The sequence below is a fragment of the Actinomadura kijaniata genome (assembly GCF_014138665.1).
GTDB lineage: Bacteria > Actinomycetota > Actinomycetes > Streptosporangiales > Streptosporangiaceae > Spirillospora > Spirillospora kijaniata.
Map to the genome: position 1 here is coordinate 622083 of NZ_JACJIA010000004.1, position 112049 is coordinate 734131.

Here is a 112049-nt window from a genome sequence, read left to right on the forward strand (position 1 = left end):
CGGCAGGGGTCGGCCTGGACGAGCACCACCGCCCGGTTGACCACCGCCACCCGCCGCACCGGCTCGAAGGTGACCCGGTGCAGGTCGCCGAGCGCGTGCCGCCGCCGGCCGCGGCGCGCCTGGTCGGCGTCGTCCAGGACGCCCGCCGGGCACAGGGTGCGGCTGCGCAGCCCGCGCGCCAGCAGCGCCCGGAGCCCCTCGTCGGCGAGGGTCCCGTCCTCGCCGACGACCCGCGTCCTCAACTGGAGGAGCTCGCCCGGCTCGTCGTCCAGCAGCGCCCGCACGCGGCGGACGACGGCCGGGGCGTCCGGCAGGTGCTCGACGAGCTGGACGGGACGGCCGCTGCGCTGCTCCTCGGCCAGCTCCGTCAGCACGGTCCAGGCGAGGGCGAGGCCGCCGAGCTGCCGCTGCGCCCGCTCGACGCGCCGCCGCACCAGCAGGTCCACCGCGGCCGCCGGCGGGACCGGGGCGAGACCCTCGTCCACCAGGCCCAGCGTCCGCAGCTCGGCGACGACGGGCCACGCGTCCGGCCGGACCGTCGCCCGCGGGTCGCGCAGCAGGAGCCGGTACACCCGCTCCTGCTCGGCCGTCAGCCCCAGATCGGTCAGACTCACCTTCACCTCCGACGGTCGTCCCCGGGGTCCGTCCTCCCTTATGACGACGGGACGACCATCCGCGTGACAGCGGCTCGCGGGCCCGGCGCTCCGCGGCGTGATCGTCGTCGGCAGCATGCCTCCGTCCGGTGCCGGGACTCCACGCGCGGAAGGTCACATTGACGCCGCCGGGCCCTCCGGGGTAGCCGCGGCGCGCCGCCAGGCCCCCTCCGTCAGCAGGCGCAGGCCGTTGAGGCCGACCAGGACGGTGGAGCCCTCGTGCCCGGCGACGCCCAGCGGCAGCGGCAGCGTCCCGGTCAGGTCCCACGCGACCAGGCCGGTGATGAACACGCCCGCGATGACGAGGTTCTGCACGACCAGGCGCCGTGCCCGGCGGGACAGGGCGACGACGGCGGGGACGGCGGCGAGCTCGTCGCGCACGACGACGGCGTCGGCGGTCTCCAGCGCCAGGTCCGAGCCCGCGCGGCCCATGGCGACGCCGGTGTGGGCGGCGGCCAGCGCCGGGGCGTCGTTGACGCCGTCCCCGACCACCAGGACCCGGTGTCCGGCGGCCTCCAGCTCCCGGACGGCGGCGACCTTGTCCTCGGGCAGCAGCCCGGCGCGCACGTCGGTGATGCCGGCCAGGGCGGCCAGCCGGGCGGCGGCGCGCGGGTTGTCCCCGGTGACCAGCACCGGGGCGGTGGCCGTCAGCGCGCCGAGGGCGGCGACGGTGGCGGCGGCGTCGGCCCGGAGGCGGTCGGCGATGCCGAGCACCCCCGCCGGGACGCCGTCGACCTCGACCACGACCGCGGTGCGTCCCCGTTCCTCCAGCTCCGCGACCACCGGCCCGGCGGCCCGGCCGGCGGCCGGGGCGCCGACCGCGACGGCCCGGCCCTCGACGGTCGCGCGGACGCCCACGCCGGGGGCGGAGGTGAAGCCGTCCGCCGCCGGGACGCGCAGGCCGCGGTCGCGGGCGGCGTCCACGACCGCGCGGGCCAGCGGGTGCTCGCTGGGGTGCTCGGCCGCCGCGGCCAGCCTCAGCAGCTCCCGCTCGGTCAGCCCCGACCCGGGCAGGGGACGGACGTCGGTGACCTTCGGGGCGCCCTCGGTCAGGGTGCCGGTCTTGTCCAGCGCCACCGCGTCGATCCGCCCGAGCCGCTCCATGACCACGGCCGACTTCACCAGCACGCCGTGCCGCCCGGCGTTGGCGATGGCCGACAGCAGCGGCGGCATGGTGGCCAGCACCACCGCGCACGGCGACGCGACGATCATGAAGGTCATGGCCCGCAGCAGCGTGGACCGCAGGTCGTCGCCGAGGGCCAGCGGGACCGCGAACAGCGCGAGGGTGGCGGCGACCATGCCGACGCTGTAACGCTGCTCCACCTTCTCGATGAACAGCTGGGTGGGGGCCTTGGTCTCGGACGCCTCGGCGACCATGGCCACGATCCGGGCGATGACGGTGTCCGACGGGTCCCGCTCCACCCGCACCCGCAGCGCCCCGGTGCCGTTCAGGGTCCCGGCGAACACCTCGTCCCCGGCCCGCTTGTCCACCGGCAGCGGCTCGCCGGTGATGGTGGCCTGGTCGACCTCGCTCGCCCCGTCCAGCACCCGGCCGTCGGCGCCGACGCGCTCCCCGGGCCGGACCAGGACGGTGTCGCCGACCCGCAGCCGTTCGGTGGGGACGGTCTCCTCGGCGCCGTCGCCGGACAGCCGGGTCGCGGTGGCGGGGGCCAGGTCGAGCAGGCCGCGCACCGAGTCGGCGGTCCGCGCGGTGGCCACGGCCTCCAGCGCACCGGAGGCCGCGAAGATGACGATCAGCAGCGCCCCGTCCAGCACCTGGCCGATCGCCGCGGCGCCCAGCGCGGCCAGCACCATCAGCAGGTCCACGTCCAGCGTCCGGTCGCGCAGGGCCTTCAGCCCCGACCAGCCCGGCTCCCAGCCGCCGGCCGCGTAGGCCAGCGCGAACGGCGGGGCCCACGTCCAGGCGGGGGCGTCCAGCAGGTACGGCGGCAGCGCGAGCAGGAACAGCGCCAGCGCCGCGGCCGCCCAGCGGACCTCGGCAAGCTCGAAGATCCGGGTGCGGTGCCGCGCCGTCACGTCGCGGGCCGCGGCGGCGGGGGCCGCCGTCGGGCGGGTCAGGGCGGAGGACATCGGGCAACGGATCCTTTCCGGACGGCGACAGGGTCGACCGCCCGGACAATAGCAGGAACAGTTGAACAATGATTCATGTGTTCATCAAAGTACAATGCGCGCATGGGTCATGGAGCCGCACCACCACCGAGCAGCGCCCCGCGCACCCGCCTGGACGCGGCCAGCGCCGCCAAGGTGGCCACCGCGCTACAGGCGCTGGCCACCCCCTCGCGGCTGCTGATCCTCGCCCGGCTGCGCGAGGGACCGCTGGCGGCCACCGAACTGGCCGCCGAGGTCGGCATGGAGCAGTCCGCCTGCTCCCACCAGCTCCGCCTGCTGCGCACCCTCGGCCTGGTGGTCGGCACCCGCAGGGGCCGCCAGGTGCTGTACTCGCTCTACGACGACCACGTCGCCGAACTCATCGACCAGGCCATCTACCACGTGGAACACCTGCACCTCGGCATCAACGACCCCACCCGCCCCCCCGACCGCGACTAGACGGTGTTTCGAAAGCCCTGGCCCACGGCACCCGCCTGGAGGCTCGCTTCTCGCCGGGTCTCGGCGAGCGCGACATCGCTTCGCGATCTGACCGCGCCCCGGAAGGGCGCTCCCGCCTCACCGGCTGGGGCGCGCGCCACGCGCGGTGGCCGGGGCCCTTTCGTGACAGGTCCGTCCGCGACAGGCCCGGGGTCCTGTCGTCGAAGTAGGTGCGATCGTTCCGCTGACGGACGCTGTTCGACGATGTGAATCGTCGCCCGCGGGTCGACCGATGCCGAGTGGGAGTTGCCGGAGCCATTGCCGCTGCGGCAACGGACGGGACGGCCACGGGTCAGAAGGGGGCGGCCTGCCCGGCCGGTGGACGCGACAACCACAAGGTCACTTCCTGCAAGGACGTCGTCCGGGTCGTGGTGTCCGGGCGCCTGGCGGATTCCTGCTGCGGCGACGAGGCTCCGGAGGCCGGGGACGGGCCGCCGGCACAGGTGACCGGGGCGGGTCGGATGCCGGGCATCACCTGCGTGTCGTTCCCCGCCATCCGGGCTCTCGGTGCGATGGACCGGTCAGGCGGTGGCGGGGGCTCGGCGCAGGGCGAGGGTGGAGGCGGTCGCGGCCAGAAGCCAGATCGCCGGGCCGGACAGGCCGCCGATGACGTCCACGTGTCCAGGCAGGACCATCACCATGAGGAACGCCGCGTCCACGGTTCCGAGGGTGAGGAGATTGAGCCAGTGACCGCGGCGGCTGTTCAGCCGGTTCATCGTGAGCGCGACCGCGATGGCCTGCGCGCCGAGGAGGGTGGCGCACAGGAAGAACATCAGGGCCTCGGCCTGTGCCTCGCCCCGCGGGGACTCTGCCGAGAGCCCGTCGGCCATCATCGTGACGCCCAAGCCCAGATGCAGCACGCCCCACAGCACGTACAGCGCCGTGGCGGCGGCCGTCCATCTGCTCACTCCGCTATATTGCTTCACGATGTGAAATATACACGCCGAGAACCATTGGAGAAAGATGGACGCCTCCCCGCAGGAGCGAGCAGTCGTGAACGGTGTCCTACGCGCGATCCGTGAGCTGCACACGGAGACCGAGGCCCTGTTCGACGCGGTCGCCGAACGCTACGGGCTCAACCGCAACGACCTGCGCTGCCTGGAACTCCTCCAACGGGAGGGCGAGATGCGCGCCCAGCGGCTCGCCGTCCTGAGTCATCTCAGCCCCGCCGCCGTCACCAAGGTCGTCGATCGCCTGGTCGCGGCCGGGTACGCGACCCGCAGGCAGAGCGCCGAGGACCGCCGCGCCCAGATCATCGGCGTGTCCGAGCGGCACGCCGACCTCCGCGCCGTGATCTGGGACCCGGTCCACGACGACGCGGTCGCCGTCCTGGAATCGGTGAGCCCGCAGGAGCTGCACGCCGTGGCCTCGGTTATCCACCGGCTCGCCGAAGTGAACCGGACCCACGCGCTCCGCAACTCCGCCTCCCCGGAGGGGGACACCGGAGATCGGCCTGGCGGCGCGGCAGCCCCTGGACGATGAGGAACCCCGCCGCCTCGGCCTCGTGGACTGTGCCGAACCAGTCATCCCGGCTGTCGGGGTCCGCCGGTACCGAGTCGGCCATGCGACCGCTCGGGGACACCAGGGCGGTAGCGGGGAACCCGGCGTCCTGCCCGGCCTCGCCGATCGGGGCGCGTGGCGACCCGGTAACCGGTAAGGACGTAGCCGGATTCCCTTGCTCCGTCTTCAGAACGGCCGGCCGGGGAGGCGATGGCCGGGCCGCACGAGACCGATGGGAGCGCGCCATCATGGCTCGTCCGACCCGGCTGCAGGTGGGCCGTGTCGGTGTCAGCGCAGTTTCGCGGTATCGGTGGGGAGCGCGATCTGGCCCGTGACGAATTCGCTCCAGAGGCCGAAGCGGAGACGTGCACCGGGACGTGCCGTGGTCTCGGCGAAGCCGACCGGGCGCCCGTCGACCATGCGTGTGGCGCCGAAGGAGAGCTCGAAGCGGGCTGTTCCCGCGCGCTGCCCTGGCGGGACGGGCGTGGGCGGCACGATCTCGTCCAGTGCCCAGCGATGGGCCCGGCGGTACGGCGCGGAGACCTGTTCGAAGGTCTGTTCCAGGACCATGCCGGCTTCCGGGATCACGACCAGGGCGCCGCGCATTCCATCGACCTGGCTGTTGAACAGCAGGACGTCCTGCTGTGCTCCGTCGAACGCGGTCAACCGGCCGGAGCCGACCTGGGAGCCCGGCGGGCATGCCCGCACGCCCTCGTCGTCGATGATCGTCCTCGCACAGGTCGGGAACGCCTCGGGATTGAAGCTGATCGAGCGGTCGAACAGGAAGACGAACCGGCGCGCGGCGGCGGGCACGGTGTTCTGGGAGGTCCGGCTGCGGCGGTCGAAGGCGATGGTGATGCTGCGTCCCGCGTTCCGGGTGGTCTGCACGGTGATCGTGTCCAGGTTGCGGGGGCCGGTGACGTCAGGCTCGTGGGGCCGCAGTGGGCCGCCGGGCGCGGGGTCGGGGAACGGGCTCGCCGACGCCGTGGAAGCGGTTCCGGCGAAGACGAGGGTGGTGGCGGTGGCGGTAAGAACGAAACCGGCGCGCTTGAATCGCATGTATTCCTCCGAGTCGGCGTGTATCGGCAACCCAAGTTGATCAATTCGTGCCGAAAGGCGGCATAAAGAGAGTCAATTCACTGCGCTTCTTCATCCCACGATCAGCGCCCCGTCGGCGATAAGCGGAGTCGAGACCGGTGCCGCGCGCAGCGCGGAAGTGTCCTCGGTATGACTTCGTACTGGACACGGCCAGACGGCTGCGTATCAAGGAACGCTTTCCCGGTTCGGTGTCCCTGGATGCGGGATCAGAAGTCGGGATCGTTGAGGTCGCCGTGGCCCGCGTCCAGTCCCAGCGGTACGGTGACAACTCTGATCGGCAGGGGGAAGTCCAGGACGAGGATGCCCCAACCCCAAGTGGTCAGCCCCGTGTCGAGGCGGGGGAGCTCGAACGGCCGATCGTCATTGCGGAGGTGATGGTTCCGGGGGCCGCGAGCAGATCGCGGCACATGACGGCGGCGATGGTCGATTCCGAGGCGGTCACCCCGCTGCCGGAGTGGCCGGGATAAAGCGCTCCAGACTCGTTCCAACCTTGTTCTCGGCCGTACGGATCGGCCCGCCCTCCAGGAGTTCGTCCATAACCGTTCGCAGGTCACCCCGGCTCGGAAGGGAAAAGCGATGTGCTCGCCACGGCGGACGTCCGTTTATCGGCCTTGGAAGATGATCTCCACGCGCCGGTTCTCGGCGCGGCCCTCGGGATTGTCCTCGCCGTTCCTGGTGTTGGGCTGGACCGGCTCGGCTTCGCCCCGGCCGATCGCCTCGATCCGGAGCGCTCCGGCGGCGCGGGTGAGTTCGGCGCGGACGGATTCGGCGCGGCCCCGGGACAGTCGCATGTTCTCCGTCTCCGTCCCCAGCGAGTCGGTGTGGCCGATGACGCGTACGGTGCCGGTGGCGCCGCGCAGGCGTCCGGCGACCGCGGTGATCGCGGTACGGGCGGCCGGGGTGAGGTCGTGCTCGCCGAACTCGAAGAGTACGTCGGCGTTGATGCGGAGGGTGGTGGTCGAGCCGTCGGTGCGTTCCCGCCGGAGCGGGACGATCGAGGCGACGAGGTCGATGCCCTGGATCGCCCCCGCGTGGTCCAGGGCCTGAACGGACTCGGCGATCTCCCCGTCGGTCGGCTCCGGGGCGGCGGTGACCGACGCGGGCGCGACCACGGTGCCCAGGAGGACCGCCGTCGCGAGGCCTCGGGCGCGACGGCTCACCGGGTCACCGGAACGTTGCGGAACGGGGCCCACTGCCCGAACGAGACGTCCACGGCGCGCACGGATTCGGGCGGCGCGGCGAAGGTGTAGGTCTGCACGTTGGGTTGGCCGTTCCTCACCTTGTCGAAGATGTGGTGCGGCTGCAACTGCCGCTCGCCCGCCCTGACGACTCTGTGGCGCTTGAGATTGACGGTGTCCAGGAGAGCGACGTCGGGGGCGCTCCTGCCATTGAGCTGAGAGACGCTGACCTGGTCCGATCCCGCGTTGCGGGGGGTGAGTACCAGGGTCAGGTGGGCGAGCCGGCCGGAGACCCTCAGCTCGATGATGCCGATCTCCAGGGTGGCGCCGTCGGCGATGGGCGAGCCGAAGGTCTGGCGTGCGATCACCCGGTCGGTGTCGACGGTGCCGACCGTGCCGCCGGGCGGCCGGGCGCCGGGGTCGCGCCCCGGCTCCTCGGCGTCCCGGCCCGTGCCGAGGCAGCCGGTCAGGCTCATGGCGGTGACCACGGCGACACCCGCGGTTCTTCGCGCGCTGCGCATGCGTGCTCCTTGTGGTGATGCCGTCGGATCGGGGACTCAGCGGTCGGGGTAGCCCAGCGCCCGCCGGCACAGTTGCAGGAGGAGGGCCCGCGTCGCCTCCTCTTCCTCGCGGCTGTGTTCGCGGGAGAAGAGCATGTACCAGTTGCGCTCGCACATGTAGGTCAGCGTGATGCACATGGTGCGGGCGTCTCCCAGGTCGGGCACCAGGCCCGCGGCTCTGTCCCGTTCGAGCGCGGCGGCCTGGACGTCGGCGGCCCCTTCGAAGAAGCGGCGCCAGGTCTCGCGCAGTGCGGCGTCGCGCCCGGTCTGGTCGATGATCGCGCACAGCAGGCCGCTGTTGTGCCGCCACCACTCGGCGAAGCCGGAGATCACCTCTTCGAGGATCTGTTCGAGTCCCCGGTCGGCGTGCACGGTGAGGATGCCCATCGCCGACTCGATCGTGCGGTCGAGCGCGGCTCTGACCACCGCGTCCTTGTTGTCGAAGTAGAAGTACACGGCGGCGCGCGACAGTCCGGCGCCCGCGGCGATCTGCGCGAGGTCGATCTCGGCCAGGGGCTTGACCCTCATCAACCGTTCGACGCTGTCGAGCAGGGCGATCTCCTGCCGGTCGCCACGGCTCATCCGCGGTCGCCTGCGCCCCGTCCCGGCCACGGGCTCGGATGAGTCCGGAGCTGCTTCGGATGCCAAGTCACACCTTCTGAATCGAGAAACGGCCACGCGGCCCCGCTTCCGGGCCGACGTCGGTGAACCCCGCGGTCACCGCTTTCAACACATCGTCTGTTATTCTCGACAAAGTGTCAAACAGTCTCGCTGACACGGCGCCCAAGCGGCGCCGGGCGACTCCAGATGCTGATCACGATCGACCATCGAGGAAGCGTTGACCTACGACGATGACAGGAGCCGGCGGCATGGACGCTCTGCGGCCTGACGATCCGCAGCGCATCAGGGAGTACCGGCTACTGGGACGGCTTGGTGCGGGCGGTATGGGCCGCGTCTATCTGGGGCGCTCGCCGCGTGGCCGGATGGTCGCGGTCAAGGTCGTGCATCCGGAGTTGGCCCGCGATCCCGATTTTCGCCGTCGTTTCCGCCATGAGGTAGCCGCTGCGCGGCGTGTCGGTGGCAGGTGGACCGCTCCGGTACTGGACGCCGACACCGAGTCGCCCGCGCCCTGGGTCGCCACCGGCTACGTGCCCGGCCTGGACCTCCAGCAGGTTGTCGAGCGGCACGGACCGCTGCCCGCCGCGTCGGTGCTCACGCTGGCCGCCGGGCTGGCCTGGGCGCTGCGGGCGGTGCACGGGGCCGGGTTGATCCACCGCGATCTCAAGCCGTCCAACGTGCTGGTCACCATCGGCGGGCCGCGCGTCATCGACTTCGGCATCGCCCGGTCGGTGGACGCCTCAGTGGCCACGCGCACCGGCGCGCTGATCGGCTCGCCCGGGTTCATGTCGCCCGAGCAGGTGCGCGGGCAACCGCTCACCCCGGCCAGCGACGTGTTCTGCCTGGGTGCGGTGCTGGCTTTCGCGGCGACCGGGCGGCAGCCGTTCGGCACGCCGGAGGGCGGCCCGCACGCGCTGCTGTTCCGCGTCGCCTCCGAGCCGGCCGACCTGACCGGCCTCACCGGCGACCTGCGCGACCTGGCCGAACGCTGCCTGGCCAAGGAACGGACCGCCCGGCCGGACCTCGTGGAGATCCTCGACGCCGTCGGCGAACCCGGCGACGAGCCGTGGCTGCCCGCCACCGTGGCCGCTGATCTGGGCCGCCACGCCGCCGCCCTGCTGGACCTGGAAGACCCCGGGCAGCCTCCCACCCCCGCGCAGGAGCGCACGGGCCCCGCGTCCCCTCCTGCGCGGCAGCACGCGGCTACCGTGCCGCCGCACGGCCCGCCGCCCGGCATGGTCGGCCCCACGGTCCGCACCCCCTCCGCGTGGCGTTCGGGTGGGCCGCTCTACCTCGGAGTCGGGGCCGCAGTGACGGCCGTGGTGGCGCTCACCATCGGGCTGGCGGCGACGAGTGGCGGCGGCAGCGGCCACAACAGCCACGGGAACCCGTTGCTGAGCGGCGGAGACACCCCACCCCCCGCCAAGAGCACCACTCATCCGACCAAGGACATCGTGCCCGCCGAGCTGGTGGGTACCTGGGAGGGCATGGTCCGCACCGACTCCGGCAGCGCGGAGTGGCTGCAGCGGGTCACCGTCACACAGGGACGTGCGGGGCGGAACGTCGCGCGGATACGGATGGCCGACGAAGACCAGTTGTGCGAGTTCACCGCGACCCTCCTGTCGAGCGGTCCGTCGATCTCGCTGAGGACCTCCCTGCTCCGCTCCCTGCCCGCGGGATATTGCGGCGGCGGCATGGACCAGACGATGACCGCCAACGCCGACGGCACCGTCCACTGGGCTTCGAAGAGGCTCCAGGGCACCCTCACCCGCGTCAGGGCAACGGGTATCCCGCAGCGTTACCTGGGGCGCTGGTGGGGAGAGACCGGAGAGCCCGGCAAGACGGTGCGCCGCGACTTCGACCTCGCCGCGGGGGCGGTCGGCGAGGAGAACGTCACGATCCGCCTGTACAACGAGGAGGTCGCCTGCGAGACCAAGGGGATGCTGGTGTCGGCCGAGAAGGACATCATGGTCTTCACCACGCGCCTGGTCCGGCAGGACAAGGGGACGTGCACTCTCAACTCGATGCACTACCTGACCCCGGCCGACGACGGCCTGGTCTGGCGGATGCCGAAGAAGAGGCTGCAGGCGCCCGAGCCCCTGCAACGCGGATGACGGCGGGCGCGGAACTCATACCGGGCTGAAGACCTTACGGCTTCCGCACCGTGACCGCCGACCCGATCTTCACGCCCCGTTCGACACCCGCCGGTAGACGCCCCGGACCTGTTCGGGTCCGGGGCGTCTTCTTGGTCGGGGGGGTCAGTTTCCGGACGTGGTCTTGGCGTTGATGCCGGCGATGCGGTTGTGCTGGTCGAACTCGACGTCGATCGAGAAGTCCGGGCTGGTGATCGCGAGCCTGGTGCCCTCGGGGTCGAACGCGGCGCCGAGCCCCCGTCCCCGGGCGTAGCCGTACAGCGCCCGCCGGTGGTCGTGGAGCGGCAGCTCGGCCAGCGACTGCTGGAGGACGCGCATCACGCGCGGGAAGGCCGGCGGCGGCAGCCGGAAGTCCGGGTGCTCGATGAGGAACGCGGCGCGCGTGCCCCCGCCCACCTCGGCGTGGTAGGAGGTCCAGGAGCCCGACACGACCTTGGCCGCGTCCAGCAGCAGCGCGGCGACGCGGGCCGGCTCGAACGCCGGTTCGGCGGGGCCGCCGGGCACCGCGCCGAACGGGACCTCCGCCGAGGCGAGCTCGGGGATCCCGTGCTGCCGCCCGAAGTCCCGCACCCGCGCCGACAGCTCGGTCAGGGGCTCGGGGTAGTCGGTCGGGTTCGCCCAGGCCCACAGCCACGACCCCGGGCCGGGGGCGGCGCTGCCGAGCAGGTGGACGCGGCTGCAGGTCAGGTCGCGGTCGCCCGTGAAGACGAACCGCTGCTCCCGCAGGTCGACGTTCCAGCTGTGCGAGCCGATGACCTCCCCCAGGTGCAGTTGGTGTTCCAGGGAGAGGATCGCCGCGTCGTCGAGGACGTCGGCCAATGTGATCGTTGCGGACATGACGGGCGATCGTAGTGGACCGCGGTGACGGCCGCGGTTCGCGGCGGCGACCGTCGCCCCCGCCACCCGAACACACGGAGGGGGTGCGGCATCTTATAGGGACGATCATGTCTGCCAGAGCGAGGAGAGCACGGTGCCCCCCGTCCCCCCGGCGCCCGGAGAGCCGACCCGGCTCGGTGACTACTGGCTGGCCGGAAAGATCGGCTCAGGCGGGCAGGGGGTGGTCTACGAGGGGTACGGCCCCGACGGCGCGCGCGTCGCGGTCAAGGCCCTGCACGGCGACTACTCCGCCGCGCACCGCGTGCTGCTCGCCCGCGAGGTCGACGCGGTGCGCCGCGTGTCGCAGTTCTGCACCGCCCGCGTCCTCGCGGTCGACCTGGAGCACGACCCGCCGTACATCGTCAGCGAGTACGTCGCGGGCCCGACGCTGCAACAGGCGGTCGAGACCGGCGGCCCGTACGGGCCGGACGAGCTGTACCGGCTGGCGGTCGGCATCGCGACCGCGCTGACCACCATCCACCGCGCGGGCGTGGTGCACCGGGACCTCAAGCCCGCGAACGTGCTGCTCGGCCCGGACGGCCCCCGCGTCATCGACTTCGGGGTCGCCCGGCACGATGACATGTCCCAGAGCACGACCGGGGTCAAGGGCACGCCCCGCTACATGGCCCCGGAGGTGTTCCGGGGGCAGGGCGCCGGCCCCGCCGTGGACGTGTGGGCCTGGGGCGCGACGGTCCTGTTCGCGGCGAGCGGTCGCCCGCCGTTCGGCGGGGACATGCTGGCCGTGCTGGTGGGGGCCGTGCTGGACACCGAGCCGGACCTGTCCGTCCTGCCCGACCGGCTGCGGCCGGTCGTGGCGGCGGCGCTCGCCAAGGACCCCGGCCGGCGCCCCGGCTCCTCGGAGGTGCTGCTGGACCTGCTCGGCGGCCCCGGCGGGGACCTGCTGGAGCAGGGCGTGCGCGCGGCGGCGGCCGTCCGCGCGCCGGACGCCTCCGCCTCCGCGCCGACGCTGGGCGAGCGCGCCGAGGAGGTGTTCCGGCGGCTCCCCCCGGCGGCGCAGCAGGCGGCGCCGCAGGTGCTGCTGCGCATGGTGGCGGAGGGCGAGGAGGTGGTGCGCCCCGCGCGGTACGAGGAGTCCGACGACGGCCGCACGCCGAAGGAGACGACCGACGCGGTGATGCGCGCGTTCACCCGGGCCGGGCTGCTCACCTGGGACGGGCGGCAACTCATGATCACCACGCCCGCGCTGCTGCGCGCCTGGCCCCGGCTGCGCGAGTGGGCCGACGCCGAACGCCCCGGCCTCGCCGTGCACCGGGAACTGGTGGACGGCGTCCGGCTCTGGGACGCGCACGGGCGCAAGGCCGGCGACCTGTTCCAGGGCACCCGCCTGGACCGGGCGCTGGGCTGGGCCGTCAGCGGCCGCCGCCACCTCGCGATCAGCCGGGCCGAGCAGGAGTTCCTGGACGCCGGCCGGACCGCGGCGCGGCGCCGGTCCACCGCGCGGACGGCCGTGTCCGGCGTGCTGGCGGTGCTGCTGGTGGTCGCGGTCGGCGCGGTCGTGCTGGTGGTGCAGCGGGGCCAGACGGTGGCCCGGCAGCGCGACGAGGCGGAGGCGCGGCGGATGGCGGCGACCGCGATGGCGACCCGCCGCCACGACCCGCGCCTGGCCCGGCGGCTCGCGGTCGCCGCCGCGTCCCTGGCCGACACCGCGGAGACCCGCGAGACGCTGGTCGCGCTGCGCCACCAGTGGGAGAGCGACGTGTTCGGCCCGCCGGACGCGGGCGCGCAGGCGCTGCGCCAGCCGTCGCCCGACGGCCGCCTGCTGGTCGTCCTCGACACCGCCCCGGGCACCGGGGGCACGGCGCGGATCTGGGAGGTCGACTCGCGCAGGGAGCTGCGCCGGTTCGCCGTGCCCGGCCCGAAGGCCGTCGACCTGGTCGTCACCAACGACGCGCGCACCCTGGTGACCTGGATGAGCGACGGGACGGTCCGCGTCTGGGACACCGCCACCGGCGGGCAGCGCGGCGCCCTCCCGTTCGGGAAGGGCCCCAACGCCATCCCCGACGGCATCGACCTCAACCCGTCCGGGAACCTGCTGCTGGCCAGGCGGAAGGGCCGGTCCACCGCCTGGGACCTGCGGACCCTCAAGGAGGTGCCGCTGCCCTGGAAGAACCCGAAGAACGACACCGTGCTGCTCACCGCCGCCGCCGACGACCGGACGGTCGCGGGCGTCACGATGAACTTCGGGGACAGGGTCCGCGTCCGGCGGCTCGCGTCGGCCGCCGGACCGGCCGCCGACATCGCCGTCCCGAAACTGAACGCCCGGCTCAGGAAGCGGTGGGTGGGCGAGACGCGGCTGAGCCCGGACGGCTCGCTGCTGGCGGTCGCGCACGCCCCGCAGGGCGGCTCCAAGTCGGAGCTGCTGCTGTGGGACCTGAGGACCGACCAGCAGTACACCGTGCTGGCCTCGGGAGACTCCACCTCGACGCTGGCGTTCACCCAGGACGGCCGGTTCGTCGCGCAGAACCGCACGATGTGGCGGGTCGCGCGCGGCATCCTGCCGCGGGGCGTGCCGCCGGTGCTGCGCTACGCGCCGGGCGTCGTCTGCGGGCTTCCCCGGTTCGTGGACAACCGGATCCTGCGCTGCCTGGAGCACAGCACCGGCCAGCTCTCCTCGCTCGACGTCGGCACGTACACGAGCGCGCGGAACGTGCGGGACGCCGGCGGCCTGCTCTCCGAGACGTCGATGGCGGCCGACGGGTCGGTGGTGGCCTTCCGCTCCAACGGCACCGTGCGGTTCTGGGACCTGCGGCACGGCAAGCCGCTGTCCGGCGGGTTCAGGCTGTCGTCCGACTACGAGCACTCCAGCGACGGCACGGGACTGGCGATCAGCGGCGACGGCGCGAGGCTGGCCATCCGCAAGAACCCCCGCACGATCACGATCACCGACGCCCGCAGGTTCGCCCAGCTCGGCACGGTGACGCTGCCGCAGCCGAACGGCGCGGCGCGGGGCATGGCGTTCACGCCGGACGGCCGGGGCATGGCGATCGTGGTGCGCGACGGCGCGGCGTACCAGCTCCAGTTCTGGGACATGACGACGTTCCGGCAGATCCGGTCGGTCCCGGTCGCCGACGGCGGCTACGGCAGGCTCCTCTTCCGGGCGGACGGGAAGGCGTTGCTGTTCAACGGGCAGACCGGGCTGGTGGAGTACCCGTCCGGACGGGTCCGCGCCACCGGCGACGCCGTCGTGCTGCGCTCCCCGGCCGCGCTGAGCCCCGACGGGCGCACGCTCATCGGCCTCGGCGGGATCCAGAAGGAGGTCGTCCCCGTGGACGGCACGACCCTCCGGCCGAAGAACCTGATCATGCGCGGGCACCGGGGGTACGTGCAGGCCGCCGCGTTCTCGCCGGACGGCGGGCTGCTGGCCACCGGGGACCGTGGCGGCGAGGTCCGGCTCTGGGAGGCCGGGCCGGGACGCTCCTACGCGCTCTCGCTGACCGGCCACCAGAACCCGATCAGGGCGCTGGCGTTCTCCGCGGGCGGCCGGACGCTGGAGAGCCTGGCCGACGACGGCACCGTCATCAGCTACGACATCGCGCCCGCGCGGGCCACCGCCGCGCTGTGCCGGACCACCGGCGGCGGGCTGACCAGGCAGGAGTGGAAGCGGCACCTGCCCGTCCTCGACCACCGCCCCACCTGCCCGACCGACCGCTGAACCGCCGTGCCCCGTCCCGCCGGGGACGGGGCACGGCCTTGCGCTACGGGCGGACGGTCTTCAGGACGCCGCACTCGCGCTTGGTCTTCGGGCCCTTGCAGATCTGCACGGTCACCTTCTGCATCATCTTCCGGTGGGCGGGGATGGCCGTACCGATCCTGAAGTCGGTCTTGCCGGCCTTGACGGGGATGGTCCGCCTGAGGCTGCGGTTCCCCGTGGCCTTCCAGTAGAAGGTGACCACGACGTCCATGGTGCTCCGGGTCTTGTTGGTGGCCTCCCCGGACACCCGCGCGCTGCTGCCGAACGTCACGGCCCCGGTCACCTTCTGCTTGGCGCGCTTGACGCACTTGCCGTTCTTGCCCAGCTCGCCCTTGCCGCAGACCTCGAACGACTTGGGCTTGGGCGGCACGGGGGCCGCGGCGGCGTGCGCGGCCGGGGCGAGTCCGGTGAGCGCGGCTCCGGCCACGAGCGTGGTCGCGAGGGTCTTACGGATCACGATGGCATCTCCTTGCGGCGTTGGTGACGGGGCCGCCCGGTGGGGGCCCGTCACGCATCGTCGTGGACGTCACCCCCCGTCACCAGGCCCCCAGGGGCCATCCTCGGGACCCGGGACCGGTGCCTGGCTCCTATGGCCGCAGGGCGTCCGGACCCCCGTTCAGGAGAGGAGGCGGGCGGCCAGGACGACGATGTCGTCGGTGAGCGGGACCCCGTCCTGGAGGCGGGGCAGGCTGTCGATGAGCCGCTGGGCGGTGTGCGGGCCGCCGCGCGCGAAGCCGTCCAGGTGGGCCAGCAGTGCGGTGGTGTCGTCGGCGCCGCCGTTCCGGCCGAGGTCCTCGACCAGCCCGTCGGTGTACAGCAGCACCGTGGCGGCCGAGGGCAGGGCGACGGTGGTGACCGGATAGGTCTCCTCGGTCATGACGCCCAGCGGCAGCCCGCCGGGCAGGTCCACCAGCTGGGCGGGCTTGCCGGGCGGCAGCAGGACGGGGGAGGGGTGCCCGGCGCGGCAGCCGCGGATGACGCCGCTGCGCTGGTGGAGGACCAGGTACAGGCAGGTGACCAGCAGCGGGTCGTCGGTGCGGGTGTTGAGCTGGTCCAGCAGGCGGTTGGTCCGCGCCAGCACCTGGTCGGGCGGGTGGCCCTCGACGGCGTAGGCGCGCAGCGCGATGCGGATCTGGCCCATCAGCGCGGCGGCGTGCACGTCGTGGCCCTGCACGTCGCCGATCACCAGGGCGATCTGCCCGTCGGGCAGCGGGACGACGTCGTAGAAGTCGCCGCCGACCTGCAACCCGAAGGAGGCGGGGCGGTAGCGGTAGGCGATGTCGAGCCCGGCGGTGTGGGCGGGGGTCAGCCCGCAGCCCAGGCTCGCGCCCGGCAGCATGCGCTCCTGCACCCGCTGGACCAGGAGGTGCTCGGCGTCGTGGATGCGGCAGCGGTCCAGCGCCTGGGCCAGCAGCCCGGCCACCATCAGCAGCTGGGCCTGCTGCGCGCCGTCGATGTGGCGCGGGTGCGGGAAGTCCAGCAGGCAGGCGGCGGGGGCGCCGTGGTTGCTGGGCAGCGGCAACCCCACCCAGGCGCGGGCCCGGGGGCGGTTGACGACCGGCTGGAAGCGCGGGTAGCGGCTGCGGAGCCGGGCGGGGGAGCCGACGAACACCGGGGTGCGCCGGGCCAGGGCGTCGGTCAGCGGCGCGGGCACGGCGACCGGGAACTCGCGCACCCGCCGGAGGGTCCGGTCGCTGTGCCCGGCGGCGGCCAGGACGCGCATCCGGTCGCCGGCACGCTCGACCACCAGGATGCCGCCCGCGCCGAACACCGGCAGCGTCCTGGCCGCCGCCGCGGCGAACTCCTCCACCGTCCCCGCGGCGGCCAGCGCCGCGCTCAGTTCCCCGACCCGTTCGGCGTACCCGGTCTCCGCGGTCGGTGGCGCCGCCGGCGCCGGGGCCGCCGCGGCGGCGACCAGGTCGGCCAGCACCCGGACGAACCGCCGCTCGGTCTCGCCGAACGCCCCGGCGGTCCCGGCTCCGGCCGGGCGGACCAGGCACAGCACGCCCCAGACGCGCCCCTGGGCCCGCAACGGCACGGCCCCGCACGCGAGCGCCTCGGGGGCGTGGCCGGTCACGGGATAGCGGGCCGCGAGGTCCTCGGGGCCGGCGACCCACACCGGCCGGCCGGTGCGCACGGCGTCGGTGACCGGCAGCCGCGTGCGCATCCGCAGCGTCCCGTCCGCCCGGCCGGTCGGCGGGGACATCCCGCACAGCGCCGCGATCGACAGCGACTGCCCGGTCACGTCCAGCACCGCGAGCATCCCGCCGACCGGGCCGAGGCAGGTCCGCGCCGCCTCCACGGCGGTCTCCAGCGTCCGCTCCAGCCCCCGCGCTCCCGCCAGCCGGAGTCCCGCCCGTTCCAAGGCCGCCAGGTACTCGCGCGTTCGCGGCACCGCGCCCCCTCGCCTCCGGCGGCGGAACGACAACGCCCCCTACGGTGTCCACGCCGCGGTCTCGGCCGCCCTCGACACGGGACGGCCGCGCACCCCCCGATTGATCACTTTAGGTCAGAGCCCGGCTACCGGAGTGTGGTATGCGGGAAAAGACTCGACCAATGGGGGACCAAGGGCCAGCCGACGGCCGGGACCGGCTATGGTCGAGCGCCTCTCGTTCAGACCCGCGATCCGGAGTGCCGTGCCGGGGCGGTCTCGCTCTCCGCCGGCCCGTCGCCGCCGATGGCGCCGATGTGCCGCAGCGCCGCGGCGGACAGGAACGAGAGCGCCAGGACGCCGATCGCGGCGACCAGCGTCGCGACGTTCAGGCCGGCGGTGGCCGCCTCCTTGGCCTGGTCGAGCAGGCCGGGAGGCAACCGGTCCGCCACCGAGGACGCGCCCGCGAGGCTGTCGCCCGCCGGTCCGGCCACCCCGGCCGGCGTCCCCGCGGGGATCTCGTCGTCGACGCCGCCGCGGTAGACCGCGGTGGCGAGGCTGCCCAGGACCGCGACGCCCAGGGCGAGCCCCAGTTCCTGCACGGTCTCCGACATCGCCGCGGCCGAGCCGGCCCTCTCCGGCGGCGCCGCCCCGACCACCAGGTCCGTGCCCAGCGCCGCGATCGCCCCGAGCCCGAGGTAGACCAGGCCGAAGCCGGTCACGACCAGGGCGATGCCGCCGGTGGCGTTCACCTGGGTGAGCAGCGCGTACCCGACCGCGGACAGCGCCAGCGCGGCGGCCACCACGATCCCCGGGGGGACGCGGCGCGCGACCAGCGGCGCCCCGATCGCGGCCGCGAACATCATCAGCGCGGGCGGCCCCATCCACCCGCCCGCCTCGATCGGCGGCAGCTCCTCCACGAGCTGGAGCTGCTGCGTGACCAGCAGCATCACGCCGCCGACGCCGACCAGCCCGACGAGCAGGATGCTCAGCGCGGCGCTGAACGTGCGGTCGGCGAACAGCCGTACGTCCAGCAGCGGGCTCTCCAGGCCGCCCTGGCGCCGGACGAACAGCACCGCGACCACCACGCCGACCACCGCGGCGACGACCGTCGGGGCGTCGGGGCCCTCCTTGGCGAACCGCTTCACCGCGTAGATCACCGGCAGGATCGCGAGCAGCGACAGCACGACGCTGAGCAGGTCGAACCGGCCGCTCCGCGGCGCGCGGTACTCGGGGATCAGCACCGGCGCGGCCACCAGCAGGACGACCGCGACCGGAACCGCGAGCAGGAACGCCGAGCCCCACCAGAACCGGGCCAGCATCGCGCCGCCGACCAGGGGCCCGACGGCCATGCCGAGCGCGAAGCTCGTCGCCCACACGCCGATCGCCACCGACCGCTGGCGCGCGTCGGCGAACATGTTGCCGATCAGGGCCAGGGTGGAGGGCATCAGCGTGGCACCGGCGATCCCCAGCGCCGCGCGCGCGGTGATGAGCAGCCCGGGGCTGTCGGAAAAGGCGGCCACCACCGACACGGCGCCAAAGGCGGCCGCCCCGATCATCAGCAGCCTGCGACGGCCGATCCGGTCGCCCAGCGTGCCCATGGTGATCAGGAAACCGGCGATCAGGAAGCCGTAGGCATCCATGATCCACAGGGTTTCGGTGCCGCTCGGGCGCAGGTCCTCCGCCAGCGAGGGGAGGGCGAGGTACAGCACGGTGACGTCGAGGCCGAGCAGGACGGTGGGCAGTGACAGGACGGCGAGCCCGCCCCACTCCCGGGGCCCGGCCCTGCGTGCGGTCGATGTGCTCATGGGACTCCTCCGCGTTCTCGGGAACGTGCGGAGCCACCCTGCCGACCGGTACGCACGATTTCCTGACGGTCGGCTGGCGATACATTTCAGGACATGCGCTACGGGGTGCTCGGCCCGCTGGCCGTCTGGGACGCCGAGGGACGGCCGGTCAAGATACCCGAGGCGAAGGTGCGCGTTCTGCTGGCGGACCTGCTGGTCCACGGGGGCCGTCCGGTGCCGGCCGGCCGTCTCGTCGAGGATCTCTGGGCGGGCAGCCCGCCGGGCGGGTCGGCCAACACGCTGCAGACCAAGATCTCCCAACTGCGCCGCGTGCTGGGCCGCGAGCGGGTGGTCCGCGAACCGGCGGGCTACCGGCTGCTGCTGGCCGACGGCGTGGTCGACGCGCTGCGGTTCCAGGAGCTGGCCGAGCGCGCCCGCGCTCACCGGGAACCGGCGGTGAAAGGCGACCTGTTCGCCGACGCGCTCGCGCTGTGGCGGGGCCCGGCCTACGCCGACGTCGCCGAGGCGCCGTTCGCCCGCGGTGAGATCATCCGGCTGGAGGAACTGCGGCTGTCGGTCCTGGAGGACCAGGCCGAGGTGCGGCTGGTGCTGGGCGAGTACTCGGCGCTCGCCGCGGAGCTGGGCGAGCTGGTGGCGCGGCACCCGCTCCGCGAACGGCTGCGCATGGCCCACATGCGCGCGCTGTACCAGGCCGGGCGGCAGGGCGAGGCGTTGCGGAGCTTCCAGGAGCTGCGGCGGCAGCTGGCCGAGGAGCTGGGGGCCTCGCCCGGACCGGCGGTCTCCGCGCTGCACGAGGCGATCCTGCGCCAGGAGCCGCACCTGGCCCCGCCCGCCGCCGGGCGGCCGCGCCGCCGCACCAACCTGCCCGCGCCGCTGACCGCGTTGATCGGCCGGCGGGAGGCGGTCGGCCGGGTGCGGGCACGGCTGGATCCGGGTTCCACCGCCCGGCTGGTCACGCTCACCGGTCTCGGCGGGGTCGGGAAGACACGGCTGGCGACAGCCGCGGCGCGCGACGTCGCCGGGCGGTTCGCCGACGGGGTGTGGCTGGTCGAGCTGTCCGGCCTGAGCGCCGGCTCGACCCCCGACGACATCGCCGAACGGATCATCACGACGCTGGGGCTGTGCGACACCGCGGCGACGGAGCCGGACCTGGACGACCTGGTGAACTGGCTCGGCCAGGCGGTGGCCGACAAGCGCCTGCTGCTCCTGCTGGACAACTGCGAGCACGTGGTCGAGGCGGTCGCCGCGCTGGCCGGGACGGTGCTGTCGGCGGTGCCCGGCGGGCACCTGCTGGTCACCAGCCAGGAAGCCCTCGGCATCCCCGGCGAGGTGGTGCACCCGGTGCCGCCGCTGGCGTTGCCGGAGGACACCGATCCGGCGGCGGTCGCCCGCTCCAGCGCCGTCGAGCTGTTCGTGGAGCGGGCGGCGGCCGCGGTGCCCGGCTTCGCCCTCGACGCGGACAACGCGCCGGCCGTCTCCGCGATCTGCCGCCGGCTGGACGGCATCCCGCTGGCGCTGGAACTCGTGGCCCCCCGGCTGCGGACGCTGAGCCCGGAGCAGCTCGCCGCCTGCCTGGACGACCGGTTCACCCTGCCCGAGGTGCACGCGCGCGGGCTGCCCGCCCGGCAGCGGACGCTGAGGCGCATGCTCGACTGGAGCTGGGAACTGCTGACCGCGGACGAGCGGACCGTGCTGCGGCGGCTGGCCGTGCACGCCGACGGCTGCACCCTGGCGTCCGCCGAGGCCGTCTGCGCCGGCCCGGACCTACCCGCCGGGCGGGTGCCCGACCTGCTGGCGCGGCTGGTGGACCGATCGCTGGTGGTCCGCGAGGCGGGACGGTTCCGCCTGCTCGAGTCGGTGGCCGCCTACGGCGCCGAACGGCTCGCGGAGGCGGGGGAGGAGGCCGCCGTCCGGGCGGCGTTCGTGCGGTGCTACACCGCGCTGGCCGAGGACGCGGACGACCGGCTGCGCGGCCCGGACCAGCGACACCGCCTGGAGCACCTGGACGCGGAGACGGTCAACCTGCGCCGGGCCCTCGACCTCGCGGTCGCCGGGCACGACGCCGGGCACGCGCTGCGCCTGGTGAACGCGCTGGCCTGGTACTGGTTCCTGCGCGGCCGGCTCACCGAGGCCCGCAGGTCGATCCAGGCGGCGCTGGCCGCCGGCGGCCCGGCCGCCCCGGCCGCGCGCCGGGCGGCGCGGGCCTGGCTGACCGGGATGGAACTGCGCACCTCACCGGCCGGGGCGACGGAGGTCCCGGCCGGCCGGGACCCGACCGCCGGTCTCGACGATCCGGTGCTGCGGGCCCGGTTGCAGTGGTTCGTGGGCACCGGCCTGACCGGCCACGGCCGCCACCTGGAGGGACGGTGCCTGGTGGAGGCGAGCCTGACCGGCGCGCGCGCCGCCCGCGACCGCTGGGGCGAGGCCGCGGCCCTGGTCGAGCGCGCCGGCCACGCCCCCGGCCGGGGCGGGCCGCAAGCGGAACTGGGCGCCGCGCTGTTCCAGGAGATCGGGGATCGCTGGGGCCGGCTCCGCGCCACCCGGGCGCTGGCGCTGGTGGCCGAGGTCGACGGCGACCGCGCGCGGGCGGAGCGCCTCCACCGGGAGGGCCTGCTGGTGGCCGAGGAACTCGGCCTGTGGACCGAGGCGGTCGAGGCGCTGACCTGGCTCGGCCGGACCGCCCTGTCCGGAGGGCACGCCCGGCGGGCGACGGAGCTGTACGAGCGCGCGCTGTCCATCTCGGTCGAACGCGCCTACAGCCGCGGCGAGATCCACGCCGAGATCGGCCTGGGGCGGGCGGCCCGCCTCCGCGGCGACCGCGAGACCGCCGGACACCACCTGAACCGCGCCCTGGCGAAGATCCGCTCGTCAGGCCACACCGCCGGTGCCGCGGAGGCACGGGCGGAACTGGATCTCGTGGCCCGGCCTGACGGGGTCAGGCGGTCTTCGGAGTGGCGCGTTCGATGATGGGGGCCAGGTCCAGGCCGGGCGGCAGGGTGCCGTAGGCGCCGCCCTGGTCGCCGGCCAGGCGGGTGGCGCAGAACGCGTCGGCGACGGCCGGGTGGCCGTGCCTGACCAGCAGGGACCCCTGGAGGACGAGGGCCAGCCGTTCGGCGATGCGGCGGGCGCGCAGTTCGGCGGTGGCGAGGTCGGTGAAGGAGTCCTTGGCCTCGCGGACGGCCGCGTCCAGCCGCGCGTCGGCGCCCGCGGCGCGCTCCACCTCGTCGAAGAACACCTCGATGGTCTGGGGGTTCTTGACGATGGCCCGCAGGATGTCGAGGGCGGCGACGTTGCCCGAGCCCTCCCAGATGGAGTTCAGGGGCGACTCGCGGAACAGGCGGGGCATGCCCGACTCCTCGACGTAGCCGTTGCCGCCCAGGCACTCCAGGGACTCGGCGGCGTGGGCGGGCCAGCGCTTGCAGACCCAGTACTTGCTGACGGCCAGGGCCAGGCGCTTGAACGCCGTCTCGCCCTCGTCGCCCCGGACCGAGCGGTCGGTCGCGCCGGCCAGGCGCATCATCAGCGTCGTCGCGGCCTCGGACTCGACCGCCAGGTCCGCCAGGACGTTGCGCATCAGGGGCTGGTCGATCAGGTACCTCCCGAACGCCGAGCGGTGCGCGGCGTGGTGGGCGGCGGCGGTGACGCCGTGCCGCATCCCGGCGGCCGCGCCGATCACGCAGTCCAGGCGGGTCATGTTGACCATCTCGATGATGGTGCGGACGCCGCGGCCCTCGTCGCCGACGCGCCAGGCGACGGCGTTCTCGTACTCGACCTCGGAGGAGGCGTTGGACCTGTTGCCCAGCTTGTCCTTCAGCCGCATCAGGCGCAGCGGGTTGAGGGCGCCGTCCGGCAGGACGCGGGGGACCAGGAAGCAGGTCAGGCCGCCGGGGGCCTGGGCGAGGGTGAGGAAGACGTCGCACATCGGCGCGCTGGTGAACCACTTGTGGCCGACCAGGCGGTAGGTGCCGTCAGTCCGCGGGGTGGCCTCGGTGGTGTTGGCGCGGACGTCGGAGCCGCCCTGCTTCTCGGTCATCGACATGCCCGCCAGCAGCGCGTTCTTGGTGAGCGGGGCGCGCAGGCCGAAGTCGTACTCGCTCCTGGTGAGCAGGGGCTCGTACCGCGCGGCCAGCTCGGGGGCCTGGCGGAGCGCGGGGACGGCCGCGTACGTCATCGAGACCGGGCAGCCGTGGCCCGCGTCCACGCGCCAGGCGTAGAACTTGGCGGCGCGCGCGACGTGCGCGCCCTCGCGGGAGTCGGCCCAGGGCGCGCCGTGCAGGCCGGAGGTGACGGCGACGGTCATCAGCTCGTGCCAGGCCGGGTGGAACTCGACCTCGTCGACGCGGTGGCCGCGGCGGTCGTGGGTGCGCAGGACCGGCGGGTACTCGTTGGCGAGGCGGCCCCACTCCTGCGCCCGCGCGGTGCCCGCCAGGCGGCCCAGCTCGTGGACCTCGGCGGCGGCCCAGCCCGCGCCCTCGCGGTCGAGGCCGTCCAGCAGCGCGGCGTCGTCGGCGAGGTCGTGGCCCTCCAGCGGGGGGACCTGGTTGAACACTTCGTGGGTCGTCACGGGGCTACTCCGAGGGCTCGGTGGGCGAAGCGGATGAGGTCCGGGAGGGTGCCGGGCGCGAGGCCGCCCTCGGCGAGGGGCGCGACGAGGGCCTCCCCGACCGCGCCGACCAGGGCGGTGGCGCTGAGGCGCGGGTCCTGCGGGGGCAGCTCGCCGGAGGCGACGCCGTCGGCGACGAACGCGGCGATCACCTCGGCGTAGGCGCGGCGGAACACCAGGCGCTCGGCCTCCACGGCCGGGTCGACGGGCTCGGCCAGCAGCGCGTACGCCAGGCGCGGGGCGCGCAGGGCCCGGCCCGCGAACGTCTCGACCGTCGCGGCGACGGCCTCGCGCGCGGTGTCCTCCAGCGCGGCGGCGCGGGCGACGGCGTCCACCTCGCGCCCCGAGGCCGTCCGGAACACCTCGGCCATCAGCGCGGCCTTCCCGCGGAAGTGCTGGTAGACGCTGCCGGTGGCGACCCCGGCGCGGTCGGCGACCGCGGCGACCGAGCAGGCCCGGTAGCCGCCCTCGGCGACGATCTCCAGGGCGGCGGCGACGATCCGGTCCCGGGAGGCGGTCAGCCGCGCCTGCACGCCGGGGGTCCTGCGGTAGGCCATGCAAGGATTGAATCGCAATTCATTCCTTGACCGCAACACCCCGGGCGCGGCGCCGCCCTCCTCCTGAAGGGGAGGCATGATCTCGTCCGCACGGTGGATTGCCGTAAGGCAGGTGGGGCATAGTTTCGGAATCATGAGTCAGCCCACCCCGCAGCAAGGGCGGCCATCGGTTCCGGTCCCGCCGCCGGACCCCGCCCGTCCGCCCCAGCCGCGCGCCGCGTCCGTGCGCGCCTCCGACGCCGAGCGTGAGGCGGTGGTGGAACGGCTGCGGGTCGCCTCGGTGGAGGGGCGGCTGACGTTCGAGGAGCTCACCGAGCGGACCGAGGCCGCCTACCTGGCCGTCACGCGCGGCGATCTGGAGGGGGTGGTGGCGGACCTGCCCGCGCTCGGCGCGCCCGGCGCGACGCCCGCGCCGCCGCAGATCCGCCGCCGCTTCACCTCGATCATGGGCGACGTGCGCGAACGCCTGTCCGGCCGCGTCGACCAGGAGCTGGAGGTGCTGGCGGTGATGGGCGACGTGGTCCTGGACCTGCGCGGCGCCCAGGTGCCGACCGGCGAGGTGTCGGTGGTCGCCACCTCGGTGATGGGCGACGTGAAGGTCATCGTGCCGGACGGGGTGGCGGTCGAGCTGACCGGCTACGCGGTCATGGGCGACCGGCGGGTCCGGGTGCGCGAGCCCCGGCCGGGCGCGCGCGTTCCCGTGGTCCGCGTCCGCGCCCACGCCGTCATGGGCGACGTGCAGATCGTGGACGACGAGCACCACGCCCCGCTGCGCCGCGCCCTGTCGGGCTGGTGGGAGGGCCGCAAGAGCCAGTGACGCCGGGGCCCGTCGCGGGCCCCGGCGCACCGGGCCGGCCGCGGGGGGTCAGGCGGCGTTCTGGCGGTGGTAGGCGACGCGCGCGCCCAGCCACGCCGTGTAGACGCCCGTCCCGACCAGGGCGGCCTTGCGGGTCCTGGCGAAGGTCATGCCGAGGCCGAGGGCCAGTTCGGTCGCCCCGTTGCGCCTGATCCAGGTCTCGGTGTCGTTCGGGAACCCCGCCTTGGAGATCGACTCGAACATCTTGGGCGCGACGAAGTGGGCGGCGCCGGTCGCGGCGAGGAGGAGGCCGCCGGTGCGGAGAAGGGGCATAAGTGGGTCCTTTCAGACGGTGGGTTCGTAGTGTTCCAGACGGCGGCCGGAGCTCATGACCGCCCTCCGGGCGTGTAGGCGTAGTCGTCCAGGTCGAAGGTGCGGGACCGCCGCCACACGTGGAAGCCCGACTGCGGGCGCACGTAGGGCGAGTCGCCGTGCCGGTCGAAGTAGTAGGAACGCGACCCCGCGCAGCTCGGCTGGCCGAGGATGGTGCCCTTCATGCGGCGGCGCATGTCGGCGGTGAACGCGTCGTGCGGGCCCTGCCGCACGACGACGCGGACGGCGCGGCGGCGGCGCGCCTCCGCGAGGCACCGCACGATGTGGGTGGTCCCGGCCTCGATGATGGAGAACCAGGACGCGCCGGTGACGGTGTAGGGGCCGTTCATGAGCCAGAAGTTGGGCATCTGCGGGACGGCGAGCCCCTCGTAGCTCTGGTAGCGCTCGCGGTCCCAGAACGCGCCGAGCTCGACGCCGCCCGGGCCGACGACCGGGAACGGCGGCGTCGCGCCCGGCTCCAGGATCCGGAAGCCGGTGGCGAGGACGAGGGTGTCGATCTCGCGTTCGGCGCCGTCGGCGGTGACGATCCCGCGCGGGGTGATCTTCTCGATCGGGTCGGTGACCAGCTCGACGTCGTCCCGGGCGAAGGTGGGCAGGTAGCGGTTGGAGAACGAGGGCCGCTTGCACCCGAACCCGTACGACGGCGTCAGCCTGCGGCGCAGCGCGCGGTCGGGGACCTGGCGGCGCAGGTGCGCGCGGCAGACCGCCTCGGCCGCGCGGACCAGGAACGGCACCTTGCTGTAGTGCACGATGCCCAGCACCATGACGACCTCGGAGGCGGCCGTGGTGACCAGGCGGACCAGCCGTTGCAGCGGCGGGAACAGCCCGAACGCGCGCCGCACGCCCCGCGGGACCGCGAAGTCCACCTTCGGGAACACCCAGATCGGGGTGCGCTGGTAGACGTGCAGGCGCGCGGCGCGTCCGGCGATCTCGGGGATGACCTGGAGGCCGGACGCCCCGGTGCCGATGACGGCGACGCGCTCGCCGGTCAGGTCGTGGCCGTGGTCCCAGCGCGCCGTGTGGACGACCTTCCCGGCGAAGCCGTCCAGGCCGGGGATGTCCGGGTCCCTGGGCTGGTCGAGCGGGCCGACCGCGCACACCAGGAACCGCGCGGTGACCTCGCCGGCGCTCGTGCGGACGCGCCAGAGGTCGGCGGTCTCGTCGAACCCGGCGCCCTCGACCCTGGTGTTCAGCCGCAGGTGCGGGCGGAGCCGGTACTTGTCGGCGCAGTGCTCGGCGTAGGCGCGCACCTCCGCGCCGGGCGCGAACGCGCGCGACCAGCGCGGGTTGGGCTCGAACGAGTAGCAGTAGGTCGCCGACGGGATGTCCACGGCGACGCCCGGATAGGTGTTGTGGTGCCAGACGCCGCCGACGCCGGGGGCCGCGTCCAGGATGACGAAGTCCCGCATGCCCGCGCGCCGCAACCGGATGCCGACGCACAGTCCCGAGAACCCGGCGCCGACGATGACGACCTCGTGATCGGGTTTCACCGCGGACCGCCCTCGCGCGTCGCGGCCTGGTCCAGGACGCCCCGGACGTTGACGTCCAGCGTGGCGGCGCTGACGGCGTCGGGCTCGTCCAGGAACGGCCCGAGGGGCATGATCCCGGCGTTGTTGCCCAGGATGTCCAGCGGGCCCCCGGCCGCCTCGACCGCCGCCAGGAACGCCGCGAACGACGCCCGGTCGCTCACGTCCACCCCGAAGGCCCGCGCCCCGGTCTCCTCGGCGGTCCGGCGCGCGCGCTCCTCGTCCCGGTCCCCGATCCACACCCGCGCCCCGCGCGCGGCCAGCGCCTCGGCCGCGGCCCGCCCGATGCCCCGCGCGCCCCCGGTGATCGCCACGACCGCGCCCGCGCGCGCCACGACGGGATATCCCATGCCGTCTCCCTCGGTCATTCGGATACCGAAGGTATTTGGAAGTTGGATGGAACGTCAATAGTCGCTCACCGGCTTGACCGACGTGGGTTCCGTCACTCAGCGTTCGGATACCGCCGGTCGCTAAGCTGAGAGCATGGCGCGACTGACCAGGGCCGAGAGCCAGGCGAGGACCCGCGAGCTGCTGCTGGCCACGGCCCGGCGGCTGTTCCTGCGCGACGGCTACCACGCCACCACCATGGAGAAGGTCGCCGAGGCGGCCGGGTTCTCCAAGGGGGCGGTCTACTCGAACTTCTCCACCAAGGACGAGCTCTGCCACGCCGTCATCGAGGCGGTCCGCGCCGAGCACGTCCAGCGGATCTTCGAGGCGTTCCGGGGCGAGGGCTCGGGCGAGGAGCGGCTGGCGGCGTTCACGGCCTGGAGCGAGCGCACCATCGGCGACCCCGGCTGGACCCTGCTGGAGGCGGAGTTCGCGATCCACGCGGCCCGCCGCGACCCGGCCCTGCGCGACCGGGTGGCGCGGGGCGGCCGCGCGTGGTCCGGCGCCCTGCGCCTGCTCCTGGAGGAGGAGGCCCGCCGCCGCGACCTGACCCTCCCGCTCCCCGCCGCCGAACTGGCCGACGCCCTCCTCGGCCTGGGCATCGGCCTGGGCCTGAGAAGGGCGGTGGACCCGACCCTGCCCGCCACCGCCCTCCCCTCCCTGGTCCGCCTCCTGCTCGACCTCTCCGACCGCCACGAACGGAAGTAAGGGACCGGCGCCGGACAGTGCCGACTTCCCGCCGCGAAAGCGTCGGCTTCCTGTCGCGAACCGGAATGCGGTGCGAGCATGGGGGCGGCGGACGCCATGTCATGCCGCTCGAATTCCTGATGTGATGTCCGGCCCTGCGGGCGGGGTCGAGACGCGTGTGGAAGGCGGACTGGTTTGCGTAAATCGCGCATTGGGCAGTGGCGGAGGAGTTCCTACTGCATTAATGATTCCAATTGTGTCGAGGTGGCTCGGGAGTCCGGCTCACGGCTCGTCATCCGGGACGCGGGACGCGGCGACGAGGGGCCTTCTCTTTCCCTGTCCCGCGACGACCTGCGTTCCCTGCGCCGATGGTTGGGGGAGCCCTCGGACTGATCCCCGGCACCCGGGCGGGCTCATGACGATCTGTCCCGAATTGGATGCACATTGTAGCCGACGTGTTAGGGTTGGCCTCCTTCCGGTCGCTTGATGATCACCATGCGGCCTGGTTTCGCGAAGATCACGGTGCGGGAGAACTCGTTCCGAGACGGTTGCTTCAGCAGGGTCCCGGGGCTCTGCGGCGTCTCGTGTTACAGGGGAGACGAGAGGGAGACCTGTGGACTCTAGCCGCGACCTGCCATGGAAGCGCAGTTCGTTCTGTGCCAACGCCAACAACTGCGTCGAGCTCGCGCCGACGTCGCCCGGCGTCGCCGTCCGGGACACCAAACGCGGTCCCGGCGGGCCCGTCCTGCGCTTCTCGTCCGCGGAGTTCGCGGCCCTGCTGTCCTCGCTGCGGGGGGGATGACGCGGGGCTCAGATCTCCGCCGCCGCCCTGGCGATGCGGTCGGTCGACTCGGCGTGGGACAGCGCGCTGGAACGCAGACTGTCCCACGCCAGGCGGTAGGAGTAGGTGAGCTCCTCCTCCTGGTGCTCGCTGGTCTGCAGGCCGTCGATGTAGAGGACCTCGGGGAACACCACCTCGTAGGCGGGGGAGAAGCGCAGCAGCGTGAAGTCGTCGCCGAACACGGGGGTGCGCGGGTTCCGCAACGGCAGGACGTGCAGCTCCAGGTTCGGCAGGTCGGTCAGCTCGGCGAGCCGGACCAGCTGCCGCCGCATCGTCTCGCGCTCGCCGACGGAGCGCATCAGCACCGACTCGTCGATGATCGCCGAGAAGCGCAGCGGAGGATCCCGGAAGAGCAGCCTCTGCCGCCGCATCCGCACCTCCAGCCGCCGGTCCACCTTCTGGGGAGGAATGGCCGGAAAGGCGCTGCGGCTGCTCTCCAGCACGTAGCGGGCGTACTCCTCGCTTTGCAGCAGTCCCGGAAGGGAGTAGGTGACGTAGTTCGACGAGGAGTCGGCCTCGTCCTCCAGCGCCACGAACCTCGCGAACCCCGGCATCAGGTCCTTCTCGTAGGCCGCCCACCAGCCCCGCTGGGTGGCGGCGTGCGCCAGCGCCAGCAGTTCGCCCATGTGCCGCTCGTCGACCTCGTAGAGCTCCAGCAGCAGGCGGACGTCGGACACGCGCACGCCGATGCGGGCGTTCTCGATGCGGCTCAGCTTGGAGGGGGACCAGTCCAGCCGGGTGGCGATCTCCTCGGCCGTGAGGCCCATGCGTTCCCGGAGGCGGCGGAGTTCGGCGCCGAGGCGCCGGCGTCGGACGGTCGGAGCGGCTGGCATGGCGCCTCCCTGGCTCGGCGGGTCGGCGTTCTCCCCCGGCGAGGCCGTACCGGTCGCTGAACGGCGATTTGCGGATTGCTCTGCAAATTGCACGACACCGAGAGCGGACTCACCGCGATCCTAATCGCGTCCGGCGCGGAAGTCTCCGTTCCTCTCGGAATGCGGTGGGCATCCGCGATGGCATTCCCACTCGGCGGACAGATCTGTCTTTCCGATCGGTGTGCACGTGGCCGTGCACCTTGCATGATCACCTTCGTTCCCCGACACTGGGAGTCGCGTCCCTCCCGGCGTTCGCCGGGACTGCGGGATTCGCCGATTTCCGTTCGTCGCCTTCGGGGTGCGGGGACGGGATTGGAGCGGCGCCGTGAGCAGCCTTCCTGTCTACAGGAGCATTCTCGTGCTCGACATCGAGCGTTCCACGAGTGCGCTGCGGACCAACCCCATCAGGCAGGAACTGCGCGACCGGCTCTACGGGTTCCTCGCGCGGGCGATGGCGTACGCCGGGATCGAGGAACGGTTCCTGGACCCGCTGGAGGACCGGGGCGACGGTGTCCTGGCGTTGCTGCGGCCCGTCGACCAGGTGCCCAAGTCGCATCTGCTGTCGCGGCTGGTGCCCGAGCTGGTGCGGCTGCTGGCCGACCACGACCTGGAGCTGCCGCCGGGGGAGCGGGCGCGGCGCGGGCTGCGGCTGCGGGCGGCGGTGCACGCCGGGGAGGTCCACCTGGACGGCAACGGCTGCTTCGGCGAGGCCGTCGACGTGGCGTGCCGGATGCTGGACGCCCCCCGGTTGAAGGGGCTGCTGCGCGCCGTCGACGCGCCGCTGGTGCTCGGGGTGTCCGAGGACATCTACCGGGGGGTCGTGCGGCACGGGTACGACGGGATCGACACCGACGCCTACCGGTTCGGGTACAGCGTCCTCGTCGGCGAGCGCCGGCATCGGGTGTTCGTGCACGTGCCGTCGGTCATGGCCGTCGTCGAGGCCGCCTCCTGAGACCCGGGCCCGAGGCCTCAGTGCCGGTGGGAGTACTCCTCCGGACGGCGCAGCATCACCGCCAGCATCGCCGGGAACATCAGGACGTGCCCCAGCATCATGACCGTCCCGCCGTCCATCAGGCCCGCCCACAGCGGCGGGAACAGGATCGCGAACGACGCGTACATCGCCGCGCACATCTCCGCGACCGGCCCCCAGCCGTGCCGCCGGTAGCGCATCCACACCGCCATCCCCGCGCTCATCGCCGTCGCCATCACCAGCGACCCCACGTCGTCGCGCGCCAGGACCTCCGGGCGGCCGAACAGGGTCAGGCCGCTCGACCACAGGCCGCCGAACACCAGCATGCCCGCGAACATCGACGCCACCATCTCCGCGTAGTGCAGCGCGAAGCGGCGGTTCAGCACGCGGCGGCGGGCCGGGGGAGTCGCGGCCTCGGGGGCCGGGCGGGAGGGGACCGTGTTCCACTGCTGTTCCGTCATGCCCCCAGGCTCTGCCAGAACGGGCGCGGCGACCAGGGCCGGGTGTCACCGCCCTTCGTGAGAATGTCACCGGCCGCCGTGATACTCGGACCATGGCGCCCCTTCCTCCCGCACGGCACCCTGCTGCGGGCCAGGGACCTGGCCGACGCGCGGTACGCCGAGCCGCTGACCGTCGCCGACCTCGCCCGCGCGGCGGGACTGTCGCGCGGGCACTTCAGCGAGCGCTTCCGCCTGGCGTTCGGCGTCACGCCACACGCCTACCTGCTGACCCGGCGGCTGGAACGCGCCGCCGCGCTGCTGCGCACCACCGACTGGACGGTCGCCGACGTCTGCTGCCGGGTCGGGCTGACCAGCGTCGGATCGTTCACCGGCAGCTTCGCCCGCATGTACGGCAGGACGCCGACCGCCTACCGGGCCGCCTTCCCGCCCGCCTCCGACCAGGCCCGGGTGCCCGCGTGCGTGCTGCGCTTCCACGGCCGCCCCCAACACCGGACGTTTCGAGAGGACGCCGCCCGGCCGTCTCCCTAGCTTGAGCGGTGAACCGACCCACCGGGAGGAAACGATGATCAGGTTCGCCCACGCCCAGCTCTGGGTGCACGACCAGGACGCCGCGCTGGAGTTCTACACCGGGAGGCTCGGCATGGAGGTCCGCGCCGACGTGACGATGCCGGAGATGGGCGGCTTCCGCTGGCTGGTCGTCGGGCCCGCCGGCCAGCCCGACGTCGGCATCGTGCTGATGGGCGTCCCCGGGCCGCCCATGCTGGACGACCGGAGCGCCGAGCAGCTCCGCGAGGTGATGGCCAAGGGGTACGGCGGGACCGTCTTCCTGACCACCGACGACTGCCACGCCTCCTACCGGGAGCTCAGCGCGCGCGGCGTGGAGTTCGTCGAGAAGCCCGAGGAGCGCCCCTACGGCATCGACTCCGGGTTCCGCGACCCCTCGGGCAACCACATCCGCCTGACCCAGGTGAGGTAGGCCGTCAGCCGGAGTCGCGGGTGTCGTCGTGGCGTTCGGCCTCGCGGACGCCCTCCTCGTCCGGCGGGAACGCGTCGGCGCGCCCGGAGTCCACGCCCGGCACGCCGGTGCCGCTGACGTCCTCGCCGCCGCGCTCCCCGGGGACGGTCCGCCCCCGCGCGTCCCCGCCCCGCGTCACCGGGGCGAACTCCTTGTCGTGGGTCTCCGCGGGCTCATGGCCCGGCTGCTCGCGATCACTCATACCGCCTGGCATACCCGCACGGCGCGGCTCAACCGGCCGCGCGGGCGCGGGCCGGGACGCACGCCTCGTCGTAGCGGCGCAGCACCAGCTCCGCGATCTCCGGGGCCGCGCCCAGCACCGGCGACACCGCTTGCGCCCCGGCCGCCAGGGTCTCGCGCCGCACCTTGTCGGCGAAGTGGCCGGGCGCGAGGAAGTAGGAGGCGACCGCCACGCGCGGCGCGCCCGCGTCCAGCAGCGCGGCGACGGCCTCGGCGGGCGCGGGGCGCGCCGCCGACGCGTACGCCGGGACGACCCCGCGCCAGCCCCGCGACCGCCACCGCCGCGCCATCGCCCCGATCGTCGCGTTGGCGGCCGGGTCGCTGGAGCCCGCCGACACCAGCACCACGGCGGTGCCCGGGTCGCCGGGCGCCACGCCCGCCTCGGCGAGGCGGCGTTCCAGGGCGGCCGTCAGCAGCGGGTGCGGGCCCAGCGTCGCGGCCGTGTGCAGCGCCAGGCGGGGATGGCGGCGGCGCACCTGCGCCAGCGCGCCCGGGATGTCGGTCTTGCTGTGGTAGGCGGCCGTCAGCAGCAGCGGCAGCACCACCGCCCGGTCCGCGCCCTGCGACGCCAGGGCGTCCAGGACGCGGTCCGGCGCCGGCGGGGCGTGGTCCAGGAACGAGGCGTGGACCGGCACGTCGGGGCGGCGGGCCCGGACGGCGTCCAGCAGTTCGGCGACGGTGGCGGCGGCGCGCGGGTCCCTGCTCCCGTGCGCCACCGCCACCATCGGCGGGGTCGGGACGGTCACAGGTGGATTCCGCATTCGGTCTTGCCCGTCCCCGACCACCGGCCGCTGCGCGGGTCCTCGCCGGGCGCGACCGGGCGGGTGCACGGGGCGCAGCCGATCGAGGGGTAGCCCTCGTAGTGCAGGGGGTTCACCAGGACGCCGTTGTCGGCCATGTAGTTGTCCATGTCCTGCTGGGTCCAGTCCAGGATCGGGTTGACCTTGACCATGCCGCGCCGCCGGTCCCACTCGACGACCCGGCGGCCGCGGCGGCTGGCGGTCTCGTCCCGCCGGATCCCGCTGAACCAGGCCATGTAGCCCTCCAGCGCCCGGCCCAGCGGCTCCACCTTGCGCAGGTGGCAGCACAGGTCGGGGTTGCGCCCGTACAGGCGCGGGCCGAGCGCGGCCTCCTGCTCGGCGACGGTCCGCGACGGCGTCACGTTGATGACGTTGACGGGGTACACGGCCTCGACCGCGTCGCGGGTGCCGATCGTCTCGGCGAAGTGGTAGCCGGTGTCGACGAACAGCACGTCGATGCCGGGCTTCACCTTCGACACCAGGTGGATCAGCGCGGCGTCCGACATCGAGGAGGTCAGGCAGATCCGGTCGCCGAACGTCGCCGCCGCCCACCGGATCACCTCCAGCGCGGGCGCGCCCTCCAGGGCGATCGCGGCGGACTCGACGATGTCTTCGAGGTCGAGGGTCGGTCTGTCGGTCTCCAGCAGGGTCACCGGGGGTTCTCCTTCGTCGGCTGGGGGGCTCCAACCCCGAGGAACTTCAGGCGGAAGGAGCGGACGCAGTCCTGGCAGAACCAGGCGCCCTCCTCCTCGCGGGGGACCAGGCGCTCCTCTCCGCAGTACGGGCAGTAGAACGGCGCGGCACGTTCGCTCATTCCAAGATCCTTCTGTCCGCCCGGGGCTACTTCAGGTCGGTGTCGTCGGCGCGCTGGACCCACTGGGCGAACGTCTCGCCCTCCTGGCGCTGGGCGTCGTAGCGGCGCACGACCCGCTCGACGTAGTCGGTCAGCCCGGCCGAGGTGGTCTTCAGGCCGCGGACCTTCTTGCCGAACGAGGCGCCGACCTGCCCGCCCAGGTGGATCTGGAAGCCCTCCACCTGCGTGCCGTCCTCGTCGACGACGAGCTGGCCCTTCAGGCCGATGTCGGCGACCTGGATGCGGGCGCAGGCGTTGGGGCAGCCGTTGACGTTGATCGTCAGGGGCTGGTCGAAGTCGGGCAGCCGCTTCTCCAGCTCGTCGATCAGGTCCGAGGCGCGCTGCTTGGTCTCGACGATCGCCAGCTTGCAGTACTCGATGCCGGTGCAGGCCATCGTCTGGCGGCGGAACGTGGAGGGCCGCACCTGGAGGTCGTGCTCGGCCAGCGCGGCGGCGAGGGCCTCGGTGTTCTCCCCGGGCACGTCGAGGATCACGAGCTTCTGCTCGGCGGTGGTGCGGATGCGGCCCGAGCCGTACCGTTCGGCCAGGTCGGCGATCGTGCCGAGCAGCTCGCCGTTGACGCGGCCCACGCGGGGGGCGAACCCGACGTAGAAGCGGCCGTCCTTCTGCGGGTGGATCCCCACGTGGTCGCGGCGGGGCAGCGGCGGCGCCGGGTCGGGGCCGTCGGGCAGCGCGTAGCCCAGGTACTCCTTCTCCAGCACCTCCCGGAACTTCGCCGCGCCCCAGTCGGCGACCAGGAACTTGATCCGGGCGCGGTGCCGCAGCCGCCGGTACCCGTAGTCCCGGAAGATCGAGAGGATGCCCTTCCAGACCTCGTGCGCCTGCTCGGGCTTGACGAACACCCCGAGGCTCTGGGCGAACATCGGGTTGGTGGACAGCCCGCCGCCGACGAACGCCTGGTAGCCGACCTCGCCCGCGTCGTTGACCACGCCGACGAACGCCACGTCGTTGATCTCGTGGACGGTGCAGTGCGCGGTGCACCCGGAGAACGCGGACTTGAACTTGCGCGGCAGGTTGGAGAACTCCGGCGACCCGATGTACCGGTCGTGGACCTCGCGGATCTGCGGGGTCGCGTCGAGCACCTCGTCGGCGGCGATCCCGGCCAGCGGACAGCCGATGATCACGCGCGGGGTGTCGCCGCACGCCTCCATCGTCGACAGGCCGACCGACTCCAGGGCCTCCCAGATCGCCGGGACGTCCTCGATCCGGATCCAGTGGTACTGGATGTTCTGCCGGTCGGTCACGTCGGCGGTGCCGCGCGCGTACCGGGTGGAGATGTCGGCGATCACCCGGGTCTGCTCGGCGGAGAGCTGGCCGCCGTCGATGCGGACCCGCAGCATGAAGTAGCGGTCGTCGAGCTCCTCGTCGGGCAGCGAACCGGTCTTGCCGCCGTCGATGCCGGGCTTGCGCTGGGTGTAGAGCCCGTACCAGCGGAACCGGCCGCGCAGGTCGGCCGGGTCGATCGAGTCGAAACCCGCCTTGGAGTAGATCCCGATGATCCGGTCGCGGACGTTGAGCCCGTCGTCGTTCTTCTTGTTCTCCTCGTTCTTGTTCAGGGGCTCGCGGTAACCGAGGGCCCACTGGCCCTCGCCGCGCTTGCGCCTGGCGGCGGCTGGTCTGGTGGCAGGTGGCACGGCGCGTCCTCATCAGTTCGTCATGGGGACGCGTAACGCACCGGCGGTCGCGGACGGCCGGCTCGACGCTGAGCAGGAGTGTGTCGGTGGTGACGCCGATGCGCCACGCGCCCTGGGGGTGGGGCGTGGTCAGGGCGTCACAGACAGATCGCGCTGCGTACGCGGAGGAAGTCGACGTGCCGGCGCATCACCAGCAACGGATCCTCCACAGCAGTCATGCCTGCACTCTGACATGCGATTCCGTGGGCTGTCCAGTTGCGTCCGGCATGCGGACGGGTGAGATGGCTCATCCCCGGCTCACCCCTGGCGCTTCCAGTTGACCCCCGGCTCGGGCTCCCCGCCGTCGCGGGGCCCCGGCGCGGCGGGCGTCCGGCGGTCCTCCGGGACGGCGGAGCCGGACAGGTGCTGGCAGTCGCACCAGGAGCCGCCACGGGTGCGAGCAGGGCACTCCTCGTGGCGGCGGGCCCGGCAGGACGCGCAGATCATGCCTTCATTGTCACCGATCGCCGGAGGTTCATGCCGCCCCGAGGAAACGATCATGGTCCGTCCGGCGGTCCGGCCCGTCCCATCCGGTGAGGGCCGTGATGTGAGGAACGCGACAAGGGTGACGGATCGTGCGTGAATCGGAGGGCCGACGCGCGGAACGCGACGGAGAAATGGGCGATCGGACATGTTCCGGGCGGGTAACGCTCTACCGTGGTGCGCGATGACGACCGTTTCCGGCGCCGACGGCATGGCGGACGCCCCGGCCGGTGACGCCCCGGGCGCGCCGGCGGCGGGGGAGGCGGGGTCCGACCGGCGCGGCCGGGGACGGCCCGTCCGCCCGGTGCGCCACCGCGCCCTCCGGTACCCGGCGCGGCTGGGCGCGGTCCTGCGGCGCGCCCTGGCCGTCCTGTGGGAGCTGGCCCGGGAGACGGCGGTGTCGGGGTTCCGGCACCGCGTCACCGGGCTGGCGGCCGAGGCGGCGTTCTTCGCGCTGCTGTCGCTGCCGCCGCTGGTGCTGGGGCTGGTCGCCACCATGGGCTACCTGCGCGGCGTGCTCGGGGCCGACACCGTCACCGAGATCCGCACCTGGGTGGTGGCGCAGGCGCAGACCGTGCTGACCGCGCCGGCCGTGGACTCGGTCGTCGTCCCGCTGATCGACGAGGTGATCAAGGGCGGGCGGCCCGACATCGTGTCGGCCGGGTTCCTGCTGTCGCTGTGGGCCGGGTCGCGCGCCACCAACGTCTACGTCGACACCATCACCATCTCCTACGGCCTGTCGGGCGTGCGCGGCGTGGTCCGCACCCGGCTGCGCGCGTTCTTCCTCTACCTGCTGGGGCTGGTCATGACGGTGGTGGTGCTGCCGCCGCTGGTGGCCGGGCCCGCGCTGGTGCACCGGGTGCTGCCGGAGGGCGCCGGGCTGGTGCGGATGCTCTACTGGCCGGTGCTGGTCACCCTGGCGGTGGTGTTCCTGGCGCTGATGTACCACCTGAGCGTCCCGGTGCGGACGGCCTGGTGGCGCGAGCTGCCGGGGGCGGTCGTGGCGCTGCTGATCTGGATCGGCGGCAGCGTCGCGCTGCGGGTGTACCTGACCGGCTCGCTGAGCGGGGTGTCGGTGTACGGGTCGCTGTCGGCCCCGATCGCCGTGCTGGCCTGGCTGTACGTGGCGGCGCTGGCGGTGCTGATCGGCGCGGCGCTGAACGCCGAGATCGACCGTCGCTGGCCGAGCGCCGGGACCGCCCGCGCCCGCGCCGTGCGCGCCGCCGAACCGGAACCGCGCCCCCGCGCCGACGGGTAAAAACAAACCCCCGAATCGGCAGAAAAACGCTAAACATGTCGTAATCTCGCCTGCTATGACCCCTGGCGAGGAGACCGGCCGGCTGCGCACCGTGACCGGAACGATCCCGATGTCCGCGATCACCGGTGCGGTGCTGCCGCACGAGCACCTGGGGCTCGACCTGCGCTGGCCCGCCCACCCCCGGCTGCTGGACTCCGACCCCCGCCGCTGGCTGGACGAGGAGAAGCCCGTCACCGCCGAGCTGGCGGCGCTGCGCGCCGACCACGACCTCGGCCTGGTCGTCGACCTCACCTGCTCGGGCATGGGCCGCAACGCCGCCGCGCTGGCGCGGATGTCGGCCGGGGCGCGGGTCGCGGTGGTCGCCGGGACCGGGATGTTCGCCGGGCCGTTCCACCCCTCCTCGGTCGGCGACGCCTCCGTCGAGCAGATCGCCGAGCGGCTGCTCGCCGAGATCGGCTTCGGCATGGACGGCACCAGCTCGCTGCCCGGGGTGATCGGCGAGGTCGGCACCCTGGAGGCGGCCCCCGGCGAGGCCGAGGAGCGCTGCCTGCGCGGCGCCGCCCAGGCCGCCCGCTACTCGGGGCTGTCGGTGGCCACGCACGGCCGCTGCGGGCTGGCCCTGCTGGAGATCCTCACCGGCGCGGGGCTGGACCCCGCCCGGATCGCGGTCGGCCAGCAGGACCGGGTCGACGACCCGGCCGCCCACCGCAAGATCGCCGAGTCGGGCGCGTACGTGTCGTTCGGCGCGGTCGGCCTGGCCGGGGACGACCCCGCCGCGCTGGAGACCCTGGTCCGCAACGTCATGGAGCTGCTGGACGCCGGGCACGCCGACCGGGTCCTGCTCAGCACCGGCGTCGCGCGGATGGCGCGGCTGCGGCGCTACGGCGGCGACGGCTACGGGTACCTGTTCGACCGCTTCCTGCCCGCCCTGCGCGCCGCCGGGGCCGACGAGGCCACCCTGACCGGCATCCTGCACGACAACCCTTTGCGCTGGTTGACGGCGGGTTCGCCCGCCTGATCGGGGCGAGATCGGGCCCAGACTGGGTAGGGCAGTCGTCGACCGGCCCCATCAGCCGGGGAGGCGACATGACCGGCGACAACACAGAGAGCACCCCCGGAACGACGCCCGGGACGGCCTCGGGGACCGTCCGGCTGCCCTACGCCGACCGCGCCGAGGCGGGGCGGGTGCTGGCCGGGTGGCTGGTGCCGCTGCGGCTGCGCGCGCCGGTGGTGCTGGCGCTGCCCAGGGGCGGCGTCCCCGTGGCGTACGAGATCGCCCGGCGGCTGGGGGAGCCCGGCCGCGCCGCCGCGCTGGACGTGCTGGTCACCCGCAAGATCGGCTATCCGCCGCAGCCGGAGCTGGGCGTGGGCGCGCTCGCCGAGGGCGGCGAGCCGGTGTTCGACGCGCAGCTGATGCGGCGGCTCGGCCTCACCCCGGACGACCTGGCCGAGGTCGTGGCCGCCGAACGCGCCGAGCTGGCCCGCCGCGTCGCGGTCTACCGGGGCGACCGCCCGCCGCCCGCGCCGGCCGGGCGCGACGTGGTCGTGGTGGACGACGGCCTGGCCACCGGCGGCACCGCCCGCGCGGCCCTGCGCGCGGTGCGCGAGCACCGGCCCTCCCGCACCGTGCTGGCCGTCCCGGTGGGCGCGCGGGACACCGTGCGGGCCATGGCGGGGGAGGCCGACGAGGTCGTGGTCCCGGCCGCCCCGGCGGCGTTCCGCGCGGTGGGGCAGTGGTACCGCGACTTCGGGCAGCTTTCGGACGCCGACGTGCTCGGCTGGCTGAAACGCGCCCACACCGGTGACTAGTCCTTTGGGAGGGGGCTGGAATGGCCCCTCCGGTTTTTTGGAATTAGCCCCCGCCTCGGGCTCGTCTACGGTATTCGCGAAGCCTGTCCGCGGCATTTCCCCGCGGGCACGCAAACGGCCCCGCAGAGCGGGGCCGTAACGTTTTCGGTGGCGTACCGGGGTAGGCGATGGGAGCCTTCGGGTGACGAACCCCTACAGGCGGGCCCGGTCGACTAGGCGGCGTTCGCGCGACGCATCCGGCGACGACGCTCGGAGGCGCGCTCGTCCTCGTTCAGACCGCCCCACGTACCGTACTTCTCGGGCCGGGAGACCGCGTAGTCAAGGCACTCGCTGCGCACGGGACAGCCCATGCAGATCTGCTTGGCCTTGCGCTCCCGGATCTCACGCTCGGGCTGACGCTCGCCGTCGGGGCCGAAGAAGAGCACGAGGTCTTCCCCCCGGCACGCCGCGGCGTCCTGCCAGCCCCACGAGGGACGAGGGAGGTTTGCCTGCCGACGTACCTGAGCCATGGAACACCCACCTTGGTTGGTTTTGCTGAGCAATTTTGCGGACGAGGACGCTCGGCGTGCTTAACGGGGACATGCGTCAGCCGCGCCGAAAGTTCCAACGTCTGGAGTTGCCGCTCTGTTCCCCGTCCGGTTCTCCGTAACTGGGGTCGTGCGGCGGACGCCCCGCGAATGGGGCCTCCAGGAGGTTACACGAGGGCTGCCTCGTTGAGAAGGGTGAGGTCCCTAACAAAGTAGGTCTCGGTCTTCTCTTGGCACTCGGAGCCACAACCGTGGGGTGCCGCATCGCGTTCCACGACGACCCGGTAACGACTTCCACGGGTGCTAACGACCGCTTGGTACGGAGATGTTCCCGTGACGGATTCCACGGTCACCTCGTCCACCCCGAGCGCCCCCGAGTACGCGCGCACGTGGTGCTCGGCGGCCTGTGCCGCCTCGGGCAGCCCGGCACGCCCGCGCAGCCGCTCCAGGGCCACCTCGCCCCGCAGGTAGGCCAGCGCGGCGGCCTCCGCCTCGGCGGGTCCGAGGTCGCCGTAGTAGAAGCCGTGCGGCAGCGCCACCAGGTTGGCGGCGTACCGGTCGCCGCCCACGTGGGTGGTCTCCCATACCATGCCGCCGAACCTCTCGGCCAGCCCGCGGGCCAGCGGCGCCCCGGTGCGGGCGCAGCAGGCGTTGCGTCGCCCGTGCGTGCAGACCAGCAGCACCGGCTCGGTGGCCGGGACGCCGCCGGGCAGCACGCCGCGGCGTCCGGCCGCGAGCGCGGCCAGGTCGACGGCGGCCAGCTCGGAGAGGTCGGTGAACTCGCGTCCCTCCATCCAGACGTCGTGGCCGTGGGAGTAGCCCGCGTACACCTGCACGGGCGGCACGGCGCGACGCCGTCCGGTGCGCCGGATGAGCTGCGGGCGCACGCCCGCCGCCTGCGCGGCCCGGACGAGTTCGGCGATCGGGGCGGGCCCGGTGAGCCGCTCGACGCGCTCCGGCCAGGGGCCGGGGTGCTCGACCAGCAGCCAGGATCGGGCCTTGGTGGTGGCACTGGCCAGGCACGGCCGCTCGCCCGAGTGGCTCCCCGGGCAGTGGTCGCAACTGCTCACCCGTGCCAACGATCCTCCCCCGTCGCTCGATAGAGAATTAGGTCAGGCTAACCTAATGCACTTCGGTGCCGTGTCGGGTGGTGACACACCTCATACCCCCCCTCTTGATCTTCCGCACGCTGACCTGAGGACCTGATCGGTTCCCGAGGACAAAACACCCAAACTCATCGGTGGGCGGGAGCGGCGGCGATCGCTTCGGCGGTGGCGAGGGCGGCGGCGCGGTCGGCCGCCACCAGGCCGATCCGGGTGCGGCGGTCCAGCAGGTCGGCGGCGTCCAGCGCGCCCTCGTGGCGGACGGCCCAGGCCAGCTCGGCCCGCAGGACGGGCAGGCCCGGCGCCACCGGCTCCAGCAGGGACGGGTCCCGCTCGGCCAGCGCCGCCAGCAGCGGGGCCTCGGCGCCGTACCGCCGCACCAGGCGGGCCGGGGCGTCCAGCGCGCCGAGGGCGGCGTGCGGGGCCGCGCCCACCAGCGGGATCCGGGCGGTGCGGCACGGGCCCGCGCTCAGCGAGCGCTCCGCCACCACCCGGTCCACCGCGTCCTGCGCCATCCGCCGGTAGGTGGTCAGCTTGCCGCCGACGATCGTGACCACGCCGTTCGGCGCGGTCAGCACCGCGTGGCGGCGGGAGATGTCGGCGGTGCTGCCGCGGGCGTCGTCCAGCAGCGGGCGCAGCCCCGCGAACGCGCCGACCACGTCGGAGCGGCGGACCGGCGCGTCCAGCGCCGAGCCCAGGACGTCCAGCAGGAACCCGATCTCGGCGGGCGTCGGCACCGGGACGTCGGGGATCGGCCCGTCGGCGGGCTCGTCGGTCAGGCCGATGTAGACGCGCCCGTCGCCCTGCGGCACCACCAGCAGGAAACGGCTGGTCGAGCCGGGGACCGGCACGTGCATCCCGGTGGTGAGGCCGCGCAGCGTCTCGGCGCGCACCACCAGGTGGGTGCCGCGCGAGGGCCGCAGCGTCACCCCGTCCACCAGGCCGCCCGCCCAGACGCCGGCGGCGTTGACCACGGCGCGGGCGCGGACGGCGAACTCCCGGCCGGTCAGCTCGTCGCGGACCTGGGCGCCGTCGCCGTCCAGGGTCAGCGCCCGGACGCGGGTGAGGATCCGCGCGCCGTGCGCGGCGGCGGTGCGGGCGACCGCGGTGACCAGGCGGGCGTCGTCGGCGAGCTGCCCGTCCCAGGACAGCAGCCCGCCGCGCAGGCCGTGCGGGCGCAGCGCCGGGGCCGCCCGCAGGGTCTCCACCGCCGACAGGCGGCGCGGGCCGGGCAGCAGCGCCCGCGGCGTGCGGGCCGCGGCCCGCAGCGCGTCGCCCGCCCGCAGCCCCGCGAACGTCAGCGCCGCCTGCCCGCGCGACACCATCGGCGTCAGCGGCAGGACGAACGGCGTCGCGCGCACCAGGTGCGGGGCGGTGCGGGCCATGAGGACCCCGCGTTCGACGGCGCTCTCGTGGGCGACGTCCACCTGCCCGGACGCCAGGTAGCGCAGCCCGCCGTGGATCAGCTTGGAGCTCCAGCGGGAGGTGCCGAACGCCAGGTCGTGCGCGTCGATCGCGGCCACCGACAGCCCCCGCGCGGCGGCGTCCAGCGCGACCCCCGCGCCGGTGGCGCCCAGCCCGACCACCAGCACGTCCACCACCTCGTCGGGAAGGGCGTCCAGCTCGCGGGCGCGGCGCTCGGCGTTCAGCGAGGAACGGGCGGGCGAGATCATGGGGCGAGGGTCCTCTCCAGGGTGTGGCGGAGTTCGGCGTCGAACGCGTCGGGGGACAGCCCGGGGTCGGCGGGCTCGGTCATCGTCGGGACCGACAGCGCGAACGACTGGATGACCAGCAGCACCGCGCGGGCCTGCCGCACCGGGTGGTCGGGGCGGACCGAGCCGTCGGCGTGCCCGGCGCGCACCGCCGCCTCCAGGATCGCCAGGAACGCCTCCTGGCTCGCGCCGCGCCGGTCCAGCACGTAGGGGAGCAGCAGCTCGGGGTCCACCTCGACGATCTTGCGCAGCAGCGGGTGGTCGCGGAAGGCCCGCACCCCGGCGACCAGGCCCTCCACCAGGCGTTCCCGGGTGGGGCGGCCGTCGTCGGGCGGCTGCGCGGCGGTCGCCAGCGCCGTCCACTCCCGGGTCATCAGATCGCCGACGATCGTGCGCACGTCCGGCCAGCGCCGGTACAGCGTCATCCGGGACACGCCCGCGCGGCGGGCGATGTCGGTCAGCGTGGTCCGGCGCACCCCGACGGCCAGCACGCAGTCGCGGGCGGCGTCCAGCACGCTGTCGTCATCGGTCCTGTTGTGACGATTCGACGTCATATGTCACAGTGTAAGCCACACGTTCCGGGTGACGACAGAGGGAGACGGTGTGGAGACGCGGGACATGCTCTGGAGCGGCTGGGGAGATCCGGCCAAGGCGACCCCGCTGCCCGAGCCGGTGACCGGGCTGCTGCGCGACCTGCTGGGCGTCCGGCCCGCCGACGCGCGGCCCGCCGGGCTGCACGAGATCACCCTCGCCGACCCCCGGCTGTCCGAGGCCGACCTGGCCGCGCTGCGCGACGCGGTGGGGGACGCGGCGGGCGGGGAGCGCGTGCGCACCGACGCCGAGGCCCGCGTGCGGCACACCCGCGGCAAGTCCACCCCCGACCTGCTGCGCATCCGCGCGGGCGAGACCTCCGACGCCCCCGACGCCGTGGTGCTGCCCGGCTCGCACGAGGAGGTGCTGGCGGTCCTGGCGGTGTGCACCGAGCGGCGGATCGCCGTGGTCCCGTTCGGCGGCGGCACCTCGGTGGTCGGCGGCCTGGCCCCGCGGGGGGTCGCGGCGTTCGTCGCGCTGGACCTGCGCCGCCTGGACGCCCTGGTCGAGGTGGACGAGGTCTCCCGCACGGCCGTCCTCCAGCCGGGGCTGCGCGCCCCGCGGGCCGAGGCGCTGCTGAACGGGCGCGGCTACACCCTCGGCCACTTCCCGCAGTCGTTCGAGTGGGCCTCCATCGGCGGGTTCGCCGCCGCGCGCTCCAGCGGGCAGGCGTCGGCCGGGTACGGCCGCTTCGACGAGATGGTGGTGGGCCTCACCGTGGCCACCCCGCGCGGCACCCTGGACCTGGGCCGCGCGCCGCGGTCGGCCGCCGGGCCGGACCTGCGCCAGCTCGTGCTGGGGTCGGAGGGCGCGTTCGGCGTCATCACCTCCGTCCGCGTGCGGATCCACCCGGTGCCGGAGGAGTCGGCCTACGAGGGCTGGCGGTTCCCCTCGTTCGAGGCCGGCGCGGCGGCGCTGCGCCGGGTCGCCCAGGACGGGCCGCCGCCGGCGGTGCTGCGGCTGTCCGACGAGACCGAGACGATGATCGGCCTGGCCGACCCGGCGGCGGTCGGCGCGGGACTGTCGGCGGCCTCGGGCTGCCTGGCGGTCGTCGGCTTCGAGGGCGCCCGGGGCCGGATCGCCGAACGCCGGGAGAAGGTCCGCGCGGTCCTCGCCGACGCGGGCGGCGAGCCCCTCGGCGCCGGGCCGGGGGAGAAGTGGGAGCGCGGCCGCTTCAACGCCCCCTACCTGCGCGACGCGCTGCTGGACGTCGGCGCGTTCGCCGAGACCCTGGAGACCGCCGCGTTCTGGGCCGACGTCCCGGGGCTGTACGCGGCCGTCCGGGCGGCGCTCACCGACACCCTCGGCGCCGCCGGCACCCCGCCGCTGGTGATGTGCCATATTTCGCACGTGTACGCCACCGGGGCCTCCCTCTACTTCACGGTCGTGTCCGCCCAGGGCGAGGACCCGGTCGCGCACTGGGCGAAGGCCAAGCACGCCGCCAACGACGCGATCCTCGCGGCGGGCGGCACCATCAGCCACCACCACGGCGTCGGCACCGACCACCGCGACTGGTACGCCCGCGAGATCGGCCCGCTCGGCGTGGACGTGCTGCGCGCGGTCAAGAACGGCCTGGACCCGGCCGGGATCCTCAACCCCGGTGTGCTGATCACCCCCGCTTCCCCCGAGGAGTAGCCCGTGCGCACGTTCACGGCGGTCGTCAACCCCACCTCCGGCGGCTCCACCTCGGCCGCCACCCTGGTCCCGCTGGCCCGGCTGCTGCGCGAGGCCGGGGCCGAGGTCGTCGTGGAGTACAGCCGGGGCCTGGAGCACGCCAGGGCGCTGGCGCGCGGCGCGGCCGACGCCGGGCACGTCGTGCTGGGCGTCGGCGGCGACGGCATGGTCGGCTGCGTCGGCGGCGCGCTGGCGGGCACCGGCGCGGTGTTCGGCGTCGTGCCCGCCGGGCGCGGCAACGACTTCGCCCGCCAGCTCGGCGTCCCGCGCGACCCGGCCGCGCTCGCCGCGCTGCTGCTGGAGGGCGAGCCCCGCGCCGTGGACGCCATCGACGCCGACGGCACCCCCGTCCTCGGCAGCGTCTACGCGGGCGTGGACGCCGTCGCCAACGACAACGCCAACCGGACGCGGCTGCTGCGCGGCTCGGCCTCCTACTACGTGGGCGCGCTGCGCGCCGTGCTGTCCTGGAGGCCCGCCGACTACGTCGTGACCGTCGACGGGACCGGGTACCGGCGGCAGGGCTACACGGTCGTCGCCGCCAACTCCGGCTTCTACGGTTTCGGGCGGCACATCGCGCCCGGCGCGAGCGTGGACGACGGGCTGCTCGACGTCGTGATCGTGCGGCACGGGCCGAGGCCGCTGTTCTTCAGCGTCATGCGGGAGCTGTCGGACGGGTCGCACGTGCGCCGCCCGCAGGTGGAGGTGCTGCGCGGCCGGGAGGTCCGCATCGAGCTGGCCGACACCCCGGCGATGGCGGGCCGCGTCCTGCCCTACGGGGCCGACGGCGAGCTGCCCGGAACGCTGCCGGTGACCGCCCGCGTCATGCCGGGGGCGCTGCGGGTCCTCGCCCCCTAGGCGGGGGACCCGGAGGGGGCGTTACCGGACCCCGGCGTACCCGTCCGACTTTTGATCACTCCATTTGGGTTGGTTTACGAAGGCATTACAGGCAGGCCGATAGCGTCGTGTTTAGTCCCGATTGAGGGATCTACAGGGTCGTCTGTGGAGGCATCATGGGAAGGCGACAGCTCGCCGTTCTGGGGGGACTCATGATGACCGCAGGCACCCTTGCCGTGGTGGCGCCGGTGTCTACGGGGGTGGCGCCGGCGTCCACCACGCTCGTCGGGGGCGCCGCGGACGGTCCCCCGACCCGCGCGGTCGCGGCCGCCCGGTTCCGACCCGTTCCGGTGCGCAGCGTGACCTGAGATGACCAGCCACCGGGCCCGGACGCTCCAGAGCGGCCGGGCCCTCGTGCTGTCCGCCCCGCGCGCCGGGAACACGCCCCGCCACCAAGTCTGGTCCCGGGCCGCCCGCGGCCGTAGGGTAAGGCCCCGTGCGCACCCTGCTGAACGTCGTCTGGCTGGTCCTGTCCGGTCTCTGGCTGGCCATCGGCTACGGGATCGCCGGGATCGTCTGCTGCGTCCTGATCATCACGATCCCGTTCGGCATCGCCTCGTTCCGGATCGCGCTGTTCGCGCTCTGGCCGTTCGGCAACACCATCGCGCGCCGCCCGGACGCCGGGACGGGGTCGGCGGTCGGCAACGTGATCTGGTTCCTGGTGGCCGGGATCTGGCTGGCGATCGGCCACCTGCTCACCGGGCTCGCGCTGTGCGTGACGATCATCGGGATCCCGCTCGGGATCGCCAACTTCAAGCTCATCCCGGTGTCGCTGACACCGCTCGGCCGCGAGATCGTGCCGACCGGCGACCGGACGACGTTCGGTGTGCGCTGACCGGCGCCGTCCGGGCGCGGCCGCCCGCCCCCGGACGGAGCGTGAGCGTCCGGTACCGGTGCGAATTGTGGCGTAGATCTCGTTCCGGCATCGGCACCGCATCGACTGGATCTCCCCCCTCTCCACCCCAACCAAGCTTTTGGTCAAATGGCCTTCACCGGCCACTTCCGTGGGGCATCGTGGCCGCCGTTCACGGACAGAGACCATTCGGGGGTGTGATCATTTGCCGGAGGTGCATGTGACAACAAAGGCATCCGGACCCGGACCCGCAGGTGGCGGCGGCGACGACAACGGCGCGTATCTGCGGATCGAGCAGAGCGTGGAGTTCCAACGGCTCCGCGCGGCGTTCCGCCGCTTCGTCTTCCCCATGACGGTCGCGTTCCTCGTCTGGTACCTGCTGTACGTGGTGCTGTCGGCGTACGCGCGCGGGTTCATGGGCACCAAGGTGGTCGGCGAGGTCAACGTCGCCCTGGTGTTCGGTCTGCTGCAGTTCGTCTCGACGTTCGCCATCGCGGTGCTGTACGAGCGGTACGCCCGCCGGAAGCTGGAACCCCTGGCCGCGTCCGTCGACACCTCCGGTGTCGCCGCCCGCGCCGACCAGGCCGCCGTCGAGAACGGCCCGGAGACCACCCCCGAGAACGGTCCCGAGGACCAGGGCCCCAGGAAGGACGAGCGATGATCCGCCAGACGCTGGCCGCGCCGGTGCTGGCGGCGGCCGAGAACGAGCACCGCACGTTCTCCCTCGTGCTGTTCGCCCTCTTCGTGGCGGTCACCCTCTACATCACCGTGTGGGCGAGCCGGCAGACCCGCACCGCCGCCGACTACTACGCGGGCGGCCGGTCGTTCTCGGCCATGCAGAACGGCCTGGCGATCGGCGGTGACTACATGTCGGCCGCCTCGTTCCTCGGCATCGCGGGCATGTTCGCGCTGTCGGGCTACGACGGGTTCCTCTACTCGATCGGGTTCCTGGTCGCGTGGCTGGTGGCGCTGCTGCTGATCGCCGAGCTGCTGCGCAACTCCGGCCGGTTCACCATGGCCGACGTGCTGGCGTTCCGGATGCGGCAGCGCCCGGTCCGCGCGGCGGCCGGCATCTCGACCATCGTCGTGTCGATCTTCTACCTGCTGGCGCAGATGGTCGGCGCGGGCTCGCTGGTGACCCTGCTGCTCGGCTCGCAGAGCGAGGCCACCAAGATCTGGACCATCGTCATCGTCGGCGCCCTGATGATCTTCTATGTCACCGTCGGCGGCATGAAGGGCACCACCTGGGTCCAGATCGTCAAGGCCGTGCTGCTGATGACCGGCGCGTTCGTCATGACGGTCTGGGTGCTGTCCAAGTACGGCTTCAACCTGTCGAGCCTGCTGGGCGACGCCGCCGCCAAGAGCGGCAAGGGCGACGCGTTCCTGCAGCCGGGCCTGCGGTACGGCGCCACCGACATGTGGTCCAAGCTGGACCTGCTGTCGCTCGGCCTGGCGCTGGTGCTGGGCACCGCCGGCCTGCCGCACATCCTGATCCGCTTCTACACCGTGCCGAACTCGCGCGCCGCGCGCACCTCGGTGAACTGGGCGATCGGCATCATCGGCGCGTTCTACCTGATGACCCTGGTGATCGGGTTCGGCGCGGCGGCGCTGGTCGGCGGCAAGGCGATCGCCGCGCAGGACAAGGGCGGCAACACCGCGGCGCCACAGCTGGCCGAGACCCTCGGCGGCGGCGCGGGCTCCACCGGAGGCGCGGTGTTCCTGGCGATCATCGCGGCGGTGGCGTTCGCGACGATCCTGGCCGTGGTCGCCGGGCTCACCCTCGCCTCGTCCTCCTCGTTCTCCCACGACATCTTCGCCAACGTGCTGCGCCGCGGGAACGCCACCGAGCGCGACGAGGTGAAGATGGCGAAGATCGCCGCGCTGGTGATCGGCGCGGTGGCGATCGTGCTGTCGATCTTCGCGCGCGGGATGAACGTGGCGTTCCTGGTGGCCCTGGCCTTCGCGATCGCCGCCTCGGCGAACCTGCCGACGCTGCTGTTCTCGCTGTTCTGGAAGCGGTTCAACACCGTCGGCGCGGTCGCGGGCATCTACGGCGGCCTGATCTCGGCGCTCGGCGTGGTGCTGCTCAGCCCGATCTGCTGGGGCGGCAAGTCCTCCACCCTGCCCGCGGGCAACCCGACCGCGCTGTTCAGCGACACGGTCGTCGCGATGATCCCGTTGCAGAACCCCGGTCTGATCTCCATCCCGGTCGGGTTCCTGTGCGCCTACCTCGGCACGGTCCTGTCCAAGGAGAGGACCGACGACAAGTTCGCCGAGCTGGAGGTCCGGGCGCTCACCGGGACCGGCGCGCACTGACCGCGAACCCGTTTCGCGCGGGGGCGCGCCGAACGGCTTGACGCGCAGATCACCTCCGGGGAAGGGTGAGACCACCCCCTACCCCCCGGAGGTTTTCTGTGTCCGGAGACCGTTCCGCGTCCCCCGCCTCGGGCAACTCGCGGCAGTCGGAGGCGGGAGCGGGATGGAGCTGCCGGACGCCGGGGAGCTTCGAGGACCTGCTGCCCGAACGGGTGCCGGCGTTCTCCTGGCGCCGCCCGCTGGTGCTGTGGCGGTCGCGCAACGACGTGGTCGCGCACCTGTTCGGCGACCCCTCCAACGCCATCCGCCGCCGCTGCGTGGCGGCCCTCACCGAGCGCGGCACCCCCGCCGGGTTCACGATGCACCGGCAGGCGGCGGAGTTCTCGTTCCTGCTGACGGGCGACACCGGCGAGGGCGACCGGTCGCAGTACGCGGTGGTGCCGCCGCTGCTGAACGCCGGCGCCGACACCGACTTCATGGTGATCGCCAGCGACGTCATCTACCCGGCCGGCGACGCCGCCGACTACCCGGAGAAGTTCTTCCGGCCCTACCGCGACTACCCGGGGCCGATCTACGCGGTGCCCGGCAACCACGACTGGTACGACGGGCTGCGCGGCTTCCTGCACGTGTTCTGCGACCTGACGGCCGACTGCCTGCCCGACCGGTGGCAGGGGCCGCTGGGGCTGGTGCCGAGGCTGCTGTGGCGGCGGCCCGGCGCGGTCGACGAGGCCGAGCTGGCGCGGGCGCGGCGCGAGCACCGGGGCGCGCCCGCGCAGCGGGCGACGCAGCCCGGACCGTACTGGACGATCGACACCCCGTCGCTGCGGATCGTGGGCATCGACACCGGCATCACCGGGACCATCGACGCCGACCAGGGCCGCTGGCTGCGCGGGGTGTCGGCCGGGCCCAAGCCGAAACTGCTGATCACCGGCAAGCCGCTGCGGGTGGACGACCGGGTGAGGCCGTGCCCGATCGAGGGCGGCGGGACCGTCGACGAGATCGTGGCGGACCCGGCGCACCACTACGTCGCGGCGATCGGCGGCGACATCCACAACTACCAGCGCTACCCGGTCCGGGTCGGGGACCGCGTCATCCAGTACGTGGTCGCGGGCGGGGGCGGCGCCTTCATGCACGCCACCCACACGATCCCCAGGACGCGGCTGGTGGACGAGGACGCGTTCCGCTGCTACCCGCTGCGCGGGGACTCGCTGTCGCGCTACAGCAGGCTGTACGGGCGGGTGCTGCGGCTGCCGGGGCTGTTCGAGCTGACGCCGCGGGAGGCGACCGCCGCCGTCCGGCACCGCCTCGGGATCACCCCGGCGCGGTCCTACGGGGACGGGGAGGCCCCGCGGCCGTCGCGGCGGGCGCTGCTGGTCGCCGCCCTGCTGGGCGTGCCGCGCGCCGGGGGAGGGCGGCGCAGGCTGCGGCTGCCGGTGAAGCGGCTGCCGCAGCGGTTCCGGTCGGAGCTGGCCGACTGGGACCGGCCGCCGTTCTTCAAGAGCTTCCTGCGGATCGACGTCACCGGGGCCGAGCTGCGGATCCGCTGCTTCGCCGTCACCGGCTGCGGCGACCAGGAGACCGATCCGCCGTGCGAGGACGAGGTGACGATCCCCTTGCGGAGCCCGTCCGGCGACACCTGATCGGCCGTGAACCTGACAGTTGGGTAACAAGAAGGGGGATCGGCCGGTTTGGCGGATGTTCCTCCCGTAGATTCGTCCGCCATGAGTTACCCCCAGCAAGGCCAGGGACAGCCCTACCAGCAGCAGCACGCCCAGGCCGGACACGCCCAGGCCCCGCTGCCGCAGCACGCGCCCCAGCACGCTCCCCAGCCGGTCGGCGCCGGCTACCAGATGAAGCGCCGCAACCCCCTGGGCGCCTGGCTCGGCCTCCCGATGATCACGCTCGGGATCTACGGCCTGGTCTGGTTCTACAAGGTGCACGAGGAACTGCACGGCTACGACCGCCGCATCGGCAACTCCGCGGTCAACGCGCTGCTGTCGCTGCTGTTCGGGTTCATCACGCTCGGCATCTGGCCGCTGGTGATGTGGGTGAAGCTGGCCGGGCGGATCTCCCAGGCGCAGCGCGCCGCGGGCCTGCCGGGCAGCTGCAACGCCGCGCTCGGCTTCCTGCTGGGCATCTTCGGCTTCGGCGTCCTGTACTACCAGATCGAGCTGAACAAGGTCGTCGACCGCTACCAGGGCGCCCAGGCCGGCCAGCAGGTCCCGCTCGCCGCCTGACGCGTCCCCTTCCCACGCGTCCCCTCCCCTGACCGCGCCGCCCCTTCGCGCCCTCCCCCGGGCGCGGAGGGGTTTTTCCGTTCTGTCGGTGGCGGGCGCGAGAATGATCCGGTGAGGATCGCGGTGGCCGTCGGAGCCGGCGGCGGGGGCACGCTCCAGGCCCTCGCCGAGGACGGCGCGCCCGCGGGGGAGCCCGAGACCGTCGCCGACCTGGTGGCCGCGGTCGCCGCGCGGGAACGTACCGACGCGCCGCGCTGGGTGTGGGCCTCGACCGCGCGGGCGTACCCGGCGCTGCTGCGCGCCGGGGTCCGGGTGGCGCGCTGCCACGACCTGGAGCTCGTCGAGAGCCTGCTGTCGGGGCACGCGGGCCGGTACGGGGAGCCCCGGTCGGTCGCGGCGGCCTGGGCGCGGATGCGGGGCGAGCCCGTGCCCGAGGACCGGCGGCCGGAGGAGGCGCCGCCGCAGGCGTCGCTGTTCGACGACGCGCTGCTCGACGGCGGCCCGCCCGGCGAGGAGACCCCGGCGGGCGACGACATCGCGAAGGTCGCGGGCGTGTACGCCGAGCAGCTGCGGCGCGTCGCCGGGATCGAGGGGTTCACGCTCCTGGCGGCGGCCGAGTCGGCGGGCGCGCTGGTCGCGGCCGAGATGGGCCACGACGGGCTGCCGTGGTCGGCCGAGCGGCACGACGCGCTGCTGACCGAGATGCTCGGCCCCCGGCCGGGCGGCGGGCTGCGGCCCCGCCGGCTCCAGGAGCTCGCCGACCGGATCAACGCCGCGTTCGGCGGGCGGACCCCGGTCAACCCCGACTCCCCGGCGCAGATCGTGAAGGCGTTCGCCGCCGCCGGGCTGCCGGTCGCCTCCACGCGGGCGCACGTGCTCAGGCGGGTCGACCATCCGGCGGTTCCGCTGCTGCTGGAGTACAAGGAGCTGGCGCGGCTGTACACGGCGCACGGATGGACGTGGCTGGACACGTGGGTGCGCGACGGGCGGTTCCGGCCCGAGTACGTGGTCGACGGCGTGGTGTCGGGGCGGTGGGCCACCAACGGCGGCGGCGCGCTGCAGATCCCGCGCGTGCTGCGCCGGGCCGTCGTCGCCGATCCGGGATGGTCCCTGGTCGTCGCGGACGCCGCCCAGCTGGAGCCGCGGGTGCTGGCGGCGCTGGCGGGGGACCGGGCGTTCGCCGACGCCGCCGCGCAGGGCGACCTGTACGCGGCGCTGTCGGACGCGTTCCCGGACGGCGGGGGGCTGACCGCCCGGGAGAAGGCCAAGCTCGCGCTGCTGTCGGCGATGTACGGCGGCGGCACCGGGGAGGCGGTGCAGCTCCTGGCGGTGCTGAAGAGGCGCTTCCCCGACGCGTTCGGGTACGTGGAGGCGGCGGCGCGGGCGGGGGAGCGCGGCCAGCTCGTCCGCTCCCGGCTCGGCCGCACCTGCCCGCCGCCCTCGGCGGACTGGCGGGCGCTGACCGCGACCGGCGACGAGCGGTCGGCGTCGGCGCTGCGCGGCCGGGGCCGCTTCACCCGCAACTTCGTCGTCCAGGCCACCGCCGCCGACTGGGCGCTGGTGCTGCTGGCGACCCTGCGGCTGCGGCTGCGCGCGCTCGGCCTCCCGCACCTGGTGTTCTTCCAGCACGACGAGGTCCTCGTGCACACCCCCGCCGGGCTGGCCGACCGCGTCGCCGGGGAGATCCGCGCCGCCGCCGAGGAGGCGGGACGGCTGCTGTTCAGGCGGACCCCGGTCGTGTTCCCCATGGAGATCGCGGTCGTCGACGCCTACGCGGACGCCAAGTAGGGGCGCACAATGCCGTCATGGTGGTGTACGCCGGGCTCATCGAGATCCGTTACGCGGGAGGCCAGCGCGACGAGCGCGACGACGCCCGCGCCGCGCTGGCCGACGCGCTGTCCCGGCGGCGCGTGACCGACTCCCCGGACGTCGCCGAGGGGCCCGGCAACACCGTGCTGGTCCGCGCCGTGCTGGAGGGCGCGAGCCCGCTGGCCGCGCTCACGGCGCTGGACGGGGCCCTCGGCGACGCGCTGCTGGACACCGGCCTGTTCGAGGAGTTCGACGTCTCCCGCCGCGTCCTGCACGCCGCGCCGCTCGACGTCGCCGAGCAGGCGGCGGCCTGGTCCGGCGACCGCTACCGGTGGCGCGACGCCCCGCCGGACCGCCGCCGGGCCCGGCTCAGACGCCGGAGGTGACCCCGTCCGGCCGCACCGTCCAGGGCGAGTCCCCGTCGACCGCGTCGGTGTGGGTGATCTGCCGGTAGCCGCCCTCCAGCGGGACCAGCTCCTCCGGCGTCAGCACGTCCTCGATCCGGTCGAAGCCGTCCGGGGCGCGCTCGGCGACCGCGTCGAGGATCGCGTCGCCGGGGTTGGTCCGGTTGGCCAGCACGATCGCGTTCACCTCCTCCCGGCGGGCCGCGTCGTAGGCCGCCAGCCCCTCCACCGGGCCGTCGGCGCGCGCCAGCTCCCAGGCCAGCACGCGGGCGTCCACGACGGCCTGCGAGCCGCCGTTGGACCCCAGCGGGTACATCGGGTGGGCGGCGTCGCCCAGCAGCGTCACCCGGCCCCGGCTCCAGAACGGCAGCGGGTCGCGGTCCACCATCGGGTACTCCAGGATCCGGTCCGCGCCGCGAATCAGCCCCGGCACGTCCAGCCACGGCACCTTCCAGTCGGCGAAGTACGGCAGCACGTCGGCCAGCCGCCCGGTGCGGTCCCAGTCGGCGATCTCGGTCAGCTCGGTGGTCGGCTCCTGCACCTCGCCCAGCCAGTTCACCAGCGCGCGGCCCCGCCCGTCGGCCTCCCGCGACACCGGGTAGCAGATGAACTTGGCCCGGAACCGGGTGCCGAGGACCGCCATGGTGCGGCCGGTCAGGAACGGGTCGGCCTCGGTGACGCCGCGCCACAGCCGCACCCCGTTCCACAGCGGCCCGCCCTCGCCGGGGTGCAGGGCGCGCCGCACCGCCGAGTGCAGCCCGTCCGCGCCCACCAGCACGTCGGCGGTCTCCTCGCGTTCGGCGCCGGTGGCCTGGTCGCGCAGCCGGACGCGGACGCCGGTCCCGGTGTCCTCGAACCCCGTCACCGCCGTGCCGGTGCGGACCGCGTCCGCGCCGAGCCGCTCCCGCACCGCCGCCAGCAGCACCATCTGCAGCTCGCCGCGGTGGACGAAGTACTGCGGGTGGCGGTGGCCGAGGCGCCGCCCGCGCGCCTGGCCCCACACCCGGTTGCCGTGCCGGTCGAAGTGCACCAGCTCCTCGGCCGGCAGGCCGGTGGCGGCCAGGGCGTCGCCCAGGCCGAGTTCGGTGAGCTCGCGGACGGCGTGCGGCAGCAGGTTGATGCCGACGCCGAGCGGCCGCAGCTCCCGCGCCGAGTCCACGATCCGGGCGTCGAGCCCGGCGGCGCGCAGCGACAGCGCCGCGGTGAGGCCGCCGATCCCGGCGCCCGCGATCAGAACGCGCATGCTCACTCCTCCACGGTCGGTCGTGCGGGTCGCGCCGGCTCAGCCGCGCGCGGCGTGGTGCCAGGCCAGCGTCCGCCGCTCCACCAGGTGGAACAGCAGGTTGAACAGGCAGCCCAGCACGCCCAGCAGCACGATCCCGGCCCACATCTCGGACATCTGGTAGCTCCGCTGGGCGTTGGTCAGGTGCGCGCCGATCCCGGTGGTCGCGCCGACCAGCTCGGAGACCACCACCAGGATCAGCCCGAAGGCCAGCCCGATCCGCAGCCCCGCGAAGATCTTGGGGGCGGCGGCGGGCAGCACGATCCGGACCAGCCGGGTCGCGCCGGTGATGCCGAACACGCGGGCGGTGTCGAGCTGGAGCCGGTCCACGCTCCGCACCCCGTCGGCGGTGTTGAGCAGCACCGGCCACAGCACGCCGAACACGATGATGGTGACCTGCAGCTGCATGCCCAGGTCCAGCACCGCCAGCAGGAACGGGATCAGCGTCGGCGGCGGCACCGAGCGGCCGAACTGCAGCACCGGGTCCAGCGCCGCGTGGACGCGTTCGGAACGGCCCAGCAGCACGCCCAGCACCACCCCGAGCACGGTGGCCAGCCCCCAGCCGAGGAACAGGTTCCGCAGGCTCGGGCCGAAGTCTTCCAGGGCCTTGTCGGTGAGGAACAGCCGGTCGGCCGGGCCGGTCAGCCAGATGCGGTGCAGCGCCGCCACGATGCGGGAGGGCGGCGGGAAGAACTCGTCGGCGGCGGCGCGGGAGGCCGCCTCCCACACCAGGACCAGCAGCACCGCCAGCCAGGTCCTGCGCAGCACCGTCACGGCGTCGCCTCCCCGGTCTGGGCGGCGTGCCAGCGGAACGCCCGCCGCTCCGCCGCCACCAGCGCGGCGTTCACCAGCGCCCCGAGCAGCCCGGCCCACGCGGCCCCGGCCAGCATCAGGTCGGGCCGGCCACCGCCGGACTGGGCGTCCATCAGGTAGCCGCCGACGCCCTCCCCGGCCCCGGCGACCAGCTCGGTGCTGACCACCACGACCAGCCCGACCGACGCGGAGATCCGCACGCCGGTCGCCACGAACGGCGCGGCGCTGGGCAGCGACACCCGCGCCAGCACCGACACCGGGCCGAACCCGAAGCTGCGCAGCGTGTCCTTGGCGACCGGGTCCACGTCCCGCAGCGCGTACAGCGTGTTGATCAGGATGGGCCAGGTCGCGGCGTAGCACACCAGCGCCGTCTTGCTCTGGCTGGGCATCCCGAACACCACGATGGCCAGCGGGATCAGCGCCAGCGAGGGGATCGGGCGCAGCAGCTCCACCACCAGGCGGGCGGCGTCGTTCAGCCACGGCGTCGCGTTGAGCACCAGGCCCAGCGCGACCGCGCCGAGCGTGGCCAGCAGCAGGCCGCCGAACCACGCCTTCAGCGTGTCGGCGACCTGCGTCAGGTATCCGCCGTCGGCGGCCAGCACGGCCGCCCGCCACAGCACGGTGGTGGCGGGCGGCACCTGCGACGGATCGCCGATCAGGCGGGTGACCAGCTCGGCCGCGACGACCGCGCCCACCGTTCCGGCCGCGCCGAGGGCGAGCCGGGCGGTACGCGTGAGAGCCATCGGTCCCCGATCAGTTCTCGACGACGATCGACTTCACGTCGAACGGCTCTTTGAGGTACTCGAACTGCTTCATGACGTCGGCCACCTTCTGGATCCGCTGGGCGCGGGTGGAGGTGGGGAAGGCGTTCATGCTGATCGTGTCGATGATCTGCGGGCTGAGCTGGGTGAACTTGGGGATCTCCTGCTTGAGCACCGCCCGGTCGGCGGCCAGGTTCTGCGCCTTGACCAGCGCCCGCTGGAACGCCGCGACGGTCTTGGGGTTCTGGGTGGCGAACTGCTCGGTCGAGGAGAAGCCCGTGATCGGGAAGTCGGTCGTCGGGCCGGTGGAGAAGTCGGTCAGGATGCGCGCGCCGGTGGCCTGCTGGATCTGGGTGACGAACGGCTCGGGCACCACGACCGCGTCGACCTTGTCGGTCTTCAGAAGCTGCTCCTGGGCGGGGAAGGGCGCCTCGATGACGTTCTTCTGCTCGTCGACCTTCACCTGGTAGGGGGCCAGCGCGGCGCGGACCAGCAGGCTCGTCTGGTTGCCCCGGGCGTTGGTGCCGATCCTCTTGCCCGCCAGGTCCTTCGGCGAGCGGATGTCGGAGTCCTTGGGCACCAGGATGCAGGTGAGGTTCTTGGTCATGGCCGAGGCCTCGGCCAGGATGCGCAGCTTGTAGCCGCCCTGGACATGGGCCTGGATGACGCCCACGTGCCCGGCGTGGGCGATGTCGAGGCCTCCGCCCTTGAGCATCGGCAGCGCCTCGGCCGCGCCGGTGATCCGGCGCATCTTCACGGTCAGGCCCTCGGCCTTGAAGAAGCCCTTGGACTGGGCGATCTGGATCGCGGCGCCCTCGGTGATGGGCATGACGCCCACCGTGACCTCGGACTTCTCCAGGCCGTTCTTCGGCTTCTCCTCGCCGCCGCCGCAGGCGCTGAGCGGCAGCGCGGCGGCGAGGAGGACGCCCAGTGCGGCGCGCCGGGTCGGGGTGAAACTGAAAGGCATTGACGCTCCTTGGGGGGAAGAAGGGGTCAAGCTGTCAGGAAAAGATCACCGGGACTGTAGCGCAGCGGGGGCGGGCGTCAGCGGGCCCGTGATGACGAGATGATCACATTTTCAAATTCACTTCTTGACTTTGGCCGCTGACATCACGCCCGTCGGCTTGTCGCCCTTGGCCGCCTTGGCGTCCTTCGGGGCCTCCTCGGCCTTGTCCGCGGCGTCGCCCTCGGCTTCACCCTCGGCCCCGTCCGCGGGCTTGTCCTCGGCCTTCTCCGGCGTCTGCTCCGCGCTCTCGTCCCCGTTCCCGCGCGCGGTCCCACCCTCGGCGTCGTCGCTGGTCCCGGCCTCGGCGGCCTTCTCGCCGCCGTCCTTGACCGTCTTCTTGACAGCCTCCTCGGCCTCGTCCCCGACCGTATCGCCGTTCTCACCCTCCGCCACGGGCCCGTGCTCGGGCTCGGTTTCGGGTGCGTCCTTGGCCTCGTCCGCCTTGGCCTCGTCGGCCTTCTTGACCTTCTTGACTCGCTTGGTCTTGCCGGCGCCCTTGGGCTTCTCGTCCTTGGCGGTACCAGCGACGGGCTCGTGCTCGCCGGGCATGGGGTCGGCGGCGGCCGCGCCGCGCACCAGCTTGCCCACCTCGGCCCGCAGCCGCACGAACTCGGCGTCGGCGCGGGTGCCGATCTGGTCGCGGTCGGCGGGCAGCTCCACCGGCAGCTCGGCGCGGACGCGACCGGGGTTGCGGCCCAGCACCACGACCCGGTCGCCGACGTAGACGCTCTCGTCGATGTCGTGGGTGACCAGCAGGATCGTCATGCCCTCCTCCCGGTGCACCTTCAGGACCAGGTCCTCCAGGTCCTCGCGGGTCTGGGCGTCCACCGAGCCGAACGGCTCGTCCATCAGCAGCAGCGACGGCCGGTAGGCCAGCGCGCGGGCGATCGACACGCGCTGCTGCATGCCGCCCGACAGCTGCCAGGGGTACTTCTTGCCGGCGTCGGCCAGCCCGACCGACTCCAGCGCCTTCTCGGCCTGGGCGCGGCGCTCGGCCTTGGAGCCGCCCTTGCGGCGCAGCGGCAGCGCCACGTTGTCGCGGACGGTCAGCCACGGCAGCAGCGACCGGCTGTAGTCCTGGAACACCACCGCCAGGTCGTCGGGGACGCCCTGGATGGGCGTGCCGTTGAGGACGACCGAGCCGCTGGTCGGGGTGATGAGACCGGCGATGTTGCGCAGCAGGGTGGACTTGCCGCAGCCGGAGGGGCCGACGATGCTGACCAGCTCGCCCTGCGCCACCTCCAGGTTCAGCTTCTCCAGCACGACGTGGTCGCCGTAACTGTGGGTGAGGTCCTTGATCTCCAGCATTCGTGTCACCGTGCCCAGGGCTGTCGAGGGGATGTCAGTGGGGGTTCGTCCGTGGGGTCCGTCCGTGGGGACCGTGCGTGTGGGAGTCACCGTAACGCCGGACGGCTAGCGGTCGGCGAGGGTCGGGGTGAGGGAGGGGCGGGCGTTGAGGGCCGCCGCGTCGGAGAACGAGGTCCGCCGGTAGGCGCCGGTGATGGTGGCCAGTTCCTCGGGCGTCAGCACGTCCTCGACGCGCCCGAAGCCGCCGGGGGCGCGTTCGCCGACGGTGTGCAGGACGCGGTCGGCGGGCATGTCGCGGCACGCCAGCACGATCGCGTTGACGGTCTCGCGGCGCGCGGCCTCGTAGGCGGCCAGCCCGGCGGCCGGGTCGGCGGCGTGCGCGAGCTCCCAGGCCAGGACGCGGGCGTCGATGACGGCCTGCGAGCCGCCGTTGGAGCCGATCGGGTACATCGGGTGGGCGGCGTCGCCCAGCAGCGTCACCCGGCCCTCGCCCCAGGACGGCAGCGGGTCGCGGTCCACCATCGGGTATTCCAGGATCTCGTCGGTGGCCGCCAGCATGGCCGGGACGTCCAGCCAGTCGAACCGCCAGTCGGCGAAGTGCGGCAGCACGTCCGCCAGGCGTCCGGCGCGGCTCCAGTCGGCCGGGCCGACCGGGCGGCCGTCGGCGAGCTTGACCTCGGCGACCCAGTTGAGCAGGACCTTGTCGCCGCGTTCGGCGATCGGGTAGACGACGAGCTTGGCGGCGGTGTTGCTGCCCGCCACCGCCATGGTGCGGCCGGTCAGGAACGGCTCGCCCTCGACGGTGCCGCGCCACATGCGGATGCCGTTCCACAGCGGCGCGGGCTCGTCGGGGTGCAGGGCGCGGCGGACCGCCGAGTGCAGTCCGTCCGCGCCGACCAGCGCGTCCGCCGTGACGATCTCGACGGCGCCCGACACCCGGTCGCGCAGCCGCACCCGCACCGCGGCGCCGTCCTGCTCGAAGCCCTCGCAGACGGTGCCGGTGCGGACCGCGTCCGCGCCGAGCCGGTCCCGCACCGCCGCCAGCAGGGTCATCTGCAGCTCGCCCCGGTGCACCGAGTACTGCGGCCAGTCGTAGCCGAGGGCCCGGCCGCGCGGCTCGCCCCAGATCCGGCCGCCGTGCCGGTCGAAGTGGACCATCTCGCCGGTCGCGACGCCGGTGGCCGCCAGCGCGTCGCCCAGGCCGAGCTCGGTGAGCTCGCGGACGGCGTGCGGCAGCAGGTTGATGCCGACGCCGAGCGGCCGCAGCCCGGTCGCCGCGTCGACCACGGCCGCCTCGATGCCGGCGGCGTGCAGGCTCAGCGCGGTGGTCAACCCGCCGATGCCCGCTCCGGCGATGAGGACGCGCATGTCACATCTCTCCAAAGCGTTCGGGAACGGGCGGGGCGGCGGCCGGCGCCGTCGCCCCGCCGGGTCAGGTGGTCAGCCGCCGGATGCCCGAGTGCCAGGCGAGCAGCCGCTTCTCCAGGAGCGCGAACAGCCCGTTGAACAGGCAGCCCAGCACGCCCAGCATCACGATGCCCGCCCACAGCTGGGTCATCTCGAAGTCGCGCTGGGCGTTGATGATCCGCGCGCCGAGCCCGGCGGTGCTGCCGGTCAGCTCGGCCAGCACCATCAGGATCAGCGCGAACGACAGGCTGACCCGCAGCCCCGCGAAGATCTTCGGGGCCGCCGCGGGCAGGATGATCGTCGTCATCCGGCGGGTGGCGGAGACGTTGAAGACCCGCGCGGTCTCCAGGTACAGCCGCTCCACCGAGCGGACGCCGTCGGTGGTGTTCAGCAGCACCGGCCAGACCACGCCGAACGCGATCGTGACGATCTGCATGGTGGCGCCGAGCTGGAACACCATGATGAAGAACGGCAGCAGGGTGGCGGGCGGGATCGCCCGCGCGAACTGCATGACCGGGTCGAGCAGCTCGTTCAGCACCGCCGACCGGCCGACGAGCACGCCCAGCAGCACCCCGGCCAGGCCCGCCAGGATCCACCCGACGAACAGGTTGCTCAGGCTGGTGGAGAAGTCGTCCACCGCCCGCTCGGTGAGGAACCCGCGCGAGACGGGACCGGAGAACCACAGGTCGTACAGGCCCTTGACGATCTGCGACGGCGGCGGGAAGTCGCTGGAGCCCGCCGCGCGGGTGCCGACCTCCCAGAGCACGACCAGGGCCGCGACCAGCCAGAGCCGCTCCACCGACCAGCGCAACGCCCTCATGAGATCCCCTCGACCCGGGCCGTGTTCCAGCGGAACGCCATCCGTTCGGCGCCGACCAGCAGCGCGTTGATCAGCAGCCCCAGCAGGCCCGCCCAGCAGGCCACGGCCAGCATGACGTCGATCTGCCCGCCGCCCGACTGGCTCTCGGTGAGGAAGATGCCGAGGCCGTCGTCGCCGCCGGCCAGCAGCTCGGTGCTGATGGACACGAGCAGCGCCACCGACGCCGAGATGCGCACGCCGGTCGCGATGAACGGCGCGGCGCTGGGCAGCGACACCCGCCACAGCACCGACAGCCGCCCGAACCCGAACGACGCCAGCGTCTCCTTGGCGACCGGGTCCACGTCGCGCAGCGCGTACAGCGTGTTGACGAGGATCGGCCACAGCGAGGCGTAGAACACCAGCGACATCGTCATCTGGGTCGCGGAGCTGAACAGCACCATCACCAGCGGGATCAGCGCCACCGACGGGATCGGGCGGCACATCTCCACCAGCACCCGGGCGGCGGTGCCCAGCGCCGGGACCGACCCGAGCACCACGCCCAGCGGCACCGCGACCAGCACCGCCAGCAGCAGGCCGCCCGCCCACACGCGCAGCGTGGCGACCAGGTCGGTGAGGTAGTCGGAGTCGGCGGCCAGCCGGCCCGCCTCGGCAAGGACGGTCGAGGCGGGCGGCAGCGCGGCGGGGTCGACCAGGCCGGTGCGGCTGGCCAGCTCGGCGGCGGCGATCACGCCGAGCGCGCCGAGCGCGCCCAGCAGCAGGCGGCGCGGCCTCATGAGCCCGTGACCAGCAGCGGCTTCACCTCAAGGCGGCTCGGGATGTACTTGAACTGCAGCATGACGTCGGCGACGCGCTGGAGACGGGTGTCGCTGAGGGAGGTCGGGTAGCTGCCGAAGTTCATCGTCGAGGCGATCTGGGGGGTGATGCCCCTGCTGTAGGTCGGCAGGACCTCCTGGACGACCTTGCGGTCGGCGGCCATCGTCTGGGCCTTGGCCATCGCGCGCTGGAACGCCGCCACCGTCTTGGGGTTCTTGCTGACGAACTGGTCGGAGGAGGCGTAACCGGCGATCGGGAAGTCGGCGGTCGGGCCGGAGGACAGGTCGGCCAGCACGCGGGCGCCGATCGAGCTCTGCATCTGGGTGCCGAACGGCTCGATCGCCTGCACCGCGTCCACGCTGCCGGACTTCAGGGTCGCCTCCATGTTGGGCGGGGGGACCTCGACGAAGCTCTTCTCCTCGTCCAGCACGACGCCGTTGGGCTGGGCGGCGGCGCTGACCAGCAGCGTGGAGACGTTGCGCTTGGTGTTGACGCCGATCTTCTTACCGGCCAGGTCCTTCACCGAACGGATCTTGGAGTCCTTGGGGACCAGCAGCACGTGCGTCTTGGGGCCGCTCTGGAACGCCTCGGCGACGATCCTCGGCTTGAAGTCGTTCTTGGCGGCGGCCGAGAACAGCGAGACGTAGTTGGCGAAGGAGATGTCGAGCCGGCCGCCCTTGAGCTTCGGGATGGCCTCCTGGCCGCCGGCGATGGTCTCGGTCTTGACGGTGAGCCCCTCGGCCTTGAACAGGCCCTTGCTGATGGCCAGCTGCAGGGGGGCGGTGTCACCGACCGGCATCGTGCCGACCTTGATCTCCGATTTCTCCAGCCCGTTGGCGGACTTGGGCTTGTCATCGCCACCACAGGCGGTGGCGGTGGCCGCGACCGCAAGGGCGAGGACTCCGCTGAGGACGGCGGAACGGCGACGGATGGCAGGCATGTCTGCTCCAGCTTGCGGGGGATGACGTGAGATGAAAGTGATCTTTCAACCAGTGCGGGAGCGTAGCGCACCCCCAACTGGCCTGTGACCGGGGAGATCGGCCGGAAAGATCACATGTTGATGTCCTTCTGACGAAGATTTCGAGCATCCCTCCCGGAGGGATACTCGCCGCGATCGGTCCATTACCGACTCCGGTGAGGGAGGGGCTGCATGGATCAATTGGGGTCAATTGTGACGTATGCGGCCACCGCCGTGTGTAATGATCGGGGGCATCCGGGAGTACGGTGTGCCGGTGTGGCCCCTCCGGGCCCCATCTGGCGGGCCGTTCCGCCCGTGGCTCCCCCTGTCGAGCCGACCGGCGTTGTGCCGTACCTTGCGGTGGTCCACACCGAAAATACCGTCATTGTGATCGTTCGGGTTGGCTCTGGCGGTCGCTCTGTGTTGCAATGTTCCGCGCTCGTCGGGCGCGGGCCACACGGGCACCGCGCGACGAGGAGCGAGATCACGGTCGCGCCGGGAACCAGAGAACGCGGTGAGAGGTAGCGGAGGGCAGTGCCGAAAGCGCAAGGACTCCCCGAGTCCCCAGAGACACCCCAGGCGTCCCCGCCGACCAGCGCAGACCCCGGTCCCGGGGGCACGCGGTCGGGCCGGTTCCGGCTGCGTAACTGGCGGGTGTCGGTCCGCCTCTTCGCCCTGATCGCGATCCCCACGACGGTCGCCGCGCTGCTGGCCGGCTACCGCGTCTCGGTCGCCTGGCAGGACGCGCAGAGCTTCCAGCGGATGGAGAAGCTGGCCACGTTCGGTGAGCGGCTGGCCCAGATGTCGCACGAGCTGCAGGCCGAGCGCACCGCGCTCGTCGAGCGCGCCGCCTCGGGCGGCCGCAGCGGCGAGGAGGCGGTGGAGCGCAGCCAGCAGGCGGTCGACCAGGCCGCCGCCCGGGTCCGCGCCGCCGCCGGCGAGGTGGACACCACCGACGTGCCGCGGCTGAAGCTGGTGATCGGCAACACCGTCACCCGCGTCGACGGACTCGCCTCGCTGCGCCTGCTCTCCCAGCGCATGGGCGCCAGCGCCATCAACGAGAAGTACTCCGACGCCGTCACCGACCTGAACTCCTTCCACATCCAGCTCGCCCAGGGCGCGCCGCGCACCGACCTGGCGCAGAACGCGCTGGCGCTGTCGGTGCTGGCGCGCGCCAAGGACGCCGCCTCCCGCGAGCAGTCGCTGCTGAACATCGCGCTGTGGGCGAGGCGGTTCAACGCCGGCGACCTGGCGGCGATGGACAAGGCGCGCTCGGAGTGGGAGAGCTCGCTGACCACGTTCCGCTCGGCGGCCTCGCCCGCGCAGCGGCAGCTGTACGAGGACACCGTCACCGGCCCCGAGCTGGACCGCGCCGAGTACACCCGGGTCACCGCGATGGTCAAGGCCCGCTCCAACGCCAACCTGTCGATCAGCCCGCTCGGCCCCTCCCGGGTCGCGGGCTGGAACCAGGACATGGGCGCCCGCACCGACCGCGCCCGCACCGTCGAGGCGGCCCTGGCGCGCTCGCTGACCAACCGCAGCACCCAGCTGCGCGACGAGGCCACCACCGGCGCGATCCGCGACGCGGCCCTGCTGGCGGCGGTCCTGATCATCGTCCTGTTCACCACGGTGCTGGTCGCCCGGTCGCTGGTGCGCCCGCTGCGGCGGCTGCGCGGCGGCGCGCTGGAGGTCGCCGGCACCCGGCTGCCCGGCCTGGTCGACCGGCTGCGCGACCCCGAGGCCGCCGCCGGCGGCATCGAGGTCGAGCCGATCGACATCGACTCCACCGACGAGATCGGTGAAGTGGCGCGGGCGTTCGACGAGGTCCACCGCGAGGCGGTCCGGCTGGCCGCCGACGAGGCCGTGCTGCGCGGCAACATCAACGCGATGTTCGTCAACCTGTCGCGCCGCAGCCAGTCGCTCATCGAACGCCAGCTGCGCCTCATCGAGGAGCTGGAGCAGAGCGAGCGCGACGAGGAGCAGCTCGCCAACCTGTTCCGCCTGGACCACCTGGCCACCCGCATGCGCCGCAACTGCGAGAACCTGCTGGTCCTCGGCGGCCAGGAGCAGGTGCGCCGCCGCACCCAGCCGGTGCCGCTGATCGACGTCGTGCGCGCCTCGCTGTCGGAGGTCGAGCAGTACGAGCGCGTCGCGCTGCGCGTGCAGGGCGACATGCGGGTCTCCGGCCCCGTCGTCAACGACCTGGTCCACCTGCTGGCCGAGCTGATCGAGAACGCCACCGTGTTCTCCGCCGAGAACACCAAGGTCACCGTGTCGGGCCAGCTGCTCAGCGGCGGCGGCGCGATGCTCCAGATCAACGACAACGGCGTCGGCATGTCGCCCGAGGAGCTGGAGCAGGCCAACTGGCGCCTGGCCAACCCGCCGATCATCGACTTCTCGGCCGCCCGCCGCATGGGCCTGTTCGTGGTCGGCCGCCTGGCGATCCGGCACGGCATCCGCGTCGAGCTGCGCGCCGCGCAGGGCGGCGGCCTGACCGCGTTCGTGATCCTGCCCGACACCCTGGTCACCCCGACCGAGGCGGGCGGCGTGGGCTCGCGCGCCTTCGGCGGCCCCGAGCAGCGCCCCCACGAGATGGCCGCCTTCCCCGAGGCGTCGTCCGGCCCGGTGCCGGCCGCCGCCGCGCCGGTCGCGCTGGCCGAGCCCCCCGCGCCGGACGGACCGCCCGTCCCGGGCGGCGGCCGGTACCAGCGCGAGGACGAGTTCGGGCGGCCGGCGCCGCGCCGCGACACCGGGGGCTTCCCGGCCGTCGGCGAGTCCGGCTCCTACCGCGCCGTGGACGAGTCCGGCTCCCACCGGGCCGCGGACGACTCCGGCGCGTACCGCGGGCCGGGCGAGTCCGGTTCCTACCGCACGTTCGGCGACACCGGCTCGCACCGCGCCTTCGGCGACACCGGCTCGCACCGCGCCCTGAACGACACCGGCTCGCACCGGGCGTTCGGCGACACCGGCGAGCTCCGCTCGGTGAACGGCACCGGCGCGCACCGCGCGCCCGCCGACACCGGACCGACCCCGCAGGCGGGCGGGACCGGCGAGTACCCCGAGTACCCGGACCACCCGGCCGCCGACCACGACGCTTCCGGCCACGAGGCCGCCTCCGGCGGGCTGCCCCAGCGGCAGCCCGGCTCGCACCTGCCCGGCCGCTCCCGGCCGCAGGGCGAGGGACGGCGTCCCGAGCGGCCGACCCCGGTCGTGCCCGAGGCCCAGCCGGAGGTTCCCCGGCCCGCGCCGCAGCGCCCCGAGCCCCCCCGGCAGGTGTCCTGGGACACCGGCCCGCACGACCGGGTCCCGGCCGAACCACAGGACCGGTGGGGGGAGCGTCCGCCCGCGAACCAGCCGTTCACGTTGGAGGAACCGATCCCCGAGCCGCCCGTCCAGCAGACCGAACCGACCCGGCGGAACGACCAGACGCGGCCCGCCGAACCGGCCCCGCCGCGCCAGCGGCCCCCCGCGCAGCGGCCCCAGCGCTCGCCGATCTTCGACGCGATGCAGTCGGAGTGGTTCCAGCGCCGGGACGACGACGCGGTGCCGGAGGATCCGATGAAGGGTTGGTCCTCGCCCGCCGACGCGGGCTTCCAGGCCGCCGAGGCGGCCGCCAAGCCGGTGGCGGGCGATCGCACCGCCGTCGGGCTGCCCAAGCGGGTCCCCGGCAAGAACCGGGTGCCCGGCGCGGTCAGCGCCCAGCGCTCCCAGGCCGGCCCCGCTCCCGCGGCACCGCCGCGGGAACCGGCCCGGGAACAGTCGGCCGACAACGTCCGCAACCGCTTCGCGAGCTTGCAGCGCGGAGTCAACCGTGGCCGCAGCCACGTGCGGGGAACCGGGCCGGCCGACACGTCAGGTGAGGGTCCGTCGTCATGGAACGACGGAGAGACAGGAGGAACCCGGTGAACGGGCAGGATCTCAACTGGTTGGTGACGAACTTCGCGGACAGCGTCCCGAAGGTCGCGCACGCCGTGGTGGTCTCCTCCGACGGCCTGCCGATGGCCTACTCGGCGGGCTTCCCGCCGGAGCGCGCCGACCAGCTGTCGGCCATCGCGTCGGGTCTGATGAGCCTCACCCAGGGCGCCGCCAAGATCTTCGACGCGGGCGGCGTGAGCCAGACCGTCGTCGAGATGGACCGCGGGCTGCTGTTCGTGATGTCGATCGCCAACGGCGCGGTGTTCGCCGTGCTGGCCGCGCCCGACTGCGATCTGGGTCTGGTGGCCTACGAGATGACCCTGCTGGTGGAGCGGGTGGGACGCGTGCTCACCCCGGCGCTGCGAGGGGCCCCCGACAAGTCGCCCTACGGGGGACCGCCGGTCCCGGAGATGGGCGCCGGACCGGCCCGCTACTGACCTGACTGACTCTGACGGAGGTCGGCGAGATGGATCGAGGCGGTCCCTACGGTGCCGGTCCGGGCGGCAATCCCCCCTGGGGGTACGACACGCCGCCCGCCCGGCAGCCTGTGCCCGAGGAAGACTCCAGTTCCCTGGTGCGGCCCTACGCCGTCACCGGAGGACGGACCAAACCACGGTACGACCTGGCGATCGAGGCGCTGGTGTCGGCCGCGCCGCACCCGCCGCGCGACGTGGCGATGTTGACGCCCGAGTACCGGGCGATCATGGACCTGTGCCGTTCGGCGCGGTCGGTGGCCGAGGTGTCGGCGCTGCTGAAGCTGCCGCTCGGCGTGGCCCGCGTGCTGATCGCCGACATGGCGCTCGAGGGACTGCTGCGGCTGCACCAGTCGCGTCCCGCCGGAACGCAGCCGGATCTCCGCCTGCTGGAAAGGGTTCTCGTTGGACTTCGCAACCTCTGACCGGGGCACCGGCCCCGGCGGCACCGACGGTGAGCTGACATCGGTCAAGATCGTGGTGGGCGGCGGGTTCGGCGTCGGCAAGACCACCTTCGTCGGATCGGTCTCGGAGATCATGCCGCTGACCACCGAGGCGGTCATGACCGCGGCCAGCGCCGAGGTCGACGACCTGTCGGCGGTGCCGGACAAGACGACCACCACCGTCGCGATGGACTTCGGCCGCGTGTCGCTGGACAGCGAGCTGATCCTGTACCTGTTCGGCACCCCGGGCCAGCACCGCTTCTGGTTCATGTGGGACGACCTGGTCAAGGGCGCCATCGGCGCGGTCGTGCTGGTCGACACCCGGCGGCTGGCCGACTGCTTCGCGGCCGTCGACTACTTCGAGGAACTGGGCCTGCCGTTCGTGGTCGGCGTCAACGGCTTCCACGGCGAGTTCCAGTACAACGTCGAGGACATCCGCGAGGCGCTGTCGATCAGCGCGCACGTGCCGATCGTCGAGTGCGACGCGCGCAGCCGCGAGTCGACCAAGGCGGTACTGATCACGCTGGTCAAGCACGCCATGCAGATGCACATGGCGGGCGGGCACGCCCCGGTCTGACACACCCCCGGTCTCACACGACCCCGGTCCGACGCGCGAGGAGCTCCGTCGGTGACCCGACCGTCACCGACGGGCCCCCAGGGACGTTCCGCGCGTCACATCCGGCCCGATCCGGCGTCCCTACGGTCGCGTAGGGATGTGTGCACGATGCATGATAATTCGTCGTGATCGAGCAGAGTTCTCTTCCGGGAAACGCGATGGCCGAGACTCAGAACGGGACTCCGGCCGCCGGGCGGATCGGCACCTACGTCGCCCTCGGCGACAGCTTCACCGAGGGCATGAACGACCCCTACCCCGGCCGGGACGACGTGTACCGGGGCTGGGCGGACCGGCTGGCCGAGCACCTGGCCGCCCGCCATTCCGGCCTGCGGTACGCGAACCTCGCGGTGCGCGGCAAGCTGCTGCGCCAGATCGTCGAGGACCAGGTGCCGAAGGCCGTGGAGCTGGCCCCCGACCTGGTGACGTTCTGCGGGGGCGGCAACGACATCATCCGTCCCGGCTCCGACCCCGACGCCCTCGCCGTGGAGTTCGACGACGCGGTGCGGCGGCTGCGCGCCACCGGCGCGCGGGTGGTGCTGTTCACCGGCTTCGACACCCGCAACCTGCGTTCGGGACACCGCATCCGCGGCCGGGCCGCCACCTACAACATGCACCTGCGGGCCATCGCCGACCGGCGCGGCTGCGACGTGGTGGACCTGTGGTCGATGATGTCGGTGTTCAAGGACCCGCGCGCCTGGCACGAGGACCGGCTGCACCTGTCGTCGGAGGGGCACCGGCGGCTGGCGCTGCGGGTGGCCGAGGTGGTCGGCGCGCAGGCGGCGGGCGACTGGCGGGAGCCGTGGCCCCCGCTGGAGGCGGCGGACTGGCTGACGATGCGCCGCGAGGACGTCCACTGGGCGCGGACCTACTTCCTGCCCTGGGTCGGCCGCCGGGTGCGGGGCCGTTCCTCCGGCGACGGCCGCGAGCCCAAGCGCCCGACCCCGCTGCCGCTGTGACCGCAGGCCGGACGCCGTCCCCCGCGGCGGGCGTGCCGCGGGGGCGCGGCGGGGACGGCGGTCAGGGGCGCGGCGACCGGGGGCCGCGCGCGTTCAGCGGGCCGGGGGCAGCGCCTCCTCCAGGGAGCGGACGATCCTCATGCGGCGGTGCAGCCCGGTGATCTCCAGGGTGCGGCGGACGATGGGCCGGGGACCGGCGAGCGTGAGGCTGCCACCGGCGGCGGTGACGGCCTTGTAGCAGTTGACCAGGACCGACAGTCCCTGGGAGTCCATGAACTCCAGGTCGGCCAGGTCGAGCACCACATGGTCTCCGTGGGCGGCGCGGGCGGCGCGCAGCCGTTTCCGGAGGTCGTCGGCGTTGGCGAGATCCAGCTCGCCGCGCAGGCTCACGAGCGTGCGCTCACCGTGCCGACGCGCGGTGATCTCCAGTGGAAGCACGGGGTGGTTCCCCCTCCGTTCCGGGTGCTCTCGCCGGAGCCCCGGCGAAAGCTTTCCATATGGCAACTATCGCGGACGGTCCCCGCCCTGCCAAGCGGTACCGGCCCACCGGAGCGTTCCATCGAGGTTTTTCCCGGCGCGCCGGGCCGGACGGGCCGGAAGGGATGTGCGTGATCGGCCCGCGCCGTAGGGTGCTCCTCAGGTACCCGTTCCCCTGACGACAAGGACCCTCGCTGGTGAGCGCGCCCCGGTTGCCGGACCATCTGGAACTGCTGCTGACCGACGAGCCCGTGCTGGACGTCTACGCGTTCGGGCCCTGGCGCGTTCCGGACGGGCTGTACGAGCGGATGCGGGAGCGCGCGGTGGCGTTCAACGCCGACCCGCGCGCGGCCGTGCTCTCCCGGCGGCTCAGCGACTTCTACGGTCCCGACACCTCCGTGACCGGAGCCGAGCAGTGGTCGCTGCTGACGTTCCTGCTGGGCGCGTCGGCGGTGCGGGCGGGATCGCGCGGCGACGTGGACTACGAGGTGCTGGGCGACTTCCTGGCCGCCCCGGAACGGGCGGTGCGCGACCCGTTCGCCTGGTTCACCCAGGGCGGCCGGTGGCGCCCGCCGGGGCTGTGGCTGCCCGAGCCCGCCGGGGACGACCCCGAACGCCGCGCGGTGATGTACGAGCTGGCCCGCGACGGGCTGGAGGTGTTCGAGGGGCTGGAGCCGGTGGCGGCGCGGCGGCGGGCGCTGGCCGGGCTGTTCGACCGGCGGGCCGCCGACCCGGCGCTGCGCGAGCAGGACCTGACCGCCCCGCCGGACCGCCTGGACGAGCTCTGGGCCGCCGGGCTGACCGACGAGGAGCTGGCGCTGCTGCCGGAGCTGTCCGGCCCGGTCGGCTACCTGGACTGGGCGGTCGCGGGGCTGACCGCCGCGCACGGTCGCCTCGTCGCCGCCGTCGGGGAGGGCGACCGCCTCCCCGACGCGCTGGCCCGGCTGCTGCTGGCCGCCGAGGTGCGGACCGCCCCGGCCGAGCTGGCGGTCCCGCTCGGCGCCGACGGCCACCAGGCCCTCACCGAGCGCCTGCGCGCGCTGCGCGACGATTTCGCGGTGGAGCCCTGGCAGCAGGAGGTACGCGCCTGGCTGGCGCGCGGCCTGGTGGCGGGGGAGGCCGACGCCTGCCGCGCCTGGCTCGACATGGCGGTGCGCGTGACCGGCGCGGCGCAGGGGCTGCCCGACCCGGCGGCCAGCCCGCGCTGCCTGGTGCCGATCCGGGCGTTCCAGACGGACCTGCGGCGGCTGTTCGCGGGCCGCCGCGTCGTCAACCCGATCGTCGAGCGGATGGCCGCCCGCCGCCCCGCCGAGCCCCCCGCCGAAACCGCCGCCGAGCCCGTCACCCCCGCCGAGCCCCCCGCTGAGCCCACCGTCGAGGGCGAGGCCGAGGGCGAGCCCCTGGTCGGGCAGCCGGAGCTGACCCGGGCGCTCCAGGACGGCCTGGGCGCGCGGCTGGCCGGGCTGCGCCCGCTGCGGCTGCTGGTCGCCGGGCCCGAGGGCACCGGCCGGGGCACCGCCGTCCGGCTCGCCGAGCGCGTGCTGGTCGAACGCGGCGCGATCCGCGACGCGCTGTGGATCTCCGACCAGGTGTTCGCCTCGCTCGGCGTCAGCGACGCGGTCCTGTGGCTCCAGGCGCGCGTCCGCGACTGCGTCGAGGGCCGCCTGCTGCTGGTGGTCGACGACCTGGAGCGCCTGGCCGCCCACGAGCGCTGCGGCCTGGCGGCCGTGGAGGAGCTGCGGCGGCTGATGGCCCGGTCGCCCGGCCTCGACGTGGTCGCGCTGTGCCACGCCGACGGCGACCGGCGGCTGTTCGACGTCAACCCGGCGCTGGTGCGCGCGTTCGAGGTGGCCCACACCCGCGACTTCACCGAGGCCGACCACGCGGAGCTGTTCCGCCGCGCGGCGGCCGACCGCGGCGTGGACGTCACCGCCGGGGCCGCGCGCGCCGCCGGGGCGCTGCTGGCCCGCACCCCCGCGCTGCGGAACCTGCGCGGCGCGCGGCTGGCCGAGCACCTGGCCGCCCAGTGCGCGGGCGTCGCCGTCGAACGCGCCCTGGCCCGGGGGAGCGCCACCGACCCCGCCGCCGACCCCGCCGCCGACCCCGACACCGGCGACGACGCGCCGACGATCACCGAGGCGGACCTGCCGCACCGGCTGCTGCCCGGCCACGCCACCGGCGACCCCCTGGCCGACCTGGACGCCTGCGTCGGCATCGCGCCGGTCAAACGCGAGATCCACGCCCTGGTCGCCGAGGCCCGCGCCGTCCACCTGCGCCGCGAGGCGGGGATGCGCGCCGGGGCGCGGCCCCGGCACCTGGCGTTCGCCGGGAACCCCGGCACCGGCCGCCGCACCGTCGCCGGGATCCTCGGCCGCGTCTACGCGGGCCTCGGCGTGCTGTCGTCGGGCCACCTGGTCGAGGTGGAGCGCGCCGACCTGCTCGGCGACCTGCCCGGCGAGGGCGCGATGCGGGTGCGGCGGGCCCTCGGCCGCGCCCAGGGCGGCGTGCTGGTGGTCCGCGACCCGCACACCCTCGCCGCGCCCGACGCCCCCTACGGCCGCGAGTCCCTGGACGCGCTGGTCGCCGCCGCGCAGAGCGACCCCGAGGACCTGGTGATCGTGCTGACCGGGCCGGAGGACGGGCTGAACGGCCTGCTGCGCGCCAACCCCGAGCTGGCCGCGCACGTCCCCCTGACGCTCCACTTCCCGGACCTCACCGACGCCGAGCTGGCGGAGGTGTTCCAGCGGCGCGCCGCCGCGTCGGGGTTCACGCTGGCCGACGGCGTCGCGGAGAAGGTCGCGGCGCTGCTGCGGGCCGCGCCGCGCGGGCCCGGCTTCGCCAACGCCCGCCTGGCGGCGAACCTGCTGGAGTGGGCGGTGGCGTTGCAGGGCCGCCGGGTGCTGGCCGACGGCGTGGTCGACGAGACCGAGCGCCTCGACGAGATCCTGCCCGCCGACGTCCCCGACTCCCTGGTCCCCGACCGCGAGACCGGCCGGGGCCCCGGCGACCCGCTCACCGAGATCGACCGGCTGGTGGGGCTGGCGGCGGTCAAGTCCGAGGTCGCGGGCCTGGTCGCCGACGCCCGCTCCGGCGAGCTGCGCCGCGAGGCCGGGCAGCCGGTCCCGCAGCCCGCCCGGCACATGGTGTTCACCGGCAACCCCGGCACCGCCAAGACCACCGTCGCGCGGCTCGTCGCCGAGGTCTACGCCGACCTCGGCCTGCTGTCGTCGGGCCACCTGGTCGAGGTGACCCGCGCCGCGCTGGTCGCCGAGTACGTCGGGCAGACCGCCCCGCGCGTGCGCGCCGCCGTCGAACGCGCCCTCGGCGGGGTGCTGTTCATCGACGAGGCGTACGCGCTCACCATGGGCGGCGGCGACCAGCGCGACTTCGGCCACGAGGCGGTCGCCGAGCTGATCGCCCTGATGGAGGAGCACCGCGCCGACCTGGTGGTGATCGTCGCCGGGTACGACCGGCCGATGGAGGCGTTCCTGCGCTCCAACCCCGGCCTGGCCGCCCGGTTCCCCAAGCGGATCCACTTCCCCGACTACACCGACGAGGAGCTGGTCGAGATCTTCGCGCACATGGCCACCGGCCACGGGTTCGCGCTGGCCGACGGGGTGCTGGAGGCGGTGGCGCGGCGGCTGGCGGCCGAGCCGCGCGACGAGTCGTTCGGCAACGCCCGCCTGGTCCGCAACCTGCTGGAGGAGACCATCTCCCGGCAGGGGCGGCGGCTCACCGCCGCCGCCGACACGGCCCCCGAGACGATCACCGCGGCCGAGGTGTGCCTGCTGCGCCCCGAGGACCTGCCGCCGGCCCCGGACCGGCCGGCGCGCATCGGCTTCGGCTACATCTGACGGGCGGGCGCCCTCCGCCGCCGCGGTGACGCCGGGGGCGGCGGCGTCATGCGCGGGATGGACGCGAACACCGCCCCCTTTTGTCTAAGGTCTACGGGACGGACACGCAGTCGGCCCGCCCGGGCCGAGTACAGGAAGGACGACCCGTGGCGCGCAGGCCCGCTCCCGTACCCGCTGAAGACCCCTATGCCCATGACGGGGACCAGCTGCGGGGCTACGGCGCCGCGCGCGGCCGCGACCCCTACGACCACGAGACGCACGGTTACGAGGCGCACGGTTACGAGGCGCAGGGGCACGACCCCTACGACCGGGACCCCTACGCCTCCTACGACGACCACGACGGCGGACGGCGGCGGCGCCCGCCGGTCCGGCGGGGCCGCCGCTGGCCGAAGGTCCTGGCCGGGCTCGTGGCCGTGGTGCTGCTGGTCGGCGTCGGCGGCTACTTCTACCTGGACTCCCGGCTGAAGCGCGAGGCGGTGCTCCAGGACTACGCGGGCCGCGTCGCGGACACCCCCGGCACCAACTGGCTGATCGTCGGCTCCGACAGCCGCGCGGGCCTCAGCCGGGCCGACCGCAGGCGGATGGCGACCGGCCGCGCCGAGGGCCGCCGGACCGACTCGATGATGCTGCTGCACTACGGCGCGGGCGGCACCACGCTGGTCAGCCTGCCGCGCGACTCCTACGTCCCGATCCCCGGCCGCGGCAGCAACAAGCTCAACGCGGCGTTCGCGTTCGGCGGTCCCAGGCTGCTGGTGCAGACCGTCGAGAAGGCCACCGGCGTGCGGATCGACCACTACGCCGAGATCGGGTTCGGCGGGTTCGTCGGCGTCGTCGACGCGATCGGCGGCGTGGAGATGTGCGTCAAGGAGCCGATGCGCGACCCCAAGGCGGGACTGAACCTCCAGCCCGGCTGCCAGGAGCTCGACGGCGCCAAGGCCCTCGGCTACGTCCGCACCCGCGCCTCGGCCCGCGCCGACCTGGACCGGGTGCAGCGGCAGCGGCAGTTCTTCGGGGCGCTGATGAAGCGCGCCACCAGCCCCTCGGTGATGTTCAACCCGTTCCGCAGCGTCCCGCTGGCGCTCAACGCCACCGAGAACTTCACCGTCGACGAGGACGACCACCTGTACGACCTGGTGCGGATGATGTGGGCGATGCGCGGCGTCACCGGCGGCGACGGCGTCACCACGACCGTCCCGATCGGCGGCAACGGCTCGGCGCCCGGCGTCGGCGCCTACATCACCTGGGACCGGAACCGGGCGGGACGGCTGTTCGAGGCGCTCCGCAGCGACCAGCGGGTGCCCGCCGACGTCGTGACCAAGTGACGTCGTGACCAGATGACGGCGTGACCGCGTGACCGATGGCGGTCGCGGCCCGTCGCCGAGGCGGTCCGCGAACGGGCCGCGGGCGCCGGTTACAGTCGTCGCATGACGGATGTGACGCCTGGTGCGGGTGCCGACCTGGACGCCCTGTCGACGAAGGACCTCCACGACCGCGCCCTGGCGCTGGCCAAGGCCCGGCGCGACGTCGGGTTCCTGTGGGAGCTGCTGCGCGCCATCCCGGCCGCCGCCGCGGCGCTCGGGGAGGTCGACCGCGCGAAGTTCGACATGCTGCACGGCCTGTCGCTGCTGGACGAGTTCGCCCACGCCGACGAGGGGGAGCTCGGCGAGGCGCTGCGCCCCCTCTACATCGACTACCTCACGCGGCGCGGCGACGCCGGCTGAGACGCGGACACGGCCTTTTTACCCCGCGTTGGTATGTGATCGCCGTCACTCGGGGAACTACCCTGCGTAGGCAACTGACTGCATAGGGTGGGGGACCGTGAACAAGAAGCACCTGAAGCTGGGCGCCATCGCCTTCGTCGCCTGGTACGTCATCAGCCGCCCCGAGGGCGCGGCCAACCTGGTCAACAGCGCGTTGGGGGGTCTCGGCGGCGCCGCCGAGTCGCTGTCACAGTTCGTGAGCGCCATTCCCTGACGGCTCCGTGACCGCCCCGTGCCCCTTGGGTGCGGGGCTTCTTCGCGCGCCGGGCACCATCCGCTTGCCGCGCCGTCACAGTAAAATCCCGCTTTGCGGGTCGGAGCAGATGGGCACAATCTGATCGGGTCAGTGTTGTGTCGCTGCGCTACAACAGGGACGGCGTTCGGATGAAGAAGAACCTCCGCTATGTGGCCATCGCCTTCGTCATCTTCTACCTTCTCACCTCCCCGAGAGCCGCGGCCGGGGTGGTGAACAACGCGTTCGACCAGCTCGGCAGGGCGGGGGAGCAGCTCGCCACCTTCGTGAACACGCTCGGCACCTGACGCCGGGCGGGAGGACGCGCGCCCGCCGCCTAGGATCGGCCGCATGTCTGTCTTCGATGTGGAGATCGGTGGTCTGCGCGGCGGTTCCGCGGACCTCGCGCGGTACCGGGGCAAGGCCGTGCTCGTCGTCAACGTCGCCTCCAAGTGCGGCCTGACGCCCCAGTACACGGGCCTGGAGCGGCTCCAGGAGCGCTACGCCGAACGCGGTTTCACCGTGCTCGGCGTCCCCTGCAACCAGTTCCTGGGGCAGGAGCCGGGCACGCCTGAGGAGATCGAGGCGTTCTGCTCGACCACCTACGGCGTGACCTTCCCGCTGACCGAGAAGGTCGAGGTCAACGGGGAGGGACGGCACCCCCTGTACCGCGAGCTGGTCGACGTCCCCGATGCCGGGGGTCACACCGGCGACATCCGCTGGAACTTCGAGAAGTTCCTGGTCGCGCCGGACGGCACGGTCGTCGCGCGCTTCGCGCCGCAGGCCGGGCCCGATTCCGACGAGGTCGTGGCCGCGATCGAGAAGCACCTCCCCGCCTGAGGCCTGCCTGAGGCCCGCCTGACACCCCCGACACCCGGCGCGGAGGGCGCCGTGGGCGAGGCGCTCCGCCCGGCTCGCCGGGCGGAGTCCTTCGCGGGCGGCGCGCACACGGGACGGCTCGTCGGGACAGGTCGTGTGGTCTCCGCGTTCCCCCATGCTCGCCCCCCACTCCCGGCGGGACTGTGTCGTCGGACACATCGCCGGGGATCGGTTGTCGCTATTCGACGGCACGTCTAGCTTGGGGTCGGCGGCATGACGTGGGAGGTGCGCCATGGGCGGATGGAGCGCGGCCGACATCCCGGACCTGTCCGGTCGGCGGGCGATCGTCACCGGGGCCAACAGCGGCCTCGGCTACCACACGGCGCTCGGCCTCGCCCGGCGCGGCGCCTCCGTCGTGCTGGCCTGCCGCTCCGCCGAACGCGGGCGGGCGGCCCTCGACCGGATCCGCGCCGCCGCCCCCGACGCCGACGCCGTCCTCGGCTCGCTGGACCTGGCCGACCTGTCCTCGGTGCGGGCGTTCGCCAAGCGCCACGGTGACGAGCCGCTGGACCTGCTGGTCAACAACGCCGGGGTGATGGCCCTGCCGCGCCGCACCACCGCCGACGGCTTCGAGACGCAGTTCGGCACCAACCATCTCGGCCACTTCGCGCTCACGGGCCTGCTGCTGCCCGCGCTGCGCGCCGCGGGCTCTCCCCGCGTGACCACGGTGACCAGCGGTTTCGCGTGGGCGGGCGCCGTCCGCTGGGACGACCTCCAGGGGGAGCGCCGCTACAACAAGTGGCTGGCGTACGCGCAGTCGAAGCTGGCGAACATCCTGTTCGCCAGGGAGCTCGACCGCCGCTACGCCGACCTGCTGGGCAACGCCGCCCACCCCGGTTACGCCAGCACCAACCTCCAGGCCGCGGGCGCGAGGATGACGGGCCGCCGCCTGGAGGAGCGGCTGATGACCTACGCCAACACGCTCGTGGCGCAGTCGGCGGCGATGGGCGCCCTGCCGACCCTGTACGCGGCGACCGCGCCGGACGCCGAGGGCGGCGCGCTGTACGGCCCGCGCGGGTTCCAGTACCGGGGCGCGCCGGTGAAGGTGGCGGCGCCGCCGCGTGCGGGCCGCCGGGGCCTGGCCGAGCGCCTGTGGCGGGTGTCGGAGGACCTGACGGGCGTGGTCTACGAGTCCTGATCCCGCGGGCCGGGATCGGGCGCCGCCAGGCCGTGGACGGCCTGCGCGACGGCCGCCTCGACGACGGCCGCGGCGCGGTCGGCGCGGCGCTGGGCGGCGTCGGCGGCCGCCTCCACGATGCCCTGGATGAGCTCGGCGCGCAGCTCGGGTTCGGGGACGCCGCTGTCGGCGAGCGCGGCGACCAGGGGGCGCAGGAGCTGCGCGTGGCCGTCGCGGATGCGCTCGCGGGCGGGCTCGGCCAGGGCGTGCTCGACGAGCTGGACGGCCGCCGCGTGCCGCCCGTCGGTCATGACCTCCAGCTGGGCGCGGATGTAGGCGTCCACCTTGGCGACCAGGTCGGGCGGGCCGGCCAGGGCGCGTTCGACGTGGGCGGCCCAGCGGGGCAGCTCCTCCTCGACGATCGCGGCGACCAGGTCGTCCTTGGAGCGGAAGTACTCGTACAGGCTCGGCCGGGACAGCCCCACCCGGCGGGCCAGGGCGGCCAGTGACAGCGCCTCGATGCCCTCCTCGGCGACCAGGGCGCGGGCGGCGTCCAGCAGGGTCCTCAGTTGGCGGGCGCGGTGCTCGGCGACGGTGGGTTCGCTGATTCTCGGCACCCGCCCATTCTACGTTTTCCGACATGGTGTCGGTAACTTTGCTTTCCGACGCTTCGTAGGTATCTTTGCCTACGCGATGTCGGGAAGAGAGGGGTTCGCCGTGTGGTTTCTGGCGTGGCGGGAGATCCGCCACGGCCGCGTCCGGTTCGGGCTGACCGCCGCGCTGGTGGGGCTGGTCGCGTTCCTGGTCTTCATGCTGACGGGGCTGGCGGTCGGCCTCGGGGACGCCGGGGTGTCGGGGCTGCGGCGGCTGCCGGGCGCGGTCGTGGTCTACTCGGCGGGCGCGGAGCGGGTGCTGTCGCGCAGCGCGCTGCCCGCCGCCGACGCCGCGCGGATCGCCGCCGTTCCCGGCGTGACGGCCGTGCGCCCCCTCGGCCAGTCGATGGCGCAGGCCAAGGGCCCGAACGGCGCGTTCCCGGTGGCGCTGACGGGGACCGATGGGGCCGGCGACGGGATCGTCCTCGACCGGACCCTGGCGCCCGAGGCCGGGATCGGCCAGACGGTGACCCTGCAACCGGGCGGCGTCCGGGTGAGGGTCGCGGGCTTCGCCGACCTGGGCTCGGTGCAGCACACCGCCGTGGCGCGGGTCCCCCTTCCGGTGTGGCGGCGCACCCAGCCGGCCCGCCCGGCGACGGGCGTCTACCTGGTCGACACCGACCGCGACCCCGGCGCCACCGCCGCCGCGATCACGAGCGCCGTCGCGGGGACCGAGGCGGTCACCCGGCGGGCCGCGATCGACGCCGTTCCCGGCTACGCCGCCGAGACCGGCACCATCGCCATGATCCGCGGCTTCCTGCTGGCGGTCTCGGCCCTGCTCGTCGGCACCGTCTTCTGGATCTTCACGATGCAGAAGGAGGCGAGCCTGGCGGTGCTGCGCGCGACCGGCGCCCGCGCCCGCCTGCTGGTCGGCTCCTACCTGCTCCAGGTCGCCGTCACCACGGTCCTCGGCGTCGCGGCGGGCTTCGCGGTGGTGCTCGGGGCGGGCGCGGCGATGCCCGCCGGGGCGTTCTCGCTGCCCGGCTCCGCCGCCGCCCTGTCGGCCGTGCTGCTGGCGGTCCTCGCGCTGGCCGCGTCGGCAGCGTCCCTGCACCGCCTGCTCACCGTCGACCCGCTGCTGTCCCTGGGGAGGAACGCGTGACCGCCGCGCCCACCGCCGCCCCCGCCGCGCCGCTGGTGCTGCGCGGCGTCCGCCACTCCTACGGCGAGGCCGAGGTCCTGCACGGGGTCGACCTGACCCTGCGCGGGGGAGAGGCGGTCGCGCTCCTCGGTCCCAGCGGCTCGGGCAAGACGACGCTGCTGGCCGTGGCCGGGGGCCTGCTGCGCCCCACCTCCGGCGAGGTGACGGTGCTGGGCGCCCCGCTGACGGGCCGCCGCGACGAGGCCGCCCGCCGGGTCGCCTACGTCCTCCAGGCGGGCTCGTTGATCCCCTACCTCACCGTCGAGGAGAACCTGCTGGTCCGCCGGGTGGTGACCGGCCGCCGCCCGACCCCGGCCGACCGCGCCGAGGCCCGGCGCCTGCTGGAGGCGGTGGACCTGGCGGCCAGGGCCGGCCGCTATCCCGACCGGCTCTCCGGCGGCGAGCGCCAGCGCGCCTGCGTGGCCCAGGCCCTGTTCACCAGGGCCCCGGTGCTGCTGGCCGACGAGCCGACGGCGAGCCTCGACCGGGCCCGGGGCCGGGCGGTGACCGAGCTGCTGACCGCCCACGCCCGTGACACCGGGGCGGCGGTCCTGCTGGCCACCCATGACGAGCGGGCCCTCGACCTGACCGACCGCACCGTCTCGATCGAGGACGGCCTCCTGCGCGACGGTCACTGAGAGAGAAGGGGTCTTTTGTCCGGTTTAACGGTCTTTGAGGGGGCTAGAAGGGGGCCACGGCTCACGACGGCAAGGAGGCCGATCATGCTGTGGTACTGCCGATTCCGGTACCAGCCCGGGGCGCGCGCGGAGGAGGTCCGCTCCCGCGTGCTCGACCAGCACGACAAGGGGCTGAACAGCCCCGAGAAGATCCGCGGCTGGTACAACCTGGCCGGCGGCGGTGCGGGCTTCATGCTGGTGGAGACCGACGACCCGCAGGAGCTGACCGACATCCTGGAGCCGTACATGGACGTGGTCAACTGGGACGTCCACGCCATCTACGAGCTGCCGTACGACCAGATGATCGAGAAGTTCCGCAAGCAGCGCTGAGCCGGCCCGTGACCCGCGCCGGCCCGGACGGGCCCGCGCGGGTCACGGCCCCCGCTCGGGGTCCCAGTCCAGCGTCGCGGGGATCGACCCCTCCAGGGTCAGCAGCCAGCGCTTGACCTCCACGCCCGAACCGCCGCTGTAGCCGCCGAGGCCGTTGGACGCCACGACCCGGTGGCACGGCACGATCAGCGGGATGGGGTTGCTGCCCATCACCTGCCCGATGCCCTGCGCCGGGACGCCCGCGCCGCTGCGCGTGCCGAGCTGGCCGTAGGTGACGACCTCGCCGTAGCCGACGCCGTCGAACAGCGTTCCGAGGACCTGCCGCTGGATCCGCGAGGTGAGCCGCCAGTCGATCGGCAGCTCGAACCTCGTCAGCCTCCCGGCGAAGTAGTCCGCGATCTGGGCCAGCACCGGCCCGGTGCGCGCCGGATCGGTCACGACGGGCAGCCGGAACGCCGCCTCCGCGCGCTCGCGCTCCTCCGGCCCGTCACCGAACGCCAGCCACCCGACCCCGGCCTCGGTCACCCCGACCAGGATGTTCCCGAGGGCGGTCCGTACCGACCCGAACGCCACCGTCTCGCTCATATCCCTCATCCTTCACCGTCGACCGGCGTCCCGTCATTCATACGGACACCGGCGCGGCCGTTCCGGTTGCGGAGCGACAGCAGCAGGGCGAGGGTCATGGGCGCGACGAGCGCGAGGGCCACCACGCCGAGCGCCGCGTACGACAGCGCGGTGACGACCGCGCCCGCGGTGATCCCGGCGAGCGCCCCGCCGCCGTTCATCAGCAGGTCCGACAGGCCCTGCACGGCCGGACGGTCGGCGGCCCGCACCGACTCGGTCAGCAGCGCCGAACCGCCCACCAGCCCGAACGACCACCCGACGCCGAGCAGCGTCAGCGCCACCGACAGCAGGACCACGTCGTGCGGGCCCGACATCGCCGCCAGCCCCGCCGCCGTCGCCAGCATCGCCATGCCGCCCAGCAGCACCGGCACCCGCCCGAACCGGTCGGCCAGCCATCCCGGCAGCGGTGACAACGCGTACATCCCGGCGATGTGCAGGCTGATCACCACGCCCACGACCGTGAGGTCGGCGTGCCCGTGGTGCAGGTGCACCGGCGTCATGATCATCACCGCGACCATCACCATGTGGCTGACCACGATGGCGGCGACGGCGAGCCGCGCCCGCCCGTTGCGGCGCAGCTCCCGCCAGCCGCCGCCCTTCGGGGCCCGGGTCCCGGCCGCCTTCCCCGGGGCGACCCGGAGCGGGTCGGGCCGCAGCAGGAACAGCACCCCCAGCGCCGAGACCGCGAACATCGCCGCGGCCAGCGCGAAGGGCCCCGACCAGGGGGCCAGCCCCAGCCCGCGGGCGACCCGGTCGGCGGGACCGGCCAGGTTGGGCCCGGCGATGGACCCGATCGTGGTCGCCCACACCACCACCGACAGGTCGCGCGCCGTGCGGCCGGGGGCCGACAGGTCCGTGGCCGCGTACCGGGCCGCGAGGCCGCCCGCCGTCCCGCCCCCGAACAGGAACAGCCCGGCCAGCAGCAGCGGCCAGAACTCCAGCGCGGCGGCGACGGCGGCGACCGTCCCGCCGAGCGCCGCGCTCCCGTACGCCAGCGCGAGCGCCGGCCGCCGCCCCCGGCCCGCGGCCAGCCGGGCCATCGGCACCGCCAGCACGGCCGCCCCCGTGATCGCGCTGGTCTGGGCGACCCCGCCGACCGCCTCCGACCCCGACAGCGTGACGGCGGCGAGCGTGCTGATCGCCACCCCGGTCGCCACCCCGACCTCGCCGAGGACCTGGGTGGCGGTCAGCACGGCCAGCACCCTCCGCTGCGCCGGGTGCCGCTCCCCGGAGGCCAGGGGCCTGTCGTCCACGACCGTCATCCCATTCCATCCCGTCATCAGCGAATGCGCGTATCAATCATGTTATGCCCGGTAAAGATACTCCACCGGGGTATCTATTCCGCACCCGGACCAGAGACCGGCCGACGGCCCCGGGCCTGCCGGGGGAGACACCCGGACGGCGGGGCCGCGGCTGACCGCGTTGACCTCGGTCGGAGGGGCCGCCGAGGGTCATGGAGCCCGGCTCACCCGACACGTTGACGACCCGGACGGTTCCACGGCACGAGCGGATGTGACGCGTATGCCCCCGGCTCACGCCGGCCCGCCGGGCGAGCCCCGCGATGCGCGAGGAGCCGGTGGAGGAACAGGGGGACGGCCGGAGCGCATCCCTCACGAGCACGTTCACGCGTCCATCCGCGTCGCCCGCCCGGCCCTCCCGCCGGGAACGGGATTACGCACCGGGACGCGCCGGTGCGGGTCGCAAGGGAAGATCACCGGCATCACACGTCAAGCGCTGGCCCTGGCGAGATGCGGCTGGAGGAGAGCCGGGCGTTGGGGCGCGCCCACGTCCGAGTTCGTTCCGTCCGGACGGGGACGCGCGGACACCGCCAAGGCCAGTGAGGCGCGAGCCTCCTGGGCGAGTGTCGTGGGCCAGGGCTTTGTGGCGGCGCTAGGAGACGCGGATGTCCAGGGGGACCGTGCGGAGGGTCAGGGCCCGGTGCAGGCGGGTGGCCTCGGCGGTGAGGCGGTTGGCCCCGCGGCGGGCGACCAGGGCGTCCAGCTCCGGGAGGGAGCCGGTCGCTCCCGTGGCCTCGACCGTCCGGACGGCCAGGGTGAGCAGGGCCGTCAGGCCGGAGGGGGCCCGGCGGCCGGGGACCGGCAGCAGGTGGGGGAGGGCGTCGCGGACCGCCGCCCACACGTGGGCGTGCGCGCCCTCGGCCGCCACCTCGGCCAGGGCGTCGGTGACGCGGCCGAGGACGACCTGGTCGTGGACGACCAGGGTGGCCAGGGCCGTGCCCAGGTCCGGCGGGGGCTGGTTGCGGGCGCTCAGGACCAGCAGCGCCCTGACCGCGCCCCGGCGTACCTCGGGGGAGCGGGACCCCAGCCCGAACACCAGGGCCGTCGCCGTCGCGGGGCCCGCGGGGCCGTCCGCCCCGGCCAGCCCGCGCAGCGTCGCCCCCTGGCCGTGGTCGCCCTCGCCCCACCGCACCAGGTGGGGCAGCAGGTGGGCGGCGGCGATCTCGCGGTGGGACGGCAGCACCGCGGGCCACCAGTCGTGCGGGCCGAAGAACGACGCGGGCGGGCGTGGCCAGAGCTCGTCGTGCTGGATCGAGCACAGCCGTTCCATGTCGGGCGGGACGGCCGTCGGCAGCGTGACCGTCGCCGTCAGGGAGTCGGGCGGCCCGCCCCGGTGGGGGCGCCGGGGGCCGTCGCGCTCGCCGGTGGGCGCGCCCGCCGGGAGGAGGGGGACGGGACGGTCGGCCTCCGTCAGGGTCACCGTGACCTCCGGGTCGGGCAGGCCGCCCGCCGCCATCCAGGCGCGGACCGCGCGGGCCGCCCGGGAGGTCAGATGGGAGGTCGGGGCGGCCGCGCCCCGGGGGAGGCGCAGCAGCGCCTGGACCAGGTCGGCCGGGCCCGGCTCGACGCCCGCGGCGGCCAGGCGTTCCAGCCGGCGGACCAGGACGGAGGGGTCGAGGTGGCCGCCGGACTCGGTGGGGGTGGCCAGCAGCACCGGGGAACGGCCGATCGTGCTGACGATCTCCCGCATCCGCCAGATCAGGAAGCGGTGCGGGACCGGCTCGTCGTCGGAGCGCTCGTACCAGGCCGCCTTCCGGTGGAACCGCATGAGCGGGGCGAGGCCGTCCTGGCGGTGCGCCGGGGACAGCACGGCCCGCACGGCGCAGGTCACCCACTCCTCGGGGGTGCCCATGTTCAGCGTGGCGGTGATCGTGCCCGGCCGGCCCGCGCCCGGCAGCGCGCGGACGAACGCCTCCCGCAGCCGGTCGGGCGCGCGGAACGACAGCTCGACCAGGGCCGCCATCAGCCGTTCCGCGGCGGGCCAGGAGCGGTCGCCGGACAGGTGGAGCGCCACCGCCTCGGCGGGCGTGGTCAGCGGTGGGGGCAGGGGGCGCGGCCGGTACGCCGGGGGCGCGGGCGGCGCGGGCGGCTCCGGCTCGGGGGCGGTCAGGCGCTCGCGCAGCTCGGCGGGGAGGACCACGGCGGCGTCCCGGACGAGGCGGCGGGTCTCCTGCGACGCCAGGGCGAGATGCTTGGCGGCGGCCTTCGCCGCGCGGTCGCGCAGGGCGGGGGAGCCGAACGGCGCGGTCAGGGCGAGCAGGGTCGCGTCCACCCGGTCGCGCTTGCGGGCCGAACGGTCCGCCCAGGTCAGCGCCGCGCCCGCCAGCTTGCGTTCGGGGCGGGCCAGCAGGTGCCCGGCCGCCTCGGCGAACGGCTCGACGTCCAGGCGCCCGGCCTCGTCGATCCGGCGGACCCGCTGGAACGCGGCCGCCGCCACCGGCGCGGGGGCGTCGGCCAGCAGCAGCACGTAGGCGCGCAGCCGCGCCGCGGTCTCGTCGGGGGTCGGCTCCAGGGCGTCGTGCAGCCGCACGAACCAGTACAGGTCCTGGGGGCGGCCGCCGAGCTGGAAGCGCTCCAGGCACAGGTCCAGGACCGTCCCCCGGTCCAGGCGGCCCGAGCGCGTCAGGCCGAGCACCGCGTCCGCCCACGACGCCTGCCGGTCGTCGCCCGGCTTGTCCCACACCAGGCGGCGGCCGAGGCCCTCCACCCGGAACATCCGGGGCAGCAGGGCGTCCAGGAACGGGTCGTCGGCCAGCCGCTCGGGCCGCCCGCCCCACACCACCCAGTTCACGACGAAGCCGTCGCCCAGCGGGGGCGTGTCGCCGGCCAGCGCGGCGGCCAGGTGCCACAGCGAGGCGTCCTGCCAGGTCAGGTCGGTCGCGCGGAGGCGTTCGGCGGCGCGGTGGGCGACCTCGGTCCGCCACTCGGGCGGCCGGGACGCCGTGACCGCCGCGACCGGGCCGGTCAGGTCGGCGTGGCCGGGCACGGCCGACCACGGCCGCAGCTCGGGCCGGGCCAGCCAGTCCGCCGCCTCCTCGGGGTCGTCGAACACGCCCGCCCCCGCCACCAGCAGCGCCAGCGCGCGGCCCCGGTCGGCGGGGTCGCGCGCCGCGCGCAGATATCCGGGCAGTTCCCGGGCCACGTCCTGCCGGGTGGACCGGTCGAGACCGCCGATCCACGCGACCAGGGCGGGCACGTCGGCACCGTCGAGCAGTGCCCGGGCCTGTCCCCACACGGTCGTCGCCATACCGCACAAGGTAGGCGCGGATACCGACATTCTGCGGTGACGCGCGATCGCCGCAGGTCAGGACGGGGATGTTCGCTGGAGCGGGGGTGTGCTCGGGTGCGGCCGGAGGCGGGGTACGCTCGATGACGTGCGCAGGTTCCTCACCCCCGGCTGGCTCGGCCTCCACGCGATCGCGATCTTCCTGGTCGTCGCCTTCCTCGGCTTCGGCTGGTGGCAGTTCGATCGCGCGCAGGCCGGCAACGACCGTAGCTGGGCCTACACCTTCGAGTGGCCGATCTTCGCGATCTTCGTGGTCGTGATGTGGATCAAGATGATCCGGGACGAGCTGAACGGCACCGAGACCACCAAGGGCCCCAAGGTCATCGAGGAGCCCGCCGAGGCGTCGGTCAAGCGGGAGATCATCCGGCAGCAGGAGGAAGAGGATCCCGAGCTGGCGGCCTACAACCGCTACCTCGCGCGGCTCAACTCCGAGACCCACCGGCGCGACTGACCCCGCCGGCGCGACCGAGCCGCCGGACCCCGTACTGGACCGCGCCCGCCGGGCGCGCTGAGAAAGGTGTGATCTGTGGAAGCGGCCATCAACCGGTACCGCATCCTGGCGCTGATCGTGGGCGTGATGCTGCTGCTGGTCGTCTTCGTGGGGATGCCGATCCGCTACATCGGGGGCAACGGCACCCCGTCGGCGATCATCTCCCCGATCCACGGCGCGCTCTACATCGTCTACCTGGCGCTCGCCTACGACCTGTGGCGCAAGGCGGGGTGGCCGCTGCAGAAGATGGTGGTCATGGTGTCGGCGGGGCTGATCCCGTTCCTGGCGTTCTTCGTCGAGCGCAAGATCGTCGCCGAGGCGAGGGAGACCGCCGCGCGGGGGAACGTGAAGGCCGGCAGCGCCTGACCCCTGGACCGGGCACCGCCGCCCCGCATATCGTTGACTCAGTCAAACATATGCGGGGAGGAAGGCCGTGCCCGAACCGGATGCCGACCAGATCACGACGGTCCGCGCGTTCAACCGCTTCTACACCGGCGTCATCGGGGTGCTCGGCGACAGCCTGGTCCAGTCGCCCTACAGCCTGACCGAGGCCCGGCTGCTGTTCGAGCTGGCGCAGCGCGACGCCACCGAGGTCGCCGACCTGCGCCGCGCCCTCGGCCTGGACCCCGGCTACCTGAGCCGGATGCTGGCCCGCTTCGAGACCGACGGCCTGGTCGCCCGCGACCGGTCGCCCGGCGACGCGCGCCGCCAGGTCGCCCGCCTCACCGCGCGCGGCCGCGAGGTGTTCGCCATGCTGGACGAACGCTCCGCCGGCGAGATCCGCGCGCTGCTGGCCGGGCTCTCGGAGGCCGACCGGCGGCGCCTGCTCGGGGCGATGGAGGCCATCCGCGGCATCCTCGGCGACGCCCCGCGCCCCGCCGCCCACACGCTGCGGGAGCCGCGCCCCGGCGACCTCGGCTGGGTGGTGCACCGCAACGGCGTGCTCTACGACGAGGAGTGCGGCTGGGACCGCAGCTACGAGGCCCTGGTGGCGTCCGTGGTCGCCGACTACGTCGAGCACCACGACCCCGAACGCGAGAACGCCTGGATCGCCGAGGCGGACGGCGAGCCCGTCGGCAGCGTCTTCTGCGTCCGCCGCGAGGAGAAGGTCGCCCAGCTGCGCCTGCTGCACGTCGAGCCCGCCGCGCGCGGCATGGGCGTCGGCCGGGCGCTGGTGGACCGGTGCGTGCGGTTCGCCGCCGACCACGGCTACGAAGAGCTCATGCTGTGGACGACGGCGCTCCAGAAACCCGCCCACCGCCTGTACGAGCGCGCCGGGTTCGTCCTCGCCGAGCAGGAGCCGCCCACCCGCCGCTTCGGCGACGAGATCCACGGCCAGATCTGGCGCCGCGCGCTCTGACCCGGGCCGTGCCGTCCCCGGGCGCACCACGGCCCGCGGCGGTCCGGAGACCGGCGCGGGCCGTGGGTCTGCGCTTTTCACCGGGCGGTCCTCGACGGGGGTCAGGACGTGGGTGAAGGACCGCCCGGGAGACGGGTCGGAGAGTGCGTCACCTCCCTTCCCCGACGCGCGGGCCGGCGCTGGTGGCGCTGACGGCGCTGACGGACGGCGGGAGGGCCGGGCCGGCGGCGGGTGCTCGGTGCCGCCACCGGCCCGGCGGTGAAGGACTCCGGTGCCGCGGGGGCGTACGGCGCCGGGGCCCCGTGGTGGTCGGAGGCCGCCGTCCCGCGGGCGGGGCCGCCGGGGCGGCGGGCGCGTGCCCGCCGCCCCGGTGACGTCCGCAGACCTGTCGCCGCACCGCGCTCCTGCGACGACAGGCCCGCCGCGTGCCCACCGCGAACGACCCTCCCGGTCCCCCTGGGGGCGGGGCCGGGGCCGGGCGGCCGAGGGCCCGAGGTGTGTCACCGGCCGCCGCCGTCACCGCGGGCACCGTCGGGGGGCGGTGCGGGATGCGGTGCGGCGTGCCGGGAGCGCCCTCGGCCGTCCGGGCCGGGTCGTCGGATGGGCGGCCCACCGGATCGGTGACGGGGCCGGGGTGCCGGGCGCCGGCCGTGGCCGCGCGGACCGGTGCGGGAACGGCGGTCCGCGTCGCCGCCCGCCCCGTCCGCCGCGTCCACTCCATGCCCGGCCCCCTTCTCGGCCCGAGGGTTCCGGAGCCGGGCCGGCTTTACCGGTCCCCGACCTTCTCCATCACCCAACGTCACGATCTCGTTGCGGAAAGTACCCCCGTGTCATGTGGGCGTAAACCCAGGTCAAGGAAGATTCCCGAGATCACCTGCGACTTTGCCGGGAGAAGGGGGAAACGCGAGGTGATCAGTCGAGCTGACGGAGCGTGAGGGCCGCCGCGTACAGCACCGTGCCGCGGGTGGTGCGCGGATCCACCCCGGTGAGCTCGGCGGCCCGCGCGAGCCGGTTGTCCACGGTGTTGGGATGGACGGCGAGGGCCCGCGCGGCGCGCCGCCGGTCGAGGTCGCAGTCCAGGAACGCGCGCAGCGTCGCCAGCAGCTCGGGCCTGCCCTCCAGCGGCGCGAGCAGCCCGGCGACCTGCGGGGCGCTGTCGGGCGACCCGCTGAGGTGGTAGTCCAGCAGCACGTCGGGCAGCTCGTAGACGCCCGGCGGGCGGCCGGTCGCCTGCGCGATGCGGGCGATGCGCGCCGCCCGGCCGGCGGCCTGCGGGACGTCGGCGGTGCCGCGCGACCGGGCCGCCCCGACGATGACGCGTTCGCCGCCCGCCCCCGGGTCGGTCAGCAGGGGGTCCAGCTCCGCGCGCCGCCCGGCCGCCGACGCCGGCAGCAGCACGTGCGCGCCGCGCGCGTCCAGCAGCGTCAGCGCCGTCCCCTCGGCGAACCCCTCCAGCCGGGCGCGGACGCGGCGCAGCACCCGGCGCTCCACGACCGGGCCGGCCCCGTCCGGCAGCCGCAGGTTCAGCACCAGGTAGGCCGGGGCGAGCGGGATGCCGAACCGGGCGGCGGTGGCGCGCGCCGACTCGCCGGTCAGCAGGGCGCGGGCCACCTCGCGCAGCGCCTCGCGGCGCTCGGCCAGGATCGCGGCGCGCTCGTTCTGGTACGCCTCGACGACCTCGCCGACCACCCGCCGCAGGCCGCGCAGCTGGTGGCGGGCCAGCCACAGCAGCGCCTCCTCCTCGCCGGGACGGGCCGCCGCGCACACCGCGTCCCACACGACCTCGGCGCCGATCAGGTAGGTGCGCACCAGCACGGCCAGGTCGACGCCCTCCTCGGCGCGCTGGGCGGCGCGCTCGCGGAACAGGCGCAGGTCGTCCTCGCCGACCGGGGCGCCCATCGCGGTGTGCAGGAACTGCCGGATCGCCACCCGCGCGGTGCCCGCGATCTCCAGGTCGCGCATGTCCCCGGGCAGCTCGTCGTAGTCGGGCAGCACGGCGAAATGGCGCTCGGCCAGCTCGCGGGCCAGCCGGTTGACCTGCCCCTCGCAGCGCGCGGCGATCTCCGCGGCGGCATGGCGTGCGGTGATGGCGCACCTCCCTCGGTCGTGGCAGGGATTGTGACATGTCACAACGCGCGGCCGGTCGGGGTGGTCCCCCGGGCGGTTGTCCGGGGCCGCGCCCGGCGGAAAAGTGATCGTCGTCCCCGCCGAGGAACCGAGAGGCCCGTCATGCCCGAACCTCCCGCGCGCCGCGCCTGGACGGTCGTCGTCCTGCTGTTCTTCTTCATGGCCGTCAACTTCATGGACAAGGCCGTGCTCGGCCTGGCCGGGCAGCGCATCCGCGACGACCTCGGCATCGGCGACACCGCGTTCGGGACGATCGGCAGCGCCTTCTTCCTGCTGTTCAGCGTGGCGGGCGTGGCGGTCGGGTTCCTGGCCGACCGGGTCCCGGCGCGGCGGCTGCTGGCCACGATGGTGGTGCTGTGGAGCGCGGCGCAGCTGGTGGTCGCGCTGCCGGCCGCCGGGTTCGCCACGCTGATCGTCACCCGGATCGTGCTGGGCGCGGCCGAGGGGCCGGCGTTCCCGCTGGCCAACCACACCGCGTTCGGCTGGTTCCCCGACCGGGAGCGCACCCTGCCCGGCAGCGTGCTGACCGTCGGCGGCGCGACCGGGGTCGCGGTCGGCGGGCCGCTGCTGGCCGTGGTGATCGGCCAGTGGGGGTGGCGCGCGGCGTTCGCGCTGACCGGCGCGCTCGGGCTGGTGTGGCTGGCGTTCTGGCTGCGGCTGGGCGGCGAGGGGCCGTACGCGGCGCGCCGGCGGGACGCCGCGGCGGACGGGCCGCTGCCGCCGTTCCGGCGCCTGCTGGGCCGGGGAACGGTCCTGGGCTCGCTCGCCTGCGGGTTCGCGGCGTTCTGGATGATGGCGGTGGCGATGACATGGCTGCCGCAGTACCTCCAGCGCGTCCACGCCTACAGCCTTGAGGCCGCCAGCCTGATGGCCGCCGGAACGCAGGTCGTCGGGATCGTGTTCATCCTGGCGATCGGGCAGGCGGCGCAGCGGATGCTGCGGGCCGGGCGGTCCAGCCGGGTGGCGCGCGGCCTGCTCGGCGGCGCCGCCGTGCTGACGTCGGGCCTGGCGATGCTGCTGCTCACCCGTGTCGGCGGGGGAGCGGCGCTGGTGGCGGTGATGCTGGTGGCGTTCACCGTCGGCAACTCGTTCTTCGGGCTCATGTCGTCGGCGCTGGCCGAGATCGCCCCGGCGGCGCGGCGCGCGGCGCTGCTCGGCACCGTGACGGCGGTGGCCTCCACGGCGGGCGCGTTCGGGCCCGCGCTGTCGGGCGCGCTGGTCGAGCGCGCCGGATCCGCCGCGGCGGGCTTCGGCCACGCCTTCGACCTGTGCGCCCTGCTGATGATCGCCGGCGGCCTGCTGGCCGCCGCGCTGATCCGCCCGGCCCGCGACCGCGCGGCGCTGGGCGTCGCCGAAACCCCCGAGAGGATCCCCGCGTGACCATCGACATCCGCGACCACGCCGACCGCGTGTGGCGCGGCGAGCTGGACGACAGCATCACCCACACCGGCATGAACGGCGCCGGCGTCGTCGACGTCGCCGACGGGCTCGGCTGGCAGCCCGGGTTCGGCAACGCGGTGGCGTTCCGGACCGACGACGGGCTGGTGCTGTTCGACACCGGCAACCAGTACACCGCCGGGCAGCTGCACCGGAACGTCCGGGAGTGGTGCGACGCGCCGCTGACCACGGCGTTCTACTCGCACGGGCACATCGACCACGTGATGGGGATGGCGCCGTTCGACGCCGAGCCGGGACCCCGGCCGCAGGTGGTGGCGCACGAGAACGTCCCGGCCCGCTTCGACCGCTACCTGCTGACGCACGGCTACAACACGGTCATCAACCGGCGGCAGTTCCAGGCCCCGGAGCTGACCTGGCCGACCGACTACCGGTACCCGGACGTGACGTTCCGGGACGGGCTGACGGTGACGCGGGGCGGGCTGACGTTCGAGCTGTTCCACGCCAAGGGGGAGACCGACGACGCGGCCGTGGCGTGGGTGCCCGAGCACCGGCTGCTGCTGCCGGGCGACCTGTTCATCTGGCTCGCGCCCAACTGCGGCAACCCGCAGAAGGCGCAGCGCTACCCCCGGGAGTGGGCGCACGCGCTGCGCCGGATGGCCGCGCTCGGCGCGGAGACCATGATCCCGTCGCACGGCTTGCCCGTCTTCGGCGCCGAACGCGTCCACCAGGCGCTCACCGAGACCGCCGAATGGCTGGAGGGCATCGTCGAGCAGACCCTCGCCATGCTCAACGACGGCCGCCGCCTCGACGACGTCGTGCACGCCGTCAGGCCGCCCGCCCGGCTGGCCGACCGGGTGTACCTGCGGGCCCGGTACGACGAGCCCGAGTTCATCGTGCGGAACCTGTGGCGGCTGTACGGCGGCTGGTACGACGGCGACCCCGCCCACCTCAAGCCCGCCCCCGCCGCCGACCTGGCCCGCGCGCTGGCGGACCTGGCGGGCGGCGCCGCCCGGCTCGCCGACGCCGCGCGCCGCGCCGCCGGCTCCGGCGACCTGCGGGTGGCGGCGCACCTGGCGGAGCTGGCGGTGCAGGCCGACCCGCAGAGCACCGGCCTGCACGAGGCCCGCGCCGAGGTGTACGCGGCACGGGCCGCCGCCGAGTCGTCGCTGATGGCCCGGGGCGTCTACACGTGGGCGGCCGACGAGTCCCGCCGCGCGGCCGGGGACGAGACGGCGGCGAGGCCGACGGTCCCCCGGCTGATCGGCTAGGGCGTGTTCCAAAGCCCTGGCCCACGGCGCTCGCCTGGGGGCTCGCTTCCTACCAGGTCTTGGCGAGCGCGGCATCGCTTCGCGATCCGACCTGCGGGCCCTCGCCTTCGGCGTCGGGCCCGCTGGTCAGGTCACGCGCTCGCGCGCGTGGCCCGGGCCCCCTTCGAAACAGGCCCTAGTCGAGGAGGGCGGCGGCCTGTTCGCGGGCTCGGCGGAGCCATTCGCCCCGCTGGGCTCCGGTGGAGTCGGTGACGGTGCGGAAGACGGTGCGCCTCACGTCGGTGACGCCGACGTAGGGCAGCACGCACGCGGCCCAGACCCGCTGGAGCGGGTCGCCGAACTCCTCGCGTTCGCGGTCCCCGGGGGTGTCGGAGGTGTTGAGCACCAGCGCGCGTCCGGCCTTCAGCAGCCCGGCGGGCTCCCCGTCGGCGGCGCCGAGCTTGTAGGCGACGCCGGGGACCAGGACCCGCTGCACCCACCCGGTCAGGACGGCCGGGGGCATGCCCCACCAGTTGGGGTGGACGAAGACCATGGCGTCGAGCGCGGCGACCTCCCTCCGGTGCGCCTCCACCCGCGCGTCGGCGGAGGAGCCCGCGTCCTGGACGGTCCCGGTCTCGGCGGCCGTCAGCACCGGGTCGAACCCCTCGGCGCACAGGTCGTGCGCGAGCACCTCGCACCCGCGTCCGCGCAGCTCGTCGACGACGGCGTCGGACAGGGCGTGGTTGAAGCTGCCCGGCCGGGGATGGGCCAGGTACACGGCGACGCGCATGATCGTCCTCCTCGGGTCGGGCCGATCATAGGGGCCGGGACGCCGGAGGCCTCCTCTCGGCGCCTTCGGGGGACCGGGCGGCGAGGCGGTGCGCGATCTCCGACAGCGCGACGGCGGCCACGGCGACCACGGCCGCGAGCGGGCCGAGCAGGTGCGCGCCGGTCCAGGCGATCCCGGCGGCCCCCAGCACCCCCGACAGCGAGATCGCGAGGTAGAGGACGGCGGCGTTCAGCGACACCAGGACCGGGGCCGCCGCCGGGTCCAGGGCGATCAGGCGGGTCTGCTGCGGGGTGGTCACGGCGTAGGCGGTCAGCGCGTAGCCGACCGTCATCGGCAGCGCCAGCCCGTACGACCCCCGGGCCAGCGGCAGGAGCAGCAGCGCCACCACCACCGGCCCGGCACCAGCGCCAGCACCCCGGCCGCGCCGAGGACCGTCAGCGCCACCAGGAACCACACCGTCGCCCGCCAGCCCAGCGCGTCGCCGAGCGCGGTGCCGAGGGGCGCGCCGAACGCGGTGGCCGCGGCGAAGCCGGTGGTGACCGTGGCGATCGCCCGGCCCCGGCGTTCGGCGGGGACCAGGGCCGCCGCCGTGACCGACGCGGCCGGCACGAACAGCCCCGCGCCGCCGAGGAGCTCTTCTACGCCGAGGGGATCCGCGGGGTGGGCGTGGAACGCCTGCTGGCGGCGTCCGGGGTGGGCCGCGCGTCGTTCTACCGGCACTTCGCCGGGAAGGACGACCTGGTCGCGGCGGTCCTGCGGGAGCGCGACGAGAAGTGGCGCCGCGAGCTGGACGCGGAGGTCGCCGCGCGCGGGGGCCACCCCCTCGCCGTGTTCGACGTGATGGCCGGGCGGTTCGAGCGGGAGGACTTCCACGGCTGCTCGTTCGTCAACGCCATGGCCGAGACCGGCGACCGCGACCACCCCGTCTACGCGCTGGCCGAGGAGCACAAGCGCGCCGTCGCCGACTTCTTCGGGCGGCTGCTGGCGGACTCCGGCCATCCCGCCGGCGGGGCCGGGCGCGAGGAGCTGGCGCAGCGCCTGGTGCTGCTGCTGGACGGGGCGATCGTCACCGCGCTGCGCGACCGTTCCGCCCGCCCCGCCCTGCGCGCCCGGGCGATCGCCGAACTGCTGCTCGCCCAGGACGCGGAGCTCAGCCCGTCCGGCTGAGGTGGCGCAGGGCCAGCAGGCCGCCGACGCCGGGCACGGCGGCGCGCCACCGGGCCCCGGCGCCGGCCGGGACCAGCCAGGTCGCGGCGAGGGTGGCCAGGTAGGCGGTGCCGTGGACCGGACCGCCGAGCGAGGTGATCACTTCGGTGTGGACGGTCGCCAGGTTGACCAGCAGGAGGGCCAGCGAGAGCGCCTCGACGGCGGCGGCGACGCGGAGCGCGCGCATCGGTCACGCCCCCGTGGTGGAGCCGGGGCGGACGATCATCAGGACGGTGACGGTCGCCCACAGCAGGTTGAACACGCCGGTCACCATGGACAGCCGGGCGGCCGTCGCGCGCGTCACGCCCGTGTTCGCTCCCGTGTCCATCCCCGTGTCCGCTCCCGTGCCCGTCGCGGCCAGCAGGCGCTGCTGGCCGGGCAGGATGGCCCCCACCAGCAGGATCGCGGCGACCGTGGTCAACGCGATCGACGTCACCAGCCAGGCGTCGCCCAGCACCCCCATGCGGGCGCCGGTGGCCGCGCCGAACGCCGGCACGGCGACGCCCACCACGGTGTAGCCGCGGCAGACGCGGTACAGGAACGCGGCCGTGCCGGGTGACTCCCGCGCGTACCGGGGGAACAGCGAGGCGGCCACCGCGACCGGCCCGATCGCCAGGATCGCCGCCAGGACGTGGATCGACAGCAGCAGTTTGGTCATGCGGGCTCCTTGAGTAGGTCGCCAATATGTTGGCTGCCAATACATAGCACGCCTACATGTTGGTTGTGTAGGCTGCCTACCCATGAAGGGTGATGCGGTGCGCGGGCATCTGGACGGCCTGCTGCTGGCCGCGCTGGAGTCGGGTCCGCTGCACGGTTACGCGATCATCACGGCGGTGCAGGAGCGCAGCGGTGGCGCGCTGGAGCTGCGGACCGGGACCGTGTACCCGGCGCTGAACCGGCTGGAACGGCTCGGCCTGCTGCGCAGCGGATGGCAGGCGATGGGCGAGCGCAAACGGCGCTGCTACGAGCTGACCGACGCCGGCCGGCGCTCCCTGGCCGAGGAGCGCAGCGCCTGGCGCGCGTTCACCGCCGCCGTCGGCGCGGTGCTGGACCCCGGGCCCGCGACATGACCGCGCCCGCGATCGAGGAGCACGTCACGGCGCTGGCGTCGGCGCTGCGCGGCCCGGCGCGCGTCCGGGACCGGATGGTGCGGGAGGCGCGCGACGGCCTCCTCGACGCGGCCGACGCCCTCGCGGCCGAGGGGCTGCCGGGCGACGAGGCCGCCCGCCTGGCGGTGCGCGACTTCGGCGCGGTCGAGGAGATCGTCCCCGACTTCCAGCGGGAGCTGGCCGTCGCCCAGGCGCGCCGCACCGCCGGGACGGTCGCGCTCGTCGTCCCGTTCCTGGTGGCCTGCTGGACGATGGTGGGCGACCCCGGCCCGGGGACGGCGTCCCTGGTCGCCGGGATGCTGGCCGTCCACGCCGGGGGCGTCGCGGTCGTCACGGCCGTGCTCGCCGCCGCCGCGCTGGCCGCGACCGGCACGGTGGCCCGCCGCCTGCCGGACCCGGACCGGCTGCCCGAGCTGGTCGCCTGGACGGGCACCACGGCGGGCGCGGCGCTGGGGGTCGGGGCGCTGGCCGTCACGGTCTCGTCCCTGCTGGCGGCGGACTGGCGGCTGGCCGCCCTCACCGGGATCCTGACGCTGGTCTCGCACGCCAGGGTCGCCGCGTCGGCCCGCGCCTGCCGCACCTGCGCCCGCCTGGCCCCCTGACGCCGGAGGGCGCCCCGGGCGTTCAGCGCGCCGCGGCGGGGCCGAGGATCGCGCGGATGACGTACCGGGCGTTGGCGGAGATGACCGGGTTGGTGCGCCGGTAGTAGGGGAGCTGGATCACCGCCATGGACAGCGCCCAGCCGCGTCCGCGCAGCCAGGTGGCCTCGTCGGCCCCTACGGAGTCGCGGAACGCGGCGCGGGCCGTGGCGGGCAGCAGGTTCCAGGCGGGGATCAGGTCGCAGGCCGGGTCGCCGACCCCGGCGGTCGCGAAGTCGAGCACGGCGGTGAGCCGGCCCCGGCCGACCAGCAGGTTGCTCGGCATCAGGTCCGAGTGGACCCAGCACGGCTCCCCGTCCCACGGGGGCGCGGCGAGCGACTCCTCCCAGGCGGCCAGGGCCGCGGCGGCGTCGAACGGCTCGCCGGTGCGGGCCAGGTCCGCGATCGCCCGGCGGGTGGCGGCGTCCACCCCGGCCAGCGGGCCGCCGCGGTAGGCGGGGGGACCGCCCGCGACGTCGGCCCCGCGCAGCTCCCGGACGAACCGGCCCAGGTCCCGCGCCAGCCCCTCGGCGTCGTCGAGATCGCCCTCGACGGGGTTCTCGCCCTCGATCCACCGGTGGACCGACCACGGCCAGGGATAGCCCTCGCCGGGCCGGCCGCGCGCGACCACGGAGGGGATCGGGACCGGCAGGAACGGCGCCAGCCGCGGCGGCCAGCGCCGCTCGCGCTCCAGGTCCCTGACGCCGCCGGCGGTCAGGGGGAGCCGCACCGACAGCGCGCCGCCGAGCCGGTAGACGGCGTTGACGGTCCCGCCGGAGGCGACCCGGGTGACCGGCAACCCCGTCCACCGGGGGAACTGGGCACTGATCAGCCGCTCCACCAGGCGGGCGTCGGTGGGGAACTCGTCGGCGTGCATGGTGCTCACGGCGCGATCCGACCGTTTCGGGCTCCCGCCCGTCAACCGGATTTCCGGCTTCCCGGATGATCGCTCAGAGCGAACGTTGCTGAGGAAATTATTTCGTGCTCCGTTTTCTTGAGTGTGTATGACTCAACCTGAGTCGCCCGAACACGGACTTGGAGCTGAAGCATGAGCGAGACCCTGACGCTGCCGGTGCTGCCTCTGGACGACGGGGCCGTTCTGCCGGGCATGGTCGTTCCGCTGGACCTGTCGGAGGGCGAGGTCCGCGCCGCCGTCGAGGCCGCCCGGGCCGTCGCGCGGCCCACCGGCCCGGGCATCCGCTCGGCCGCCAAGCCGCGCGTGCTGCTGGTGCCCCGCCGCAACGGGCAGTACACGGCGGTCGGGACCCTCGGCGTGATCGAGCAGGAGGGGCGGCTGCCCGGCGGCGAGCCGGGGGCCGTCGTGCGCGGGGTGTCCCGCGTGCGCATCGGGCAGGGCACCACCGGACCCGGCGCGGCGCTGTGGGTGGAGGGCGTCCAGATCGAGACGCCGCCGGCCACCGGCCGCGCGAACGAGCTGGCCAAGGAGTACAAGGGCCTGGTCAGCGCCATCCTGCAGAAGCGCGGCGCGTGGCAGGTCGTGGACGTGGTGCAGCAGATCGACGACCCGTCGACGCTGGCCGACAACTCCGGCTACGCGCCCTACCTGACCGACGACCAGAAGATCCAGGTCCTGGAGACCCCCGACGTCGTCGAGCGGCTCACCCTGGTGATCGGCTGGGCCCGGGAGCACCTGGCCGAGCTGGACGTCGCCGAGACGATCCGCAAGGACGTCCAGGAGGGCATGGAGAAGACCCAGCGCGAGTACCTCCTGCGGCAGCAGCTGGAGGCCGTCCGCAAGGAGCTCGCCGAGCTCAACGGCGACCCGGCCGACGAGGAGGACGACTACCGCGAGCGCATCGAGGCCGCGAACCTGCCCGAGAAGGTCCGCGAGGCCGCGCTCAAGGAGGTCGACAAGCTGGAGCGCTCCTCCGACGCCTCCCCCGAGGGCGGCTGGATCCGCACCTGGCTGGACACCGTCCTCGACATCCCCTGGAACGAGCGCAGCGAGGACTCCTACGACATCGCGGGCGCGCGGGCGATCCTGGACGCCGACCACACCGGTCTCGACGACGTCAAGGAGCGCATCATCGAGTACCTGGCCGTGCGCAAGCGGCGCGAGGAGCGGGGCCTCGGCGTCGTCGGCGGGCGGCGCAGCGGCGCGGTGCTGGCGCTGACCGGTCCTCCCGGGGTCGGCAAGACCTCCCTGGGCGAGTCGATCGCGCGGGCGATGGGACGCGGGTTCGTGCGCGTGGCGCTCGGCGGCGTCCGCGACGAGGCCGAGATCCGCGGCCACCGGCGCACCTACGTCGGCGCGCTGCCCGGCCGGATCGTGCGCGCCATCCGCGAGGCGGGGTCGATGAACCCGGTCGTGCTGCTGGACGAGATCGACAAGGTCGGCTCCGACTACCGGGGCGACCCGACCGCCGCGCTGCTGGAGGTCCTGGACCCCGAGCAGAACCACACCTTCCGCGACCACTACCTGGAGGTCGAGCTCGACCTGAGCGACGTGCTGTTCGTGGCGACCGCCAACGTGGTCGAGGCGATCCCCGGCCCGCTGCTGGACCGCATGGAGCTGGTGGAGCTGGACGGCTACACCGAGCACGAGAAGGTCACCATCGCCCGCGACCACCTGGTCCCGCGCGAGCTGGAGAAGGCCGGGCTGGACGGCGAGGAGGTGACGTTCACCGAGGCGGCGCTGCGCCGGCTGGCGTCGGAGTACACGCGGGAGGCCGGGGTGCGCTCCCTGGACCGCGCCGTCGCCCGCGTCCTGCGCAAGGTCGCGGCGAACGTGGCCCTGGACCGGTCCGCCCTGCCGCTGACCGTGGACGCGGCGGACCTGAAGGAGTACCTGGGCCGCCCCCGGTTCACGCCGGAGGCGGAGCTCAGCCGGTCCGAGCGGCGCACGGCCGTCCCGGGCGTGGCGACCGGCCTGGCCGTGACCGGCGCGGGCGGCGACGTCCTCTACATCGAGGCGTCGCTGGCCGACCCGGAGACCGGCGGGACGGGCGTGACGCTCACCGGCCAGCTCGGCGACGTCATGAAGGAGTCGGCGCAGATCGCGCTCAGCTACCTGCGGTCGCGCGGGGCCGAGCTGGAGCTGCCGGTCGGCGACCTGAAGGACCGCGGGGTGCACGTCCACGTCCCGGCCGGGGCCGTGCCCAAGGACGGGCCGAGCGCGGGCATCACGATGACCACCGCCCTCGCCTCGCTGCTGTCGGGCCGCCCGGTCCGGCCGGACGTGGCGATGACCGGTGAGGTGTCGCTGACCGGCCGGGTCCTGCCGATCGGCGGCCTGAAGCAGAAGCTGCTGGCCGCCTCCCGGCTCGGGATCACCACCGCGATCGTGCCCAAGCGCAACGAGCCGGACCTGGAGGACGTGCCCGCCGAGGTGCTGGAGAACATGACCGTCCACACCGTCAGCGACGTCCGCGAGGTCCTGGACCTGGCGCTGGAGCCCGCCCGGCAGGTCGTCGCGGTCTGACCCGCGGGGACGGCGGGGCCGCCCCTCCCCCCGGAGGGGCGACCCCGCCGTGTTTATCTCCCGTCACAGTGGTTAGGCGGCCGGGTGGGAGCGAGGACGACCACGTCGTGGGGGAGGGACCTCATGCATGACCACGAGTTCCTGGCCCGGGTCCGCGAGCGGGGCGGGTACGCCGACCAGGACGAGGCGCGCCGGGTCACCGTCGCGGTGCTCCAGGTGCTGGCCGAGCGCGTCACGGCGGGGGAGGCCAGGGACCTGGCCGCGGAACTTCCCGGCTCGCTGGCGGGGGCGCTGGCCCCCGGGCGCGGGTCGGCCGACCGGTTCGGCGTCGAGGAGTTCTGCCGCCGGGTGTCCGGACGCGTCGGGGGCGGCTCCCGCGCCGCCGGGCGGGACGCCGGCGCGGTGCTGAGCACCGTGGCCGACGCCGTCCCGCCCGGCGAGCTCGACCATCTCACCGGCCGGCTCCCGGCCGGCTACGCCGCGCTGTTCGGCCGGGCCGGGCTCGGAGCCTGAAGGAGACCGCCATGACCGTCACGAAGTTCCAGGACCTGCCGCTGGCCGACCGGGACCGCGAGTGGGACGGCCCGGCCGCGGAGAAACGCGTCCGCGCCTGGGCCGACGCCAAGGACGAGCCGAACGCCGCCTACCGCGACGCGCACCTCTGGTACGACGGCGACAAGCCGGACAATTTCACCAGCTACAAGCTGCCGATCGCGGACGTGGTCGGCGGGAGGCTCAAGGCCGTCCCGCGCGGGATCTTCGCCGCCGCGGCCGTCCTGGACGGCGCCCGCGGTGGCGCGGGCCTGCCGAAGGACGAGATCTCCAGGGTGAAGGCCCACCTGGCCAGGTACTACGCGAAGATGGACGAGACCCCGCCCTGGGACGGGTGACACCGGGCCGCGCCGCCCGGCCATGATGGGCGGATGAAGATCCGGTGCGTGTGCGGGGCGGTCATCGTCGACCAGAGCGACTTCCTCCCGGACAAGGCGCGGCTCATCGCCGACCGGGACTGGGAGGACGTCCTCCATCCCGAGGGCGACGCCCCGCTCGACGAGGTCCGGGAACGGGCCTGGAGGTGGAGCCGCTCGCTGTGGCAGTGCGCCGCGTGCGGCCGGCTCTACGTCGACGACCGGAACGGCCGGCCGCACCGCTTCGACCCGGCGGAGGCCGGCGTCCCCCGGGACCTGCTCGGCTCGGTCCACGGGGAACGCTGGAAGGGCCAGCTGCGGGGGTACTGGCGCGCCTCGCGGCCCGGGGCGCCCGGCGACCTCTGGTGGTCGTGCGGGGCGGACGACGAGGGGTTCGAGGAGTTCACCTCCCGGGAGGCGCTGGAGAGGCGCTACCGGGAGGTGTTCGCGCGCCTGCGCTCGCTGGGCATCCTGCGTTCGGCGCTGCTCAGCGAGGGGGAGCGCACGGTCCACCGGTGGCCCGAGGCCACCCCGGACCGAGTCACCCCGGGCTGGGTCACCCCAGGCTGAGGCCGACGGCCCACATCCCCGCGCTCGCCACGCCGGCCAGGGCCAGCAGGCAACCGAGCGCCATCCGGGCGTTCTCCCCGGGGCGGCGGACCGCGGCCAGCACGCCGAACCCCGCGACGACGATCCCGAGCAGGCCGAGCCCGCCCCAGCCGACGCCGCGCCACCGGAGCCGGTCGAGCGCTCCGGCGTCGGCGCGCACCGCCTCGGCGCCGGGCCCGCCGGACGCCGGCAGCCGCGCGGGGTAGGCGCCGCCGGGGTTCACCCCGTCGGTGTCGTGCTCGTCGAAGGGACGCACGTACCGCCGCGTGACCCGGCCGTCGTCGGAGCGGAACGTTCCCGAGCAGAACCGGGACGACCGGATCCTGTCGCACGCGTCCACGGTGTACCGGCCGGGAACGCCCCGGTCGACGGCGGCCCGCGCGTCCAGGTACTTGCCGGAGAACCCCGTCCACCCGGTGAAACCGAGCGCGAGCCCGACGATGAGCGGGACGACGGCCCGCTTCCACCGTGTCCCCTGGCGCCCGTCCGTCTGCTGGTCCATGTCCCTCGCTCCCACCACCGCGGTGGTGGGAGCGTACTGGAGCGGAAGGCGCGGTGGTCCGGTCCGCCGCGGCTCGTCGATCCCGTCCGGACGCCGTCCGCGATCGTGTCGGGACGGACGGTGCGCCGGGCGCATGAATGTTGGTCAAGCGGGGACCAAGCGTGGGGCAAGGCCCCCTGGGATCCGACGAGACGCGAGGAGTGAAAGGTGACGAGCACGGCGGAGATGCGACACACGACGTCCCGGGAGGAACGCGCGCCCTGGTACGTGGTCCTGCTGCGGATGGCGGGCGTGCTGGTGGCGCTCGGGGCGCTGGGGGTGTTCTTCTACTACGCGTTCCGCCTCACCCTGATGCCCGTCCAGGACAACGGCCAGGCGGGCGGCAACCTTCGCCCCGGCCACTCGCTCAGCTTCTACCTGGAACGCCCCACCAGGGAGGCGCTGCTGCAGATCGGCGGGAACGTCCTGCTGCTCGCCCCGCTCGGCGTGCTGCTGCCGTGGATCTCGGTGCGGCTGCGCGGGCTGTTCCGCCTGGCGGTCGTCGTGGCGCTGCTGTCGCTGGCCATCGAGTGCGTTCAGGGCCTGCTGGTGCTGGGGCGCGCGTTCGACATCGACGACGTCATCCTCAACACCGCCGGGGCCGTGCTCGCCTACCTGTTCCTGGGCCGCAAGGTCTCCCGCGCCATGCGCGGGTAGCGCGGTGTCGGCTAACGCGGTGTCAGCCTGAAGACGCGCAGCTGTCGTTCCACCCGCTCCACGTAGCGGTCGTAGACCGGCCACACCTTCAGCAGCCTCGGCCACACCTCGGCGCGCTCCTCGCCGGAGAGCAGCCGCGCGGTGACCGGGACGGTGCGGCCCCGGAACGACACCTGCGCGTCGGGGTGCTTCAGCAGGTTCCCCGTCCACGCCGGGTGCTTCTCGCGGCCGAAGTTGGAGCCGACCACCACCCACGAACCGTCCTCGTCGGGCATGCACGCCAGCGGCGTCGTGCGCGGCAGGCCGCTGACCGCGCCGGTCGTGGTGAGCACCAGGCTCGGCACGAGCGCCTGCCCGAGCAGGAACCGCCCGCCCGAGGCCCGGTGCAGCGCCCGGTCGAGCGGCGGCACGATCTTCGGTCCCACCCTGGAGAACCACCGCGCGCCCGACACCCTCGTCATGAGGGGGCCGAACGCGCGCCGCGCGAAGGTCTGCTGGGGCATCGTGAGTCGCTCCTTACCGCCGGGCGCCATCCGCCCGGCCCTGCGGGGATCGAGGTGTCCCGCCTCGGCGAGCCAGCGCAGGGAGTCCGCGACGGTCTCCCGCACCGGCCGCAACGTCAGGTCCAGGGCCGCCAGCGCCGGCTCGTCGTCGGTCGGCACCAGCGTCACCATGAACTCGGCGGCGTCGCGGGTCAGCGGGTAGTCGAACGGCCGCACCCGCTTGGCGGCGTCCAGCAGCGTTCCCGCGCCGAGCAGCGCGCCGCCGGGAACGCGCAGCCGGCGGCACGGCACCCCGGTCAGCGAGTCGCACAGGTCCGCGTACCGCGGCCAGGTGAGATGGTGCCCGCCGAGCAGCCACCGCTCACCGCCCCGGCCGGCCGAGACGGCGCGGGCCAGGGCCTCGCCCAGGTCGCGCACGTCGACGACCGAGACCCCGCCCGGCGGCAGCGGCCACATCCTGCCGAGCGCCCCGGCCATGCCCTCCATGAGCGCGTCCAGCGTCGGCTGGTGCGGCCCGCACACCCCGCCCGGGTACACGACGACGACCGGGGCGCCCCCGTCCTGGAGCTCCCGCACGTACCTCTCGGCGGCCAGCTTGGAACGCCCGTAGTCGTTGCGCGGCGACGCCAGCGGCGAGGCGGCGGTGATGACTGGCCCGGCGGGCGGCACGAACACCGCGATCGTCGACACGTGGACCACCGGCGCCAGGCCCGCCCCGACCGCGCCGCCCACGACGTTCCGGGTGCCGCGCACGTTCACCTGGAGGAGGTCCGGCCGCGCCCCGCCCGCGGAGCGTTGCCCCTCCGCGGAGGAGGCGGATGCCCTGGGCGGAGCCAGGTGGGCGCGCGCGCTGTCTCCGGGTGATGCGAAGGGGCGTCCTCTCGCGGAGAGCCGGGAGCCGGGGGAGGCGGGGCCGGTGACGCCGATCGCGGCGGCGGTGTGGATCGCCGCGTCGCAGCCGCGCATCGCCTCGGCGACGGCGGCGGCGTCCAGCATGTCGCCGGGGACCAGCTCGACGTCCTCGGCGGCGACGCCGATCGCGGCGAGCACCTTGGCGGTCTTGCCGGGGTCGCGGACCAGGGCGCGCGGCCGGTGCCCGGCGGCCAGCAGGGCGCGCGCGGTGTAGGAGCCCACGAAGCCGGACGCGCCGGTGAGGAAGACCCGCATGCGGAAAAACTAGCGCTTGTTAGGCGTCGGAGGGAACCTCTGGACCCGCCGCGGGACGGGACTTTTTCGGTCGCCACCATTGCCGGGAAGGACCCGTCCCGGCCATTGACGGCCCTGGAACGCTCCATCACACTCGGGGCGCACCTACCGCCGACCGGGAGGGGAGCCATGAGGATCGGACTGGCCGGGGCGGGGCGCATCGGAGCGCGTCACGCCGCCGCCCTGTGTCAACTGCCCGAGGTCGAGTCGCTGGTGGTGGCCGACGCCGACCCCGCGCGGGCCCGCAAGCTGGCCGCCGGACTCGGCGGGGCCGCCGTCGCGGTGGACCCGGTGGAGGACCTGTTCACCGCCGGGCTCGACGGCCTGGTGGTCGCCGCCGCCTCCGCCGCGCACGCCCCGCTCGTCGGCGCGGCGGTGGCCGCCCGCGTTCCGGTGTTCTGCGAGAAACCGCTCGCCACGGACCTTGATGGAACGTTCCAAATCGTGTCCGCCGCGCGCGCCGCCCAGGTCCCGGTCCAGGTCGGCTTCCAGCGCCGCTTCGACGCCGGGTACCAGGCCGCCCGCGAGGCCGTCGCCGCCGGGACGCTCGGCTGGCTGCACACCGTCCGCTCCTGCACCCTCGACCCCGCGCCGCCGCCCGCCTCCTACCTGCCCACCTCGGGCGGCCTGTTCCGCGACTGCGTGATCCACGACCTGGACTCCATCCGCCACGTCACCGGCCGCGAGGTCGTCCGGGTCACCGCCGCCGGGGCCAACCGGGGCGACGCGATGTTCCGCGAGCACGGCGACGTCGACACCGGCGCGGCGCTGCTGGTCCTCGACGACGGCACGCTCGGGCTGGTCGCGGCGACCCGCTACAACGCCGCCGGGTACGACGTGCGGCTGGAGCTGTTCGGCTCCAAGGACAGCCTGGCCGCCGGGCTCGACCCGCGCACCCCCGTCACCCCCGTGCCGGGCGACCGGCAGCCGCAGCGCGCCTACGAGGGCTTCCTCGACCGCTTCGCCGACGCCTACGACGCCGAACTGCGCGCCTTCGTCGAGGTCGCCGCCGGGCGGCGCGCCAACCCGTGCCCGCCCGAGGAGGCGCTGGAGGCGTTCTGCCTGGCCGAGGCGTGCGACCTGTCGCTGCGCGAGGGCCGCGCCGTCGATCCCGCCGAGGTCCGCCGCGCCGCGGGGGTGGCGCGATGAGGGTCGCGGGCGCGCCGATCTCCTGGGGCGTGTGCGAGGTGCCGGGGTGGGGCCACCAGATGGCGCCGTCCCGCGTGCTGGCCGAGATGCGGGAGCTCGGCCTGGCCGCCACCGAGCTGGGGCCCCGGGGCTTCCTGCCCGCCGACCCGCGCGAACGCGACGCCCTGCTGGCCCGCGACGGCCTCGCGCTGGCGGGCGCGTTCGTCCCCGCCCTCCTGCACGAGCCCGGCCACGACCCGCTCCCGGAGGTCGTCCGCGCGATGGACGCGCTGCCCGGCGGCGCGGTGCTGGTGCTGGCCGCCGCCACCGGCCGGGACGGCTACGACCAGCGGCCGGAACCGGACGCCGCCGCCTGGGCGGCACTGCTGGACCGGCTCGACGCCGTCGCCCTGCTGGCCGCCGACCGGGGCCGCCTCGCCACCCTGCACCCGCACGTCGGCACGGTCGTCGAACGCCGCGCCGAGGTCGAACGCGTCCTCGACGGCTCCGCGATCCCGCTGTGCCTGGACACCGGGCACCTGATGGTCGGCGGCACCGACCCGGTCGCGCTCGCCCGTTCGGCCGCCGACCGGATCGGGCACGTCCACCTCAAGGACGTCGACGCGGCCCTGGCCCAGCGGGTCCTGACCGGCGACCTCGGCTACACCGAGGCGGTCGCCGGCGGCATGTACCGGCCGCTCGGCCGGGGGGACGTCGACATCGCCGAGATCGTCAGCACGCTGGAGGCGGCCGGGTACGGAGGCTGGTACGTCATGGAGCAGGACACGGTCCTCACCGCCGAGCCCGCGCCGGGCGCCGGGCCGCGCGACGACGTGCGGCGGAGCCTGGCCTTCCTGGCGGAGGCGACGCGATGAACGCCGCCCACGCCCGCGCCGCCCACGACCTCGTCACGATGGGCCGCGTCAGCGTCGACGTCTACCCGCGCGACATCGGGGTACCGCTGGAGGACGTGGAGACGTTCGGCAGGTACCTCGGCGGCAGCCCCACCAACGTCGCCGTCGCCGCCGCCCGCCACGGCCGCTCCACCGCCGTCGTCACGCGGACCGGCGACGACCCGTTCGGGCGGTTCGTGCGCCGGGCGCTCAAGGAGTACGGGGTGGACGACCGGTTCGTGTCGGCGGTGCCGGGGCTGCCGACGCCGCTGGCGTTCTGCGAGATCTTCCCGCCCGACGACTTCCCGCTGTACTTCTACCGCCACCCCAAGGCCCCCGACCTGGAGATCCGCGCCGAGGAACTCGACCTGGACGCCATCGCCGCCGCCCGCGTCATGTGGGCGACCGTCACGGGCCTGTCGGAGGAGCCGAGCCGCACCGCCACGCTGACCGCGCTGGAGGCCCACCCCGGCACGACCGTCCTGGACCTGGACTGGCGGCCGATGCTGTGGCGCGACCCCGGCCGGGCCCGCCCGCTGGTCCGCCGCGCGCTGGGGCACGCGACCGTCGCCGTCGGCAACGTCGACGAGTGCGAGGTCGCCGTCGGGGAACGCGACCCGCGCCGCGCCGCCGCCGCGCTGCTGGACCTGGGCCTGGACCTGGCGATCGTCAAGCGCGGCCCGGACGGCGTGCTGGCCGCCACCCGGGCGGAGACCGTCGAGCTGCCGCCGGTCCCGGTCGAGGTCGTCAACGGGCTGGGCGCGGGCGACGCGTTCGGCGGCGCGGTCTGCCACGGCCTGCTGGCGGGCTGGGACCTGGAGCGCCTGCTCGCGTTCGCCGGGGCGGCCGGGGCGATCGTGGCGTCCCGGCTGGCGTGCTCGGCCGCCATGCCCACCACCGCCGAGGTCGAGGCCCTGCTACGAGAGGGGAAGGGCTGACATGAAGCCGCACCTGCCCGCCGGGGCCGCCCGGCGCGGCCCCTACGACGTGTACGTCACGCCCGAGACCGCGGGCTGGTCCCACACCGCCCTGCGCGTGCTGGACCTGCCCGCCGGGGAGTCCCACACCTTCGACACCGGCGGGTTCGAGACGGTCGTGCTGCCGCTGGCCGGGCGGTTCACCGTCACCTGCGAGGGCGAGAGGTTCGACCTGCGCGGGCGCCGGAGCGTGTTCACCCGCGTCACCGACTTCGCCTACGTCCCCCGCGACAGCCGCGTCACCGTGACCGGGGAGGGCCGGTTCGCGCTGCCCGCCGCCCGCTGCGATGACCGCCTGGCCCCGCGCTACGGTCCCGCCGAGGAGATCCCGGTCGAGCTGCGCGGCGCGGGGGCCGCCAGCCGCCAGGTCACCAACTTCTGCACCCCCGAGGGCTTCCCGCACGCCGACCGGCTCATCGCCTGCGAGGTGCTGACGCCCGGCGGCTGCTGGTCGTCGTTCCCGCCGCACAAGCACGACGAGCAGACCGCCCACGAGTCGGAGCTGGAGGAGATCTACTACTTCGCCGTCCGCGACGGGGGCCGCGGCTACATGCGCGTGTACGGCACCGAGGAGCGCCCCATCGACGTGCTCGCCGAGGTCCGCACCGGTGACGTGGTGCTGGTCCCGCACGGCTGGCACGGCCCGGCGATGTCCCCGCCCGGCCACGATCTGTACTACCTCAACGTCATGGCGGGCCCGTCGCCCGAACGCGCCTGGCGCATCACCGACGACCCCGCCGAGGCCGCGGTCCGCGACACCTGGCCCGGCCAGTCCCTCGACCCCCGCCTTCCCCTCACCAGCGCGCAGGAGGCACCGTGAGACTCACCGTCGGGCAGGCCCTGGTCCGCTTCCTGGCCGCCCAGCACTCCGAACGCGACGGCGAGCGCCGCCCGTTCTTCGCGGGCTGCTTCGGCATCTTCGGCCACGGCAACGTCGCGGGCCTCGGCCAGGCCCTGCTGGAGGAGGGGTTCCCCTACTTCATGGCCCGCAACGAGCAGGCCATGGTCCACACCGCCGCCGGGTACGCGCGGATGACCGACCGGCTCGCCACCTTCGCCTGCACCACCTCGATCGGCCCCGGCGCGACCAACCTGGTCACCGGCGCCGCCCTGGCGACCGTCAACCGGCTGCCGGTGCTGCTGCTGCCCGGCGACGTCTTCGCCACCCGCACCGCCAACCCCGTCCTCCAGGAACTGGAGGACGCCCGCTCCCACGACGTGTCGGTCAACGACACCCTCAGGCCGGTCTCCAGGTACTGGGACCGGATCAACCGGCCCGAGCAGCTCCCCTCGGCGCTGCTGGCCGCGATGCGCGTGCTCACCGACCCGGCCGAGACCGGCGCGGTCACCCTCGCCCTGCCGCAGGACGTGCAGGCCGAGGCGCACGACTGGCCGGAGGAGCTGTTCGCCCCGCGCGTGTGGCGGGTGCCGCGCCCGCTGCCCGAGACCGACGCGGTCACCGAGGCCGCCGCGCTGCTGGCCGCCGCCGAACGCCCCCTGGTCGTCGCGGGCGGCGGCGTGATCTACGCGCGCGCCACCGGCGAGCTGCGCGCGTTCGCCGAGCAGACCGGCATCCCCGTCGCCGAGACCCAGGCGGGCAAGGGCGCCCTGCCGTGGGACCACCCCCGGTCGGCCGGCGCGATCGGCGCGACCGGCACCCCCGCCGCCAACGCCCTGGCCCGCGAGGCCGACGTGGTGCTCGGGATCGGCACCCGCTACAGCGACTTCACCACCGCCTCGCGCACCGCGTTCGCCCGCGAGGGCGTCCGGTTCGTCAACCTCAACGTCGCCCGCCTCGACGCCGTCAAGCTCGCCGGCGTCCCCCTGGTCGCCGACGCCCGCGAGGGGCTGCGGGCGCTGACGGCCGCGCTGGCGGGCCACACCGTCACCGACGCCTACCGCGAGGAGATCGCCGCGCTGACCACCCGCTGGAACGCGGCCGTCGACGCGGCCTGCGCGCCGCGGGGCCGCGTCCCGCTCGCCCAGGCCGAGGTCATCGCCGCCGTCAACGACGCGAGCGGGCCCCGCGACGTCGTCGTGTGCGCCGCCGGGTCCATGCCCGGCGACCTGCACAAGCTCTGGCGCGCCCGCGACCCCAAGGGCTACCACGTCGAGTACGGCTACTCCTGCATGGGCTACGAGATCGCCGGCGGGCTCGGGGTGAAGATGGCCGCCCCCGACCGCGAGGTGTTCGTCATGGTCGGCGACGGCTCGTACCTGATGATGGCGCAGGAGATCGCCACCGCCGTCGCCGAGGGGATCAAGCTCGTCGTCGTGCTGGTCGACAACCAGGGCTACGCCTCCATCGGCAATCTGTCGGAGTCGGTCGGCGCGGAGCGGTTCGGCACCCGCTACCGCGCCCGCACCGACACCGGCCTGGACGGCGGCCCGCTGCCGGTGGACCTGGCCGCCAACGCCGCCAGCCTCGGCGCCGACGTCATCCGCGCCGCCACCGCCGACGAACTGCGCACCGCTCTCCGCCGGGCCCGGGCCGCCACCCGGACCACGGTCGTGCGCGTCGAGACCGATCCGCTGCTCCCGGCTCCCGACAGCGAGGCCTGGTGGGACGTCCCGGTCGCCGAGGTCGCGGCCCTGGACTCCACCCGGCAGGCCCGCGCCCGGTACGAAAAAGATCGACGGGCGCGACGGCACCATCTCTGATCCCTACGATTCATCCCACCCCCCAGGGAGAACGGAGAGCCCCCGATGAAGGGAACGTTTCGTCTGGTGAGCGTCGCCGCGGCGGCGGTGCTCGCGTTGAGCGCGTGCAGCGGCTCGGGAGGACGCAAGGCCGAGCAGGCGGCCGGTCCGGCGAAGGGACCGCGCCTGAAGATCGCGATGGTGACGCACTCGGGCCAGGGCGACACCTTCTGGGACGTCGTGCAGAAGGGCGCGCGGGCCGCCGCCGCCAAGGACAACGTCGAACTGCTGTACTCGGCCGACCCCGACGGCGGCAAGCAGGCCCAGCTCGTCCAGTCCGCCATCGACAAGAAGGTCGACGGCATCATCGTCACCCTCGCCAAGCCCGACGCGATGCGCGACGTGCTCGCCCGGGCCAAGGCCGCGAGCATCCCGGTCGTGTCGATCAACTCGGGCGCCGACGCGTCGGCGCGGCTGGGCGCGCTGGTCCACTTCGGGCAGGACGAGAAGGTCGCCGGGGAGGCCGCCGGGACCCAGCTCGCCAGGATCGGGTCGAAGAAGGCGCTGTGCGTGATCCACGAGCAGGGCAACGTGGGCCTGGAGGACCGCTGCGCCGGGGCCCGCAAGACCTTCGGCGGCGACCTGCAGAACCTGTTCGTGCAGGGCACCAACATGCCGCAGGTCAAGTCCTCGCTCACCGCCAAGCTCCAGGCCGACAAGGGCATCGACGGCATCCTCACCCTCGGCGCGCCGTTCGCCAACACCGCCGTGGACGTGGTGCGGGAGACCGGCGGCAAGGCCAAGATCGCCACCTTCGACATGAACAAGGAGCTGGTCGCCTCCATCAAGGGCGGCGCGATCGCGTTCGCCGTGGACCAGCAGCCCTACCTGCAGGGCTACCAGGCCGTGGACGGGCTGTGGCTGATGAGGACCAACGGCAACTCCCTCGGCGGCGGCCGCCCGGTGCTGACCGGCCCGGCCATCGTCAGCGGCGACAACGCCGCCTCCATCGAGGCGTTCGCCAACCGGGGGACCCGATGAGCCAGGCCGTGGCGCGGCCGCCGTCGGCCGCGGCCGACGAGCGGCTCGGCCGGCGGTCCCCGGCGCGCCGCCTGCTGGCCCGGCCCGAGCTGGGCGCGCTGCTCGGCGCGATCGCGGTGTTCGTGTTCTTCTCGGTCGTCGCCGACGCGTTCCTCCAGGCCCCGTCGTTCTCGACGGTGCTGTACGCCTCCTCCACGTTCGGGATCATGGCGGTCGGGGTGGCGCTGCTGATGATCGGCGGCGAGTTCGACCTGTCGGCCGGGGTGATGGTCACCACCTCCGCGCTGATCGCCGCGCTGGCCGGCTACCAGCTCACCCTGAACCTATGGGTGGGTGTGCTGGTCTCGCTGGTGCTGACGCTGGGGCTCGGGTTCCTCAACGGGCTGCTGTACGTCCGGACGGGCCTGCCGAGCTTCATCATCACCCTCGGCACGTTCTTCATGCTGGCCGGGGCGAACCTCGGCGTCACCAAGCTGGTCACCGGCAACGTCGCCTCCGACTCGGTCCGCGACATGGACGGCTTCGCCTCCGCCCGCGCGGTGTTCGCCGCCGACGTCCGGATCGGCGGCGTGCAGGTCAACATGACCGTGTTCTGGTGGCTGGTGTTCGTCGCCGTCGCCACCTGGATCCTGCTGCGCACCCGCGTCGGCAACTGGATCTTCGCGGTGGGCGGGAACGCGGCCAGCGCCCGCGCCGTCGGCGTCCCGGTCGACCGCACCCGGATCGGGCTGTTCATGGGCGTGGCGTTCTGCGCCTGGTTCTCCGGGATGCACCTGGTGTTCGCGTTCGCGACCGTGCAGTCCGGCGAGGGCGTCGGCAACGAGTTCTTCTACATCATCTGCGCCGTCATCGGCGGCTGCCTGCTGACCGGCGGCTACGGCTCGGCGATCGGGGCGGCGATCGGCGCGTTCATCTTCGGCATGGTCAACAAGGGCATCGTGTACGCCGAGTGGAACCCCGACTGGTTCAAGTTCTTCCTCGGCGCGATGCTGCTGGTGGCCACCGTCGTCAACCTGGTCGTCCGCCGCAGAGTGGAGCAGTCGAGATGACCGTGCTCATTGCCGCGCGTGCGCGCGGCGGGTCATGGCGCCGGGACTCCCGGTCTTCCCCCGTCGCTTTCACGATCGCTCGCAGGCTCCCGATCCCGACACTCCTCAGTCCAGACCAGGAGGCGCCATGACCGCCGCGCGGAACGGGACGCCGCTGGTCGAGCTGGACGGCGTCGGCAAGCACTACGGCAACATCATCGCGCTGCACGGTGTGTCGCTGGACGTGTCGGCGGGCGAGGTCACCTGCGTGCTGGGCGACAACGGCGCGGGCAAGTCCACCCTCATCAAGATCATCTCCGGGTTGCACCGGCACGACGAGGGCGTCCTGCGCGTGCAGGGCGAGGAGGTCTCCTTCGCCTCGCCCCGGGAGGCACTGGACCGGGGCATCGCCACCGTCTACCAGGACCTGGCGGTCGTCCCGCTGATGCCCGTGTGGCGGAACTTCTTCCTCGGCTCGGAGAAGCGCCGCGCGTTCGGGCTGATGGACATCCCGTACATGCGCCGCACCGCCCGGGAGGAGCTGCTGCGCATGGGCATCGACCTGCGGGACGTGGACCAGCCGATCGGCACCCTGTCGGGCGGCGAGCGCCAGTGCGTGGCGATCGCCCGCGCCGTCCACTTCGGCGCGAAGGTCCTCATCCTGGACGAGCCGACCGCCGCGCTCGGCGTCAAGCAGGCCGGGGTGGTGCTGC

Annotated in this window: 110 protein-coding genes and 1 pseudogene (2 of these 111 cut by a window edge); 60 read left to right on the forward strand and 51 right to left on the reverse strand. The window is 74.2% G+C overall.

Annotated features, from left to right (window positions below):
• Positions 1-614, reverse strand: partial view of a helix-turn-helix domain-containing protein gene (locus HNR61_RS18905; protein ID WP_182844445.1) — the 5' portion only. 292 nt of this gene lie to the left of the window's left edge; the window shows 614 of its 906 coding nt (coding positions 1-614); it begins with the start codon at positions 612-614; its stop codon lies off the left edge, out of view.
• Between the two features lie 153 nt (positions 615-767).
• Positions 768-2744 (reverse strand): heavy metal translocating P-type ATPase, encoded by a 1977-nt coding sequence (locus HNR61_RS18910; protein WP_182844446.1) that lies wholly within the window; start codon positions 2742-2744, stop codon positions 768-770.
• Between the two features lie 102 nt (positions 2745-2846).
• Between HNR61_RS18910 and HNR61_RS18915 the strand changes: the two genes are divergently transcribed.
• Positions 2847-3221, forward strand: a complete 375-nt coding sequence (locus HNR61_RS18915) for an ArsR/SmtB family transcription factor (RefSeq protein ID WP_182844447.1) — start codon at positions 2847-2849, stop codon at positions 3219-3221.
• A gap of 560 nt (positions 3222-3781) precedes the next feature.
• Here the strand turns inward: HNR61_RS18915 and HNR61_RS18920 are convergent.
• The gene (locus HNR61_RS18920; protein WP_220509474.1) at positions 3782-4168 is read right to left on the reverse strand and encodes a hypothetical protein; all 387 of its coding nucleotides are present in this window, start codon (positions 4166-4168) and stop codon (positions 3782-3784) included.
• An 85-nt stretch (positions 4169-4253) separates the two neighbouring features.
• Here HNR61_RS18920 and HNR61_RS18925 point away from each other — a divergent pair, with 85 nt between their 5' ends.
• Positions 4254-4742 (forward strand): MarR family winged helix-turn-helix transcriptional regulator, encoded by a 489-nt coding sequence (locus HNR61_RS18925; RefSeq protein WP_182844448.1) that lies wholly within the window; start codon positions 4254-4256, stop codon positions 4740-4742.
• A 306-nt stretch (positions 4743-5048) separates the two neighbouring features.
• Here the strand turns inward: HNR61_RS18925 and HNR61_RS18930 are convergent, their stop codons facing one another.
• The 4 genes from HNR61_RS18930 to HNR61_RS18945 all read right to left on the reverse strand — a co-directional run bounded on the left by HNR61_RS18930 (position 5049) and on the right by HNR61_RS18945 (position 8178).
• A complete protein-coding gene (locus tag HNR61_RS18930; protein ID WP_220509475.1) occupies positions 5049-5819 on the reverse strand; it encodes a hypothetical protein in 771 nt (256 codons plus the stop codon).
• 641 nt (positions 5820-6460) lie between these two features.
• Complete coding sequence (locus HNR61_RS18935; RefSeq protein WP_182844449.1) at positions 6461-7018, reverse strand: OmpA family protein; 558 nt, start codon at positions 7016-7018, stop codon at positions 6461-6463.
• Positions 7015-7557 (reverse strand): hypothetical protein, encoded by a 543-nt coding sequence (locus HNR61_RS18940; protein WP_182844450.1) that lies wholly within the window; start codon positions 7555-7557, stop codon positions 7015-7017. The genes HNR61_RS18935 and HNR61_RS18940 overlap by 4 nt, the downstream gene beginning before the upstream one ends.
• Positions 7558-7593: 36 nt before the next feature.
• A complete protein-coding gene (locus HNR61_RS18945; protein WP_182844451.1) occupies positions 7594-8178 on the reverse strand; it encodes a TetR/AcrR family transcriptional regulator in 585 nt (194 codons plus the stop codon).
• 287 nt (positions 8179-8465) lie between these two features.
• Here HNR61_RS18945 and HNR61_RS18950 point away from each other — a divergent pair, with 287 nt between their 5' ends.
• A complete protein-coding gene (locus HNR61_RS18950) occupies positions 8466-10328 on the forward strand; it encodes a serine/threonine-protein kinase (protein WP_182844452.1) in 1863 nt (620 codons plus the stop codon).
• Positions 10329-10472: 144 nt separating this feature from the next.
• Here HNR61_RS18950 and HNR61_RS18955 read toward each other — a convergent pair whose 3' ends face one another.
• Positions 10473-11204, reverse strand: a complete 732-nt coding sequence (locus tag HNR61_RS18955) for a DUF6882 domain-containing protein (protein ID WP_182844453.1) — start codon at positions 11202-11204, stop codon at positions 10473-10475.
• Positions 11205-11337: 133 nt separating this feature from the next.
• Between HNR61_RS18955 and HNR61_RS49240 the strand changes: the two genes are divergently transcribed.
• Entirely contained in the window at positions 11338-14916 is a 3579-nt protein-coding gene (locus HNR61_RS49240) for a serine/threonine-protein kinase (protein ID WP_182844454.1), read from the forward strand.
• A gap of 43 nt (positions 14917-14959) precedes the next feature.
• Here HNR61_RS49240 and HNR61_RS18965 read toward each other — a convergent pair whose 3' ends face one another.
• The 3 genes from HNR61_RS18965 to HNR61_RS18975 all read right to left on the reverse strand — a co-directional run bounded on the left by HNR61_RS18965 (position 14960) and on the right by HNR61_RS18975 (position 19134).
• Entirely contained in the window at positions 14960-15412 is a 453-nt protein-coding gene (locus HNR61_RS18965; RefSeq protein WP_182844455.1) for a hypothetical protein, read from the reverse strand.
• Between the two features lie 159 nt (positions 15413-15571).
• Entirely contained in the window at positions 15572-17350 is a 1779-nt protein-coding gene (locus tag HNR61_RS18970; protein ID WP_182844456.1) for a SpoIIE family protein phosphatase, read from the reverse strand.
• A 218-nt stretch (positions 17351-17568) separates the two neighbouring features.
• Positions 17569-19134, reverse strand: coding sequence for an MFS transporter (locus tag HNR61_RS18975; protein WP_182844457.1), 1566 nt, complete (start codon positions 19132-19134; stop codon positions 17569-17571).
• Positions 19135-19227: 93 nt separating this feature from the next.
• Here HNR61_RS18975 and HNR61_RS18980 point away from each other — a divergent pair, with 93 nt between their 5' ends.
• Positions 19228-22101, forward strand: coding sequence for an AfsR/SARP family transcriptional regulator (locus tag HNR61_RS18980; RefSeq protein ID WP_182844458.1), 2874 nt, complete (start codon positions 19228-19230; stop codon positions 22099-22101).
• Here HNR61_RS18980 and HNR61_RS18985 read toward each other — a convergent pair.
• Together HNR61_RS18985 and HNR61_RS18990 are read right to left on the reverse strand one after the other, a co-directional pair.
• Complete coding sequence (locus HNR61_RS18985; RefSeq protein ID WP_182844459.1) at positions 22070-23698, reverse strand: isovaleryl-CoA dehydrogenase; 1629 nt, start codon at positions 23696-23698, stop codon at positions 22070-22072. The two genes, HNR61_RS18980 and HNR61_RS18985, sit on opposite strands and share 32 nt — an antisense overlap.
• Positions 23695-24294, reverse strand: coding sequence for a TetR/AcrR family transcriptional regulator (locus HNR61_RS18990; protein ID WP_182844460.1), 600 nt, complete (start codon positions 24292-24294; stop codon positions 23695-23697). Before HNR61_RS18990 ends, HNR61_RS18985 begins: the two co-directional genes overlap by 4 nt.
• Before the next feature lie 133 nt (positions 24295-24427).
• Between HNR61_RS18990 and HNR61_RS18995 the strand changes: the two genes are divergently transcribed.
• Positions 24428-25111 carry a DUF1707 SHOCT-like domain-containing protein gene (locus HNR61_RS18995; RefSeq protein ID WP_182844461.1) on the forward strand — a complete coding sequence of 228 codons (684 nt, stop codon included), beginning with the start codon at positions 24428-24430 and terminating at the stop codon, positions 25109-25111.
• A 48-nt stretch (positions 25112-25159) separates the two neighbouring features.
• Here HNR61_RS18995 and HNR61_RS19000 read toward each other — a convergent pair whose 3' ends face one another.
• Genes HNR61_RS19000 through HNR61_RS19010 form a run of 3 tightly spaced genes read right to left on the reverse strand, consistent with a single transcriptional unit; the run spans position 25160 to position 27359 of the window.
• On the reverse strand, positions 25160-25423 hold the full coding sequence (locus tag HNR61_RS19000; RefSeq protein ID WP_182844462.1) for a DoxX-related protein: 264 nt from the start codon (positions 25421-25423) through the stop codon (positions 25160-25162).
• A gap of 53 nt (positions 25424-25476) precedes the next feature.
• Complete coding sequence (locus tag HNR61_RS19005; protein WP_182844463.1) at positions 25477-26973, reverse strand: flavin-containing monooxygenase; 1497 nt, start codon at positions 26971-26973, stop codon at positions 25477-25479.
• Positions 26970-27359 (reverse strand): SDR family NAD(P)-dependent oxidoreductase, encoded by a 390-nt coding sequence (locus HNR61_RS19010; protein WP_182844464.1) that lies wholly within the window; start codon positions 27357-27359, stop codon positions 26970-26972. Before HNR61_RS19010 ends, HNR61_RS19005 begins: the two co-directional genes overlap by 4 nt.
• A 133-nt stretch (positions 27360-27492) precedes the next feature.
• Here HNR61_RS19010 and HNR61_RS19015 point away from each other — a divergent pair, with 133 nt between their 5' ends.
• The 3 genes from HNR61_RS19015 (at position 27493) to HNR61_RS19025 (ending at position 28885) form a co-directional block, all read left to right on the forward strand.
• Positions 27493-28104, forward strand: coding sequence for a TetR/AcrR family transcriptional regulator (locus HNR61_RS19015; RefSeq protein WP_182844465.1), 612 nt, complete (start codon positions 27493-27495; stop codon positions 28102-28104).
• Positions 28105-28278: 174 nt separating this feature from the next.
• The gene (locus HNR61_RS50465; protein ID WP_182844466.1) at positions 28279-28476 is read left to right on the forward strand and encodes a DUF397 domain-containing protein; all 198 of its coding nucleotides are present in this window, start codon (positions 28279-28281) and stop codon (positions 28474-28476) included.
• A gap of 220 nt (positions 28477-28696) precedes the next feature.
• Positions 28697-28885, forward strand: a complete 189-nt coding sequence (locus tag HNR61_RS19025; RefSeq protein ID WP_182844467.1) for a DUF397 domain-containing protein — start codon at positions 28697-28699, stop codon at positions 28883-28885.
• An 8-nt stretch (positions 28886-28893) separates the two neighbouring features.
• Here the strand turns inward: HNR61_RS19025 and HNR61_RS19030 are convergent, their stop codons facing one another.
• A complete protein-coding gene (locus tag HNR61_RS19030) occupies positions 28894-29757 on the reverse strand; it encodes a helix-turn-helix domain-containing protein (protein WP_182844468.1) in 864 nt (287 codons plus the stop codon).
• A gap of 364 nt (positions 29758-30121) precedes the next feature.
• Between HNR61_RS19030 and HNR61_RS19035 the strand changes: the two genes are divergently transcribed.
• Complete coding sequence (locus HNR61_RS19035; RefSeq protein WP_182844469.1) at positions 30122-30748, forward strand: hypothetical protein; 627 nt, start codon at positions 30122-30124, stop codon at positions 30746-30748.
• 17 nt (positions 30749-30765) lie between these two features.
• Here HNR61_RS19035 and HNR61_RS19040 read toward each other — a convergent pair whose 3' ends face one another.
• Positions 30766-31227, reverse strand: a complete 462-nt coding sequence (locus HNR61_RS19040) for a hypothetical protein (RefSeq protein ID WP_246443013.1) — start codon at positions 31225-31227, stop codon at positions 30766-30768.
• Between the two features lie 78 nt (positions 31228-31305).
• On the opposite strand from HNR61_RS19040, the gene HNR61_RS19045 reads away from it, so the two are divergent.
• Both HNR61_RS19045 and HNR61_RS19050 read left to right on the forward strand, forming a co-directional pair.
• Entirely contained in the window at positions 31306-31755 is a 450-nt protein-coding gene (locus HNR61_RS19045; protein WP_312897967.1) for a helix-turn-helix domain-containing protein, read from the forward strand.
• Between the two features lie 34 nt (positions 31756-31789).
• Positions 31790-32203, forward strand: coding sequence for a VOC family protein (locus HNR61_RS19050; RefSeq protein ID WP_182844470.1), 414 nt, complete (start codon positions 31790-31792; stop codon positions 32201-32203).
• Between the two features lie 4 nt (positions 32204-32207).
• On the opposite strand, the gene HNR61_RS19055 is transcribed toward HNR61_RS19050, so the two are convergent.
• From HNR61_RS19055 to HNR61_RS19080, 6 genes are all read right to left on the reverse strand, one after another.
• Positions 32208-32444 (reverse strand): hypothetical protein, encoded by a 237-nt coding sequence (locus HNR61_RS19055; RefSeq protein ID WP_182844471.1) that lies wholly within the window; start codon positions 32442-32444, stop codon positions 32208-32210.
• Between the two features lie 28 nt (positions 32445-32472).
• Positions 32473-33243 carry a sirohydrochlorin chelatase gene (locus tag HNR61_RS19060; RefSeq protein ID WP_182844472.1) on the reverse strand — a complete coding sequence of 257 codons (771 nt, stop codon included), beginning with the start codon at positions 33241-33243 and terminating at the stop codon, positions 32473-32475.
• Complete coding sequence (locus tag HNR61_RS19065; protein ID WP_067832285.1) at positions 33225-33935, reverse strand: phosphoadenylyl-sulfate reductase; 711 nt, start codon at positions 33933-33935, stop codon at positions 33225-33227. The genes HNR61_RS19060 and HNR61_RS19065 overlap by 19 nt, the downstream gene beginning before the upstream one ends.
• Positions 33932-34096 (reverse strand): Insertion element protein, encoded by a 165-nt coding sequence (locus tag HNR61_RS19070; protein WP_182844473.1) that lies wholly within the window; start codon positions 34094-34096, stop codon positions 33932-33934. The genes HNR61_RS19065 and HNR61_RS19070 overlap by 4 nt, the downstream gene beginning before the upstream one ends.
• A gap of 26 nt (positions 34097-34122) precedes the next feature.
• The gene (locus tag HNR61_RS19075) at positions 34123-35790 is read right to left on the reverse strand and encodes a nitrite/sulfite reductase (RefSeq protein ID WP_182844474.1); all 1668 of its coding nucleotides are present in this window, start codon (positions 35788-35790) and stop codon (positions 34123-34125) included.
• Positions 35791-36087: 297 nt separating this feature from the next.
• Positions 36088-36276, reverse strand: coding sequence for a hypothetical protein (locus tag HNR61_RS19080; RefSeq protein ID WP_182844475.1), 189 nt, complete (start codon positions 36274-36276; stop codon positions 36088-36090).
• A 220-nt stretch (positions 36277-36496) separates the two neighbouring features.
• Between HNR61_RS19080 and HNR61_RS19085 the strand changes: the two genes are divergently transcribed.
• The 3 genes from HNR61_RS19085 (at position 36497) to HNR61_RS19095 (ending at position 39379) form a co-directional block, all read left to right on the forward strand.
• Complete coding sequence (locus tag HNR61_RS19085) at positions 36497-37570, forward strand: YihY/virulence factor BrkB family protein (RefSeq protein ID WP_182844476.1); 1074 nt, start codon at positions 36497-36499, stop codon at positions 37568-37570.
• Between the two features lie 55 nt (positions 37571-37625).
• Positions 37626-38588, forward strand: coding sequence for a phosphotriesterase family protein (locus HNR61_RS19090; RefSeq protein ID WP_067832292.1), 963 nt, complete (start codon positions 37626-37628; stop codon positions 38586-38588).
• 68 nt (positions 38589-38656) lie between these two features.
• A complete protein-coding gene (locus tag HNR61_RS19095; RefSeq protein ID WP_182844477.1) occupies positions 38657-39379 on the forward strand; it encodes a phosphoribosyltransferase in 723 nt (240 codons plus the stop codon).
• A gap of 212 nt (positions 39380-39591) precedes the next feature.
• Here the strand turns inward: HNR61_RS19095 and HNR61_RS19100 are convergent, their stop codons facing one another.
• From HNR61_RS19100 to HNR61_RS19115, 4 genes are all read right to left on the reverse strand, one after another.
• Positions 39592-39888 (reverse strand): WhiB family transcriptional regulator, encoded by a 297-nt coding sequence (locus HNR61_RS19100; RefSeq protein WP_081640018.1) that lies wholly within the window; start codon positions 39886-39888, stop codon positions 39592-39594.
• A gap of 185 nt (positions 39889-40073) precedes the next feature.
• A complete protein-coding gene (locus HNR61_RS19105; protein ID WP_312897968.1) occupies positions 40074-40976 on the reverse strand; it encodes a ferredoxin family protein in 903 nt (300 codons plus the stop codon).
• Positions 40977-41140: 164 nt separating this feature from the next.
• The gene (locus HNR61_RS19110; RefSeq protein WP_182844479.1) at positions 41141-42682 is read right to left on the reverse strand and encodes a glycerol-3-phosphate dehydrogenase/oxidase; all 1542 of its coding nucleotides are present in this window, start codon (positions 42680-42682) and stop codon (positions 41141-41143) included.
• Positions 42679-43275, reverse strand: coding sequence for a TetR/AcrR family transcriptional regulator (locus HNR61_RS19115; protein WP_182844480.1), 597 nt, complete (start codon positions 43273-43275; stop codon positions 42679-42681). The genes HNR61_RS19110 and HNR61_RS19115 overlap by 4 nt, the downstream gene beginning before the upstream one ends.
• Positions 43276-43339: 64 nt before the next feature.
• Here HNR61_RS19115 and HNR61_RS19120 point away from each other — a divergent pair, with 64 nt between their 5' ends.
• From HNR61_RS19120 to HNR61_RS19160, 9 genes are all read left to right on the forward strand, one after another.
• Positions 43340-44947, forward strand: a complete 1608-nt coding sequence (locus HNR61_RS19120; protein WP_182844651.1) for an FAD-binding oxidoreductase — start codon at positions 43340-43342, stop codon at positions 44945-44947.
• A 3-nt stretch (positions 44948-44950) separates the two neighbouring features.
• Positions 44951-45841, forward strand: a complete 891-nt coding sequence (locus HNR61_RS49955; protein WP_182844481.1) for a diacylglycerol/lipid kinase family protein — start codon at positions 44951-44953, stop codon at positions 45839-45841.
• Positions 45842-46316: 475 nt separating this feature from the next.
• A complete protein-coding gene (locus tag HNR61_RS19130) occupies positions 46317-46715 on the forward strand; it encodes a YccF domain-containing protein (protein WP_182844482.1) in 399 nt (132 codons plus the stop codon).
• Positions 46716-46953: 238 nt separating this feature from the next.
• Positions 46954-47394 carry a DUF485 domain-containing protein gene (locus HNR61_RS19135; protein WP_182844483.1) on the forward strand — a complete coding sequence of 147 codons (441 nt, stop codon included), beginning with the start codon at positions 46954-46956 and terminating at the stop codon, positions 47392-47394.
• Positions 47391-49049: a monocarboxylic acid transporter gene (locus tag HNR61_RS19140; RefSeq protein WP_182844484.1), complete on the forward strand. Its 1659-nt coding sequence runs from the start codon at positions 47391-47393 to the stop codon at positions 49047-49049. Before HNR61_RS19135 ends, HNR61_RS19140 begins: the two co-directional genes overlap by 4 nt.
• Before the next feature lie 98 nt (positions 49050-49147).
• Entirely contained in the window at positions 49148-50689 is a 1542-nt protein-coding gene (locus HNR61_RS19145; RefSeq protein WP_312897969.1) for a metallophosphoesterase family protein, read from the forward strand.
• A gap of 81 nt (positions 50690-50770) precedes the next feature.
• The gene (locus tag HNR61_RS19150) at positions 50771-51286 is read left to right on the forward strand and encodes a DUF4234 domain-containing protein (RefSeq protein ID WP_182844485.1); all 516 of its coding nucleotides are present in this window, start codon (positions 50771-50773) and stop codon (positions 51284-51286) included.
• 111 nt (positions 51287-51397) lie between these two features.
• Positions 51398-53074: a bifunctional 3'-5' exonuclease/DNA polymerase gene (locus HNR61_RS19155; protein WP_182844486.1), complete on the forward strand. Its 1677-nt coding sequence runs from the start codon at positions 51398-51400 to the stop codon at positions 53072-53074.
• A 17-nt stretch (positions 53075-53091) separates the two neighbouring features.
• Complete coding sequence (locus HNR61_RS19160; RefSeq protein ID WP_182844487.1) at positions 53092-53481, forward strand: hypothetical protein; 390 nt, start codon at positions 53092-53094, stop codon at positions 53479-53481.
• On the opposite strand, the gene HNR61_RS19165 is transcribed toward HNR61_RS19160, so the two are convergent.
• The 9 genes and pseudogenes from HNR61_RS19165 to HNR61_RS19205 form a co-directional block, all read right to left on the reverse strand.
• On the reverse strand, positions 53465-54742 hold the full coding sequence (locus HNR61_RS19165; protein WP_182844488.1) for a flavin-dependent oxidoreductase: 1278 nt from the start codon (positions 54740-54742) through the stop codon (positions 53465-53467). The genes HNR61_RS19160 and HNR61_RS19165 overlap by 17 nt on opposite strands.
• A gap of 39 nt (positions 54743-54781) precedes the next feature.
• A complete protein-coding gene (locus HNR61_RS19170; RefSeq protein ID WP_182844489.1) occupies positions 54782-55555 on the reverse strand; it encodes an ABC transporter permease in 774 nt (257 codons plus the stop codon).
• Positions 55552-56337: an ABC transporter permease gene (locus HNR61_RS19175; protein WP_182844490.1), complete on the reverse strand. Its 786-nt coding sequence runs from the start codon at positions 56335-56337 to the stop codon at positions 55552-55554. The genes HNR61_RS19170 and HNR61_RS19175 overlap by 4 nt, the downstream gene beginning before the upstream one ends.
• A gap of 10 nt (positions 56338-56347) precedes the next feature.
• Positions 56348-57322 (reverse strand): ABC transporter substrate-binding protein, encoded by a 975-nt coding sequence (locus tag HNR61_RS19180; RefSeq protein ID WP_182844491.1) that lies wholly within the window; start codon positions 57320-57322, stop codon positions 56348-56350.
• Between the two features lie 597 nt (positions 57323-57919).
• A pseudogene (locus HNR61_RS50470) lies at positions 57920-58669 on the reverse strand (ABC transporter ATP-binding protein); the annotation flags it as partial.
• A 105-nt stretch (positions 58670-58774) separates the two neighbouring features.
• The gene (locus tag HNR61_RS19190; RefSeq protein WP_182844492.1) at positions 58775-60037 is read right to left on the reverse strand and encodes a flavin-dependent oxidoreductase; all 1263 of its coding nucleotides are present in this window, start codon (positions 60035-60037) and stop codon (positions 58775-58777) included.
• Positions 60038-60101: 64 nt separating this feature from the next.
• A complete protein-coding gene (locus tag HNR61_RS19195) occupies positions 60102-60896 on the reverse strand; it encodes an ABC transporter permease (protein ID WP_182844493.1) in 795 nt (264 codons plus the stop codon).
• Complete coding sequence (locus tag HNR61_RS19200) at positions 60893-61669, reverse strand: ABC transporter permease (protein ID WP_182844494.1); 777 nt, start codon at positions 61667-61669, stop codon at positions 60893-60895. Before HNR61_RS19200 ends, HNR61_RS19195 begins: the two co-directional genes overlap by 4 nt.
• Positions 61666-62649 (reverse strand): ABC transporter substrate-binding protein, encoded by a 984-nt coding sequence (locus tag HNR61_RS19205; RefSeq protein WP_182844495.1) that lies wholly within the window; start codon positions 62647-62649, stop codon positions 61666-61668. Before HNR61_RS19205 ends, HNR61_RS19200 begins: the two co-directional genes overlap by 4 nt.
• A gap of 672 nt (positions 62650-63321) precedes the next feature.
• On the opposite strand from HNR61_RS19205, the gene HNR61_RS19210 reads away from it, so the two are divergent.
• The 5 genes from HNR61_RS19210 (at position 63322) to HNR61_RS19235 (ending at position 69070) form a co-directional block, all read left to right on the forward strand.
• Positions 63322-66573, forward strand: coding sequence for a sensor histidine kinase (locus HNR61_RS19210; protein ID WP_182844496.1), 3252 nt, complete (start codon positions 63322-63324; stop codon positions 66571-66573).
• Entirely contained in the window at positions 66540-67019 is a 480-nt protein-coding gene (locus HNR61_RS19215) for a roadblock/LC7 domain-containing protein (RefSeq protein WP_220509477.1), read from the forward strand. Before HNR61_RS19210 ends, HNR61_RS19215 begins: the two co-directional genes overlap by 34 nt.
• Before the next feature lie 29 nt (positions 67020-67048).
• Positions 67049-67480 carry a DUF742 domain-containing protein gene (locus HNR61_RS19220; RefSeq protein WP_182844497.1) on the forward strand — a complete coding sequence of 144 codons (432 nt, stop codon included), beginning with the start codon at positions 67049-67051 and terminating at the stop codon, positions 67478-67480.
• A gap of 34 nt (positions 67481-67514) precedes the next feature.
• Positions 67515-68075, forward strand: a complete 561-nt coding sequence (locus HNR61_RS19225; RefSeq protein ID WP_182844653.1) for a GTP-binding protein — start codon at positions 67515-67517, stop codon at positions 68073-68075.
• A gap of 197 nt (positions 68076-68272) precedes the next feature.
• Complete coding sequence (locus HNR61_RS19235; protein ID WP_182844498.1) at positions 68273-69070, forward strand: SGNH/GDSL hydrolase family protein; 798 nt, start codon at positions 68273-68275, stop codon at positions 69068-69070.
• 93 nt (positions 69071-69163) lie between these two features.
• On the opposite strand, the gene HNR61_RS19240 is transcribed toward HNR61_RS19235, so the two are convergent.
• On the reverse strand, positions 69164-69508 hold the full coding sequence (locus HNR61_RS19240; protein WP_182844499.1) for an STAS domain-containing protein: 345 nt from the start codon (positions 69506-69508) through the stop codon (positions 69164-69166).
• Positions 69509-69744: 236 nt separating this feature from the next.
• On the opposite strand from HNR61_RS19240, the gene HNR61_RS49965 reads away from it, so the two are divergent.
• The 7 genes from HNR61_RS49965 to HNR61_RS19275 all read left to right on the forward strand — a co-directional run bounded on the left by HNR61_RS49965 (position 69745) and on the right by HNR61_RS19275 (position 77410).
• Entirely contained in the window at positions 69745-73401 is a 3657-nt protein-coding gene (locus HNR61_RS49965) for an AAA family ATPase (protein WP_182844500.1), read from the forward strand.
• Positions 73402-73547: 146 nt separating this feature from the next.
• Positions 73548-74723, forward strand: a complete 1176-nt coding sequence (locus tag HNR61_RS19250; RefSeq protein WP_182844501.1) for an LCP family protein — start codon at positions 73548-73550, stop codon at positions 74721-74723.
• A gap of 102 nt (positions 74724-74825) precedes the next feature.
• Entirely contained in the window at positions 74826-75122 is a 297-nt protein-coding gene (locus HNR61_RS19255) for a hypothetical protein (RefSeq protein WP_182844502.1), read from the forward strand.
• 97 nt (positions 75123-75219) lie between these two features.
• Entirely contained in the window at positions 75220-75375 is a 156-nt protein-coding gene (locus tag HNR61_RS19260) for a hypothetical protein (RefSeq protein ID WP_169814015.1), read from the forward strand.
• 170 nt (positions 75376-75545) lie between these two features.
• A complete protein-coding gene (locus HNR61_RS19265; protein ID WP_182844503.1) occupies positions 75546-75701 on the forward strand; it encodes a hypothetical protein in 156 nt (51 codons plus the stop codon).
• Between the two features lie 43 nt (positions 75702-75744).
• On the forward strand, positions 75745-76233 hold the full coding sequence (locus HNR61_RS19270) for a glutathione peroxidase (protein WP_182844504.1): 489 nt from the start codon (positions 75745-75747) through the stop codon (positions 76231-76233).
• Positions 76234-76504: 271 nt separating this feature from the next.
• The gene (locus HNR61_RS19275; RefSeq protein WP_182844505.1) at positions 76505-77410 is read left to right on the forward strand and encodes an oxidoreductase; all 906 of its coding nucleotides are present in this window, start codon (positions 76505-76507) and stop codon (positions 77408-77410) included.
• Here HNR61_RS19275 and HNR61_RS19280 read toward each other — a convergent pair.
• The gene (locus HNR61_RS19280; protein ID WP_182844506.1) at positions 77398-78006 is read right to left on the reverse strand and encodes a TetR/AcrR family transcriptional regulator; all 609 of its coding nucleotides are present in this window, start codon (positions 78004-78006) and stop codon (positions 77398-77400) included. The genes HNR61_RS19275 and HNR61_RS19280 overlap by 13 nt on opposite strands.
• A gap of 76 nt (positions 78007-78082) precedes the next feature.
• On the opposite strand from HNR61_RS19280, the gene HNR61_RS19285 reads away from it, so the two are divergent.
• The 3 genes from HNR61_RS19285 to HNR61_RS19295 all read left to right on the forward strand — a co-directional run bounded on the left by HNR61_RS19285 (position 78083) and on the right by HNR61_RS19295 (position 80190).
• Complete coding sequence (locus HNR61_RS19285) at positions 78083-79144, forward strand: FtsX-like permease family protein (RefSeq protein ID WP_182844507.1); 1062 nt, start codon at positions 78083-78085, stop codon at positions 79142-79144.
• Positions 79141-79821: an ABC transporter ATP-binding protein gene (locus HNR61_RS19290; RefSeq protein ID WP_182844508.1), complete on the forward strand. Its 681-nt coding sequence runs from the start codon at positions 79141-79143 to the stop codon at positions 79819-79821. Before HNR61_RS19285 ends, HNR61_RS19290 begins: the two co-directional genes overlap by 4 nt.
• 84 nt (positions 79822-79905) lie before the next feature.
• Complete coding sequence (locus HNR61_RS19295; protein ID WP_182844509.1) at positions 79906-80190, forward strand: DUF3303 domain-containing protein; 285 nt, start codon at positions 79906-79908, stop codon at positions 80188-80190.
• Between the two features lie 42 nt (positions 80191-80232).
• On the opposite strand, the gene HNR61_RS19300 is transcribed toward HNR61_RS19295, so the two are convergent.
• The 3 genes from HNR61_RS19300 to HNR61_RS19310 all read right to left on the reverse strand — a co-directional run bounded on the left by HNR61_RS19300 (position 80233) and on the right by HNR61_RS19310 (position 85359).
• A complete protein-coding gene (locus HNR61_RS19300) occupies positions 80233-80775 on the reverse strand; it encodes a methylated-DNA--[protein]-cysteine S-methyltransferase (protein WP_182844510.1) in 543 nt (180 codons plus the stop codon).
• 5 nt (positions 80776-80780) lie between these two features.
• Positions 80781-82076 (reverse strand): MFS transporter, encoded by a 1296-nt coding sequence (locus HNR61_RS19305; RefSeq protein ID WP_182844655.1) that lies wholly within the window; start codon positions 82074-82076, stop codon positions 80781-80783.
• Between the two features lie 628 nt (positions 82077-82704).
• Positions 82705-85359: a DUF6493 family protein gene (locus tag HNR61_RS19310; RefSeq protein ID WP_182844511.1), complete on the reverse strand. Its 2655-nt coding sequence runs from the start codon at positions 85357-85359 to the stop codon at positions 82705-82707.
• A gap of 127 nt (positions 85360-85486) precedes the next feature.
• Between HNR61_RS19310 and HNR61_RS19315 the strand changes: the two genes are divergently transcribed.
• From HNR61_RS19315 to HNR61_RS19325, 3 genes are all read left to right on the forward strand, one after another.
• Positions 85487-85849, forward strand: a complete 363-nt coding sequence (locus HNR61_RS19315; RefSeq protein WP_182844512.1) for a hypothetical protein — start codon at positions 85487-85489, stop codon at positions 85847-85849.
• Positions 85850-85924: 75 nt separating this feature from the next.
• Positions 85925-86254 carry a DUF3817 domain-containing protein gene (locus HNR61_RS19320; RefSeq protein WP_182844513.1) on the forward strand — a complete coding sequence of 110 codons (330 nt, stop codon included), beginning with the start codon at positions 85925-85927 and terminating at the stop codon, positions 86252-86254.
• Between the two features lie 67 nt (positions 86255-86321).
• On the forward strand, positions 86322-87248 hold the full coding sequence (locus HNR61_RS19325) for a bifunctional helix-turn-helix transcriptional regulator/GNAT family N-acetyltransferase (RefSeq protein ID WP_182844514.1): 927 nt from the start codon (positions 86322-86324) through the stop codon (positions 87246-87248).
• A gap of 912 nt (positions 87249-88160) precedes the next feature.
• Here the strand turns inward: HNR61_RS19325 and HNR61_RS19330 are convergent.
• On the reverse strand, positions 88161-89378 hold the full coding sequence (locus HNR61_RS19330; RefSeq protein ID WP_182844515.1) for an RsbRD N-terminal domain-containing protein: 1218 nt from the start codon (positions 89376-89378) through the stop codon (positions 88161-88163).
• A gap of 99 nt (positions 89379-89477) precedes the next feature.
• On the opposite strand from HNR61_RS19330, the gene HNR61_RS19335 reads away from it, so the two are divergent.
• Both HNR61_RS19335 and HNR61_RS19340 read left to right on the forward strand, forming a co-directional pair.
• The gene (locus HNR61_RS19335; RefSeq protein ID WP_182844516.1) at positions 89478-90755 is read left to right on the forward strand and encodes an MFS transporter; all 1278 of its coding nucleotides are present in this window, start codon (positions 89478-89480) and stop codon (positions 90753-90755) included.
• Complete coding sequence (locus HNR61_RS19340) at positions 90752-92041, forward strand: alkyl sulfatase dimerization domain-containing protein (protein ID WP_312897972.1); 1290 nt, start codon at positions 90752-90754, stop codon at positions 92039-92041. The genes HNR61_RS19335 and HNR61_RS19340 overlap by 4 nt, the downstream gene beginning before the upstream one ends.
• Positions 92042-92216: 175 nt before the next feature.
• On the opposite strand, the gene HNR61_RS19345 is transcribed toward HNR61_RS19340, so the two are convergent.
• Genes HNR61_RS19345 through HNR61_RS47910 form a run of 3 tightly spaced genes read right to left on the reverse strand, consistent with a single transcriptional unit; the run spans position 92217 to position 93419 of the window.
• Entirely contained in the window at positions 92217-92810 is a 594-nt protein-coding gene (locus HNR61_RS19345) for an NAD(P)H-dependent oxidoreductase (RefSeq protein WP_182844517.1), read from the reverse strand.
• Positions 92811-92835: 25 nt separating this feature from the next.
• Positions 92836-93195 (reverse strand): MFS transporter, encoded by a 360-nt coding sequence (locus HNR61_RS47905; protein ID WP_246443021.1) that lies wholly within the window; start codon positions 93193-93195, stop codon positions 92836-92838.
• The gene (locus HNR61_RS47910; RefSeq protein WP_376770261.1) at positions 93138-93419 is read right to left on the reverse strand and encodes an MFS transporter; all 282 of its coding nucleotides are present in this window, start codon (positions 93417-93419) and stop codon (positions 93138-93140) included. The genes HNR61_RS47905 and HNR61_RS47910 overlap by 58 nt, the downstream gene beginning before the upstream one ends.
• 51 nt (positions 93420-93470) lie before the next feature.
• Here HNR61_RS47910 and HNR61_RS47915 point away from each other — a divergent pair, with 51 nt between their 5' ends.
• Positions 93471-93977 carry a TetR/AcrR family transcriptional regulator gene (locus tag HNR61_RS47915; RefSeq protein ID WP_425544507.1) on the forward strand — a complete coding sequence of 169 codons (507 nt, stop codon included), beginning with the start codon at positions 93471-93473 and terminating at the stop codon, positions 93975-93977.
• Here the strand turns inward: HNR61_RS47915 and HNR61_RS19355 are convergent.
• The gene (locus HNR61_RS19355; RefSeq protein WP_182844518.1) at positions 93961-94203 is read right to left on the reverse strand and encodes a DUF3817 domain-containing protein; all 243 of its coding nucleotides are present in this window, start codon (positions 94201-94203) and stop codon (positions 93961-93963) included. The two genes, HNR61_RS47915 and HNR61_RS19355, sit on opposite strands and share 17 nt — an antisense overlap.
• Positions 94204-94206: 3 nt before the next feature.
• A complete protein-coding gene (locus tag HNR61_RS19360) occupies positions 94207-94674 on the reverse strand; it encodes a hypothetical protein (protein WP_182844519.1) in 468 nt (155 codons plus the stop codon).
• A gap of 82 nt (positions 94675-94756) precedes the next feature.
• Here HNR61_RS19360 and HNR61_RS19365 point away from each other — a divergent pair, with 82 nt between their 5' ends.
• Entirely contained in the window at positions 94757-95086 is a 330-nt protein-coding gene (locus HNR61_RS19365; protein ID WP_182844520.1) for a PadR family transcriptional regulator, read from the forward strand.
• Positions 95083-95727 (forward strand): permease prefix domain 1-containing protein, encoded by a 645-nt coding sequence (locus HNR61_RS19370; RefSeq protein WP_182844521.1) that lies wholly within the window; start codon positions 95083-95085, stop codon positions 95725-95727. The genes HNR61_RS19365 and HNR61_RS19370 overlap by 4 nt, the downstream gene beginning before the upstream one ends.
• A 22-nt stretch (positions 95728-95749) precedes the next feature.
• Here the strand turns inward: HNR61_RS19370 and HNR61_RS19375 are convergent, their stop codons facing one another.
• The gene (locus HNR61_RS19375) at positions 95750-96640 is read right to left on the reverse strand and encodes an aminoglycoside phosphotransferase family protein (protein WP_182844658.1); all 891 of its coding nucleotides are present in this window, start codon (positions 96638-96640) and stop codon (positions 95750-95752) included.
• A gap of 171 nt (positions 96641-96811) precedes the next feature.
• Here HNR61_RS19375 and lon point away from each other — a divergent pair, with 171 nt between their 5' ends.
• From lon to HNR61_RS19395, 4 genes are all read left to right on the forward strand, one after another.
• The gene (lon, locus tag HNR61_RS19380; RefSeq protein WP_182844522.1) at positions 96812-99205 is read left to right on the forward strand and encodes an endopeptidase La; all 2394 of its coding nucleotides are present in this window, start codon (positions 96812-96814) and stop codon (positions 99203-99205) included.
• Positions 99206-99328: 123 nt separating this feature from the next.
• Positions 99329-99718, forward strand: a complete 390-nt coding sequence (locus tag HNR61_RS19385) for a DUF2267 domain-containing protein (RefSeq protein WP_182844523.1) — start codon at positions 99329-99331, stop codon at positions 99716-99718.
• 11 nt (positions 99719-99729) lie between these two features.
• Positions 99730-100095 carry a hypothetical protein gene (locus tag HNR61_RS19390; protein WP_182844524.1) on the forward strand — a complete coding sequence of 122 codons (366 nt, stop codon included), beginning with the start codon at positions 99730-99732 and terminating at the stop codon, positions 100093-100095.
• 33 nt (positions 100096-100128) lie between these two features.
• Positions 100129-100683, forward strand: a complete 555-nt coding sequence (locus HNR61_RS19395) for a DUF8617 domain-containing protein (RefSeq protein ID WP_182844525.1) — start codon at positions 100129-100131, stop codon at positions 100681-100683.
• Here the strand turns inward: HNR61_RS19395 and HNR61_RS19400 are convergent.
• Entirely contained in the window at positions 100670-101224 is a 555-nt protein-coding gene (locus tag HNR61_RS19400; protein ID WP_182844526.1) for a hypothetical protein, read from the reverse strand. The two genes, HNR61_RS19395 and HNR61_RS19400, sit on opposite strands and share 14 nt — an antisense overlap.
• 207 nt (positions 101225-101431) lie before the next feature.
• Between HNR61_RS19400 and HNR61_RS19405 the strand changes: the two genes are divergently transcribed.
• Complete coding sequence (locus HNR61_RS19405) at positions 101432-101920, forward strand: VanZ family protein (RefSeq protein WP_312897973.1); 489 nt, start codon at positions 101432-101434, stop codon at positions 101918-101920.
• An 11-nt stretch (positions 101921-101931) separates the two neighbouring features.
• Here the strand turns inward: HNR61_RS19405 and HNR61_RS46855 are convergent, their stop codons facing one another.
• Positions 101932-103590, reverse strand: a complete 1659-nt coding sequence (locus HNR61_RS46855) for a nitroreductase/quinone reductase family protein (RefSeq protein WP_220509479.1) — start codon at positions 103588-103590, stop codon at positions 101932-101934.
• Between the two features lie 168 nt (positions 103591-103758).
• Between HNR61_RS46855 and HNR61_RS19420 the strand changes: the two genes are divergently transcribed.
• From HNR61_RS19420 to HNR61_RS19455, 8 genes are all read left to right on the forward strand, one after another.
• Entirely contained in the window at positions 103759-104778 is a 1020-nt protein-coding gene (locus HNR61_RS19420) for a Gfo/Idh/MocA family protein (protein WP_182844527.1), read from the forward strand.
• Positions 104775-105632, forward strand: a complete 858-nt coding sequence (locus HNR61_RS19425; protein WP_182844528.1) for a TIM barrel protein — start codon at positions 104775-104777, stop codon at positions 105630-105632. Before HNR61_RS19420 ends, HNR61_RS19425 begins: the two co-directional genes overlap by 4 nt.
• A complete protein-coding gene (gene iolC, locus HNR61_RS19430) occupies positions 105629-106588 on the forward strand; it encodes a 5-dehydro-2-deoxygluconokinase (RefSeq protein WP_182844529.1) in 960 nt (319 codons plus the stop codon). Before HNR61_RS19425 ends, iolC begins: the two co-directional genes overlap by 4 nt.
• Before the next feature lies 1 nt (position 106589).
• Positions 106590-107447 carry a 5-deoxy-glucuronate isomerase gene (gene iolB, locus HNR61_RS19435; protein WP_182844530.1) on the forward strand — a complete coding sequence of 286 codons (858 nt, stop codon included), beginning with the start codon at positions 106590-106592 and terminating at the stop codon, positions 107445-107447.
• The gene (gene iolD, locus HNR61_RS19440) at positions 107444-109288 is read left to right on the forward strand and encodes a 3D-(3,5/4)-trihydroxycyclohexane-1,2-dione acylhydrolase (decyclizing) (protein ID WP_312897974.1); all 1845 of its coding nucleotides are present in this window, start codon (positions 107444-107446) and stop codon (positions 109286-109288) included. Before iolB ends, iolD begins: the two co-directional genes overlap by 4 nt.
• A gap of 66 nt (positions 109289-109354) precedes the next feature.
• Positions 109355-110308: a sugar ABC transporter substrate-binding protein gene (locus HNR61_RS19445; RefSeq protein ID WP_312897975.1), complete on the forward strand. Its 954-nt coding sequence runs from the start codon at positions 109355-109357 to the stop codon at positions 110306-110308.
• A complete protein-coding gene (locus HNR61_RS19450; RefSeq protein ID WP_182844532.1) occupies positions 110305-111357 on the forward strand; it encodes an ABC transporter permease in 1053 nt (350 codons plus the stop codon). The genes HNR61_RS19445 and HNR61_RS19450 overlap by 4 nt, the downstream gene beginning before the upstream one ends.
• A gap of 127 nt (positions 111358-111484) precedes the next feature.
• Positions 111485-112049: the 5' portion of an ATP-binding cassette domain-containing protein gene (locus HNR61_RS19455; protein ID WP_182844533.1), read on the forward strand. Its footprint extends 296 nt past the window's final position; 565 of the gene's 861 nt are visible here — the first part of the coding sequence; it begins with the start codon at positions 111485-111487; the stop codon falls past the right edge of the window.

Bases quoted from the DNA above. Each gene is read 5' to 3' on its own strand.
- HNR61_RS19355 (WP_182844518.1), bottom strand. From the start codon at position 94,203: ATGCGCGCGCTCCGCGTCGCCGCCGCCGTCGAGGCGCTCTCGCTGGCC.
- HNR61_RS19040 (WP_246443013.1), bottom strand. From the start codon at position 31,227: ATGACGGAACAGCAGTGGAACACGGTCCCCTCCCGCCCGGCCCCCGAG.
- HNR61_RS18990 (WP_182844460.1), bottom strand. From the start codon at position 24,294: ATGGCCTACCGCAGGACCCCCGGCGTGCAGGCGCGGCTGACCGCCTCC.
- HNR61_RS19390 (WP_182844524.1), top strand. From the start codon at position 99,730: ATGACCGTCACGAAGTTCCAGGACCTGCCGCTGGCCGACCGGGACCGC.
- HNR61_RS19205 (WP_182844495.1), bottom strand. From the start codon at position 62,649: ATGCCTGCCATCCGTCGCCGTTCCGCCGTCCTCAGCGGAGTCCTCGCC.
- HNR61_RS46855 (WP_220509479.1), bottom strand. From the start codon at position 103,590: ATGCGGGTCTTCCTCACCGGCGCGTCCGGCTTCGTGGGCTCCTACACC.
- HNR61_RS19000 (WP_182844462.1), bottom strand. From the start codon at position 25,423: ATGCCCCTTCTCCGCACCGGCGGCCTCCTCCTCGCCGCGACCGGCGCC.
- HNR61_RS19100 (WP_081640018.1), bottom strand. From the start codon at position 39,888: ATGGCTCAGGTACGTCGGCAGGCAAACCTCCCTCGTCCCTCGTGGGGC.
- HNR61_RS18940 (WP_182844450.1), bottom strand. From the start codon at position 7,557: ATGCGCAGCGCGCGAAGAACCGCGGGTGTCGCCGTGGTCACCGCCATG.
- HNR61_RS19085 (WP_182844476.1), top strand. From the start codon at position 36,497: ATGACGACCGTTTCCGGCGCCGACGGCATGGCGGACGCCCCGGCCGGT.
- HNR61_RS19030 (WP_182844468.1), bottom strand. From the start codon at position 29,757: ATGCCAGCCGCTCCGACCGTCCGACGCCGGCGCCTCGGCGCCGAACTC.
- HNR61_RS19400 (WP_182844526.1), bottom strand. From the start codon at position 101,224: ATGGACCAGCAGACGGACGGGCGCCAGGGGACACGGTGGAAGCGGGCC.
- HNR61_RS18975 (WP_182844457.1), bottom strand. From the start codon at position 19,134: ATGAGCACATCGACCGCACGCAGGGCCGGGCCCCGGGAGTGGGGCGGG.
- HNR61_RS19010 (WP_182844464.1), bottom strand. From the start codon at position 27,359: ATGGGATATCCCGTCGTGGCGCGCGCGGGCGCGGTCGTGGCGATCACC.
- HNR61_RS19270 (WP_182844504.1), top strand. From the start codon at position 75,745: ATGTCTGTCTTCGATGTGGAGATCGGTGGTCTGCGCGGCGGTTCCGCG.
- HNR61_RS18955 (WP_182844453.1), bottom strand. From the start codon at position 11,204: ATGTCCGCAACGATCACATTGGCCGACGTCCTCGACGACGCGGCGATC.
- HNR61_RS19055 (WP_182844471.1), bottom strand. From the start codon at position 32,444: ATGAGTGATCGCGAGCAGCCGGGCCATGAGCCCGCGGAGACCCACGAC.
- HNR61_RS19305 (WP_182844655.1), bottom strand. From the start codon at position 82,076: ATGACGGTCGTGGACGACAGGCCCCTGGCCTCCGGGGAGCGGCACCCG.
- HNR61_RS19150 (WP_182844485.1), top strand. From the start codon at position 50,771: ATGAGTTACCCCCAGCAAGGCCAGGGACAGCCCTACCAGCAGCAGCAC.
- HNR61_RS19295 (WP_182844509.1), top strand. From the start codon at position 79,906: ATGCTGTGGTACTGCCGATTCCGGTACCAGCCCGGGGCGCGCGCGGAG.
- HNR61_RS19190 (WP_182844492.1), bottom strand. From the start codon at position 60,037: ATGCGCGTCCTCATCGCCGGAGCGGGCATCGGCGGGTTGACCACCGCG.
- HNR61_RS19395 (WP_182844525.1), top strand. From the start codon at position 100,129: ATGAAGATCCGGTGCGTGTGCGGGGCGGTCATCGTCGACCAGAGCGAC.
- HNR61_RS19175 (WP_182844490.1), bottom strand. From the start codon at position 56,337: ATGGCTCTCACGCGTACCGCCCGGCTCGCCCTCGGCGCGGCCGGAACG.
- HNR61_RS19200 (WP_182844494.1), bottom strand. From the start codon at position 61,669: ATGAGGCCGCGCCGCCTGCTGCTGGGCGCGCTCGGCGCGCTCGGCGTG.
- HNR61_RS19140 (WP_182844484.1), top strand. From the start codon at position 47,391: ATGATCCGCCAGACGCTGGCCGCGCCGGTGCTGGCGGCGGCCGAGAAC.
- HNR61_RS18915 (WP_182844447.1), top strand. From the start codon at position 2,847: ATGGGTCATGGAGCCGCACCACCACCGAGCAGCGCCCCGCGCACCCGC.
- lon (WP_182844522.1), top strand. From the start codon at position 96,812: ATGAGCGAGACCCTGACGCTGCCGGTGCTGCCTCTGGACGACGGGGCC.
- HNR61_RS19275 (WP_182844505.1), top strand. From the start codon at position 76,505: ATGGGCGGATGGAGCGCGGCCGACATCCCGGACCTGTCCGGTCGGCGG.
- HNR61_RS19180 (WP_182844491.1), bottom strand. From the start codon at position 57,322: ATGCCTTTCAGTTTCACCCCGACCCGGCGCGCCGCACTGGGCGTCCTC.
- HNR61_RS19255 (WP_182844502.1), top strand. From the start codon at position 74,826: ATGACGGATGTGACGCCTGGTGCGGGTGCCGACCTGGACGCCCTGTCG.
- HNR61_RS19095 (WP_182844477.1), top strand. From the start codon at position 38,657: ATGACCGGCGACAACACAGAGAGCACCCCCGGAACGACGCCCGGGACG.
- HNR61_RS19235 (WP_182844498.1), top strand. From the start codon at position 68,273: ATGGCCGAGACTCAGAACGGGACTCCGGCCGCCGGGCGGATCGGCACC.
- HNR61_RS19425 (WP_182844528.1), top strand. From the start codon at position 104,775: ATGAGGGTCGCGGGCGCGCCGATCTCCTGGGGCGTGTGCGAGGTGCCG.
- HNR61_RS19090 (WP_067832292.1), top strand. From the start codon at position 37,626: ATGACCCCTGGCGAGGAGACCGGCCGGCTGCGCACCGTGACCGGAACG.
- HNR61_RS19310 (WP_182844511.1), bottom strand. From the start codon at position 85,359: ATGGCGACGACCGTGTGGGGACAGGCCCGGGCACTGCTCGACGGTGCC.
- HNR61_RS19345 (WP_182844517.1), bottom strand. From the start codon at position 92,810: ATGCGCGTCGCCGTGTACCTGGCCCATCCCCGGCCGGGCAGCTTCAAC.
- HNR61_RS19300 (WP_182844510.1), bottom strand. From the start codon at position 80,775: ATGAGCGAGACGGTGGCGTTCGGGTCGGTACGGACCGCCCTCGGGAAC.
- HNR61_RS19120 (WP_182844651.1), top strand. From the start codon at position 43,340: ATGCTCTGGAGCGGCTGGGGAGATCCGGCCAAGGCGACCCCGCTGCCC.
- HNR61_RS18910 (WP_182844446.1), bottom strand. From the start codon at position 2,744: ATGTCCTCCGCCCTGACCCGCCCGACGGCGGCCCCCGCCGCCGCGGCC.
- HNR61_RS19365 (WP_182844520.1), top strand. From the start codon at position 94,757: ATGAAGGGTGATGCGGTGCGCGGGCATCTGGACGGCCTGCTGCTGGCC.
- HNR61_RS18950 (WP_182844452.1), top strand. From the start codon at position 8,466: ATGGACGCTCTGCGGCCTGACGATCCGCAGCGCATCAGGGAGTACCGG.
- iolB (WP_182844530.1), top strand. From the start codon at position 106,590: ATGAAGCCGCACCTGCCCGCCGGGGCCGCCCGGCGCGGCCCCTACGAC.
- HNR61_RS19370 (WP_182844521.1), top strand. From the start codon at position 95,083: ATGACCGCGCCCGCGATCGAGGAGCACGTCACGGCGCTGGCGTCGGCG.
- HNR61_RS19080 (WP_182844475.1), bottom strand. From the start codon at position 36,276: ATGATCTGCGCGTCCTGCCGGGCCCGCCGCCACGAGGAGTGCCCTGCT.
- HNR61_RS19160 (WP_182844487.1), top strand. From the start codon at position 53,092: ATGGTGGTGTACGCCGGGCTCATCGAGATCCGTTACGCGGGAGGCCAG.
- iolC (WP_182844529.1), top strand. From the start codon at position 105,629: ATGAACGCCGCCCACGCCCGCGCCGCCCACGACCTCGTCACGATGGGC.
- HNR61_RS19335 (WP_182844516.1), top strand. From the start codon at position 89,478: ATGCCCGAACCTCCCGCGCGCCGCGCCTGGACGGTCGTCGTCCTGCTG.
- HNR61_RS19285 (WP_182844507.1), top strand. From the start codon at position 78,083: ATGTCGGGAAGAGAGGGGTTCGCCGTGTGGTTTCTGGCGTGGCGGGAG.
- HNR61_RS19110 (WP_182844479.1), bottom strand. From the start codon at position 42,682: ATGATCTCGCCCGCCCGTTCCTCGCTGAACGCCGAGCGCCGCGCCCGC.
- HNR61_RS19265 (WP_182844503.1), top strand. From the start codon at position 75,546: ATGAAGAAGAACCTCCGCTATGTGGCCATCGCCTTCGTCATCTTCTAC.
- HNR61_RS19385 (WP_182844523.1), top strand. From the start codon at position 99,329: ATGCATGACCACGAGTTCCTGGCCCGGGTCCGCGAGCGGGGCGGGTAC.
- HNR61_RS19375 (WP_182844658.1), bottom strand. From the start codon at position 96,640: ATGCACGCCGACGAGTTCCCCACCGACGCCCGCCTGGTGGAGCGGCTG.
- HNR61_RS19070 (WP_182844473.1), bottom strand. From the start codon at position 34,096: ATGAGCGAACGTGCCGCGCCGTTCTACTGCCCGTACTGCGGAGAGGAG.
- HNR61_RS19420 (WP_182844527.1), top strand. From the start codon at position 103,759: ATGAGGATCGGACTGGCCGGGGCGGGGCGCATCGGAGCGCGTCACGCC.
- HNR61_RS18945 (WP_182844451.1), bottom strand. From the start codon at position 8,178: ATGAGCCGTGGCGACCGGCAGGAGATCGCCCTGCTCGACAGCGTCGAA.
- HNR61_RS19195 (WP_182844493.1), bottom strand. From the start codon at position 60,896: ATGAGGGCGTTGCGCTGGTCGGTGGAGCGGCTCTGGCTGGTCGCGGCC.
- HNR61_RS18930 (WP_220509475.1), bottom strand. From the start codon at position 5,819: ATGCGATTCAAGCGCGCCGGTTTCGTTCTTACCGCCACCGCCACCACC.
- HNR61_RS19015 (WP_182844465.1), top strand. From the start codon at position 27,493: ATGGCGCGACTGACCAGGGCCGAGAGCCAGGCGAGGACCCGCGAGCTG.
- HNR61_RS19115 (WP_182844480.1), bottom strand. From the start codon at position 43,275: ATGACGTCGAATCGTCACAACAGGACCGATGACGACAGCGTGCTGGAC.
- HNR61_RS19360 (WP_182844519.1), bottom strand. From the start codon at position 94,674: ATGACCAAACTGCTGCTGTCGATCCACGTCCTGGCGGCGATCCTGGCG.
- HNR61_RS19215 (WP_220509477.1), top strand. From the start codon at position 66,540: ATGGAACGACGGAGAGACAGGAGGAACCCGGTGAACGGGCAGGATCTC.
- HNR61_RS19050 (WP_182844470.1), top strand. From the start codon at position 31,790: ATGATCAGGTTCGCCCACGCCCAGCTCTGGGTGCACGACCAGGACGCC.
- HNR61_RS19450 (WP_182844532.1), top strand. From the start codon at position 110,305: ATGAGCCAGGCCGTGGCGCGGCCGCCGTCGGCCGCGGCCGACGAGCGG.
- HNR61_RS18995 (WP_182844461.1), top strand. From the start codon at position 24,428: ATGAGTCAGCCCACCCCGCAGCAAGGGCGGCCATCGGTTCCGGTCCCG.
- HNR61_RS18980 (WP_182844458.1), top strand. From the start codon at position 19,228: ATGCGCTACGGGGTGCTCGGCCCGCTGGCCGTCTGGGACGCCGAGGGA.
- HNR61_RS19220 (WP_182844497.1), top strand. From the start codon at position 67,049: ATGGATCGAGGCGGTCCCTACGGTGCCGGTCCGGGCGGCAATCCCCCC.
- HNR61_RS19060 (WP_182844472.1), bottom strand. From the start codon at position 33,243: ATGCGGAATCCACCTGTGACCGTCCCGACCCCGCCGATGGTGGCGGTG.
- HNR61_RS19165 (WP_182844488.1), bottom strand. From the start codon at position 54,742: ATGCGCGTTCTGATCGCGGGCGCCGGGATCGGCGGCCTCACCGCGGCG.